Here is a 100,988-nt window from a genome sequence, read left to right as displayed (position 1 = left end):
TGGCCATGGCGACGGGGCCCACCCCTTTCCATTCCGAACAGGGAAGTTAAGCCCGTTTGCGCCGATGGTACTGCCACACCAGGTGGGAGAGTAGGTCGCCGCCTTCTTTGAAGCCCCTCACGTAAGTGGGGGGCTTTTTTTATGCTCCGTTTTTGAGGTATATTTATACGCACAAAATATAGCATCCCATTGAGTACCCAATCCAATCTTGTTCTACTAGAAGAAAAATTGAATGCCTATTCCCATGCATTGGGCATTGTATTGGCGGGTATAGGAGGACTGCTTCTTTTTAAGAATGATTTGGAGAGTATCCCTTTTATGAAGGGAAGCATTATTGCCTATACTTCATCCTTGCTCTTATTGTTCACAGCATCAACAATCTACCATGCAGTGCAAAACCCTAAATTGAAAAGACGACTCAGGGTTTTAGATCATATCAGTATTTATTATTTGATTGCCGGGACATATACCCCGGTATGTTTGTCGGTACTTTTACCATCAAAGGGTTGGTTATTGTTTTACTTAGTGTGGGGAATAGCTCTTTTCGGCACCATACTCAAGATATTCTTCACCGGTAAGTTTGAAGCCTTTTCACTGGTGCTTTATGGGGTAATGGGATGGCTTATTGTGATTGATTTACCTTACCTACTGGAGCATATGTCCTCATCTGGATTGATTTACCTTACCGCAGGTGGAGCTTTTTATACTATTGGGATAGTTTTCTATTCCGTAAAAAAAATACCATACAATCATTTGATATGGCATTTTTTTGTGCTTGGTGGAGCATTGAATCATTGGTTGCTAATAGAATCCTTGAGCTAAGTCATCTTTACTTAATCTATTAACAAGGTTGTTTTGCATCCAATAATAGACTTACACCAAATAAGCAGTCCCGATTCCCAAAATAATTACCACTAATTTTCGTAAGTTAAAGGCATGGCCTTGGGCACTTTCAAACAAAATAATGGTAGATATGTGGAAGAACACCCCAATAGCTAAGGAGGTTAGTAAATGACCATAATTATCCATCCAAACGGATGTGGAAATATAGCTGCCCAAAGGCGTCATCAAAGAAAATGCAGTAATAAATAATAGGGATGTGACAAGTTTCATCTTTGAATTAATCAAAAAGATGCTCAAGATAATGGCTATTGGAATTTTGTGGATGATGATGCCGTACAAAATGGAATCGTTTCCATGAATGGGCACACCTTCGACCAGAGCATGGATGGAAAGACTCAAAAATAACAAAGTGGGAAATTTGTTTTCTTTTAGTTGGACGTGCATGTGCCCGTGTTCAGCTCCTTTGGAGAAAAACTCCAAGAATATCTGCAAAAGTATCCCTCCCAAAATGTACAGGGCAATTATTTTTGGGTCATGGCTATTATAAACATCGGGCAACAGCTCAAAAAAAGTTAATGACAACAGAAATGATCCACTAAAAGCCAACAAGAGCTTAATATTGTTGTTGTTCTTTGGTTTTGTGAACCAAACAAATCCAAAACCGGCCCAAACGGCCAAGATGGGTATTATATAAATAATAGCGGAAGGAAAATCCATAGGTGGAATTAAAGGAGCAAAAATAGCCTATTTTTGCAGAAAGTTTTTAAGATAGTATGGCAGGAAATTTTAAGATGATGGCCAAAACCCTTTATGGATTCGAACCTATTTTGGCGAAGGAGCTCCGTAATTTGGGAGCTGGCCACGTGGAAGAGGGAGTCCGTAATGTAACTTTTGAGGGAGATACAGGTTTTATGTACAAGGCAAATCTTTGCCTTAGAACGGCCTTAAAGGTGTTTAAACCCATAAAAACGTTTCGGGTTTTTAATGAAAAGGACCTTTACAGGCATATTTATGATCTGGATTGGCCCGAAATTTTTGATGTAGGAAAGACTTTTGCCATTGACAGTATTGCCAATACAGAGGTTTTTGACAACTCCATGTTCGTGTCCCTAAAGACCAAGGATGCCATCGTGGACAAGTTTAGGGCAGTGGTTCGAGAACGCCCCAATGTAAAGACCCAAGATCCTGATGTAAAAATAAACATACACATTTATAATAATACCTGTACGGTATCATTGGATAGTTCTGGGAACTCCCTTCATCAAAGGGGTTACCGTATGTTGACCAATATTGCACCCATCAACGAAGTATTGGCAGCTGGTCTGTTGCTTAAAAGTGGGTGGGATGGGCAATCGGATTTCTTTGACCCCATGTGCGGTAGTGGAACTTTTCTGATTGAAGCTGCCATGATAGCGTGTAATATTCCAGCTAACATCAACAGGGAGTCTTATGCATTTATGCATTGGAACGATTATGATGCTGAGCTGCACACTAAAATAGTGGATGCGAGTTTAAAAAAGGTGCGAGAGTTCCATCATAAGATTATTGGTTACGATAAAGCCCCATCTGCGGTAAGAAAAACACAAGAAAATGTGGACCACGCCAATTTGTCGGATTACATTACCGTGGAGCGAAAGGATTTTTTTAGAGTGGACAAACCAGTTGATGGTAAATTACACATGTTGTTCAATCCACCGTATGGAGAGCGATTGCCCATTGATATGGAAATTTTCTATGGCAAAATGGGGGACACCTTTAAAAAGATTTATCCAGGTACGGATATCTGGTTGATTACTTCCAACTTGGAGGCGCTAAAGCACATAGGCCTTAAAACTTCCAAAAAAATAAAGACCTTTAATGGTAAACTGGAAGCAAGACTGGTAAAGTATGAAATTTATGAAGGAAGCAAAAAGGCAAAAAAACAGAGTTAAGGTCAGCTACCTGTACTTTAAAAAGATGAGGAATGGGAGTGTTAGCTCAACTCTGTCTGCCTTTCCTTCCGGGGGTACCCCCGGAAGGAAAAATTTTAGCCGTTTGTTTTATTGGTTGCTAAATCCAACTCCAGTCGGCCTTCAAATTTAATGGCTAATTGTTGTACTACCAAGCCCCAGTTCTGCAGTGGAGAGTTCCATTTCTTTTCTATTCTTTGGGTTGCCAGGTAAACCAGCTTCAATAGCGCCATATCATTGGTAAAAGCCCCTTTGGTCTTGGTTACTTTTCGTACCTGGCGGTGAAAGCCCTCTACGGCGTTTGTGGTGTATATTAGCTTTCTAATGGGAGCAGTGTATTCAAAATAGGCACTCAACTGTTCCCAGTTATCGTTCCAGGAACGGATCACTATGGGATATTTCTTGCCCCATTTTTCTTCCAGATCCAGTAAAGCCGATTCAGCCTGATCCTTGGTATCCGCCTTGTATACCAATTTAAGATCTTTCATAAAATCCTTTTGATCCTTACTGGCAACGTACTTCATGCTATTGCGGATTTGGTGAACAATACACAGCTGAATATCTGTTTTGGGATAAACGGAATGAATAGCCTCACTAAAACCTGTGAGATTATCTGTACAGGCAATCAGGATGTCTTTTAACCCGCGGTTGTGTAAATGGGTCAAGACCTGAAGCCAGAAGTTGGCCCCTTCACTCTCGGAGATATACATCCCCAGGACTTCCTTTTTCCCAGCTTTATTTATTCCTAAAATATTGTACAGTGCCTTATGTCTTACTTTCCCTTCTTCCCGTACCTTGAAGTGCATCGCATCAAGCCATAGGATGCAATATACCGGCTCCAAGGGTCGGTCTTGCCATTCCTTTACTTTAGGAATAATACGGTCGGTAATATCACTTAAGACGTGGGTGGATATTTTAGAATCATACATCTCTTCTATATGAGCGGAGATATCACGAAGACTATTGCCCAGCCCATACATCCCTATGATCTGCTTTTCCAGGTTATCGGCCAGGATACGCTGACGCTTCTCCACGATCTGGGGCTCAAAGGTGCTGTCACGATCCTGAGGGGTGTTGATGGTGACATCCCCGTGGTTGCTCTTAAGGGTCTTTTTACCTTTGCCATTACGCTTGTTACCAGCTTGAAAGCCTTTCTCTTCATCCGAAAGATGGGAGGACATCTCTGCTTCCAAGGCCTCTTCCATAAACTCTTTAAGCATCGGAGCAAAAGCTCCATCCTTGCCCGTTAGGGATTCTCCTGATAAAAATTGTTTTAATGCTTTTTCCTTTAATTCTTTAATCTCTTCTTGTGTCATAATCTAGTCTAAAAAATTTATTATAATTTTCAAAGTCTAGACAGACTTGAGATTACACCCTCTGAGGAATCGTATAAAAATAGATTTGGCTTAGTGCAAAAGAATTGTTTAGATTTGGTGATGTGTTTATAACACGACTAACTAACTCAACCAAATTTTATAAAAGGAGTCCAATGTGGCTCCTTTTATTTTTCGTACCATACTCGAGTTTCTTCTTTTAAGTCCTTGCCATTTATTGGTATTGTCCAGATTTTCGCTATCCAACACCATCAATAGGGGCAGTCATCAAACTATTGGTTGTTTTCAGGTTCCTCCTTGCTCTTTTTGGACTTTTTGTAAAGTGGGATAAAGTAAGAGATGGAATAGTTGTAGTTCACACCAAAATTGCTCCCTTCTGTAACTTTGTTAAATCCGGGAATCCAAAGGTTGGGAAACGCTTCATCTTCTGTATTGGTGATCAAAAAGCCCAATCGGGCACTCATGCCCACAAAAATATTGGCAAACAGCTCTACTTTTGCACCCACAACAAATTCCAGCCAAGAGGCAGATAATCCGCTAAATTCACGGTTGGGGTTTTCGCCGGGCAAAAACTCTTTATTAAAGAAACGGTTTGTTTCGTAAAGGCTGTAATCGTTCAAGGTGTGGTTAAAACTTGCCACCGCATAACGCCCCCCAATGGTAATGGCATTGTTCATTCCATACCAATTTCGGTAGGTATTCATATCCACACCTGCTTTAATATAGCTTCCCGAGGTTTCGTAATCGTATAAAAGGGTGTTGTTCAAACTTTCGTTCTGCCTCTTGGTTTCGTTCCCTAATTCGGCGGCCAAATACAATTTATGGGTAAGTCGGTAGTCGCCCACCAATTCTAGCCCAGTGTAATCTTCATCCATAAAGGAAAGTACCAATTTGCTAATGTCTGCACCTACGCGAAGCCCATACTGATCTTTATATTCAATTGTATCCTTTTGTTGAAGGTCGATAGGTTCACTTTGTGCTTGCACCAAAATTGGCAGCAGGCCAATAAAAATGCTAATGAAATATTTTGACATGGATGTTATCGGTGTTTTCTACGTTAGGTTGAACGACCTTAATATCTTGGATCCAATTCTCGGCACTTTCCGGTACGGCAACGGTGATGTTGTTATAATTGAATACAAACCCGCAGGCCCTTGAGATAAAAGCTTCACCAAGGTCGTAAGAAATGGTTAAGGTGTCAATATTTCCAATTTCCTGTTCCGTTTCATCATCATCCCGTGAACCAGAAATAATCTGGTACATGGTACTTGTTGCACTGCTCCTTAAGGGAACCATCAATGAATCTGGCGAATTTGCTCTGTCACTAAAAGAATCATTGGTCAAAATACTGTCTATATCCAAACTTTTGATTCGTATCGATGAAACTCTTTTTACTGCAGTGGTATCATCAATGTTAAAAAAACCAATGACCATCAGTGGTGTGTCACCCTCAACGCAGATATCATCCTTTTCACAGGATGAAACAAAATAGAGCATTGATGCAATAAGTAGGATGGGGATTATTTTCTTCATTCCGGTTAGCTGTGGATTTTAATTCAAAAACTACACCCGTTTTTCCAAAAGTACAACATTTTCAACGTGGTGTGTCTGCGGGAACATATCTACGGGTTGCACCTTGGTGACTTTGTATTTTTCTTTCATAAGAGCCAAATCCCTGGCTTGGGTTGCGCTGTTACAGCTTACGTACACAATTTTAGGTGAGGCTACTTGCAAGAGTTGTTCCACCACCTGTTTGTGCATGCCGTCCCGTGGAGGATCGGTTATGATCACGTCGGGCTTACCGTGTTCTGAAATAAAGCTATCGTTGAACACATTTTTCATATCGCCGACAAAGAATTCAGCGTTGGAAATGTTGTTGTGAAGCGCATTGGCCTTGGCATCTTCAATGGCCTCGGGTACGGACTCCACACCAATAACCTTTTTTGCATTTTTAGATATAAATTGGGCTATGGTCCCCGTTCCAGTATATAAATCGTATACCAATTCGTCTCCGGTGAGTCCAGCAAAATTCCTTGCTACTTTATAGAGCTCATGGGCCTGTTCCGAATTGGTTTGATAAAATGATTTTGCATTGATCTTGAACTGAAGCCCTTCCATTTCCTCAAAAATATGGTCACGGCCTGCAAAACAAATTACTTCCTGATCGTAAATCGTATCGTTTCCTTTGGAATTGATGACGTAGAGCAAGGCAGTTATCTCCGGGAATGTTTCCTTTAAATGATTTAGGAGCAGTTCGCGATGCTGTGTATTTTCTTCGAAAAATTGTACGAGCACCATAATTTCCCCGGTTGATGACGTTCGCATCATCAACGTTCTTAAAAGTCCTTCCTGTCTTCTGGGGTTGAAAAAGGTGAGGCCATTTTTATTGGCAAAATTTTTCACCTCTAACCGTATGGCATTGGAAGGGTCTTGCTGTAAATGGCACTTTTTAATATCCAAAATCTTGTCCCACATGCCAGGAATATGGAATCCCAATGCATTTCTGTCCTCAATTTCGATATCGGAGTTGATTTCCTCTTGGGTCAACCATCGGCTATCGGAAAACGAGAACTCCATCTTGTTCCTGTAAAAGTACTGCTCTTTAGAACCTAGAATGGGGGTTATTTCCGGAAGATCGAGATGACCAATGCGCTTAAGGTTGTTCTCGACCTCTTTTTGCTTAAAATAGAGCTGATGCTCATACCCCATGTGCTGCCATTTGCAGCCGCCACATACACCAAAATGCTCGCAAACAGGTTCGGTTCTTTTATCGGAAAGGGTGTGGAAGTTGGTGGCAACCCCTTCAAAATAGGCTTTTCGTTTTTTGGTGGTCGTTACATCCACCACATCTCCGGGAACGGCATTGGTAAGGAAAATTACACGTCCGTCAGGGGCCTTGCCCACGGATTTTCCCTTTGCACCGGCATCGACAACCTCTACGTTTTCAAACGTTTTTCTCCTTTTGTTTTTACGCATGCCGCAAAAGTAAGTTCTTTTTGGTATTTCACAGAACGCAGCTTCTTAAATTGCATCTAAACTTTCGGTGGTTCAATCGGGAATCACATTCTGAAAAATTACATTTTCACCGATTAATTTGTAATTTGCGGGCACTCCAAGGGATGATTTCTCTCCCACGCTGCTTTTTCGAAACTTCGAAAGAATAAAGGTACAGTAGGAATGGTTATTTTATCAATTTTAATCATTTAATGAAATGGCTGTTTTAGATCATTTAACATCGCAGCAAGCGATAGAGTTGGAAAACAAGTACGGAGCACACAATTACCACCCACTTCCTGTGGTCTTGAGCAAGGGTGAAGGGGTTTATGTGTGGGATGTGGAAGGAAAAAAGTATTATGATTTCCTCTCCGCATATTCTGCCGTAAACCAAGGACATTGTCACCCCAAAATTATTGGTGCCATGATGGAGCAAGCAAAAACATTGACCTTGACTTCGCGGGCTTTTTATAATGATATGTTGGGCAAGTACGAAAAATACGCAACCGAAACCTTTGGCTTTGATAAGTTGTTGCCCATGAACACAGGGGCAGAGGCCGTTGAGACCGCCTTAAAAGTATGCAGAAGATGGGCTTACCAGAAAAAAGGCATCCCAGAAAACCAAGCCAAAGTGATTGTTTGCGAAAACAATTTTCATGGCAGAACTACCACTATTATTTCTTTCTCCAATGATGAAGTGGCGAGAAATAATTACGGCCCGTATACCGAAGGTTTTGTAAAAATCGAATACGATAATTTGACAGCACTGGAAAATGCCCTAAAAAGTAATCCACACGTTGCCGGATTTTTAGTGGAACCCATTCAAGGTGAGGCCGGGGTCTATGTGCCATCAGAAGGATATTTGAAAAAAGCCAAGGCCCTTTGCGAAAAACACAATGTACTTTTTATTGCCGATGAAGTTCAGACCGGTATCGCAAGAACGGGCAAAATGTTGGCGGTAGACCATGAAGAAGTGAAGCCAGATATTTTGATTTTGGGCAAGGCCCTTTCTGGAGGGGTTTATCCGGTTTCTGCAGTTTTGGCCAACGACCCTATTATGGAAGTAATCACTCCTGGAAGCCACGGAAGCACCTTTGGTGGAAATCCAGTTGCCGCTGCGGTAAGTACGGCCGCCTTGGAGGTGATTAAGGAAGAAAATCTAGCACAGAATGCCGAAGAATTGGGGGAATTGTTCCGCGCAGCGTTGAACAAGTTTATCCCATCTTGCGATTTGGTGGTTAAAGTACGTGGCAAAGGGTTGCTCAATGCCATTGTAATCAACGATACGGAAGAGAGCTCGACCGCTTGGGATATTTGTATGGCATTGAAGGAGAATGGATTGTTGGCAAAACCAACGCATGGCAACATTATCCGTTTTGCACCACCTTTGGTAATGAACCGAGAGCAGTTGATGGATTGTGTTTCCATAATCATCAAAACGCTACAGGATTTTTCTAAGTAGATTAAAATAAAAATATAAAAAGGTCTAAAAAGCAGCAAAATTTTGATTTTGTCAGGTTGAGTGCAGTCGAAACCCATTGATTATCAAATTGACTTAGGTTCTCAACTGCGCTCGAACTGACTCAGGTAATAAGCTTTTTAGACCTTTTCTTTTCATAACACCTAGCTGATTTCTAACAAAAAATACTGGCTTGGTATGGAATTCCCAATACGTTTGTTAAAATCACCGTGCCCTCAAAGTAAGTGTTGGATTGGCGTTTAAATATAATATTGCATTTTATGGCAATGAAGTAAATTATTATTAGGTACAAACATAATCAACAAGAAAAAGTAAATGGGGACTGTGGGATGAAAGATAATTTACCTATTCGTTATCCCTTAATAATTTTAATGGCTACATTTACATTTCAATAAGTTCTTTACTTAATTTCTTTATCATAGCGGTAAGGGTCCCCTTCGAAGGTTGGGGTTAAAAGGGAATCGTGTGAGAATCACGAGCTGACGCGCAACTGTAAGTCCGATCCTGTTTTACGGGATAGTATGTTTTTACCAATAGTGCCATTGTCCTCAAAGTGGGGGCGAGAAGGCCGGTAGGAATCGAACAAGCCAGGATATCTGCCCATATCGTTCCTACATTGTAGGATTTTGACGGTGCCTTCGCGTTAAGGGCAAGTCGGGCGTGTTTATTTCTTTCTCTGGGTTTTCCTATAGAAAATATAGCGTTCTTCTTGTTTAAGGCATTGCGAAGTTGAGCTAAGGAGCTTTTATCTAATTGTTCAATTTTATAAAAGCTTTAGCAATGAAAACAAGCAATTTGGGCTACCCAAGAATCGGGGCCCACCGTGAGCTAAAAAGAGCTTGCGAAAAGTACTGGTCGGGCAGGATTACTTTGGAAGATCTGCTCCATGCTGGTAAGAGTATCCGAGAGGAAAATTGGAAACTCCAAAAGCAAAAGGGAATCGACCTTATCCCTTCGAACGATTTTTCCTTTTACGACCAAGTTCTGGATACCATCCTCATGGTTGGTGCTATCCCTGAACGGTACAAGAATGCACAGGACACCAAGAGTACTCTTTTGGACCTCTATTTTGCCATGGCAAGGGGGGTGCAGAAAGATGGTGTGGATGTTATTGCCATGGAGATGACCAAATGGTTTGATACCAATTATCATTACATCGTTCCAGAGTTTACCAAAGACCAAGAATTTGAACTGCTTTCATCAAAGATCGTCGATGAGTTTAATGAGGCAAAGGCAATGGGAATACACACCAAGCCTGTGATTCTGGGGCCTGTTACCTATTTATTGTTGGGAAAAGAAAAAGAAGAAGGGTTTCATAGGCTGGATCTTTTGCCCAAACTACTTCCCATATATTGTTCCATTTTAAAACGATTGTTGGATTCAGGTGCAACTTGGATACAGTTTGATGAACCTATACTATCCACAGACCTTTCGGACAAGGAACAAGAAGCCATCAAAAAAGTTTACCAAGAAATCGCGACAGCGTTTCCTACCCTAAAAATGCTGTTGGCCAATTATTTTGGAGATTTTGGAGATAATCTGGATACGGCACTATCATTGCCTGTTTGTGCCCTTCATCTGGATCTTAAGCGAAGCCCGAATCAATTGGACACCGTCTTGGAATTGGGAAAACTCAATAAAAAAATATCCTTGTCCTTGGGTGTGGTCGATGGTCGCAATGTATGGAAAAATGATTTTAAAACTTCTTTGGAGTTTGTTCAAAAGGCAAAGACACAACTAGGGGAAGAACGTGTGATCTTGTCCCCATCATGTTCCCTGCTTCATGTTCCATATGATTTGGAGCTTGAGAAAAATGAACAAGTGCTTCACGAAGATGTAAAGGACTGGATGGCCTTTGCCAAGCAAAAATTGGAAGAACTCCAAAGCCTGAAGCTTTTAGCTAGTGTCCCCAATTATGAATCCCATCAACATTTTATAGCGAATTTGGCTTCAATGGAAAAGAGAAAAAATTCCACATTGATTCATAAACCCAAGGTAAAAAAGCGGGTGGAACAGCTTCATGAAAAGGATTTCTACAGAAAATCCCCTTTTAAAAAAAGAAAGGTACTTCAAGAAGCTCACTTAAATTTGCCCCTGTTTCCCACGACCACCATTGGCTCTTTTCCCCAGACCCAAGAGGTAAGACGGGCCAGGTCATTGTTTAAAAAGGGAGAGCTGAGCGAACAGGCGTATGTTGATTTTCTGATAAAGGAAACTACTGATGCCATTGCTTTTCAAGAAGAGGTTGGACTAGATGTGCCTGTGCATGGTGAATTTGAGCGCAACGATATGGTGGAATACTTTGGGGAGCAATTGGACGGGTTTGTTTTTTCTCAAAATGGTTGGGTGCAAAGTTATGGATCCCGTTGTGTAAAGCCCCCTATCATTTTTGGGGATGTCTCAAGACCAAGCCCAATGACGGTGTTCTGGACATCCTTTGCGCAATCATTGACCGAAAAGCCAGTAAAGGGGATGCTCACAGGTCCGGTCACTATTTTACAGTGGTCGTTTGTTCGAGATGATCAGCCACGTTCTTCCACCTGCAACCAGATTGCCCTAGCCATCCGGGATGAGGTGGTCGATCTTGAGAAAGAGGGCATACAGATTATTCAGGTGGATGAACCTGCAATACGTGAGGGACTCCCCTTGCGTAAAAAGAATTGGGAAACTTATTTGGATTGGGCCATTGGAGCCTTTAAACTATCAACAAGCGGAGTGAAGGACTCCACGCAAATCCATACGCACATGTGCTATTCTGAGTTCAATGATATAATTAAGAACATTGCCGATATGGATGCCGATGTGATTACCATAGAATGTTCTCGATCGCAAATGGAGCTGTTGGATGCTTTTTCCGAGTTCGATTACCCCAATGATATAGGGCCAGGTGTGTATGATATCCATTCTCCTAGGGTTCCATCTTTAAATGAGATTTTGAAACTCTTGAGAAAAGCGGAGAATGTACTGCCTGCATCCAAACTTTGGGTAAACCCGGATTGTGGGCTCAAGACACGTGGTTGGGAAGAGACCAAGAGTGCCTTAAAACTTATGGTATCTGCAGCTCAACAGATGAGAAAAGTTGAGGGAGCACCTACCAATTAAAACTATTAAGGGGCCAATGGCTTGCCATTGGCCCCTTTTGCTTATGGCACAACACGAGGAAACATATTGTCAACGATGCAATGCACAGTTCGAATGCAAGGTGGGATCTATCTCCCTATGCCAATGTAGTGCGGTTGCGATCAACAAGGAAGAGCAGGAGTATATTAGCCTTAAGTATTCCGATTGTCTTTGCGCACAATGTTTGAGACAATTGAAATTGGAGTATCAAAACGTAAAGCACCAGCAATCCCTCAGAAAAATTTTAGGAGTTTATTATAGGAAGAGCAATGGAAGTAATTGAATGAATAGAAAAACCCATAAACCAGCATTTTATTCGAAGGAAACATATCGATTCTTATGGATGAGGTAACTTTTGCCGCGGGCATACAAACTATCAAAAATTAAAGTTATGAAGGAAGAAAACAGCACATACATTTCACCTTTGCTCAGTTTTGATCTGTATTTAGAGACGTACCATCATCTCATAAAAAAATTAAAAAAGGAAACAGACATAGAACAATTAAAATACATACTCAAGGGAAATATTGGGCCCAATATTCAAGATGTGCTAAGGCAAGAAATTTATGATGCCTTGGTTTTAACAAGCTCTGATCAACAAATTATTTGGGTAAACAATGGGTTTACAGAGATGACCGGTTATGCCAAAAACTACGCTCTGGGAAAAAAGCCTACATTTCTTCAGGGAGAGCAGACCTCAAAAAACAAGATTAAGGACATTGGTGAACAGTTACATCGTAAGCATGGCTATACTGGATCCATTGTAAATTATAGAAAGAGCGGGGAATCCTATGTATGCCAGATTAAAATACTACCGCTTTATGATTCAAAAAAAGAGCTGACCCATTTTATAGCCATGGAAAGAGAATTATTGAGTGCTTAAGTAAGAAACACTTTCTTTTCCTTTATTTGGTGCCATTGTTTTTTACAGATTTCCAACGCAAGGGGGTTAGTATGTGATTCGGTAGCTACTTTGCTATAAAATCATGACTATTCCATACCTTTACAAAATGAATGGGGTGTCCCGATAGGGGCTGAGATCATACCCGGAAGTTGAATACTTCGCACCTGATCCAGGTAATGCTGGCGTAGGGAATTTGGTGAGTCAATCTTGCCCGTGTTCCAATTTGGGTACCCCATGATCATTAGAAATGGATAACTCAAAACAATGGAATTTCTTTCACAACTGACCTTATTGCAATGGCTGGGAACCATTTTTGGTGTGGTTCAGGTCCTTTTGGCCCGTCAGAACAATATCCATAATTACCTTTTTGGAATTGTTGCCATCCTGATCAGTATTTGGGTATTGTACCAATCCCGATTGTATGCGGATATTTTGCTCAACCTTTATTATTTGGTGATGAGTGTTTATGGTTGGTTTTATTGGAAGATGGGAAAACAAAAGCAAGAGACACCCATATCTACCTCCAACCGTAGGGAGCATACCATAGCGGGAGGAATTGTTTTGGGCTGTTTTGGGCTGATGGCCTATTGGTTGGCACAACACACGGATTCCGATGTTCCCTATTGGGATGCCTTGGTCTGCGCTTTTGCTTGGGCCGGTATGTGGTTGATGGCAAAACGGAAAATAGAAAATTGGATCTATTTGAACATTAGCAACTTTATATCCATTCCCCTGTTAATCTATAAGGAATTGTACATCTACGCAGGTTTGACGGCCTTCTTGTTCGCAGTGGCCATATCCGGGTATATCAAATGGAAAAAAATTATTGCACATGAGCGTGATGGAACCTATGCCGGGGCTTAGCAGTCTTGATTTTGGTAAAGAAGAATTCTCCCCTGAGGTGTTGAACTGGATTGCCCAAGAAAACCTTTGGAATTTATGGGTTCCCAAATCTTATGGTGGATTGGAAATGTCACTTTCCGAAGGGCTGAAAAAATTACGGTCGCTGGCAAAGGTCGATGGAAGTTTGGGATGGACAATTACGCTGTGCAGTGGTGCGAATTTCTTTATTGGCAATCTAAAACAAGCAGTGGCCAATGAAATTTTCATCGACCCAGAAAAGCCCATATGCTTTGGGGGCAGTGGAGGTGTCTTTGGCACAGCTGAGAAAAAAGGCGAGGGCTATGTTATTTCGGGAACATGGAAATACGCCACCGGGGCACCTTACCTCACACACTTAACCTTAAATGCAAAGATTCGCGAAGACGGTAAGGATGTACTCCAGAAGGATGGTACTCCCTTGGTGCGCTCCTTTGTTCTTAAAAAGGAGGAAGTTCAAATGATCAAGGATTGGAATACTATGGGGTTAAAGGCCACTGCCACAGAGTCTTTTGAGATACGGTCCAAGTGGGTACATGAAAAATATAGTTTTGTATATAATGAGCTGCACCATCCCCATTCCATTTTTAAAATACCTTTTTCCATATTTGCCGATTTAACCTTATGGGTAAATTATATAGGTATGGCAGCACATTTTTTGGAAGAGGCCCTAAAGATTTCCGGTCAAAACCCAAGTGTAGGGAAATTTCAAAAAGTCATACAAAAAGCAGACTCGCTAACTATGGGTTATGCCGATCAAATACAAAGGGTGATCGGTATGGGGAGCGAGTTGCCGAATACCATGACAGATGAAATACACCAAAAGGCCAAGGGTTCGGTACGGTCGTTATCTGATGCCATAATTAGGGTATACCCCACCTTGGGTATTGCCGCCAGTAAAGAAAACCATCCTTTGAACCAAGTGTTCAAGGATTACTTTACCGCTACCCAGCACCATATTTTTAGGTAGACGCCCCTAAGTTTGATAGTCTATAAAAAATGCTCACTGCCTGTTTTTATAAACTTCAGTTAAAAACCTCCATCAATTTATCCACAAACGTGGGTTTTACCACATGGCGGTAATTTCTTAAAAGCCAAGTCCGATTGTTCGCTGTTATTTATATTCTTTTACCCGCGCATCATCAATTGTGCCGTTCCAGTTGAGCCCAAAGGCAAAATCATAGGCATTTCCATTGGAATCGGTATAGGGTTCCATGTCCCTTGGGACATCCTCAAATTGAGATTCAACAGTCATCATATCGTTTGGCATTTGGAATGGTAGCATGGCAGAGGGTTCCACCTTGCCGGAAACGATATCCATTAATGCTTGATCTTGAACCCCCATATGTACCATAATAGCATCGGCTGAAGGCTCAATTTCGGCAAAGACCATAGGTTTGGATACTTTAACAATGACAACAACGGGTTTATTTCCCATTTTTCTTTTGGTATCCGTAACCAAGCCCATATCCGAAATATTGACAGCGGTTGTTGTTTTGCCCTTGTAGGAGCGGTTTGTTATACCATCTTCCAAAGGGCTTCCAGCAGCTATACTTTCATCCCTGGCATTGGTTGCCGTATAGGTGCCATACTGCAAGCTAATGGGAACATATCCATTGCCTCCTTTTTCCGTATCGGCAATGTCGTATCCAACGCCACCATTTGGACTTTGTATGCCTACGAGTGCAAAATCAGCCTCACTGGGCTCATCCACAACTTCAAAATACTTGGCCACTACTTCCATATTAAATGGATGTTCGGTACGTTCTTTTGTCGCAACGCCAAACCAGTTAACGGTAGGGGCAACATAGCGCTGGGGTACGTACACTTTTTTCTTGCCTTGCACGGGCAAGGTTTCTGAACTGTTCTTCAGCATCACTACGGATTTGAGCTGTGCATTGTAGCCCGCTTCCATAAACTCGGCATTACCGACGATTTGTTCTGTTTCCGATACATCCAAATACGGATTTTCGAACAACCCTGTCCTGAATATATTTTTCAAAAGCCGTACAGCAGAAGTTTCAAAACGTTTGCGCATGTATTCCTCTCCATGTTCCTCCACGCCCATTTGATAGGCTTCGATAACAGGACCCATATCGTTGTTGCCCCCAAATTGGTCGCAGCCCGCTTCAATAATTTTATAATGTCTTTCAGCAACACTCAAATTTTCAACTCCCCAAGGTTTGCCCCTAAATTCATATACATTGGGAGCATCTCCTGTAATCCCCCAATCTGTGCACACCACACCATCGTAACCGTATTTGCCACGTAACAGGTCTGTAATCAAGTATTTGTTATAGGCATTGCCCACGTTTTCGCCATTCTCCGTGTCCTGATTGTATGAAATGGTATAATAAGGCATTACCGCAGCTGCCCTTTCGGTGGGTCCCTCCAAATCAAAGGCTCCTTCGGTAAACGGCTTTAAATGATCCTCTAGGTTTTTGCCAGGATAAACGGCATATGATCCATATCCAAAATGACCATCACGACCACCTTCTTCAGGACCACCGCCAGGCCAGTGCTTTACCATGGCGTTTACACTTTGGTTGCCCCAATCGCCATTTTCGGAGGCTTGGAAGCCTTCAACATAAGCCCTTGCCATATCCGCCGCAAGTTTTGGGTCTTCCCCCATGGTGCCGTCAAAACGGGACCAACGCGGCTCTGTAGCCAAATCTATTTGTGGAGATAGGGCAGTGGCAATTCCCAAAGCACGGTATTCTTTGGAAGCAATTTCCCCAAATTGTTGCATTAGTGATGGGTCAAAACTGGCCGCCAGTCCCAAGGTACTGGGCCACATTGAGATTTCCCCTCCTGCACCTGCATTAAACTCTGCATAAGAATCGCTTCCGTGTCTAGGGTCCGAACTGGTGTTGATGGGAATGCCCAATCCTATACCTTCTACCATAGCCTGTGCATTGTTGTTCCATTGTGCCGATATTCCCGGCGACTCCACACTGGTAATCAAAACATGGCGTAGATTGTCCTCTAAAAGAAATTTCTTTTGTGCATCGGATAGGTCACTGGGTTTGGCACCACTTTCCTTATAAGGTTTGCCATTGTAGGTAACGGCTCCGAAAAAACTATTGCCTCCTCCGGGAATGGATTGGTGGGCACTGTACAGCATTAAACCGGCAATTTGCTCCACACTCATTTTTGAGGCAAGATCATGGGCTCTTTCATTGGCAGAGAGCCTCCAGTCCTCATAAGGATCTAAAGTGCCGTTTTGGTTCAGGTCCTTAAAGGCCAAACGGTCAACGGTTAAAATGGATACCTCGGAACCTGGACTGTACCCAATGGTTGCTCCATTTTCATGGTGAACAAGGTTGAAACCATCCTTTTTTTCTTCGGTAAATTTTGGGCTACAGCCTATAAATAATGTTGCTAAGAACAGACTGCCCCATCGAAAGTTTTGTTTTAAGCTATGCATGTTGTTTGGTTGTTTATGTTGGAATCTATTGTGCGTTAATGACTTATATTTGGAAAGATATTACATTGCCACTACTTTTGGGCGGGTTTAATCATCAAACTCAAGATAATATTCAAAAAAAGGCAGCACTTGTTGGGGCAAACGTCCATTTTTGGTATAAATGTTATTCACGTGGGTACCGATATATTCCTCGGCGAAATGATCAATGCCCAGATTTTCCAATTTTATACTGAACAATTTACACTGTTGTGTAAACCGTTCCCCAGCATTTCTGCCCCAATCCATTTTGATGGCTTTCAAGCTTTTTAGATTGTCAATGTAATTTTCGAGATTGTAAAAAGGCATATTGTCGTGCCATTTTTTAAGTGTTTCCTGGTGTATGACCAACTCGCCATCTTTATACCCAAACGGGAAATCACAGTAAAAAGGAGGTTTGTTCGGATTGGGGGACCAAGAACGGGCAAAAGCTACCATCACTTTGCCAAAATATGTTTTTTCCAAGGCTTCATAGGTCGATATTTCCGAAAGCTCTTCAAAGGTATTGCTGTTCGGCCCGTACTCACGAACTATGGCCAAAGCTCCCGGGCTGATGGCATAAACGGTATTGAAAACATCGGGATGTTTCATGGCGATGTTCAAAGCACCATAACCACCCATGCTGTGGCCTGTAATACCACGGCTTTCTTTTTTGGCTAGCGTGCGGTAGTTTTCGTCCATGTATTTCACCAAATCTTGTACGGTAAAGTCCTCCCAATTTCCAAAAACGCCAGAATTGGAGTAAAAACTGCCCTCGTAGGTGGTTTTTTGGTTGGGAACCACCAAAATAAACGGCCGAATTCGTTTGGTCTCTATGGCAAAATCCAAGATTTCCTTCATGGGCTCCAACATGTTGTGATCACCATAAAAGCCGTGCAAGAAATAAATCACAGGGTATTTTTGGGTTCCCTTGTCATAGTTGGGAGGAAGATAAACCCCAACTTCGCGAGTAGGGTTTTCATCAAAATTATTTTCCAAATTCTCAGAGTAAATGGAATCAATTACTATGGTTCCCTTTGTTGTTTGTGCATAGGTCAACTGAAGGGTACAAATGACCAATATCAATTTTAAGTATGTTTTCATCAATCAAGTTTTAGTTTTTTATTTCAAGTGGCATTTCCAAGAGGTAAGAGGATAGTGTTTTTCCGTGCTTGTCCAAGCGGAGCGAGCGCGTTACACCACCCCGAAGTGCCTTGTGCATTACAAAATTCATTGCACCAAGGTTTGGGAGCTCATACCGTATTACCTCGCCCAGGACCATTTCCCCAAGAAACTTTTTCACTGAAGCGGCGGTCACTGATTTTTCTAAGGTTTGATAATTTTTTTCATCAAAAGCAATAATCGAGATATTTACAATATCTCCTTTGTCTCCTGTTCGAGAATGTGCTAAATTCTTTAGTTTCATTTGTTAGCTTTCAAAGTATTCAACTATGGGGGTTGCCCTATTTTTATCGACCAAAACAGATTGGATGGCAATAATTTCCGTGACTGTTTTGCCAACACCGCCTCCAGCCGCCGGACCATTGGTGTACAGTGTTTCTACTTCATTGACCAACTGTACAGCCTCTTTTCTGCCTTTTGTTTTAGCAGCTACGCGCAATCGAACTTCCGTAGGGCTTGCTTTGGTTTCATTTCCTTTAAAAAGACTATCAATTCCAATTAGGTCAAAAAGGATATCCTCCACCTCCAGATCAATGGATTGTATTCTTTCTTTGATGATTTCAATCGCCAATTTGGCCCGTTCCAAAGCATAACTTCCACCATAACTTATTTGGGCATCTGCCATATAACCATCATGATAGCCTACGGACACTTTTAATTTTCCGGTCAAAGGTTTTCCCGTGGCTCCAGAAACTTCTACTGTATCTTTTTCTATTTCCTTAAAACTGATGCTGGAAAAATTGGCAATGACATTGGGCGTTAAATATTCTGATGGATCGTGGACTTCGTACAACAATTGTTCTTTGCAGGTTGCAGGGGTTACCATACCGCCCGAATCTTTCAATTTGGTGATGAAGAAAGAACCCTCTTCGTTGATTTCTGCGATGGGGAATCCCAAATTGGCCAAATCAGGAACTTGTTTTTTAACGCCGTCGGCAAAATAACCACCGCATACTTGACCGGCACATTCCATTAAATGACCCAAAGCAGTTCCTTTGCCCAAAAGAGGGTAATCGCTGAGGGACCAATCAAATTCGTGTATAATAGGAGCCAAAAATAGGGCGGGGTCGGCCACTCTGCCAGTTAGGATAATGTCTGCCCCGTCCTTGAGGGCCGATAAAATTCCTTCCACCCCCAAATAGGCATTGGCAGAAATGATTTTATCGTCCAAAACAGATAAGGGCTCACCGGTTTCCAATAAAGTTTGTGTTTCAAAATCTAGCAATGATTGAACATCATCACCAAATACGGCGGCTATTTTGATGCTTTTTAAACCCAATTCGTTGGCTATTTTGGCCGTTTTTTTTGCCGCGGCCACAGGATTGGCGGCACCCATATTGCTGATAAGTTTTACATTGTTTGAAACACAATAGGGTAAACAGGCCTTCATCCGGTCTTCCAATAAAGGATCATAACCAAGCTCTTTGTTTTGCATTTTCTGCAATTGGGCCAAGGCAATGGTACGCTCTGCAAGGCATTCGAAGATGATATAATCCAAATCTCCCTTTTGTATTAGGTCCACGGCTGGTTCAATTCGGTCTCCCGAATAGCCAGCTCCCGATCCTATGCGAATTGTTTTATTCATATTATATGGGAATCACTCCGATTAAAACTGAAATCAATGTCATGACCAATGTGGTCAAAAAGGCGTATTTAAAAGTAAACTTTTGATGGTCCGCCAAATCCACTTTTGCCAAACCGATCAATAAAAAGGTTGCGGCCGTTAAGGGGCTTAAGGGGAAGCCCGTGGTCATTTGTCCCATAATTGCCGCCTGCCCCATGGTTGCTGAGGCTATACCAAATTCGTTGCCCGTTTGTGCCAATATGGGCAAAAATCCAAAATAGAACGAATTGGGGTCGAACAAAAAGCTAAGCGGCATACTGAGCACCGCCAGAATAAGCGGTAATCGTTCACCTGCAGCGGTCGGAATAACGTCCACGGCACTTTCGGCCATGTTTGCTATCATGCCCGATTCTTTCATAATGCCTGTAAAAACACCAGCTGCCAACAATATGGAGGCCATTAAAATGGCAGCTCTTGAATGGGAAAAAATCAAATCTTTTTGTTTTTCCAGACTTGGGAAATTCAGCATCAAAACCAAAATTGTCCCGATCATAAAAACGAGGGCGGGAGGAACGGTGCCGGAAATTAAAAATACAAGTGCCAAAATGGTTATTATAATATTGAGCCAAAAGTTTCTGTTTTTGGAAGGCATGGTCGGCACATCTGCCCCCATGGTTTCAATTTCTTCCTTGGCTACCGTGTTTTTTTGAATATTGAGGCGTTTGGATTCTTTCTTGCCCAACCGCCAGGCAATAAAAACAACAAATAAAAGCCCGCAAATCTGTGGTAGCATAATGGGGGAATATATCTCGGCCACACTTAAGTTGAGCGCTGATGCTGCGCGGATGGTGGGGCCGCCCCATGGAAGCATGTTCATGGTGCCCGCTGCCAAGGATACGACGCAAGCCAGTACGCGACGATCCATTTGGAGTTTTTCATAAAGGGGCATTATGGCCGGGATCACGATTAAAAAGGTGGTTGCTCCAGAGCCATCAAAATGTACCGTCATCGCCAACAAGGCGGTGCCAATGGCAATTAATGTCGGGTTGGTGCCCACCCATTTTAAAATGGTGTTTATGATGGGATTGAACATTCCCGCATCGGTCAGTATCCCAAAAAATAGGATGGCAAATACGAACATGGCCACAACAGGAGCAATGCTTTTGATTCCGTCCAGCGCAAAATCAAACGTTTCCCAGCCAAAACCAGCTAGTAAGGCGCCTACTACGGGTACCAAAATCAGGGCACCCATGGCACTCATCTTTTTTGTTAGGATAAGTACCAATAAAACAATGATGATAAGCAGACTGGTTAAAAGCAAACGTGGAGGATTTTTTAATTAAGCGTTAGTTTGTTCCCTGATTTACTTGATTGAAATGATAACTCTTTGGTATCTGGTCAAAGCAGGGAAGCCGGTATCCGTACCTTCAACAATGATATGGTATTGTTCCCCGCTTTTTGCGGTTTTTGGAATTTTGACCGATGCCACTTCCGTTTTTATTTCAACGGTCGCGGCCCCATCACCGGCTTCGGCATAGGGCCAAACGTTAAAAAAGACAGGGTGTTCGTCAATATCTTCAGCGGAAAGATTGAGAACAAGCTTTTCTCCTGGTTTTGCATTAATCGAATTCCCTTGCGATACAGAAATCTGTGGAGGATGGTTGGCTTCTTCAAAAGGTTTGATGCACCAATCGGCACGGGCGGCAAAATCAAGCTGCATGGGTTTTATCCAACGGGTCTGGGGATAGCTTTTGTCCATTTCTCCTGTTTCAGGATTTAAATCGGCCGCTGCTTCACCATCTTCAAAACGGTATGGATTTTCGGTCGATTGCTCAAAACGACCGCTCCAACCACCTCGGGACGGGTCTTCGTAGTTGTCCAGACCCACATCCACCAAATGTAAAAACGCAGGGGAATCTCCTTCTGAGATGAAATCATACTTGGAAAAATTGCCGCGCTCAGTATGAGCAATTTTTGAAATATCCCCTTCAAAATGATTAGGGTCTCCTTCTTGTTTTTGCCCATCCCCATAGGAATAATATTTTGTAAACAACGGACCATGGTTATTGATGATGTTGGGGCCCATAAAACTGCCCTCTAAATAGGGTTGCTGACTCTTGGGCACCACTTGTTTCCACGGGTAGGCAAAGCACCAAAATTGGTTGGCATTGTAAAAGACCCGTATGTTGGGCCAATTGGGCCCGATGTATTTTTTATAGGTGGCATCTTGGTCCATGATGGTGTAGATGATGGCCTTTTTTGATACTTTTTCCTTGATTGTTTCCCAATCTTTATGGCTGGAATAGTCTTCTTCGATTGATTTTAGGGCACGGGCAATGGTATTGGTTCCGCCCCAGGCCTGAAGAAAAATTTCGCGCGGGTCATCATCCAGTAATTTTTTTGCTATCCATTTCGAACCTTCGGTGCGTTGGTCCATTTCTCCCTCAAAATCTATGTTACCCACTTTTACCAGTGCCAAAAGTTCTTCTGGGGTGGGGTAGTTTTTATCATGAAGCAATAGGTTGGGATGTACTTTGGCATATTCGGCCAGCAGTTCCTGTATCCAAGTGGTTCCAGGCCACCTCAATTCGCTGCGTTCCCCATACATATTTCGGGTCATTTCCATTTCGGAGACCATGGTGGTTCCCTTGCCATCACCTTTCCAATGCCACATGGAACTGGAATAGATCAATCCTTCGGTATCAAATTCGTTGGTGTACATCAAAAAACGGATAAAGGTGTCCACATCGTCTATTTCACCATCGGTGGTAACAATGGTTCGTTTATGCTCTTGTTGCGCCATAACGGAAAAAGACATGAATAGGAGTGGCAATAAAAGGTTGAATTTTGTCATTTTGGTTCTGATGGCCATCAATTTTTATGTTGATAGTGGGTTTGTTTGATCATAAAATGGTTTCCGAGGGATGTTTCCATGGCCCTCGATACTGATGTTTGAGCAATGAGGAGGCTTCCGCATCATCAACAATAATCCTTTTTTGTGGATCATAAACCAATGGGCGTTCCAATCCCATGGCAAGGTTGGCCATAATGCAACTGGCTGTGGAAATATGCCCCTGCTCTACATCGGCAACAGGAAATCCATCACTTTCGATGGCATCCAACAAATCCAACATGTGGCCGCGTGTAGCTGGTGCGGTATGGAGCTCGATATCCTTTTCCTTTAAATCCTCTGGATATTTTTCACGTTCGTAAACCACTTCTTTTTTAATGGTTTTACCATCGTTGGGAATAAACTCGTATTGGAACACGCTTCCCTTAAAGGTTCCTTTTTCGCCATAAATAAAAAATGCCCAAGGGTAATCTGGGTCTGTTGGAGTACCCCAACTACGGTGTTGCCATACGCAATTGAGCTCTTCAAATTCGAAAATGGCGGTTTGTGTATCGGAAATATTGGCTATGGAATCTTTTTGCACGTAAATCCCTCCTGTGGAGCTTACTTTTTTGGGCCATCCGAGACCGAGCATCCACCGAACGGCATCCAGCATGTGAACGCACATATCGCCGACAATACCGTTTCCGTACTCCATGAATGCCCGCCACCTTCTATGCGGAAGACCCACGTAGGGCCTTAACGGTGCGGGTCCGGACCAAAGGTCGTAATCAAAATGATCGGGGATTTGTTGTACTGGCGGATTGGCATTCCATCGCATGTGATAGTAACAGCACATTTCTACATGGGATATCTTTCCCAATAGTCCGGCATCGATAATATTTTTCTTGCCTTCGATCAAGTGAGGGGTACTTCTGCGTTGGGTGCCCACTTGCACCTTTTTGTCCAGTTTTCGGGCAGTGGCCAAAATGGCTTCGCCTTCCAAAACATCAAGACTGATGGGTTTTTGTAGATAAAGATGAGCCCCGGCTTCCATGGCTTCGATGGCTTGTAGCGCATGCCAATGATCGGGCGAACCTATCAAAACGATATCCAAATCCTTTTCGGCCAGCATTTTACGGTAATCGCTGTACAATCTTGGCTTTTTATGGGATTTTTGTCGCTGGGACACCAAATGTGCAGCATCTTCCAGATGCTTCTTGTCCACATCACAGAGTGAGACTACCTCGACATTGGCTACCTGAATCAGTTTGAACAAATCACTTACCCCGTACCAACCGCAGCCTATTAGTCCTACATTCCACTTTTTCGAAGAATACATCAATTCCATGCCATAAGCACCAAATGATGATAAGGCCAAGGCAGCAGAGGTGCTGGTCAGAAATTTTCTTCGGTTGATGTAAAAATTTTTAGAATCCATACGTTAAAGGCTCCATTTATTGCCTACTTCGCTTAAAGGTAGGCATCCATTATAGGCACCGGGAATTGGGTCATAGCTCAACACATTTTTACCGATTTCCTCAGAGGTAAAATAGCCCCATAAGGCTGTTGATTTTAAGCTTCGATAAAATCCAACAGGTTCTGGGTTACCCACGGTAGTGCCCCAAACCCCGCTACCAAATTGGCCGGAGCTTTCTTCGGCCTTTTCCATAACTTTGATTTGATCGGATTCGGAAAGATTGACAAAACTGTCCCCAAAATCGGAAACACAATCTGCGTTGAACTTTTCTATTTCTTTTCGAACATGGTTTTGGCCATCGGCATCATACAGTTGGGCATAGACCTTATCGATAAATATATCGACTTTCACATCCAAAGCCCCAGGAGTTTCGGTGCGCGGTAAGATCATGTCCACTATTTTGGATATGAATGCCGCTTCGTCCGTGGTCAAGAATTGCGGTTGCCAATCAACCCGTGTTTCGTTTTTGCAAGATTGAAGTATGGATAATAATGAAGGGCCCGCAACGGCAGCTGCGGCCATACTTCCCGTGAATTTTAAAGCTTTTCTGCGATCCATAATCAAATGTTCATTTTTTTAAGTTCTTTCACGGCAAAATCGGCAGCCCTCGCAGTAAGTGCCATGTAGGTAAGTGACGGATTCACACAAGAGTTGGAGGTCATGCAAGCACCATCGGTCACAAAAACATTTTTCACCGAATGGATTTGATTGGTCCCGTTCAAAACCGATGTTTTTGGATCACGGCCCATGCGTGCGGTCCCCATTTCGTGGACACCGTATCCGGGCTCATGCTCATTATCAAACCCAAGAACGTCTTTGACTCCCGCTTTTTCGAGCATTTCCACGGCATCTTCTTGAATCTGTTTGTTCTGTGCCAGTTCATTTTCCTTGTACTCACAATCTATGGATAGGGTAGGTTGTCCCCATTTATCGGTAACCTCTTTGTTCAGGTACACTTTATTGTCGTGATAAGGCAAACACTCGGCAAAACCTGTAATGAAGAATTCCCAAGGTCCTGGTTTCATGATACTGTCCTTGTATTCGCCACCGAATTCCTTACGGTTGGCTGCTTCACTATTTCCCATGCGATACCCACCACCTTGATAGCCAAAACCACGCAAAAATTTATCGGTTTTTGAGTTTTCGTCGATGTTCCAATAGCGGGGGATATAAATTCCGTTGGGCCTGCGGCCACTGTAGTATTTGTCCTCAAAGCCTTCAACCCTGCCCAATGCACCTACACGGTAGGTGTGGTCCATTAAATTATGGCCCAACTCACCGCTATCGTTGCCCATCCCTTCGGGAAAGCGATTAGAGGTGGAATTCAATAGTATTTGGGCGGTACTCAAGGTAGAGGCGTTGCAGAAAACAATTTTGGCCTTGAATTCGATGTCCTCATTGGTCTCGGCATCGATAATTCGTACTCCCGATGCCTTGCCTGTTCCCTCATCATACATAATGGACTGCACAATGGAGTAGGGCCTAAAAGTAAGATTCCCGGTTGCATTGGCTGCTGGCAAGGTTACGGCATTACTGCTAAAATAGGCGCCGTAAGGACATCCGCGGCTACATCGGTTGCGGTATTGGCATTGCCCACGACCATTAAGTGGTTGGGTCAAATGCGCCACACGGCCTATGATCATGTGTCTTCCGGGGAAGTCACGTTCTATACGTTTTTTGATGTGTTTTTCCACGCAGTTCAACTCCATGGGAGGTAGAAAGTGGCTATCGGGAAGCTGGGGCAGCCCAAGGGCTTCGCCACTGATGCCCGCAAACTTCTCCACATAGGTGTACCACGGTTCCAAATCTTTGTAGCGTATGGGCCAATCCACCCCATGACCGTCCTTGGCGTTGGCCTCAAAATCCATTTCGCTCCAACGGTAGGTCTGTTTGCCCCACAATAGGGAACGACCTCCCATTTGGTGACCGCGTATCCATAAAAATGGTTTTTCTTCGGTGTACGGGTTTTCTTCATCGTTGGCAAAAAAATGCTCGGTATCCTGACCAATAAATCCAGAGCGTATGGCCTTGTAATGTTTTTTTTGTTGTTCTGGGGTAAGTCCGCCACGAAGTTCCATATCCCAAGAATCCAGATGGGCCGTGGTGTAATCTTTTGGATGCTCCACTACGGGGCCGCGCTCCAAAACCAAGGTTTTTAGTCCTTTTTCACAAAGTTCTTTGGCGGCCCACCCTCCACTGATCCCAGAGCCGATTACAATGGCATCATAGGTGTGTTTGGGGTCGGCATCTATATTAAAATTTGGCATTGGCGTATTCGGTTTAGGATTTAAAGGTTGGGATTATTTCCTTATTTTTTAAAGTGATTTTGTTATAATTTATGTCTTTTCAACTTTTTCCTTGTCAAAACTATAAAGGTAAGGAGCCTTGTTGGCCGCACCGGTATACAATTTCTCATGTCGTTTTAAAATATCCATACTAAGCATTTTCCGTTGGAAGGTGGTACGTCTAAATTCTTTGTTTAGAATGGTCTCATACACTTTTTGTAATTCCTTCATGGTAAATTTTTCGGGCAAAAGATTTTCTCCGATGGGTTTTTTGCCAAGGTCATTTCTAATGGACTCCAATGCTTTTTCGACAATCTCAGCGTGGTCTATCATTAGAGTTGGCAACTTGTTGATGTCATACCAATTGATGGAATCCGAAAACTTATCCGGGGTAGGTTGCACTTGGTTGTAATTGATCAGGGCATAATATCCAACAGTGATGAATCTATCAAGGACCCAATGATCCGATGTCAAGGTGTACCCTTTTCCGGCAGCAATCTTTTTAAAGGGATAGGCACTGTCCCTGTTTTTCTTTCCAAAAGTGTGAAACTGTTCCAGATGAATTTTTTCCAGCCCTGTTCTTTCCCGAACCCCTCTTTTAACAGCATCGTATAAATCTTCATCCCGCCGAATAAACCCTCCAGGCAATGCAAATTGGCCGGAATTTTGATATTCCAAGATTAATATTTTCAATTCTTTTCCAGTAAAACCTAGGATTACCGTATCATAGGCAATATTGGTTATATGTTCTGATTCTAATGGTAGCATGTTGTAAACATCGCAAAATTTACATCAAAAAAATATAATTACGAAAAAAAGAAAGTATTATTGTAACGAATTGATACAATAAATAGGGTTGAGTTGAGAATATAAAAATATGTTTTGCCCATGTTTCTGGCTTCCGGAACGGTCAAAGGAAAAAACAACGCACTTCCCGTTTAGGTTTATATTGAAAATGGTAATGTAGAAGGGAACTACGATAGCCATTCAGAAATATTTTGTCAATTCTATTTTGCATGCTAGTCCCAATTGGTGGGAAATCGCACAATTGGCCGAATGCCAAAACAACTGATGGCAATCCACTTCAAGTAGTTATTTCTTAGGAGCTTAAATTGTGGAGTATAGCCACAGATTTTTTGGGTGGAAAATGTGTTGAACAATGAAAGGTTGAGCCATAACAATTAGGTGCTTTTTTGTTGTTTTTTAAACGCAAAAAAAGGAAGGATTATAGCTCATTGAATATCGGTTTGACCGCCATGCAAAGTTGGCCGCGGATTTTTCGTAAATATCAAATCGCATTATATGACGGAGTTGAATTTTATTTTTGCATTATATAATGTTAAAATATTGCCAATTGTAAAATTTTAACTATTATTGTTCCTGATTGAGACAATATGCACGGTCGAGGTCAATCAAAATAACTAAACTAAATAGACTATCTATGAATCAAAACAAAATTCAGATTTTGACAAGATGGGCTGATTCGTTAAAAGCGTTTCAGGCATTCTTTTTGTCAATGACAATGATGTTGGTGGGTGGATCTGCATTAGCAGCGGCCCCGGACTTGGGTGAAGCCACTTCACCCCCTTACCAAGTAACCATAACAGGTACAGTTGTGGATAATTTTGGAACCCCTTTACCTGGTACCAACGTTATTGTAAAGGGTACCACTAATGGCACACAGACAGATTTTGATGGTAATTATTCCATTACAGCTGCTTCTGATGCTACCTTGATTTTCTCTTATGTAGGATTTAAAACCACTGAGATTCCAGTAAACGGCAATACTACCATTGATGTTACTATGGAAGAGGATGCAGCCGCATTGGATGAGGTTGTGGTAACTGGGTATGGTACCCAAACAAGAGGGGAATTAACAGGTTCTGTGGGAACAGTAGATGTGGAAGAAGCCACTAAAACACCTGTTGTCAATGCCGCGGAAGCCTTACAAGGGCGTGTTTCCGGTGTTACAATTACCAATAATGGTTCGCCAGGAGCAGCTCCAGTGGTGCGTATCAGGGGTTACGGAACAGGTAACAGCAACGACCCCTTGTATATTATTGATGGGGTGCAAACAGACGATCCTGGTATCCTGAACTCAATAAACCCTGCCGATATCGAGCAGATGAACGTTCTTAAGGATGGTGCTGCAGCTATTTATGGGGCAAGGGCATCCAATGGTGTTGTGATTGTAACTACCAAAGGTGGCGGTTATAACCTGAACACGGCAAAAGTTTCGGTGGATATGTACACAGGATTCTCTGTGGCAACCAATTTACCGGATATGTTGAACACTCAACAACATGGGGAAATGCTTTGGCAAAGTATCCTAAATGATGGTGGAACACCTTCGCACCCACAATATGGTAATGGTCCAAGCCCAGTAATTCCTTCTACGATCCAGGGGGTTCCTGTTACTATGAATGTTAAGCCTGGAGGTACTGACTGGGTGGAGGAAATCTACAGAAGTGCCATTACCCAGAACGCTTCCATTACTTTGGAAAATGGTAACGAAAAGTCTAAATTCCTTTTCTCTGCATCATATTTGAACCGTCAAGGTATTCAGATCCATACTGGTTTTAAAAGAGGAAATGTACGATTGAACTCCGAGTTTAAGATCGGGGATAGAATACGGATTGGACAGCACGCCAATATTTCTTTTGATAGAAGGAGCGGAGGACAATCTTGGTTCAATTTTGCACAAAGAATGTCTCCTTTGGTCCCTGTTTATGATGCGGATGGTAATTTTGGCGGTAACTATAGTAACGATACGGGCCTATCCAACCCTAACAACCCTGTTGCGGAAGCTACAAGGCAAAAAGATAACTTTGCCAAGACCTTTAGGGTGTTCGGGGATATTTATGCCACATTGGATATTATTGACGGACTACAGTTCAAAACTTCCTTTGGTGGTTCTATTAGAGCCTACAACGATAGACGTTTTAGGGCGTTGATCCCGGAATCTTCCGAACCTATCGCCACAAATACATTGACGGAGGCCGATCAGGATAATTATGAGTGGGTTTGGACGAATACTCTGAACTACAACAAATCCTTTGGTGATCACAGTATAAATGCTTTGATCGGTATTGAAGCTTTGGATAACCACGGAAAAGGAAAAGAAATTTCCAGAACGGATTATTTCTTCGAAACACCGGACTACTATTTGTTGAGCAATGGTGGTGGTGCGCCTAACGTAGCTTATGCTTACGATAACGCAAACTCACTTTTCTCTTTGTTCGGTACTGTAAATTACGATTACGATGGTCGTTATTTATTGACGGCAACAGTACGTCGTGATGAATCCTCTAGATTTGTCGGGGACAACAAGAGCGATATATTTCCTTCGTTCAGTGCAGGATGGGTAGTAAGTAACGAATCTTTCTGGCCGGTAGATTCCTTTGTGAGTCGATTGAAACTTAAAGGTTCTTGGGGACAATTGGGTAACCAAACACTGCCTGTGAACAATCCAACCATTAATATTTCCGTATTGAGCGAACAATATGCCAACTACGTGTATACAGGTAGTGGTGGTGCATCACAGGGTGCGCTTTTATCCGCTGCTGGTAACCCGAATTTGAGATGGGAAACCTCTGAAACCACCAACTTTGGTGTGGAACTTGGTTTCTTTGATAACAAATTGAACCTATCAGCAGAGTATTTTAATATCAAAACCAAGGATTTGATCAATCAGGATGAACAATTGTTCAGTTCAACAGCTATTGATGCCGCTCCACCTTATGTAAACTTGGGCTCTATCGAGAACACAGGTGTGGATGCAACCTTAAGCTATTCTGATCAAACCGATTCAGGATTTAGCTATGGGATTGATCTTAATTTCTCGCATTACAAAAACGAGGTGGTTGATTTGATCAGTGCTTTCCAAACAGGTTTTGGAGGTTTTAGAACTACGGGAACTGTTACTAGAACGCAAGAAGGACAGCCCATTTCATCTTTCTATGGTAGAGTGGTAGATGGTATTTTTGCTTCGGAATCAGAAGTGTCCTCAGCGGCAGATCAAGGATTTTCGACTCCTGCAGATGGTGTAGGAAGATTTAAGTATGCTGATTTGAACAATGATGGTGTAATCAATGATGACGATAGAACCTTTATCGGTTCTCCTCACCCTGATTTCACTTATGGTATCAACTTGAGAGCTGCCTATAAAGGTTTTGATATGTCAGCTTTCTTCCAAGGATCACAAGGGAACGAAATATTCAACAACGATAAAGTGTATACCGACTTCCCAACCTTCTTTAATGCCAACAGAAGTGTAAGGGTGCTGGATTCATGGACTCCTGATAATTTGGATGCCGAATTGCCGGCGTTGAGCCAGAGTATATCAAACAATGAAGGTACGGCAAGTTCATTCTTCGTAGAAGATGGTTCCTATATGCGATTGAAAAACCTTCAAATTGGGTACACCTTTAATGAAGAGGTTTCCAGTTATTTGGGAATGGACAGTGTTCGTTTCTACCTTCAAGGAACCAATTTGTTGACTATAACCGATTATGATGGGGTAGACCCAGAATTGCAACCCAGATTTAATGGCGGTGCTGTAGATAACCTTACTATAGGTGTTTCGGACAACAATTACCCATTGGCTGCAATCTATTCCTTCGGAGTTAATCTAAAATTTTAAAAAAATGAGAAAGAAGATATTATTTTCAACAATATTTGCAGGTCTGTTGCTATGGGCCTGTAGCGAAGATTTCACGGAAAAGCCCGCTACGGGGGCGCTTTCGGATGAAGCCTTACAAAATGCTTTAGGGGTAGACCTAAAGTTGACCGCGGCCTATTCCGCAATGGACGGTGAACGTATAAATAGACAAGGAGAGGGTGTTGCCGCTGGTGGAGATAACTGGTGGACAGACGTGGTTTCCGATGATGCCCACAGAGGTAGTACCGATGGTGACAACACAGCCCTGTTCCAGGTGGAAACCTTAGACTGGCAAACCGGTAATAACTGGTTTTTAGGACGATGGAGTGCTCTTTTTGGAGGAGTGAACCGCTGTAATGCCGTTTTGGATTTGATCAATCAAATCGAAGAAGGAGATTTTACAACACAAGAAGGTGAAGCTTATTTCCTTAGAGGATACTACAACTTTGAACTTCAAAAGTTTTACGGTAATGTACCGTTCTTGACTGTAGAGAATTTGGTTAACCAAGAGTTCAACCAACCCAACCCAGGTCCTATTTGGGCTGAAATCGAAGCTGATTTTCAGGCAGCCATTGATAGATTGGGCAATGATATTGTTGTTGGTAGAGCCAATGCTTGGGTAGCCAAGGCCTTTTTGGGCAAAGTGTATTTGTACCAAGGAAAATACGAGCAGGCCTTGCCATTGTTCAATGATGTGATCAACAATGGACCTTACTCATTGAACGAACAATTTGTGGACAACTTTAATGCTGCTGGGGAAAATGGACCAGAATCCATGTTTGCCATTCAATTTGCTTCAGATGATGGACGTTCCTTCAACGGAAATGGTGCCGGTACGTTAAACTTCCCAGGTGGAGGACCATTGGGTACTTGCTGTGGTTTTTACCAACCAACACAAGATTTGGCAAATGCCTACCAAACAGACGGTTCCGGATTGCCATTGTTGGATTCCTATGCCGCAACTGATGTAGCCAATGATTATGGAATCAACAGTGACGAGCCTTTTACGCCCCACACAGGGCCACTAGACCCGCGAATTGATTATACGATTGGTCGAAGAGGTATTGATTACAATGGATTCGGTATACACCCGGGTAAAGAGTGGATAAGGGCAACCTTTGGTGATATTTCCGGGCCCTATTTGCCCAAAAAGAATATGTACCAAGCCGATGAAGTGGATGCCAACCGCGGTACAGGGGGTTGGGGATCGGACTGGTCAGGTATCAACTACAACGTAATGCGATTCGCCGATGTATTGTTGATGGCTGCCGAGGCAGCTACAGAACAGGCCAGCCCAAATCTACCTTTGGCTTTGGAATATGTTAACCGGGTACGTAACAGGGCAAAAAATATGACCCCGGTACAAACTGTCGATGGTACAGGAGATGCTGCCAATTATCAAATTGAACCTTATGCATCCTTTGGAAGTCAAGACTTTGCAAGAAAAGCAATACGTTTTGAGCGTCGTTTGGAATTTGGTATGGAAGGACACAGATTGTTCGATTTGAGAAGATGGGGCAATGCTAAAGAGACCATCAACACCTATATTGCAAACGAAGGTGAAGATTTCGACCAAGCGAATTACGGTTCCAAATTTGGTGCATATCAAGATAAACATGATCTTTTCCCAATTCCAGTTAATGCAATCGACCAAAGTGGAGGTGTATTGACACAGAATACTGGATATTAATAAAAGTAGTCTGAGTTAGTTTAATTTAATTCGAGTTAGTAAATAGGTTGCCAAAATATTTTGGCAACCTATTTTAATTATAGACAAGTCCTGTTAATTAAAAATTAATCATTATTAATTGAACATTAACCATGGATGGTTCAAATACAGTACCCGAATTTGTATTTTTACCCCTTGTACATTTTAATAACAACGAAAGTCAGTTCGAGTGTTTTTCCTTCGAAAAACACCTGTCTACCACAGGTAGAAAATCTTTCTTCAATTTGATTTCAAAAGATTGCTCAAATTGATGAATTTCAATCAAAAGGCACAAGGAGCATATTTTTAGTGTGAGGTGAGCCCATCAGCTAAAAAATTAATCCAATTGATTTCTTTTTGATGGACACTGGTTTTTCAGTATTCAAACATTGGTGTAACATCAAAATTTTGGTTAACCCGTAAAATTTCAGCACAGTGAGCAAAAGTTATATTTATATTGCATTGGCTTCATTACTGGTCATTTCTTGTTCCAAGAAACAAGAGGACACTTTGTTTACTCCAGTTTCATCCGACCATTCCGGGATTACATTCAACAATAAAATAGTTGAGACCGATAGTTTTAACATTCTCACAAGCGAATACATCTTCAATGGAGGAGGGGTTGCCGTAGGTGATTTTAACAATGATGGCAAACCTGATCTTTTTTTTACAGGTAACCAAGTAACCAACAAGCTATACCTTAACCAAGGTGATTTTGAGTTTAAGGACGTAACCCAAGCATCTGGTGTGGAAGCCGCCGATAAGTGGAAAACTGGTGTTGCGGTGATCGACATTAACAATGATTCCCTGCTCGATATTTATGTCTGTGCCGCCATGTACGAAAGCCCCGAGGAAAAGGCCAATATGTTATATATAAATCAAGGAGTGGATGATGATGGCATTCCTATTTTTAAAGAAATGGCCAAGGAATATGGCGTTGCAGATACCGGAAATAGCATGAATGCTGCATTTATAGACTATAACAAAGATGGCTTATTGGACCTATATGTGCTTAACAATGTGGATATACATGTACTGCCGGCAAACTATAGGGAAAAGATCACTGATGGTTCCTCTTTGAGCAACGACCGTTTATACCGTAACAATGGCGATGGGACCTTTACCGATATAACCATGGAGGCGGGCATTACCATTGAAGGCTACGGTCTTGGCGTGGCCATTTCCGATTTGGATTATGACGGTTGGCCGGATATTTATGTAAGCAATGACTATCTGAGCAATGATATTATGTACATTAACAATGGGGATGGGACCTTTACCGATAAAATAAGTGAGTCCATAAAACATCAAAGTAAATTTTCCATGGGCTCCGATGTGGCCGATTTTAACAACGATGGCTATCTCGATATCCTTACTTTGGATATGCTCGGGGAAACAAATTATAGGTTAAAAACAACCATCAAGGCAACCAAGTACAACGATTACTATATGAATGATAGGTATGGCTACGACTATCAGTATATGCGTAACATGCTTCAAATGGGTCAAGGTCCCGATATGCCCTATAGTGAAATTGGCCTTATGGCGGGCATCGCCAAAACCGATTGGAGCTGGTCACCACTTTTTGTTGATGCCGATAACGATGGACGTAAAGATATATTGATTACCAATGGTTTTCCACGGGACATTACCGATCTGGATTTTGGGGAATTCAATTTCAATGTTCAAAAATACCTAAGCCCTTCACAAATTTTGGACTCCATTCCAGTGGTCAAAATACCCAATTACGCTTACCGCAATGAAGGTGATGGACAGTTTAAGGATGTAGGTGAAGCATGGGGGTTGAGTATCCCTTCCTTTTCAAACGGAGCGGCATTTGCCGATTTGGATGCCGATGGCGACATGGATTATGTGGTGAACAACATCAATGATGAAGCCTTTCTTTTCAAGAATAACCTTGAAACAAAGCAAAAAGAGGATAAGAATTTCCTTCAGTTGGATTTGAAAGGCCCAAAAAACAATCAGGCAGGTCTGGGGACCAAGGTGGCCCTACGTTTTGGGGACGGCACCTTTCAATATTACGAGCATCAGTTGAACAGGGGCTATTTATCAACAGTACAGAGTATGCCCCATTTTGGTGTGGGATCGCAAAAAACAATCGCATCCCTCGAAATAGTATGGCCCGATGGAAAATACCAAGAGTTGACCAATGTACCGATCAATCAAACCTTGGCAATCGATTATAAGGAAGCCTCTTCCTTAGAAGGCAAGCAATTGGCATTTCCCTTGGCACCCAAACAGACCACTCCCATATATCAGGAAATATCGGAGGAAGTGGGTGTCAATTATCTCCATAAGGAAACGGACAAGGTTGATTTTTATGTGCAGCCCACATTGCCCCACAAGCTAACCCAAAATGGACCTCGACTTGCAAAAGGGGACATCAACGGAGACGGCTTTGAAGATTTTATCATTGGAAGCTCTTCCGGCCACTCCCCAATGATCTTTATACAGGATTCCAAAGGAACATTTACCGGCACAGTTTTGTTTGAAGAAGAAGAATATAAAAAATACGAAGAGACGGGTATTTCCCTTTTTGATTTGGACAATGATGGGGACCTTGATATTTATATGGTTGTGGGCAGTAATGAATTTGATTTGGGCTCACCATATTATCACGATTACCTAATGGTCAATCGGGGTAATGGCAAGTTTACCATGGCCAAGGACAAAATGCCGGAGATAAATTCCAGTGGGTCGGTAGTAGAGGCCGAGGACTTCGATGGAGATGGCTATGTGGATCTATTTGTTGGTGGACGCACCCCCTTTTCACAATACCCCAAACCGGACAATTGCTACCTGTTGAAAAACGAAAAGGGTAAACTGGTCGATGTGACAGAGGCATACAGTAAAGCACTCAGGACCCCGGGAATGATCACCGATGCCAAATGGGCTGATTTGGATAACGACAGTTTGAAGGATCTTATCTTGGTGGGCGAATTTATGCCCGTAACCGTTTTTATGAACAAAAAGGATTCCTTTCAGCAAATGGACCAAACAGGCATGCAGCAACTATCAGGTTGGTGGGAATGTGTCTTGGCAGAAGATTTTGATGGCGATGGCGATGTGGATTTACTGGCAGGAAACTTGGGGGAGAACAATCTATACAATCCTTCCGAAGAAAGACCTGTAACCATGCTGGCCAAAGATTTTGACAATAATGGAGCTATTGACCCTGTATTGTTTGCGTACTTTAAAAGCAATTTTGAGGATCCCACTTACCAACCATATCCCGTTAGTTTTTGGGGTGATCTTATGGGCCAAAGTCCCATGTTCAGGAAAAAGTTCAATTATTTCCGGGAATTTGCCACGACCACCAAGAGTGGCTTGTTTACGCCCGAAGAACTTGAGGGAGCCGATGAATTAATGGCAAATCACGATCAAACCACCTATTTTGAGAATGATGGCAACGGACAGTTCAAAATGGGAGAGCTTCCGTGGCAGACCCAATCGGCACCCATAAAGTGTATGATCACGACACAGGCAGGAGGCAGCGCCCCTACCGACGTGCTCATGATTGGAAACGATTTTGGCAATGAGGCTTTTATTGGGCGATATGATGCCTTTAACGGCGGTGTTTTGCTCGGAGACAGCCAAGGAACGTTTGAGTTTAAAAATGCCGAGGAAAGCGGCTTTAAGGTTGCCGGTGACGCGAAGGACATGATACAGGTTGAAAGGGCAGATGGAGGAAACCCATATATTATTGTAACCCAAAATAGGGGCAAAGCATTGGTTTTTACCAAGACTGAGTAATTTTTACAAAATATTATAATTGAGATAACATGGTTTGCTCAGCTATATGAACAAACCATGTTTATTTTATTTATTTAGCCCAGCTTGGGATAACGTGATCAGCAATGCCAATTGAATGGATTCATCGCCTGCTTCATCGTTCAAGTACCACTCGTGCAGGGAATGGGCTCCGCCTCCTTGTCCTCCACGGCCAATACATACGGCCGGAATTCCTTTGGAAACCGGTATATTGATGTTGGTTGAACCGCGGCCCAAACGTGGGGTCTTCCCAAAATACTTGGTGGCGGCCATGGTTCTTTGGATCAAGGGCAGTGAGGCAGGCAGTTCCCCAGATGGCCTATCACCAATTTTTATTAGCTCGTAGCTTACTTCGCCGCGCACACCGCTGGCATTGTATTCCATAATGGCTTTTTCCACGGAGGCTTTAAAGATGGACTCGATTTCATCAAGGTTTTTGGGATCAATGGCACGCATATCAACTTCCATCCAAGACTCAAACGGAATGGAATTTACAGAAGTGCCGCCACCGATTCTACCAACATTGAAACTTGTTTTAGGGATATCCCCGGAAGTATATGCCCATGCATCCTTGGAAAAAATAGCTATGGCTTTTCCCAAGGCATGATGGGGGTTGGCAAGGCCAAAGGCCCCCCAAGAATGTCCACCTTGCCCTTTTATGAGCAATTTATAACGTTTGGAGCCCAATCCAGCGTTGCTTATTCTTCCCAAACCACCGCCATCAATAGCGATCCAAGAATCAATGTCCAATCCCGATTCATTGAACATATATTTCATGCCCCGTAGGTCTCCAAGGCCTTCCTCACCAACGGAACCTACGATCAATACATCTTTTTCAGTTTTTATATCTGCTTTGTTCATGGCTTTGAGCATGCTGATGAGCATGGCCAGGCCACGTGTGTCATCGCCAATTCCCGGGGCTTTTAAGGTGTCTCCCACTTTTTTAACGGTAACATCGGTTCCCTCTGGGAAAACTACATCCAAGTGGGCATCTACCCCAACATAGCCCGATTGGCCAGATGTACCTTTTCGCAACCCGATGACATTCCCTACCTTGTCCGTCCAAATGCTATCAACACCTGCTTCTTTCAACATTTTGGCAAAAACCTTTCCCCGCTCATCTTCCATAAAAGGAGGGGCCAAAACCTCTGTTAAAGTAATCAGGTCTTCCGTAGTTTGATTTTTTTGGGCCTTTATCAGTTCAAAAGCTCTCTTGACCTGTTTTTTCTTGGCCAAGCGTTCCACTTCCTTGGTGTATTTTTTTTCAATTTCTTCCTGGGCCATTATCGAACCGGATAGCAGGCCAAAGGCCATAATGAGGCCGAATGTGAGTTGTTTCATAATCAAGTATAGTATTGGTTTTCTAAAAAGCTGTTTCTGATTTTGTGTTCATGTAAAGTTATCGCAATGGTTTCTTATAGTGTTATTTGGGATGTATCCAATTTTCTAAGCTCGGCAAATGCTTTTTGGAGTCTGGCCGTTACTTCTCCAATGGCATCATTTTCATAAAAAACATGGTGGCCCAATTGAGCAATGGATGCCACTTGGGTAGTGGTGCCGGTAAAAAACGCCTCGTCCATATTTTTAATTTCATTTTCTGCCACGGGCTTTTCAATAACAGGTATTTCCAACTTTCTGCAGAGTTTTATAACAATCTGCCTGCTTATGCCATTCAAAATATGTTCGTTGGCCGGATGTGTGATTACATTTCCGTCCTTCACGAAAAAAATATTGGTATGCGAACCTTCAGAAATCATACCGTTTCGGACCAAAACAGCTTCATCCGTATTTGCGTTCATTGCCGTTTCGTTGGTCATAATGTTGCCTAATAGTGAAATGGATTTGATATCGCATCTGTGCCATCTAAAGTCGGGTTCTAGAACGGCTTTCATGTTTTTAAGGTTGATGGGAGGGAGATTGCATGGCAGCGCATACATCATCACGCTAGGGGGAACGTTTTTTGGGTACGCGTGTTTTCTGGGGGCCACTCCACGGGTAACTTGCATGTAAATCAAGCACGATTCACCTTCCAAGCCAGCCGCATGAAGAAATCCGTCCAGATTATCATCAATTTCCTTGACGTTGTATGGGATGCCAATTTTGTCCAGATTGTCCTGCAATCGGTCCAAATGTGCCTTTTTGTAGAACATGCCATTTTCCAATTGCACCATTACTTCGTAAATACCATCCCCGAATAAAAATCCGCGGTCAAAAACCGATATTTTGGCATTGTCGGCCGTTACTGTTTTTCCATTCAGATAGACTTTTTCAGGAAAGTTTCCTTTGGGCAACATTAAGGTTGGTTTTAAATGGAAGGCTTTCCAAAATGTCGATTTTCGTCAACCCAAACTTGGTTCGAGTGCTCGTGCCGATTTGTTTGCCGTTGTAACAAAATTAGGAATACTGTGCATGTAGCGGACAGTAATCCAGAATGATGTACTTCAATACTCTTTGGACAACCCCGTATTATATTGTTGTGAAGGTAATTGTTATTTCCTAAAATTAAAACCCAGCAATAAAGTTTGTAGCGGGGTAAATAAATTTTAGAAAAACAATACGTGTCTTTAAATAAATTCAATGTCGTTAACAATAGATTTAGATGGTTGGTTTTTATAATTATAAAGATTTGTCGTACTTCACGAAAAAAGATAAACCATGACGATTTTTGTTGATATGGACGAGGTGATTGCAGATGCCTACAATGCCCATTTAAATATTTACAATCAAGAGTTTAATGCCCAATTAACACTGGAAGACTGCCAAGGCAAGGAATTTTGGCAATGTGTTCCAGTGGAACATCAACAATCGATAAAAGACCACACTAGGCGAGATGGTTTTTTTGGTGATTTGAAAGTAATTGCCGATAGCCAAGAAGTGCTTGAGGCGTTAAGCGAAAAGTATGAAGTATATATTGCTTCGGCAGCCATGGAGTTTCCACAGTCCTTGAGGGAAAAGTCGGATTGGTTGGACAAGCATTTTCCCTTTATTCCGTGGCAAAAACGAATTCTCTGCGGGAACAAGCATGTTTTAAAGGGTGATGTGCTCATAGACGACCGAAGCAAGAACCTCGAGCCTTTTGAAGGCAGGTCCATAATGTTTACATCACCGCACAATACAAAGGTCACAGCCTTTGAACGTGCGGATACTTGGAAGGATATCGCCGACAAACTTTTGTAACTTGTAACCGCAATGCAAAAAAAACTATCCAAGTTACTGTTATTGGCCGGTACATTTATGTTTCAGGCGTGTGCTGCACAATCCCATTTGGTGCAGGACGAAATGGAGACCATCACCAAAGAAAATTTAAAGTACTACCTCTATTATCCTGAAGACTACTTCGCATCGGAAGACAGGGATTTTGGCCTGTTGCTGTTTCTTCATGGCGGGGGTGAATCTGGAGGGGACATCAAAGAGGTCAAATACAACGGCCCGCCAAAAATGCTTGCCGAGGGCAAACAATTTCCCTTTTTGATCTTGGCCCCGCAAAATCCCCACGCACAAAAATGGTGGAATACGGACGCAGTCGTCCAATTATTGGACTCCGTTGTCAATACCAATAGGGTGGATAAAAATAGAATTTACTTGACCGGGCTGAGCAGGGGCGGAAGTGCATCTTGGGAACTGGCCACGCAATATCCGGACAAGTTTGCGGCCATGGCCGTAGTTTGCGGTATGACGCCCTTGCCCTATGCCCATTGGATAGATAAGAACATGCCCATCTGGGTTTTTCATGGCGATGAGGATCAGGTAATCCATGTGGAGGAATCTGACAAGATGGTGGAAAAGTTGAGAGCGATGGGCCGCGATGTTCGCTACACAAGATACAAGGGCGTAGGCCACAACGCATGGAAACGGGCTTACACGACCGACTCACTCTATACTTGGTTGGCAGAGCAAAAACGCATAAACTAAATTTGATGAAATACCCGATTATTTTCCTAGGTCTTCTTTTGACGGTTAGCTGTAAACAAAAAGCCAAAAGCCAAAATGAATCTGTCCAAACCGAAACAGCAATTCGTTTGGACTCCATTTCCAGTGATACCATTATCAAGGAGGAAAAACCTGTTTTAAAAACATTCGAGGGATTGGCCGATACCACTTTTGTGCGACTGGCCGATTTTAGTGAAGATTTTGCATATGACATGCGCTATGCCACCGAGAATAATTTTTTAAAGGCCAAGGTGTACGACTGCGCCGAATGCTATACAAGGGTAAAAACAGCAAAGGCATTGATTAAGGCCAACAAGGATTTTATGGAAAAAGGGGTAAAAATCAAGTTTTTTGATTGTTATCGCCCCAACTCGGTACAATACAAAATGTGGGAGATTGTCCCCAACCCCCAATATGTAGCCAATCCAGATAAAGGATCTATTCACAACAAGGGCGGTGCCGTGGATATTACCTTGGTTGACCTGGAGGGCAATGAACTTGATATGGGAACCGATTTTGATTACTTCGGGAAAAGGGCCTATCATGACAATATGGATTTGCCACAAGAGATCTTGGATAACCGAAAACTGTTAAAGGAGACCATGGAAGCACACGGTTTTTGGTCCATCAGAACCGAATGGTGGCATTATAACCTTTCAGCTGCCACCAATGATAGGGTCGCCAATTTTAAATGGGAATGCGACGATTAAATCTTTTTGCACAGCAAAAAAATCAAGTTGTCGTTGATATCGGTGGTAAAGAACAGGTAGGTCTCGCCCCCATCTTTGATAGTATGCCTTTTGCGAAGCTCGGCAACCGATAAGGGGAAGTTCCTTGTTGTGATGTTCGCTTTTGGGACGGCCATTGATCTTATGGACTTTTTGGAATAAGGAAGGGTCTTTTCAATGGTAAATCTTCTCCCGGGAAAATCTACAAGAGTGTCAGCAGTGTATAAATGGGAGTGGGGGTGGAGTTTTTTAAGCTTGTAGGTTTTGGCTACGGACTTAAACCCACCGGACTTTAAAATAGCGGCATTGGGTTCGTACAAATGAGCGGAAGGCTCCCCAAAATCAATGGCGGTATTTTGTTCTTCTTCCAGTTTAAAATTAAATTCATCGGTTCGGTCTGGCAGTAAATTGATGGTTTTTATTCCAATGCTTCCGCTGTATCCCTTTTCTAAAATAAAGAGGAGTTCCTTTACTTCGTTATTGGTGGCCACAACATGAACCTCTTTTACGAATTCCAGTTCCCCAATCCCTTTTTTTATATCTAAAAGCGGGGATGTTTTTATGAGAATATGTTGTGTTCTTTCAAAAATCAAAGACAGGTGTTCGGGTACATCGGGCAGGCAATCCTCTAAGAGAAAAACCTTTCCTTTTTTATCACTTCTTCGGGAGGGATCAACATAGATCCAATCAAAATTTTGTGTTGATTCCTTTAAAAATGTAATGCCATCTTCGGGCAGGCATTTTATGTTGTTCCGCCCTAAAACCTTGAAATTATGGGCTGCAATTTCACTCAGTTCCGAATTGATTTCACAATGAAGGACGGAAGCCATTTTTTTTGAAAAAAAGTAACTGTCGACACCGAATCCCCCCGTAAGGTCCACCAAGGTTTTTCCACTTACAATTCGGGCCTTATATTCAGCTGTCGATTCGGAGCTGGTTTGTTCAATATTGAGTTTGCTTGGGTAGTAGATATGGGATGAGGCAAACCAAGTGGGCAGTTTATCCCGACTCTTTTTTTTAGCTTCTATCTGCTCGACCAGCTCTTTTTGGGAAATGCCCTGAAAAACAGGTTTTTTAAGTAAAATTGACAGGGTGTCTGCGGAGATGTTTTTTGATATAAAATCCTGGACACCGATAGTTAAAATAATATCGTTCAAACCGGTGCTATAAGTTTTTGGTCAATTTCTTCACAAAGGAATATTCCGTTAAAAACTCCTTTAAAACAACCTTTATGGCCGTATATCCGGGTACTGCGACCACCATTCCGACCACACCGAACAAAAGCCCTGCAATAATGATGATCAGAAAAATCTCCAGAGGGTGGGACTTTACGCTTGTGGAAAAAATAAAGGGTTGTGAAAAGAAATTATCAATGAGCTGACCTACCGTCAAACCAATAAAAACATACATGGCCTTTGGCAAAATAACAGTGCTGAAATCTGCCCCGAGCGAACTGGTCATGGTCAGGGTAATCATGATCACTCCCCCAATGATCGGACCTATGTAGGGGATGATATTGAACAGGGCGCACAAGAATGCAATAACAATGGCATTTTCAACGCCCACGATCAATAGTGCTATGGTGTAAATCACAAAGAGTATAAAGAGTTGAAGTAAAATCCCGGCAAAGTATCTGGAGAGCAGGTTATTGATCTTGTCAATGGACTTTACCAGATTGCTTTCTTTGTTGTCCGGTACAAAGGTCAAGATGCCATTTTGCATCAATTTACTGTCCTTTAAAAAGAAAAAGGAAATAAAGAGAACGGAAAAAAGGCCAACGCTGAAATTGCTCAGTGCATTGACAAACGAGTTAAGAAAATTGGGGATAAAACCCAGATCCAATCCTTGTAACACATTTTCTTCGATGTGGGATTCGTTCAGCAAGGTGTTGAAACTTCCCGTTGAGGCACCAAAATAGTCCAAGGTTTGAATGTAAAGCGTGTTAAGGTCGGCTTTAAGTGCTTCAATATCCAGTAGGGACAGATTTTTACTTTGTTCGGCGATCAGGGGGATAAAAAGGGCGAGTATCCCTAAAAAAATGGCCAGCATGAATATCATGGTAACCACAACGGCCAAGGTATTGGGAAACTTGAGCTTTCTTCGCAGGAACAATACGATGGGTCTGCCCAACAAGGCCAAAACCGCTGCAATGGCCAAATACGCCAATACGGACTGGATTTTGTAAAAAAACCAACCTAAAAGAACCACACCGACCATAATGGCCACTGCCCGTAATATTCCGTTGGCGATTGTTTTGGCATTCATGTTTTAATTTTTAAAGGCATATTCCACAATATTGGCTCCCATTTGTAAGGCTTTCAACCGAACTTCTTCCGGGTCGTTGTGCACGCTCGGATCTTCCCAGCCATCCCCAAGGTCGCACTCGTAAGTGTAGAGCAAAACTAATCTTCCCCGATTAAAAACCCCAAAGGCCTGCGGTCTTTTCCCATCATGCTCGTGGATTTTGGGAAGTCCATCCACAAACTTGAATTTTTGCGAAAATATGGGATGGTCGGCACCCAGTTCCTCCAAGGGTTTGTCCGGGAAAACCTTTTCCAATTCCCTTTTCAGATAAGGTTCCATGCCGTAGTTGTCGTCAATATGTAAAAAACCTCCGGACAAAAGATAGGTTCGCAAATTCTGGACTTCTTCATCTGTGAAAAAGACGTTGCCATGTCCTGTCATGTGCAAAAATGGATATTTAAAAATAGAGACGCTCCCTGCTTCCACCGTTTCCGGTTCTGGATCGATCTTTGTATCAATATTGGTGTTGCAAAATTGAATTAAGTTGGGAAGTGCCGTGGGGTTGGAATACCAATCGCCCCCACCTCCATATTTAAGTACGGCAATCTGCTGGGCATGTATTGCAGTTACCGCAAAAAACAGTAGGGTACATATTAAATGGATATGTTGTTTCATATGGAAGCAGTTGACCAGCCTTTCAAAAATAGGATATTCCTTTGTAAAAAATAAAGTACGGTCCCATTAGTTGTTGATTGTGGCCACTGTTGTGCAGGCCACAATGGCCGCTGTCTCGGTGCGGAGTCGATTTCTTCCCAGGGCAATGGGGACATATCCCTTTTCTTTGGCCAGATCGATTTCTTCTTTGGAGAAATCACCTTCGGGCCCGATAAGTATCGTAACATCATTGTCGGCGATCACTCTTCGTTTTAACTCCATTTTCTCCCCATTTTGGCAATGGGCAATAAATTTTAGGCCAATGGTAGTATCGGATTCCAAAAAGTCCTTACAGGGTATTGGTGGGTTGATCTGTGGTAAAACTGTTTGCAACGATTGTTTCATGGCAGCTTGCAGTACACGCTCCATTCGTTCCAGTTTAATGGTTTTTCGTTCGGAGTGGTCGCAAATGATCGGGGTAATCTCATCCACGCCTATCTCGGTGGCCTTTTCCAAGAACCATTCATATCGGTCATTCATTTTTGTAGGGGCAACCACCAAGTGCAGTTTATATCTTTTTGGAATTGATTTACGCTGCGAAGTAATACGTGCCCTGCATCTTTTTTGGTCCGGCTCCAAGATTTCAGCTTCGAACAAATAGCCTTTGCCATTGGTGATGTGTACAATGTCTCCTTCGGATTTTCGCAAGACCCGGACAATGTGTTTGCTTTCATCGGGCGGAAAAACAAACTGTTTGGCACTATTGTCCAACGATGGATTGTAGAAAAGCTGCATAGTTAAAGTTTACATTAATGTCCCCTTTTGGGGAAATCCCTCGCCTTTGGGCGAAGACTTTGGTTTATTTTTATTTCACGTTCCGTCCCCACCCAATCTCACCATAGGGAAGAACCGTTCTCTCCTCCTTTGGAGGGGCTGGGGGAGGACTCTTTAGGCGAAACCTATAGCTAATTAGCTACCTATGGCGTAACGTGCCTTGGCGGCAATACTTTGGCCGGTGAACATCCCCTTTTCAAACTTAAGGTAACCAACAATACCGATCATGGCGGCGTTGTCCGTGCAATACTCAAATTTAGGAATAAAGGTTTGCCAGCCCAACTTTTCCTCTGCATCCTTAAGTCTTCCCCGAATTCCTGAATTTGCAGCAACACCCCCGCCAATGGCAATTTTATTTATACCGGTCTGGTCAACAGCCAATTGCAGCTTTTCCATTAATATCTCCAGAATGGTGAATTGCACCGAAGCACAAATATCATTCATGTTTTCGGAAACAAAATCTGGGTTCTTTTGGGTTTCTCGTTGTAAAAAATAGAGAATACTGGTCTTTAACCCACTAAAACTGAAGTTAAGTCCATCAACTTTTGGTTTTGGGAAGGTAAAGGCATCTGGATTGCCCAGTTTTGCATATTTATCGATCAATGGGCCACCGGGGTAGGGCAGTCCCATCAATTTGGCACTTTTGTCAAAGGCCTCGCCCACGGCATCGTCCAAGGTTTCGCCCAAGACTTCCATGGTAAAGTGATCCGTGACCTTCACAATTTGTGTATGTCCCCCACTAATGGTCATTGCCAAAAACGGAAATGTTGGGGAAGTCTGGTCCTTATCCTCGATAAAATGGGCGAGAATGTGGGCTTCCATGTGGTTTACCTCGATCAAGGGTATGTCCAGGCCCAGTGCCAAAGATTTGGCGAAAGAGGTGCCCACCAGCAAAGATCCCATAAGTCCGGGCCCTCGTGTAAATGCTATGGCAGATAGCTGTTTTTTGTCGATATTTGCCTTGGCCAAGGCTTGGTGTACCACGGGAACAATATTTTGTTGATGTGCCCTTGAGGCCAATTCTGGGACAACACCCCCATATTGCTTGTGAATTTCTTGGGTAGCTACCACATTGCTCAGTACTTTTGTATGGCAAAGCACGGCAGCAGAGGTGTCATCGCAGGATGATTCGATTGCAAGAATATATTTTTTTGGATTTTCCACGCGTTTTGGAACAAAAATTGGTTGTCAAAGGTAAAACATAAAAACCCTATCAAAAAACTTCGTAAAATACTGTTGCGTTTCCTTTTGGCCATTATCCTTATTCTGGTATTGGGCTCTTTGGTATTGTCCTTGCCTGCGGTACAGACCAAGTTGGGAAAATACGCTACCGATGCCTTAAACGAGGAGTTTGGTACAAACATCCACATTGAACGGATAAGCATGTCCCTGTTCAACATGAATGCAGGGATAAAGGGTATTTATGTGGAAGATTATAGGAAGGACACATTAATTTACATTCACAAGCTGACCACATCTATTTTAAACCTGCGTAATATGGCCAATAATAAGATGGAGTTTGGCGATATGGAATTGGACGGTCTTACCTTTAACTTAAAGACCTACGAAGGGGAAACGGACACCAATCTGGATGTGTTTGTGGCCAAATTGGATGACGGTAAGCCCAGAGACCCCGGAACCCCTCCATTTTTTATGTCTTCTGATGAGATTGAGATACATGGCGGGAAATTTAGGTTGGTCGATGAGAACCTCGAAAAACCAGAGGTGCTGAATTTCTCGGAAATTGAAGTTTTGGCGCACGATTTTAAGGTACTTGGACCGGATGTCTCCTTAAAAATAGACGACCTTTCCACCTTGGCAAAGCGAGGGATACGCCTTGAGAAATTGGCTACCGATTTTAAATACACCAAGCAACAGATGCGCTTTGATTCCCTGCTGATCGATACAGAGCAATCCGAACTAAAAGGTAATTTGGTGTTCAATTATGAGCGGGAAGATCTGGCCAATTTTGTTGATTTGGTGAAGATCGATGCCAATTTTACGGAATCTTCCGTGGCCCTAAACGAGATAAATGCGTTTTACGATGAATTTGGTCAGGACAAAACGGTGACCTTTACCGGGGACTTTAGTGGGGTGCTCAACCAACTCCAGGTAGATAATTTGTTTCTTTTTACCGATAATACAGGTATTCGGGGCGACTTTAGGTTCGATAACATTTTTAGTAGGCAGGCTCCCTTTGTATTGCGTGGTGATATAGACAACCTTACCTCCAGTTATTATCAATTACGGAGTATTTTGCCCCAAATATTGGGCAGGAACATTCCGGGGTCCGTTCAAAAATTGGGTCAGTTTACAGTGCGTGGGGATACGGAGATCACAGAGACCTCCATTGACGTAACCGTCAATTTGAACACTGCTGTGGGCGATAGCTACGTGGATCTTCAAATGACCAATGTGCAGACCATAGAAGATGCCTCGTACATTGGTTTTATTTCTTTGATCGATTTTGATATCGGGGAATTTATAGATAATGAAGACCTTGGACTTGCCTCTATGGACATGAACGTGGAAGGAAAGGGATTTGTAGCGGAGAGCTTGAATACCGAAGTTTCCGGGGACATCTACAAATTTGAATTCAACGATTACGAGTATAACAAAATAAAGGTTTCCGGTATTTTGAGGAACGAACTTTTTGATGGCGTGCTTTTGTGCAACGACGATAACTTTAGGTTCGATTTTCAAGGATTGGCCAATTTCGGGGCCCGGGAGAACAAATTCAACTTTGTGGCCGCAGTGGACTACGCCGACCTTAAGGAATTGAATTTTATCAACGATAGCATTTCCATATTTAAAGGGCATGTGGATATGGATATTGAAGGCAACAATCTTGACGACATGGCAGGACAGTTGCGTTTTTCCAATACCACCTATCAAAATGCGAACGACACCTACTATTTCGAGGATTTCAATGTGACCTCTTCCTTTGATCGGGACACCATACGAACCGTGGAGATTAACTCACCGGATATCATCACCGGATATATGCGAGGGAATTTCAAGGTAAACGAACTGGGAAGATTGATCCAGAATTCCATCGGAAGTATCTATACCAATTACCAGCCCTTTGAGATTTCGGGCGGTCAACATCTCGACTTCAACTTTAAGATTTACAACAAGATTGTTGATGTGTTTGTCCCGGAAATGGCTTTTGATGCCAACACCTATATTCGAGGGGCCATAAAGGCGGACCAAAGTGATTTTAAGCTCACCTTTAAATCGCCCAGTATCGAGGCCTTTGGGAACAAGTTCGATAATATTGAGTTGAAGATAGACAACAAAAACCCATTGTTCAACACCTTTGTGTCCGTGGAGGACATGTCCACGGTGTATTACGATATCAAAGATTTTAACCTGATCAATACCACCTTAAAGGACACCCTTTTCTTTAGAACGGAGTTTAAGGGAGGAAGCGAGTACAACGACAGCTATAACCTGAACTTTTATCACACCTTTAACGAAAACAACCGATCGGTCATTGGACTCAAAAAATCGGACATTAGCTTTAAAGGGAACACTTGGGTGCTCAACAAGAACGGGAACAATAAGAACAAGGTAATCTTTAACAGCTCCTTGGACAGCATCAGGATAGAGGATGTGGTCATGGACAACAATAACCAAGAACAGATTCGATTAAGGGGAGAGTTTGCGGATTCCACCTATAAAGATTTGGACCTACAGTTTAAATTGGTATCCCTAAACAAGATCACCCCGGCGATCGACAGCCTAAAACTGGACGGGAAAGTGGATGGCTTTCTCAATATTTTACAGAAAGATGGAAAGTATCTGCCCACTTCAAGTTTACATATCCAAAACTTCAGTATCAACAAGATGCACATGGGCGATTTGGAAGTTGGCATTTATGGCAACAACGACCTTACCGAGTTTGGCGTGAGCACCTGGCTCAATGATAAGGGAAAAGAACTCATGAGCATAAATGGAAAGGTCACCAACATAAACAATGAGCAAGAACTGGACCTGGTCGCTGACTTTACCGATTTTGCCCTAGAGCCCTTCAACCCGTTGGGGGAGGACATTATTTCCAATATTAGGGGAAAGGTCAGTGGCAATGCAACCATCACCGGTAATGTGGAAAACCCTGCTATTAATGGGGTGCTCAGCTTAAATGATGCGGGCATTGGAATTCCCTATCTCAACGTGGACTATGATTTTGCACCCTATTCCCAGGTACGCTTGTTTGACCAGACCTTTTATTTTGAAAATGTGGAGCTTTCCGACGTGGAGGAGGGCACCACGGCCACTTTGGACGGTACCATAAGCCACACCGGTTTTGATGATTGGTTCCTTGGGCTGGATGTGGATACCAATAACGACCGCTTCATGATTTTGAACACCGAATACGATGAGGAAACCCTCTATTACGGAACAGGTTTCATCAATGGAACGGGAAGTATTTATGGTCCAACCGATGCCTTGACCATTACTGTGGATGCCATTACGGCTAGGGGCACTTCCCTTAAGATCCCGTTGAGCGATGTGACCAGCGTAGGGGATTATTCATTTATCAATTTTTTGGAAAAAGGGCAATCCAAGTCCTTTGAGGAAGAACGGGTGTTGGATGAATACCAAGGGTTGGAAATGGCCTTTGACCTTGCTGTTACCCCCGAGGCAGAAGTGGAGATTGTAGTGGACCGGTCCACGGGAAGTTCCCTAAAGGGAACAGGGGAAGGTATTTTGTTGATCGAGATCAATACCAATGGAAAATTCAATATGTACGGGGACTTTGTTGTGGTGTCCGGGGAATATAATTTTAAATATGGCGGCGTCATAGATAAAAAGTTCAAGGTGCGTCCTGGGGGCACCATTCTGTGGGAGCGAGACCCACTGGCGGCACAATTGAACTTGGAAGCGGTATATTCCCTTAATGCCAATCCCGCGCCACTTTTGGACAATGCGGGATATACAGGAAGAATACCCACCGAAGTTGTTATAAGGTTGGACGGGGAACTGGAAAGCCCCAACATCAATTTTGGGATCGATTTTCCCGGCACGACCTCTGTAGTGCAGTCCGAACTGGAGTATCGCTTGCAAGATCCGACCATTAAGGAAAGAAACGCCTTCTTTTTGTTGGCACAGGGAACCTTTGTGAACCCACAATCGGGAGGGATCAACCAACAGGCCGTTACCGGAAACCTGATCCAGACCGCTTCAGGGCTTTTCAACCAAATACTATCGGGAAACAACGACAAACTTAACTTCGGGGTGTCCTACGAGCAGGGTTATAACGATCCCAACGCCGATATTGCCACGGAGGATAGGATAGGGGTAACGGTCTCCACACAATTGTCCGACCGTATTTTGGTGAACGGCAGGGTAGGGGTACCGGTCGGCGGCGTTTCGGAAACGGTGGTAGCCGGCGATGTTGAGGTGCAGGTATTGTTGAACGATGAGGGAACGCTCAGTGCCAAGATATTTAACAGGGAAAACCAGGTGCAGCAGTTCTTGGCCGAAAGACAAGGGTATACCCAAGGGGTGGGGCTGTCTTACCAAGTGGATTTTGACAGTTTTAGGGAGTTGATGCGGAAGGTGTTCAACAAGCAGGAAAAATCGGCAACAGAACAAAAAAGCACTCCCAGAAAACAGCCCACGCAGGTCATGGGAAAGGACAGTTTGATTCGTTTTTCGGAAAAGCCTGTTAATCAACCCTAATCAACACAATAAAATTTATATTTTTTAAAGTTTTTGTATTAATTTATTACGAAAACGTTTGAGAAAATCCTATAAAACAAATAAATTATCAAGGTATTCAAAATTTGAATAAAGTTTCCTAGCTTTGACCTCTTAAAAATTTGAATGGCTTCAGAAATTAAAAAAATAGGCGTTTTTACCTCAGGCGGAGACTCTCCTGGAATGAATGCCGCAATTCGTTCCGTTGTCCGTACTTGTGCATATTTGGGAATTGAGTGCGTGGGCATCTACAGAGGGTACCAAGGAATGATGGAAGGCGATTTTAAGACCTTGGATGCACGTAGTGTAAACAACATTATCAACAAGGGAGGTACTATTTTAAAATCCGCCCGTTGCGAGGAATTTAGGACTGAGAAAGGAAGAAGGAAAGCTTACGACCAACTGACCAAGGAAGGTATCGACGCCTTTGTGGTCATTGGTGGGAACGGAAGCTTTACAGGTGCGCTTTTGTTCACAGAAGAATACGATTTTCCAGTAATTGGAATCCCGGGAACCATTGATAACGATATTTTGGGATCTTCCTATACCATAGGTTTTGATACCGCGATCAACACCGTGGTGGATGCCATTGACAAGATTCGTGATACCGCAAGTTCCCACAACCGGCTCTTCTTTGTTGAGGTCATGGGCAGGGACGTAGGGCACATTGCCCTTAACGCAGGTGTGGGCGCAGGTGCCGAGGAAATTTTAATTCCCGAACAGAATCTGGGACTTGAGCGTTTGTTGGATTCCCTAAAACGAAGTAAAGCCTCGGGGAAATCATCTAGTATCGTAATTGTTGCCGAAGGGGATAAAATAGGTAAGAACGTTTTTGAACTAAAGGAATACGTGGAAGAGCATTTGCCCATTTATGACGTTAGGGTGTCCGTACTGGGGCATATGCAGCGAGGGGGCAACCCAACTTGCTTTGACCGCGTTCTGGCCAGTAGAATGGGCGTTAAGGCCGTTGAGAGCATTCTGGAGGGCAAATCAAACCTAATGGTAGGTATAAAGGATACCAAATTGGTGCTTACACCTTTGGCAGAGGCCATAAAAGCGCACACGGAAATCGACGAAGAGCTCATAAGAGTTTCGGATATAATGACAACTTAATTTAAACACAAAAAAGAAGAACATGTCAAATTTGAAAATAGGAATCAACGGATTCGGTAGAATAGGAAGGTTGGTATTTAGGGCAACCGTAAAAAGAGGTGATGTAGATGTTGTGGCAATCAACGATTTGTTGGATGTTGAGCACTTGGCCTACTTGTTGAAGTACGACTCTGTTCACGGAAATTTTGAAGGTACCGTGGAGGTGAAAGATGGAAATCTGGTAGTCAACGGTAATACAATCAGGATTACGGCAGAACGTGACCCAAAGAATTTAAAATGGGATGCGGTCGGCGCTGAGGTCGTTGCAGAATGTACCGGTATTTTCACCACTTTGGACATGGCCCAATCACATATTGATGGTGGTGCCAAAAAAGTCGTGATCTCCGCTCCATCCAAGGATGCCCCAATGTTTGTTATGGGTGTTAACCATAAAGATGTCAAGGCAACGGACACTATTATTTCCAATGCTTCCTGTACCACCAACTGTTTGGCACCGATCGCCAAAGTTCTTAACGATGAGTTTGGTATTGCTGAAGCTTTGATGACAACGGTACACGCCACAACGGCAACCCAATTGACCGTTGATGGTCCTTCTAAAAAGGATTACAGAGGTGGTAGAAGTGCCCTTTTGAACATCATTCCAGCGTCTACTGGTGCCGCAAAAGCGGTAACCAAGGTTATTCCTTCGCTGGAAGGTAAACTAACAGGTATGGCGTTCAGGGTCCCTACTGCAGATGTTTCCGTAGTGGATTTGACCGTAAAATTGGAAAAAGAGACTTCCTACGAAGGTATCAAAGCTGCTATGAAGGCTGCTTCCGAAGGGGAATTGTCGGGAATTTTGGGATATACCGAAGAAGCTGTAGTCTCCCAAGATTTTGTTGGGGATGTTAGAACTTCCATTTTCGATGCAGGTGCTGGAATTGAGCTAAATTCCAAATTTTTCAAAGTGGTTTCTTGGTACGACAACGAAACCGGTTATTCCAATAAATTGGTTGACTTGGCCCTGCACGCAGCAAGCCTATAATTTTTTTATCTCAATAATTTTTCATCCTGAAGGGAGGATTCCTCTCTTCAGGATTTCAATATAAATCTCGACGTATGGTTTTGATTGTGGATAGTGGTGCCACTAAATCCGATTGGATTGCCTTGGATGATAATGGGAAACAACTGTTTGTTACCCAAACCTTGGGCCTTAGCCCGGAAGTGCTTACCAAAGAAGTAATAGAGGACAGGTTGGCCAATAATTTTGAACTTTCCAAAAACAAGGAAAAAGTACGTCAATTGTATTTTTATGGTGCCGGTTGTGGTACCGATAGAATGAAAATTTTTTTGAAATCCATCTTCAAGGATTTCTTTCCCAATGCCAAAGCCGAGGTGAGGGAAGATACCTATGCCGCTATATATGCCACCACTAAAATTGGCAAACAGGGTATTGTCTGTATTTTGGGAACCGGTTCCAATTGTAGTTATTACGATGGTCACCAGCTGATCCAGAAGGTAACATCACTTGGTTACATTTTAATGGACGATGGCAGTGGGAACTTCTTTGGAAGAAAACTGATCCGGGATTACTATTTCCATAAAATGCCACAAGACCTTGGTGTAAAATTCGCCAAGGAATTCGACCTGGATGCCGATGTCATTAAAGATCATCTGTACAAGCAACCCAACCCAAACACGTATTTGGCCACATTTGCACGTTTTATCATTGAAAACAAGGAGCATCCTTATTGCAAAGGGGTCATTGAAAAGGGACTTCAGCAGTTCGTGAACAATTACATCATGCAATACGAACTGGCCACCAAGGTGCCCGTTAGCTTTGTAGGGAGCATAGCCCACTTTTTAAGGGATGAACTGAAGGCCTGTATGGAACGCAACGATTTGATCTTGGGTGTCATCCGACGTAGGCCCATCGAGGGTCTCGTGGAGTTCCACCAAGGTACTATCTAACAGCGATCATCGATATTTCAACATTGACAAACTTGGGCAGGTTTGCGACTTCCACAGTTTCCCTTGCTGGTGCGGTATCCGCATCAAAATAAGTGCCGTACACTTCATTGATCTGGGCAAACTGGTTCATGTCCTTGATAAATATCGAGGATTTGATCACATGCCCAAAAGTCATCCCCGCTTCGGCGAGAATGGCTTTTAAATTTTCCATGGATTGTCTGGTCTCGGCCTTTATATTGCCTTCAACCAATTCACCCGTTGTGGGATCAATGGGAATTTGCCCGGATATATACAGCGTATCTTTTATGAGCACTGCTTGGTTGTAGGGCCCAATAGGTGCCGGTGCTTTTGAGGTGTTTATTATTTTTTTCATGGGAATGTTTTGGTACAAGGTAAAAAATATCGAGCTAAAATTATCGCTGACTTCTGTTTTCCCATTTGATATCGCTCAATAGGGAACTCTTTATCCCAATAAAGAAGTACCAACGTTCGTACCTGCCAAAGGGTGTCCAATCAAAACTTAGTCTAAAACTGCCAAGGTCGCGTTTAAAGGCAAATCGTGTATCGGCAAAACCTTTGTTCTTTAAATCATACCCGGAGTTAAAACCTACTTCCCACTTAGGTGAAAGTTGAATGTTCCCCGAGAACATTAAAGAGTGGTTGGTGATTTCACTCTGTCGGTTACTGTTGTTGTATGAGGCCACATAGGTAAAGCGGGCGTCCCAAGGTAGTTTATTGTTGTATATAGGATTGTCCTGTGTATTGCCTTTGCTTTGTTGCCTTCCGGTCTGCCCTCTGCCAAATGCACGATCTCCCCGGACATCGTCCATGGCAAATGGGTTGTCGCTAAAATCCGATTGTTTTTCCTCGTCGCTCTTCTCCTTTGCGCCCCCTTTTTGGAACATTTCACTGTTCAGCGAAAAACTGGTGTTTATCCTGGCTGAGGTCAATCTTGCAATGCCCCCGCCATTTTTTATGTTGAGGGTGTTGATACGGCGACCATTGTTATCAATGGCATAGGGGTCAAAAGTGGCGGCGAAATTAATGGGAACATTTTTTATGATTTCGGTGGCCCCGCTCATACTTACCGGGCTGAGCTTTAAGGAATCCGCCTCTAGGTTATAACTGGCGGAAAACGAAAGATTGCTCAAGATTTTTACTTTCTTGGGTTCGGTGGCCGTGGAATCTTTGTCCCTGACCTTTGCCTCAAGGGAGTTCTGAAGGGAAAAGCTCAAGGAACTTCCTTTGTTCAGGGAAGGTCTTCCATAGATGCTGGTCTCGAAGGGAGTGTACTGAACCTCTTCGCCATCCCCATCGGTATAGGATTCGTAAAACTGCTCAAAGGAAGGGGTGTAGCTATAACTGATCGAGGGGCGCATTACGTGCCGTAACGCCTGTATCTTTTTATCCTCGCCACGGTTCCATGTACCGTACATTGTTGTACCTATACTGGTTCCAAAACTATATCGGTTAAAACGGTCAAAACCCGAAATGGTATCGGTCACCACCTCCTCCAATTCGGCATCATATTGCCGCCTAACGGTTTTCATGGACCAGATATCCTCGTAGTTGCCACTTAAACTTACACTAAGGTACTTGGCCAGTTTAAAATTGGTCGCAATGGGTATTCTGTGCCTTGCCCCGATTTTGGCATCATCGAACATGCCGCTTTTGAAAAAGTTTTCCTCTGTTGTGGTAATGCTGTTCTGCGCATTGACATCGTACTGAAAATTGATGTTTTCAAAAACCCCTTTTTTGATTTCATCCCGTTTCACAAAAGGATAGATACGTTCCATGCTTGCCTGAAAGTTCGGCAGGGACATATTGATGGTGCGTTCCTCCGATCGGGTGTTTTGGGTATGGCTCAGCGTTAGACTTGTATTTACCGATGGATAGGCCGGAAATGTTTTGGAGTAGCTAATGGAGGATGCAAAAGTGTTTGTTTGCGAATTGTTCCGGTTTACCTGGTTAAGGGAGTTGGTGTAATATTGACTGGACCCTAAGTTGACGGATGCGGAAAAACGCGAATTGGGGCTGGCCTTGGAGTCTTGGGAGTGCGATATCCTGATGTTGTAGTTGCTGGTTCGGCTGTAATCGTCAAAACCCTTTTGACTTGTGACCAGGTTTTCGTAACTGATGTTTATATTCCCCTTGAACTTATAGCGCTTGGTGTAAACGGAACTTCCCTGTAGACCATAGCTGCCGTTGGTGTAATAATCCCCCGTGATACTCAGGTCCACATAATCGCTTATAGGCAGGTAATATCCGCCATTTTGGATAAAATAGCCTCTTCGGGGATCATTGCCAAAGGTAGGGAACAAGATTCCAGCCACCCGGCCCGTGGTCAATGGGAAATAAGCAAAGGGCAGGGCGACAGGTGTGGGTACGTCCATAATGTACATATTGCTGTACCCTGCTATAATTTTCTTTTTGGGAACAAATTTGGCTTTTCGTACCCTAATATAATAATCGGGGTTTACCGTGTCGTTGGAGGTGGTCAGTTTGCCCTCGTTTAAAAAGTAAACCGAATCGTTCTCTTTTTTTGTCTTTTCGGCATACACCTTCATGGCGTCGCTTCCCAATTGTCCCAACCCCGCCTGTTGCTCGGTTCTGGAATTCCAGATCAGGGCCTTTTGGGTATCAAAATTAAAACGGATGGAATCGGGCCGGACCTCTTGGTCCCCTTGTTTAAAAAAGGGCAATTGCGAGTAATTGCCCAACGAATCCTTCATGCGCCCGGCATAGACCTCGTTTTTTACATAGTCCATAACAATAACCCCCGCTTTAAGCTCGGTATCCTGATAATGGATTTCCGCTTCGTCGTACAGGTAAATTTTATTGTCCTTTTGGCTAAGTTTTACATAGTCTTTGGCCTTATATTTGATTTTGTCCAAAAGCAAAGGCTGCTTTTTGGGAACGGTATCCGTTGCAACGGAATCCGTCTTTATCGAATCGTTCAAGATGTTCGGGGGCAACAAAGGAGCAGTGATGGTGTCCTTGGAAGCCTTGATGGGCAAAGGTCTGATAAGGTCTTCTTGAGCACTTAAGGTAACTGTGCCACAAAGAAGAACAAATAGGAAAAGTAAAAGATGTTTATTTGGTTGCAACGTGATAAATCCTATTTTTGTGCTAGTTTGGCCCAGTTTTTGGCCTCAAACTTACATATATTTTTTGTTCTACTTATTGGTGATTACGATATTTTTAACCATTAATGAACGCTATAATTACTCAGTTCTTATGAATAAAAGTCGGTTAGCATTTTTAGTTTTTCTACTTCTGGTCCTTCCTTTGACCTCTTTTAACAAAAATGATACCGAGGTATTGCCCAAAGATAAATTTGTTGTGGTCTTGGATGCAGGGCATGGTGGGCACGACCCGGGAAATATTGGAAATGGGTACCTGGAAAAGGAAATAGCCCTGGCCATTGTCCTAAAAGTAGGGAAGGAGCTGGAAAAGCACCCCGATATAAAAGTAGTCTATACCAGGAACGATGACACCTTTGTCGATTTGTTCGTAAGGGGCGAGATCGCCAACGAGGCCAATGCCGATCTTTTTGTTTCGGTACATTGCAATGCACATAATTCCAATGCTTATGGAACAGAAACATACGTACTGGGGCTGCATGCCAATCGTCAAAACTTTGAGGTAGCCAAAAAGGAGAACTCCGTAATTTATTTGGAGGATGATTACGAGCAGCGATATGCAGAGTACGATATTAATTCCCCGGAATCTGTGATAGGGCTGACCATTATGCAGGAAGAGTTTCTTGACCAGAGCATACAATTGGGAAAAAAGCTACAGGATAATTTTACCAAAGGACTCAAGCGCAAGGATAGAAAGGTAAAACAGGCAGGGTTCATCGTACTGCACCAAACCTTTATGCCCAGTGTTTTGGTGGAAGCCGGTTTTTTGACCAATAAAAACGAAGGAAGCTATCTTAACTCCAAAAAAGGACAGGAGGAAATGGGAAAGGCCATTGCCGATGCCGTGTTGGCCTATAAAGAGGATATGGGCTTTACATCCACACCAGTGGACGACACCCCTCCAGTAAAGGAGGATAAAACAGCTACTACCGTACCAACGGATGGCCCAAAAAAGCAAGAAGAAGTAAAAGGGAAACAGCCTGAAAAGAAATCTTCCGGGATCCAGCATGAAGAAAAGAAAGCCAAAGAAGATACGGGAATAGTGTTCAAAGTGCAATTGATGGCCAGTGGAAAAAATATTGCACTCAATGGAAGTAACTTCAATGGCCTGGGCGAATTGTCCAAGGAGCCCTATAAGAACCTGTTTCGGTATATGTACGGGAATGCAAATACTTATGAAGAGGCCAAGAGGTTAAAGAAAAATGCGGATGCCAAAGGCTATACAACATCGTACATTGTGGCATACAAGAACGGGCTAAGGGTTCCCATTACGGATGTAGTGAAGTAGAATGCCCTCAAAAGCACTCTTGTAATAATTATTCCTAAATTTGTTTAAACCATAAACCGAATCTTTTGAAACTATCCAGGGAAATCAAAACTGGGATTATCGTAGTCGCTGGAATCGTAGCCTTCATTTTTGGGCTTAGCTACTTAAAATCCTCCCCACTTTTTGAGAACAACAAGACTTTTTATGCTGTTTACGACAATGTGGGCGGATTACAGCCCGGGACCCAGGTTTCCATTAACGGATACAATGTGGGCAATGTTACCAGTATCAATTTTAAGGACAGTTCCGGTAAATTGTTGGTGACCTTATCGATCAATAATGAATTTGAATTTTCCAAAAACAGTATTGCTGAACTTTTCGATACCGGCATCATCGGCGGAAAAGGCGTTCAAATCGTTCCAATCTTCGACAAAGCGCCCAGAGCAAAATCAGGAGATACACTGCAATCCAAAATAAAACCCGGCATCACCGAGTTGGTACAACAAAAATTGACGCCCTTGCAGATGAAGGTTGAAGGAGCGGTGTCCAACGCCGATACATTATTGATGAATGTGAACCAGATATTGGACGACCCTACCAAAAAACAGCTGCAAGAAACCATAGTTTCATTAAATCAGTTGGTAAAATCCTTTAAGGGAAGCGCAGATAATCTGCACACTTTGCTGGACAATAATAAAATGCAGTTGGACAGTTCCTTGAAAAATGTAAACCGAATCACTTCCAACTTTTCAAAACTGTCCGATTCCCTGGTAAACTCCGATCTTGGTGGGGCCCTTACCGAGTTCAAGACTACCGTGGAAAAGCTTAACGACATATTGGCCAAAATAGAAAGGGGCGAGGGCTCTTTGGGCAAATTGCACCAAGACGATGCGCTCTATAACAATTTGGCCGATGCATCAAGGGAGTTGGATCTATTGTTGCAGGATTTTAGGCTAAACCCCAAACGCTATGTCAATGTTTCTGTATTTGGTAAAAAGCAAAAAGAGTACACGCTCCCAGAGAACGATCCCGCAGAGCAGCAGGATTCTACGGGACTAAAAGAAAATCAATAAATGGAATATCTGCCCAATATAGTATTCGCCATAGCCCTGATTCTGGGTATTGGGTTCTTTGCCCGCAATGTTAAAAAGTTGTCCCGGAACATCAGACTCGGAAAGGGTATTGATGTGAGCGACAACAAATCCCAACGGTGGAAAAACATGGCAAAGATAGCTTTGGGACAGACCAAAATGGTAGTGCGGCCCATAGCCGGTCTTATGCATATTATTGTTTATGTGGGCTTTATCATTATAAATATAGAGGTGCTCGAGATCATCCTCGATGGCCTTTTGGGAACACACAGGTTGTTTTCTCCCTTGGGCCCCGTGTACAATTTTTTGATCGGGTCTTTTGAAATATTGGCACTTTTGGTCATTGTCGCCGTAGTGGTTTTCTGGATCAGAAGGAATATCATCAGAATACAGCGTTTTATAAAACCCGAAATGAAAGGTTGGCCCAAAACCGATGGAAACATGATCCTCTATATCGAGTTTGTGCTGATGCTCTTGTTCTTGACCATGAACGCTACGGATTTTCAGTTACAGCGGATAGGGGCAGAACACTACGTGCAAGCAGGGTCCTTTCCCGTGAGCCAGTTTATTGTTCCATTGTTTGACGGGCTATCGGAATCTTCATTGATTTTTGTGGAACGAACAGCATGGTGGTTGCATATTTTGGGCATATTGGCTTTTTTAAACTACCTCTATTACTCAAAACATTTGCATATCCTTTTGGCCTTTCCGAACACCTATTATGGAAAAGTAAAGCCACAGGGACAGTTCAATAACCTGGAATCCGTCACCAAAGAGGTGAAACTGATGATGGACCCCGATGCAGACCCATTTGCCGCACCCGCGGAGGATGATGCGGCGGAGCCCGAGAAATTCGGGGCCTCGGATGTCATGGATTTGAATTGGGTACAACTGCTCAATGCCTATACCTGTACCGAATGTGGACGATGTACTTCGGAATGTCCGGCCAATCAGACCGGAAAAAAACTATCTCCCCGAAAAATTATGATGGATACCCGCGACCGTTTGGAGGAAGTGGGAAAAAATATAGATGCCAATAAAGGAAAGTTTGTTCCCGATGGCAAGGAATTATTGGGCGATTACATCACAACGGAGGAACTTTGGGCTTGTACCACTTGCAATGCCTGTGTTGAAGCATGTCCCGTAAGCATAGATCCCTTGTCCATTATCGTGGAAATGCGCAGGTATTTGGTCATGGAGCAATCGGCCGCCCCTACCGAACTGAACAATATGATGTCCAACATAGAGAACAACGGAGCCCCTTGGCCCTACAATCAAATGGACCGTTTAAATTGGGTAAACGAATAAATCTAGTACTATGAGCGAACAATTAAAGGTTAAGACCATGCAGCAGTTTATGGCAGAAGGCAAACAGCCGGAAATATTGTTTTGGGTAGGTTCTGCGGGTAGTTACGATGATCGTGCCAAAAAGATATCGCGGGCCTTTGTGAAGTTGTTGAACAAGGCCAATGTGGATTTTGCCGTTTTGGGCACCGAGGAAAGTTCCACGGGAGATGTGGCAAAAAGAGCCGGTAACGAGTTTTTGTTCCAAATGCAGGCCATGATGAACATAGAATTACTGAATGGCTACGAAATAAAACGAATAGTCACCTGCGATCCACATTCTTTTAATACCTTAAAAAACGAATACCCGAGTTTAGGCGGCAATTACGATGTGGTCCACCACACACAATATCTTAAAGAACTTATTGATGACGGGCGTTTGGCCATTTCGGGGGACGGATACAAGGGAAAACGCATTACTTTCCACGACCCCTGTTATTTGGGCAGGGCCAATTCCGTTTTCGATGCACCAAGGGAAGTGCTCGGCAAGACCAGTGCTGAATTGGTAGAAATGAAACGACACAGGAAAACTGCCCTTTGTTGTGGGGCGGGAGGTGCCCAAATGTTCAAGGAGCCCGAAAAAGGGGATATGGACATTAACGTATTGCGCACCAAGGATGCCTTGGAAACCAACCCCAATATTATTGCAACAGCTTGCCCATATTGCAATACCATGATGACGGATGGGATAAAGGCACACGAAAAAGAGGACAGTGTCACCGTTTTGGACGTGGCCGAACTGTTGGCGAGTTCCCAAGGCTTATAAATTGAATATAAAAATGTCAGGTCGAGCGCATGCCTCCCGAATATGGGTAGGCGGTCGAGACCGAAATAAATAAAAAAAATGCTAGTAGATTTCAATGAATTGCCAGACCACTCCAGAGTTTGGGTCTATCAATCCAACAGGAGTTTTACGGAAGAAGAACTGAAGGAATTGGAAGAGAGCCTAACAGCTTTCCTAAAGGAATGGACCGCACATGGAAGTAATTTACATGCGGGATTCGAGATAAAGTACAAGCGATTTATCGTTATCGGATTGGACCAGACCAATGTAAGTGCATCGGGTTGCTCCATTGATGCTTCGGTACACTTTATACAAAGTCTGGAGCAGCAATACAATGTAGAATTGCTGGACAGGATGAACGTATCCTTCAAACAAGGTGAATACATTGCCTACAAGCCCCTAAAGGATTTCAAGAAAATGGCCAAGGCCAAATCGGTTTCCCCGAACACCATTGTTTTTAACAACTTGGTGGCCACAAAACAGGAATATTTGGACCATTGGGAAGTCCCTGCCAGCGAAAGTTGGCACTCCAGGTTTGTATAGGTTTTAAATACTGGACGTCAAAGCTTCAAATTCGATTGATTTCAGGGCGTGGACCAACACCGAGAATTTTCATTGACCACGGCCACTTCTCGGCACCTGCCTTTGCCTACGAACGGGATATAGTGCTTTTCGGGATTTTAGTGGAAGAATTACAACAACTAAAGCGCTACACTCTTAAATTATCTTAAATCTTATGCTTTCCTCGATGAAATGCAATATTTTTATTGCCAATAAGTTCAGGTCTTAGACAAGATTTTTATGCGGATAAATCTCCATCTCCCCCTTTTTCTACTGTTTTGTTTACAAGCTATCGGGCAATTTAACCCGTTGGTCGTTAAAGACTCCGTGGCCCAAATGGCATGGGTGGAAAACCACTATGCAAACATGACGCTTGAAGAACGGATAGGACAGTTGTTTATGGTGAGCGTTGCATCGAACCAAAGTAAATCCGCAACGGATAGGGTAAGTGACCTTGTCGCATCCGAAGGTATTGGAGGGGTCATCTTTTTAGTGGGGGGACCTGTCCAACAGGCACAATTGACCAACGCATATCAAGCAGTATCCAAAGTGCCATTGCTCATTGGTTCCGATGCCGAATGGGGCATGGCCATGCGTTTGGATTCCACCTACGCTTTTCCATGGAACATGACCCTGGGGGCAATCCATGATAGTGCCATTGTGGAAAAGGTGGGGCATCAGATCGGAAAACACGCCAAACGTCTTGGGGTACACATTAATTTTGCACCGGATTTGGACGTGAACAATAATCCGCAAAACCCCATCATAGGTAACCGTTCTTTTGGCGAAGACCCCAAAAATGTGGCAGAAAAGGGAAGGGCCTTTGTTCGGGGCATGGAAAAGGCAGGTGTACTCACCAGTGGTAAACATTTTCCCGGACATGGCGACACCGCTACCGACTCACACAAATCCTTGCCCATCATCAACTCATCTTTGGAGCGATTGGATTCGATTGAACTCTATCCTTTCAAAGAAGTAATGAGCGCTGGATTGAGCTCTATCATGGTGGCCCATTTGGATGTGCCCAGTTTGGAACCTCGGGAAGGGCACCCATCAACACTTTCCAAAAGTATAGTGACGGGCGTATTGCAAAACCAATTGGGATTTAAAGGCTTGGTCATCACCGATGCTTTGAACATGAAGGCAGTTTCGGACTTTGCCCCCGAAGGCGAGGTGGAATTGCAGGCCTTTTTGGCAGGGAATGATTTATTATTGATGCCGGAAAACGTGCTCAAGGCCAAAGAAACTTTCATAAAGGCATATCACGATGGTGTGGTAACGGAGGAAAGATTGGCCAGGTCCGTCAAAAAAATATTGATGGCCAAATACAAGGCAGGTCTTTACAATTATGAGCCTGTACGTTTGGAAAACCTCCTTGAGGACCTGAACGGCATTGAAAACGATGTGGTCTACGAAGAGGCCATTGAAGCCGCCATAACGGTGGCCAAGAACAATTTTTCGTTGATGCCCATCAAAAAACTGGACAATAAAAAAATTGCTTATGTGCATTTTGGTGATGATCCCGGGGCCGCTTTCCACGAAGCATTGAACAAATATTACAAAGTAACCCATATCAAGGCCAGGGATATTGCCCGGTATAAAAAGGAGCTGGCGAAGTATAATTTGGTCATCATCGGTTTCCATAAGGACAATTCAAGTCCTTGGAAAGGCTACAAATTTTCAAAGAACGAGCTTTTTTGGCTGGAGGAAATATCCCGTTTGCGGACCAGTAACACCATTTTGGCCTTGTTCGCTAGGCCGTACGCTTTGTTGGATGTCCTCAATTTTGATACCGTGGACGGGCTAGTGGTGGGCTATCAAAATAGCAGAATAGCGCAGAAAAAGGTGGCCGAGCTTATTTTTGGTGCCATTGGGGCATCGGGCAAACTGCCCGTATCGGCCCATGGCGAGTTTCCAGTGGGCACAGGCGTTGATGTTGAGCCCATTCAGCGTTTGGGGTACAGTATTCCAGAACGGGTGGGGATGAGCTCCGAACTTTTGGCCGAGGTCGATACCTTGGTGCAACATGGACTGGATTCCCTGATGTTTCCAGGGGCACAGGTATTGATTGCCAGAAAGGGAAAAGTTGTCTACGACAAGAATTTTGGTAAACCCACCTATCAATCCAAGGAGCATATCACAGAACAATCTATTTACGACCTGGCTTCGCTAACGAAGATTCTCTCCACCTTGCCCTTGATCATGAAAATGGAGGAAGAGGGGGAGATTGCCCTGAACGATACATTCGGGGAGCTGATTCCCGAATATGCCGATACCGAGTTGAAAGAGGTATCCGTCCTCAAAGCCCTATCCCACTATGGGCGATTGCCTTCCTGGATTGCCTTTTACTTGGATACCTTGAACAAGGACCGAAAGCCATCATCGGAATTTTACAGGCAAAACCCATCGGAGGCATTTCCGTATAAAGTTGCCGAGCATTTATATCTGACCAGGTCATATAAAGATTCCATCTATAGCAGGATTGGCAGACAAAGCCTTAAATCGAACAGGTACCGGTATAGCGATGTGGGCTATTATGTGTTCAAGGAGTATATTGAGGATACCTATAAAAGGCCTATCAACGAATTGATCGATGAGTTCCTGTACAAACCAATGGGGCTGCAACGAACCACCTTTAATCCCTTAAAAAAATTTTCCAAAGAGGAGATAGTTCCTTCCGAAGAGGACGACTATTACAGATATCAGACGGTGCAGGGCTATGTGCACGATATGGGTGCGGCCATGCAGGGCGGTGTAGGAGGCCATGCAGGACTCTTTAGCACGGCCAACGAGGTGGCAAAGATCATGCAAATGTACTTACAGGGCGGGTACTACGGTGGGGAACGGTTTTTTAACCCCCGTACGGTGAAGCGGTTCAATACCTGCTATTTCTGTAACAAAAATGTGAGGCGTGGTGTTGGTTTTGATAAACCCCAACTGGAAGAAAAAGGCCCTACCTGTGGTTGTGTGTCCAGACAGAGCTTTGGCCATAGCGGATTTACGGGAACCTATACCTGGGCCGACCCCGAAGAGGAAATTGTCTATGTTTTTCTGTCGAACAGAACCTACCCGTCTGCAACGAATACATTATTGATCAAATCTGGATTGCGGACACGTATTCAGCAGGCCATTTATGATTCCATTATTAATTAGGTAATAAATAATTGCCTTAGATTTGTCTTATGAAAATAGCGATTGTGTGTTACCCAACCTTTGGCGGTAGTGGTGTTGTTGCCACGGAATTGGGTATTGCCCTTGCAGAGCGGGGCCATGAAGTGCACTTTATCACCTACCGTCAACCTGTGCGTTTGGAACTTTTGGGGAACAACATTCATTTTCATGAGGTACACGTACCGGAATATCCTTTGTTCCACTACCAACCTTACGAGCTGGCGCTTTCCAGTAAGTTGGTGGATACCATCAAACTGTACGATATTGAACTGTTGCACGTGCATTATGCCATACCACATGCCTATGCAGGCTATATGGCCAAAAAGATGCTCCAGGAATACGGGATCTTTATCCCGATGATCACCACCTTGCACGGAACCGATATCACCTTGGTCGGCAAGCACCCCTTTTATAAACCGGCGGTTACCTTCAGCATCAATAAATCGGACGTGGTGACCTCGGTTTCCGAGGCCTTGAAAATGGAGACCTTAAAACTTTTTGATATTGAAAAGGATATTGAGGTGATTCCCAACTTTATTGAGACCACCAAGTACAAGAACAATTATACGGATTGCCAGCGCACCATGATGGCAAGGGAAGATGAACGGATCATAACCCACATCAGTAATTTTAGAAAGGTTAAGCGCATCCCTGACGTCATTAAAATATTCCATCAGATCCAAAAAACAATGCCTGCAAAACTCATTATGGTAGGCGAAGGGCCCGAAAAGGAAAAGGCGGAAGATCTTTGCGATTCTTTGGGCCTGAAGGACAAAGTGCTGTTCTTGGGCAATAGCAATGAAATTGATCGGATCCTTTGTTTTTCCGATCTGTTCCTCTTGCCTTCGGAAACGGAAAGCTTTGGTTTGGCGGCCTTGGAGGCGATGATCAACAAGGTGGCCGTGATTTCCAGCAACACAGGGGGGATTCCCGAAGTAAACATTGACGGGGTATCCGGTTATTTGGCCAATGTAGGTGATGTGGAGACCATGGCGGCACGGGCGATAGAGATCTTAAAGGATGACGAAACCTTGGAAAAGTTCAAGGAAAATGCATTCAATGTGGCATCAAAATTCGATATAGTACATGTGCTGCCCTTGTATGAAGACCTTTATGAAAAGGCCTTTAGATCACGCTTTAAAAACACTTTTTAGCCATCAGATATATAGTCTTCATAGCATTGATCTGTTTGCTCTCCTGTAGGGCCCAAAAAGAGGGGCATTCCCCTGCGGGCGAAGCAATTGAAGGTATGGTGTTGATAGACCATGATGATTTTGTCAATATAGATGTATTCGGGGAACGGGTGATTCGGGATGCAAAATCGTTGCGAAAATTTTATGCGGAAATAAACAAAACCCGTAAACCTGGCCTACCCGTTCCCGTTGTGGACTTTTCCCAAGAGCTGGTGATCTTGGTCTGTTTGGGCGAGCAGAAAGGGAATATAACGCCCGTATTGTCCAAATTAAAGGAGACCGACGCGGAAATTTCGATGGCCTTGGAGCTTGTTGAGCAGAAAAAGGAGGAAGCAACCACGGTCCAGGCCACTAATTTTCCCTTTTACCTCTACAAAATGCCATTGGTCGATAAAACCATCACTTTCCAAAGGATTGACCATTAGGACTTTCAAAATATATTTTGCCTCTCATCGAAAATAAGCGCACTTTGAAGTGCAAAGTTTCTTTTTTTTAAGGGCTTGCCATAGCTTTGAAGGCGATAAACCTCAAATCGAGTAAAAATGAATATTTCAAAACCTTTGACCCTGCTGGTCGTGGCCTTTTTTTCTTTTGCCTTGACCTATGCCCAAGACGTAGAACTGACCAAGAAGGATAGTATTGTACAAAGCTACTGGCTTGTATCGTTGGGAACCAATGTGGTGGATGACTCCGGAGATGAATTTGGAAGGCTTTTTGACATAGGCGATGCTTGGAACGCAGTGCCCTATCCGTCCAGGCTTAGTTTTGGCCGTTATTTTAAAAACGGTCTTGGCTTGGAGGCCATAGGCTCTTACAACAAATACAAGGAAGGAAAAATTGTGGACAACAATGTGAATCCAGAAGATGTGGATTACTGGGGACTTGACTTTAGGGTAAGCTATGATTTGAACATGATTTTGGGACACATGGGCTTTTTTGATCCCTACGTAGGAATCGGTGCCGGGTATACCGATGCCAACAATCAGGGCAGGGGAACCTATAATGCCGTATTGGGTTTTAGGACGTGGCTCTCCGACCACTGGGGTCTGGATTTCAACTCCACAGGTAAATGGGCCATGGATTCAGAAAACGCTTCCGATCATTTACAGCACGCCCTTGGAGTGGCCTATAGGTTTGATGTAGAAAAAGGGCTTTCCAGAAAAGGGGAGGAAAAATTGGCCTTATTGCAGGAAATGGAAAAAGAGCAGCAAAGGGTCCAGGATTCCATTGCCAAAGCCGAAGAAGAGGCAAGATTGCTGGCCGAACGTTTGCAAAGGGAAAAAGAGGCCGCTGAACTTGCTGCAGCGGAAAAGGCAGAAAGGGAAGCGGAAGAAGCCAGAAGGGATGCACTGCAGACCAAGATAAACGATTTGGGGAATGTGTACTTTAAGCTCAATTCCTCTTACTTGACCTCAAAAGATAAAGAATTGTTGGATCGGTTGGTCGCCATCATGAACGACGAGCCCGGATTGAAAATCAGGGTTACGGCCCATACCGATTCAAGGGGAACGGAAAAGTACAATCAATGGCTTTCGGAGCGAAGAGCTGAACGAACTGTGGATTATGTGATTACAAAAGGTATCGCTGCGGATAGAATCAGTCATGAGGCCTTTGGGGAAACGCAATTGGTAAACGAATGTGCCGATGGGGTACGTTGTACCGAGGAACAACATTCGAAAAACAGGAGGTCCGATTTTGAGATAGTCGGGTACTAGTAAAAAAAGCTAAGTATAAAGTAAAGCCATGGTCAACAACCATGGCTTTCTTGTTGTATCCATCTGTCTAAGTACATCTTTTATGGCATTTTCCAAGGTTATAGTTTAGTGGCCAAAACAAAACACTATGACCAAAGCATCAACTGCGAAGAAAATGCAGGCCCTTGTATCCCACTACCATGCCTCTGGGGAGACCCAGGAAGCATTCGCCAAAGCCCATGGGGTGAGCAAAAGCAAATTAAACTACTGGATCAGGAAAGAGGCCAAAAAGCCTGGCCAGGGAGTTTCAAGGGACAACTTCGTCCCATTGCCGGTGCCATCCCCACCTGGGGCGCCTGCCACAGGGAGCATATACATTCGCTTTAAGGGTGGCGTGGAAATTGAGATCCCCATAGCATGTTTGCCCTGAGCGGTTCCCTACGGTTCCATCTCTATCTCCCCCCAACGGACATGCGCAAGAGCTTTGATGGTCTGTGCGGGCTGGTTCTCGGGGAACTGGGGCGGAGCCCCGATGATGGTTCGGTCTATATCTTCATCAACAAGGCAAGGAACAAGGCCAAGCTCCTGCACTGGCAATCCGGGGGCTTTGTCCTATATTACAAACGGTTGGAAACGGGCACCTTTGAGCTGCCGCATTACGACGGCCGGGCCGAAGGGCTCCGGTTGGATTATGCCCAGTTGGTCCTGCTTGTTGACGGGGTGTCCATCACCAATCTCTCCCGTCGAAAACGCTATGAAAAAATGGGGCAAGCACTGGGATATCAGGCGAAAGGTTCGTATTTTCGATTCCCGATGACCTACCAGGAACTCCTTGCCGAACATACCATCATCAAAGAAGAGAATGCTTCCCTGAAGGCACAATTGGCCCAGCTCTACAAACTGATCAACGGGTTCAGATCGGAACGTTTTGTTGCGGAGATCGCCCGGGAGCAGTTATCCCTTTTTGAAGGAACCACGGCACCATCAGGAGAGCAGAACCCTACAGAGACCATTACCTATACCCGGGAGAAGCAAAAGCATCCGGGGCGCCATGGTTTGCCAGAACACTTACCGGTGCGGGAAGTGGTCATCGAACCGGAAGAAGATACCACCGGACTGAACAAGATCGGGGAAGAGGTCAGCGAGACCCTGGAATATACCCCGGCCAGCCTGGTCAAAAGAAGGACCGTCCGGCCCAAGTATGCCAAAGCAGGAGGAGAGGGCGTGCTGATCGCGCCCTTGCCCGAACGCCCCATCGATAAATGTATCGCCGAGGCCTGTTTACTGGCCCATATTCTGGTGGGCAAATACATCGACCATCTCCCTTTTTACCGCCAGATCCAGATCTTCAAACGGGATTTTGGCTGGCAGCCGGCCCCCAGCACCCTTAGCGACTGGATGGCGGGCTGTTGTAGGCTTCTGGAACCGCTCTACAATACCCTAAAGCAGAAAATATTGGAGAGTGGGTATATCCAGGCGGACGAAAGCCCCATCAAAGTGTTGGAAAGCGACAAAAAGGGCAGCACCCACCAAGGGTACCAATGGGTCTATCACGACCCCATGGGCAAGCTTGTACTGTTCAATTATCGCAAAGGCCGGGGACAGCATGGCCCTAAGGAACTCCTTGATGGATATACAGGCTATGTGCAGTGTGACGGCTATAGTGTCTACGACCAAATAGGCACCGATCCCGGTATTGCCCTGGCCGGTTGTCTGGTGCATGCCCGCAGGAAGTTCTCCGATGCGGTGGATAGCGACAGGCAGCGGGCAGAAAAAGCCCTGGGGACCTTCCGTGATATCTACCTGAAAGAACGGGAGATCAAGGTACAGGCCGGGGATGACCGCAACCGGAGAAAAAAGCTTCGGGAGCAAAAAGTACGGCCCCTACTGGAACAGATCAAAACGTGGATCGAGCAGGAGCAGTTCCATGTGCTGCCGAAAAGCCCTATCGGCAAGGCCATGGCCTATTTTATAAACCAATACCCCAAGTTTATGGGCATCTTTGAAGATGGGCGTATCGAACTGGACAACAATCTGATCGAAAATGCCATCCGGCCCTTGGCCCTGGGCCGGAAGAACTATCTCTTTGCCGGGTCGCACCGGGCGGCACAACATGCCGCCATGCTCTATTCCTTCTTCGGCACCTGCAAGATGCAGGACATCAACCCCAGGGAGTGGCTCGCCGATACCCTGGAACGGATACCTGGGCACAGTATCCAAAGACTGGAGGAACTGTTGCCCGGATATAACAAACAAGATGCACCATATGACCAAGGATGAAATAAAAAAGAAAGAAAAGGAACTATTGGAACTCACCGGGGCCTTTTGCGCCCAAAAGCTCAATGATGAATACTTCGAACTCTGCGAAAGGCTCATCAAAAAAATGGGACGAAAAAGGGATGTCCCCTTCAAAAGGGGGAAACTGGAAATATGGGCGGCCGCGGTCATCCATACCATAGGCTCCATCAACTTTTTGGGTGACAGATCTTTTGAGCCTTACATACCCTCCAGAGAGATCCACGACTATTTTGGCACCAAGTCCACGACAGTATCCAACAAGGCCAGAATGATAAAGGACATGTTCGACCTATGGTACTATAATCCCGAGTTCTCCACGGACCACATGCAACGCAACAACCCCTTGAATGATTTGGTGATGGTGGACGATCTTATCGTTCCTATAGGATCCCTACCTGAACATATGCAACAAATGGTTCGTCAGTCCAGAGCTGACGGTAGGGACATCGCCTTTACAACCCGATACGAAGAAGAATAATCCATACGTACTTGCTCGGACGGATACTTCTTGTTTGTGGTTACATAGCCATTAAGAAGTGATCAACCGGTGATAGGCCTCCAATATAGGTTCGCGCCTAAAATCTTGGATCCGCTGTAAAAGTTTGGGCTTGCATGCCTTCAAAAATTCGGGATGTTGCAACACATAATCCAAGGCCTTTTGCATGCAGGCTACATTGTTTATCGGAGTTAGAATACCGTAGTCGGTAAACATGATATCATCGGTTTTGGCTTCTTTCAGCTCCATCATTTCATCGGGGCCCGATTTGCAATTGGTGCTTACAATGGGCAGGCCACAACACATGGCCTCCATGAGCACGTTGGGGAATCCTTCGTTTAAGGAACCGAACAAAAAGAAATCGGCAGCTTTTAAATATTGGAACGGATTGCTTTCAAAACCCATCAAAAACACTTGTTCTTCCAAGCCAAGATGTTTGATCTTGGCATCCAGTTGCAACCTAAGTTCACCTTCCCCAAAAATGTAGAGGCGTAGGTTTTTATAAGGGACCACGGCCTCCAACAAAAAAAGGTGGTTTTTTTCTGGAACCAATCGGCCAATACTGACGGCATTCACATAATTGGCATCGAAAAAGCCTTCCAGTTTTTCAATTTTGTCGATTTTATCAATATCGATTGGGTTGTATATGGTTTGGGTCCGTCCTTTGGAAACACCAAAATTATCGACCAAATCCTGGGCACTGGCCTTGGCATTGCTTACCACCAAATCCGCTTTTGGGTATAGGCGTTTCACCAAAAAATTATTGATCCGGGCTTGAAGTTCATTGCCCCCATACTGCATGCTCGGAAAGTTGCGTTCGCTGATCATGAGTTTGTAGGGATGATTGGTAAACCAGCGCGCCATAATATTCACGTAGCAGGGGCGTGTTAAAAGACTGAAGGAATGGGTAATGTTTTCCCTTTTTAAAAAACGGGCATATTTGTATGCCAACCAAGGGAGTTTTGCCAATTTTAGAATACCGGATTCGTTTTTTTTTGATTTGGCCAAATAATGAATGGGAACCTCTTCGGGAACAGGGTAAGCCAATTCTTCCTCGGTCAGTATCAAAACCACGGAGTGCCCTTTTTTTACCAAATAAGGGAGTAGGTAAGAAGTTACGCGTTCGGCACCGCCCCCGGCCAAGGAGTTGATGAAGATTGCTATTTTTTCTGGAGATTTTTCCATTCAGAATTTTAGGGGTAGCACCAAATTATTTTACCTACTAGGTGATTTTTTTAATTTCAATAAACTTTAATCCTATTTCTTGGATAGTTCGAGTATTTCATCAAAATAGTCACCAAAAAGAGGCCCATTTGTGATTTGGTGACCATTGATACCTTGTCCAAAAGTATTGTATTCAATGATTTTTACTTCAGAATTTTCATTAACCATAATATCCCATGATACTATTTTAAAGTAGGGTAATTTTGTGTGCAGACTTTTAACTGTTTCAATAATTTTATTGTACTCAGGAATTGTATAACCTTCAAAAACGATATCGGTTTCGCTTTGGATTGATTTTTTGCCATATTTATCTATCCCAAATCTTTTAAGCTCACCATTTTCGTTGATTCCACAGACGACTCCTCCCAAAGTAAAATTATCTGTAAATACCCCTGTCTTACCAATACGAATTATTCCTGAAAGAATTACCGTTTCGGAGGGACGCAAGTAGGACATAATGCGTATGGTATTTATAGAAGTTGGATTTAACTCAGCCAATTTGGGAGACTGTTTTAGTACTTCCTGAATGGTAAAATCATTAGAATATTCTAAGAAAACCGAATTAACAAGTTGACTCCTGTCTTTTGATATGCTCAAGTCAATTTTTTTTACACCGTCACCGCCATAAGTTCCTATTGAAGGCTTGATTACAAATTCATTAAGTTGGGCGCAATATTTCATGGCGTTTTCTTTTGATGTGGGCTCATCATTGATATAATAAAAGCCATTACAATTTTTAACCCATGTTTTTGGAGTTATTTCAGGTTTTAAGAATTTTTCTATTGAGTTTTTGTCCTCCCAAGCCCGATATAGGCCAGTTTTATTCAAAGCAGGTTCTATATAGCAGTAAAAGAGTGATTCAGGAATGAAATCTATACATGTTTTGGAATACAGGTTTCCAAAAAATCTATGCCATTGAACAGAAGTATTCTTAAAGCCATATTCTGCGTACCTAGTTTTAATTTCTTTTTTGGTTTTATTATCCAAATATGGTGGTTTAGTATTTCTAATAAGTTTAAGGACTTTCTTGTTATAACCATATTGGAGCCGTTTAACCCTCAAATAGGTATTGAATTTATGATAAAACCTTTCAGTGAAATTCATGGATGAGATTTAGGTGAAAATTGAAATGTTATTAGGTTTGGTTACAAATAAAATGAGGGTTTACGGAATATAATAGTTTATAAGGTACTTTCTATTCTAATTATTTTTCCTTTTTTAAAACATCTTTAATATTTAACATATTACCAAGCATATAATCGTAAGATTCAGGGAAAAATTTACCGAAACCAGAATCTGAATGAAAGGTCAGTTCGCCAAAGAAAATGGAATCGTCTATGCTATAGAAGTCCACTCTAACATAGGTAAAATCTTTGGCTATTTTTTCTGCCAGTTCCTTCATTTTCGAATAATTGGAAGGTTTGGGAACCTCATCTCCGTTTTCATAGATCCATTTACAGGGAATTTTATTCCAATCCACATTATACAAGTTTCTTTTATGGTCCGTATGTCTGTCTAAATCTACTTGGGTAAAAATCAACTTTCCGTTAAAACAATGTAGTTTATAATCGTCAGGGATATTCCCTTTGGAGTCGGTCAGCAACTTTTCCACCACTATTCTTGGTTCTATATCTTTATATTGCCATTCTCGGGTACTGTAATAATGATTTTCCCGTAAAAGTTTTGCCAAAACCTTTCTTTTGGCTTTCCAATCTATGTTACTTTTATCCTTAACGATGATGCCTCCAGAACTATTGTGGTTTGTTTTGATGATTACAGGGTAATCTGGAAGGTTTTCGGGTGTAATGTCCTTGGGGTTCTTGGTATGTAAAACCAAGGGGATAAGATACACCTCACCAATGGTATCTTTTATATACTCCCGTACTTTATATTTATCTGCGGCAATGGGCAATAAAGGGTGACGCTCGTAAATTTTAAGAAAATTGATTTTTTCATTTAGTGTAAGCGGGTTTTCCAAATCTAGGTCACGCCCCATGCTGGAACGAAATTTACGTTTGACCTGCATTTTGTCGGGTATTAATTGCAAACCATATTCATATATTAAAAAGAAGGGGTGCAATATAAAATAGCCAATGCTTGTGTTGAGATATAAATGTCGGATTTTTTGTTTCATATGTCCCGGTTTTAGTTGGTTGGTACGAGATATACTGTATTGTGTGGTAGATTCTTAATCAATTTCTTTTTTCTCCCTTGTAATCGAGTTGAAAAAATTTTCATAATCCGAAATAATCTTTTGCGAACCGAAATTTTTTACGACATGACTTGATACTTGGCTAGGGGAAAAGTTATCAAGTTGCTCGATTAAAAGATTAAGTTTTTCAACAAAATCGGTATCATTCTTTACCAAATACCCATTTTCACCATTAATAATAATTTCATTCATCCCACCAGGAGCTTCATAGACTATGGCGGGGGTTCCTATCCCTAAACTTTCAATCAAAGCGTTGGGGAAACCTTCAAAAAAAGAGCCCTGTAAATAAATATGGCTGTTGGCCATATGTTGGTACACTTCTTTGCTAATGGGAATATGCTTAATTTTATCCATGATATTGTAGGAGTTGGCTACCTTAAAAATACGTTCCTTTTCGGCACCATCACCAATAATTGTATAAGTAAAGGCAGCTTTTAGTTTAGATAGCCCTTTCATGATTCTTTCATACCCCTTTTGTTTGCTCAATCTCCCAACTGTTATTAACTGTAATGATGAATTATCGGGATTGTCTTCTTTTGTTTTGATTTCCTCTGAAACTGGATTATTAATGGTTATAATATTCTTGTTAGCATATTTTTCCATCTGAATCATGTCTTTTTTCATATCCTCTGACTGGCAGATAAAATAGTTGATACGATTGTGTGCTAAATCTGATATTTTGGAATTAAGAAAGCTAAAAACCCCTTTGTTTTTAGCGTTACTTTTATTCCGCTTTTTAAACGAATCCCTAACACTTAGAACAATTGTTTCTCTTGCCACACATATTGTACGAGGATAAAAATAAGCCACTAGGCCGACAATGTAGTTGACATGGGTAAGTGAGCTGAAAGCAATCTGAGGCTTGTGCTTAAAAAATAATTTTAGTATATCGAAAAAGGCGTTTTTCGCATTTGGATGGTTGAGATAAACTACTTCTACTCCTTCTGTAGGATATATGGTATCCTTTTTAAAGCCAATAACAACTAGTTTGACATCGAATTTTTTTTGATTCAAGTTTTTGGCAATAAAGAGCATAACTCTTTCTGCTCCACCCGCGATAAGACTCGGAATAAATATTAGGATTTTTAGTTTTTCACTACTCATGTGTTAGTTGAGGTATATGCTTTTAACGGACTTATCACTATTGTATTATTGATTTTATGCTTTTCTTGTTTAGGAAAGCTGTCTAATTGGTTTTATTATATAGATGCTGTTTGAATATTATGTATTTTTCTGATGTACAGATAAATAATTAAGGCATTTACAAAATAAACTATGGATGTGGCCAAAGCGATTCCCTTAACCCCCATTAGTTTTAAGAATATGTAATTCAATACAACGTTTAAAATCAAGTTGATCACTGAAGATAATACCAAAAAATTGTTTTTATTTATTGCATTCAAATACTTGTTCATCACAATGGCAGAAATATAGAAGGGTATTTGAATCAAATACATTTGTTGTATAATATAAACTTGATCCGTATCCGAACTGGTAAATGTGCCACGTTCAAAAAATAGGGTGATGATAAGTTTTGATAATAAAATGAGTAGGATGGCCAAAATACTTCCAAGGCCCAATCCAGTAGCTAATATTTTATTAAGGTAATTAAAAAGTGTTTTACTGCCATCTAGTGCTTTTTTCGAGAAATAGGGTAGTAGTGTACTACCTACTGGAATACTTATAAGTCCTAGCACCACTACAGGAACTTTACTCCCATAATTAAGGGAAGCAATAGCGCCGACTGCTAACTGGGCAGAAAAATATTGGTCAACCATTGGATTCATTCCGTGTATCAAACTGGATGATATTTTTGCAGGAAATTGTTTTATAAGAATTTGAATATTATGGCTTTTAAAATTTGGTTTGTCAATACATATCACTTTCTTTTTGGTTCCAATGACTATTAAATATATAAGGCTTAATACACTACCAACCAACATACCTATGGCAAGCGTTTTTTCTTGTAAATTTTGATGGAAAAATGCTAGAAAGATAATGGTCGTCAAGGGAACAAATAGGCCTTTTAAGGAAGAATACAGAAATTCATCGTTTACCATTAATAGGCCAGATATTAAAGACGATACCCCCCAAAATAGCATACAGGGCAACACAATCCACAATTGAGTTTTAATCAGTTCGTAATAATGTGGTTCATGACCAGGAAATAATACTTCCAAATAAACATCAATACCTAAATAAGTTATTCCCATCATGATTAGGGCCAAAGCCAGCGTAATGATGAAGCTTGAACCCTGAAAAGCCCCTATACTTTGCTGTTGATGACTTTTTTCTGCAACATAATTGGGTATAAATACTGAACTATAGGAACCTATAAATACGTTTTGTACAAAAGAAGGAACCAAAACTGCAATCAAATACGTATCCAAAAGCTCAGAAATACCAAAGGTGTCAGCAATCAATATTTCCTTAAAAAAGGCAATACCTTTGACCAGTAGCGATACTACCGCTACGGTCAACATGTTGGAAAATAGTTGGCCTTGAAATTTTTTCCAAATCTTTTTAATTAGGGAGCGCCATTTTTTATCCTCTTTCTGCATTTGCCCCACTATATTTTTTCGATTTCGGAAGCCATTGTGCCTTGGTTGACAATTGAGTAGTGTTCAAAAGATTTGGAGCTGGATGATTCTTTTAATTGAATCGCTATCCACATGAGGATAAAAATGGCATATTCGTTGGTCATAAAATTATGGTTGGTCATAAAAAAGAGGGCCAAACCACTAAGCATTAATAGGCCATGCGGTTTTTCCTGAAATTGATGATATCCTCTCAAAAACAATTTGAAAAGAAAGGCAAGAAAAATTAATAAAGGAATTATACCGCTTTCGCCCCAAATCAATAAATAGGTGTTATGCACACCCCATTTTGTTGGAACAATACCATAACCATAAAAAGAATGGTATCCATTACCGAAAATTGGATTTTCAAACAACACATCGTAATAGCGTGCCCAGGTTTCGGTTCTAGAGTCTTCATTCAATGCCTGGACATCATTTTGTTGAGAACCACTGATTAATGCTCCAATCTGTTCCAAGCGTTCGTTTTTAACCGGCAAAAACTCGTTAAAGGTTACAAGCAAAGTCAGCACTCCAAATCCAATGAGTAGCATTTTGGCGTTTTTTATACTCAAACGAATGGACATCAGATTCAGCAAAAGCCAAGTGACCATAAAGGTGCGGGATAGGGTTATCAGTCCTAATCCTGTAAACGAAAGCTTGCCAAAAAGCCTTAAGGGTTTAATAATGGAAAAACTTAGAGCAAAACCCATTAAACAGACCAAGCCTCCATTATTCGCATCTAAATAAAAACCACTATAACGACCATAATCGGCCAGAGGGTTTTGGAAAAGAAAGATATTCCCCAAAATGGACAAGGCCCCAATCAAAAGAAAAAACCAAAGTTCCTTTTGAGTTGTATTTTTTACCACTTCATACCCACCCCAAATTATGATAATGTATTTGATGACCCTTACAAAGAAGAAATGAATATCGGCAATATATACTTGGCTGACTAGGATACCAATCATATAATATAGTATTCCGAATACAAGCATTTCATAGCAATTCCCAGTCTTTTTGTTCAGAATAACATATACTAAAATTAATCCATAGGAGGCGTAGCTTAATAAAGAGGATAAAGTATCATTAATATAGATTAATGTAAACCCAGGAAAGTTCCATAGAATCAGGGCTAAAATAACATAGCGTAGTATGGGGAAAACCTCAGGTTTAGATTCCATTAGTCTGTACTTAGTTCTTTAAATAAAGCTTCCCACTTTCTAATAATCTCTGATAAAGTGAACTTTTGCATACTTTGGGGAGCTTTAGTAGCTAAAGCCATCCGTAGCCTGTCATCTTCCAACAAAAGCCTCAGATTATCTTGCATCGATTCGGCATTTTGGTTTTTCACAAGTATTCCATTTGCTTGATTTTCAATCAATTCACTTGGCCCGGATACACAATCGTAAGCAATACAAGCCATGCCATTGCTGAGGGCTTCCATCAATCCCATAGGGAGCCCTTCAAATCTTGAAGGGAGCGCAAAGATTTGAGTATCCTGCATAATTTCAAAGACATTAGGACAAAACCCGGCAAATTCCACATTTTCTTCAATGCCTAAATCTTCGGTGATACCTTTAAGGTGAGCAAAGCCAGTTTCACCTCCTCCTAAAATCTTTAGGGTCCATGCACTGTTTTCTTTGAGAATGGGTGCAATTACAGGTAAAAAAGAATCAAATCCTTTTTGGTGATACCGATTTAAAGATCCGACCAGTAAAATTGTTTTATTTCTTTCAAGCAAAGGTTTAGAATAACTGGGTACCGAAATTGGATTGGGCATTACTTTAACCCGCGCCCCCATTTTGGTATAATAATCTACGTCATAGGAAGTCAAAACAGTAATAAAATCAGCAAATCTATAGAAGTACTTTCGAATGAATAAAGTCTTTTTGTTCTTCTTTTTAAATGAATGATTGATATGTTCCGAAACGATTACTTTTACTTTCAATAAAAGCCCAACAACAATAGCAATTAGGCCATTTGTGGGCATGAAAGAAATCAGAATATCAGGCTTTGGTTCTTTTTTTCTGTAAAAACGGAAAAGATTATAAATGGATCTTAGTTTATGGTTTTTAATGGAACCTTGATGCAGTTTTATTCGTTTTACCTTGTTTGAAACCACATATTTATCGTCATCATTAAAAGTTATTAATCTTACTTCATGATTTTCTGCAAGTGCATCTGCTATGGTTACCATAACTCTTTCGGCACCGCCGCCTTTTAAACTATCGATACTAAAGTCTATTCTCATTTTTAGGATATAATTAATCTGCTACCCAATTTTACATCCCATTCAAAAGGATATATAGGCTTGCTTCCTGAATGATGGTATAGCGTTAATTCACCAAAATAAAGGTTATTGTCAATAACGTACCAATCCACCCTTAAGTATTTAAATTGTTGTGATAAGCTTTCGGATAGCATAATCATTTTATCCAAGCATTTTGGTTTATCGACGTTTGTTTTACTTGGTTTAATGTAATCCCCATTAGGGAGTCTTCCTCCCCATTCGTAAGGCTCTCGATTCCAGTCCCTATCATACCAGTTACAGGATTGATTGCTGGTTCCTCTATCAATATCAACATTAATCATATGTACTTTACCATTAAAACAATGTACTTTATAATCATAAGGAACATTGCCATTTCGGTCACTTAATAATTTTTCTACAATTACTAGAGGCTCGATGTCTTTGTAAACCATTTCACGACCCACCCAATAATAGTTTTCGGCTAAATTTGCTCTTAACTGATTTTGAATGGATTTCCAGTTAATTTCTTCCTTTTTATTCTTAATGACAATTCCTCCAGAACTATTATGATTTGTTTTAATAATAACAGGATAATCGGGTAGGTTTTCTGGGATTATATTTTTTGGATCATTGGTCATATAGGCGAGAGGCACCAAATATTCTTCCCCGACTTCATTTTTAATATATTCTCTAACACGGTATTTATCCGCAAGTTTACTGCCTATTGGATTCTCATAGTTTAATTTTAACCAATTAATTTTTTCATTCAAAGTTTTGGGTTCATTGAGATTTAGCTTGTAACCAAAATTATCTTTAAACCTTCGTAATATAAATTTTTTATTTGACAGGTATTTTTTGAGTAAAAAAAACTGGTAGGTTAAAACAATAGGCCTAAGAATTAAAAACCCAATTCTATTTTTGTTATATAAATCTTTTAAAAAACCTTTCATTCCTAAATTTTAATGGAAAAGTATAAATGAATGGATTGACCGCACAAAAAAAGCTGTTCAAAGGAACAGCTTAATCGATAATGAACATATTTCTTTTTTGAATAAAGAAAGAGCTAATTAAAATTTTTAATTCATGGTCAATGAAAACACAAATTCTTCAATGTTGGTATAACCATTTCCATCCTCGTCATCGGAGGGTTTAGCCATTAAATTGCCAAAAGTATGAATTTCCCAAGCGTCTGCCATACCATCATTATCGGTATCATAAGTTGCTGCGCGCGCAGTTGAAGTTATATTTGGAAATCCGCCAATGGTATTAATGTCTGTAATCCCTTGTATGCCATTTTCATCAGTCCAATTACCAATCAATCTTGCATCAACTGCATCAGGAAAAATGACACTAGGGCCAACGTTGCTTAAAACAGCTTCAACAACCTCCGAACTTGGTAATGGGGTGTATGGGCTTGATATGCGTCTAGATGATTGATTTGCAGATTCCCAGTTGCTATTCATCATACCATGCGAATTAGCGCCCAATTGTATGTTGTCAGTTTGATACATATAGCCCTCATCTGCCAATCCATTCGGATTTTCGTAAGTGTTTAGTTGATATACATGGTCGGCTTGTCCTGGTGGGTAATCAGAATCAGCTTTAAAAACGTTGCCTATACTTTCAACAGTAGCTGGACCAAAACTTGTTGTCATAGCTCTGTTATAATTATAAAGAACATTATTCACAAACTCAAAATCAGTTTCATCCCCATAAGTGTGTTCTGGAACTCTATTACCATTATTGGCCCAATAATTTTGAATCATTGAAAACTTATGAACATTCCTGCCAATCAATGCTGCATAATGGTTTCCATCGAGGTTTTCTGCTATTATTGAATTTTGAAGGGTTACATTTTGAGTTGGAGAATTTGATGAACCTCCAGAATCCCCGGTAATAGAGAAGTTTTCATCATTTCCCCATGTTAAGCTAACATGGTCAACAACTACATTTTCAACCGTTGAGTTGGATGTATGGTTAGTAATGCCTATTGGATCGGATTCACTCTCACCAGCTACCCTAATCCTTAAATATCTAATGATAACTTCTGATGTCATTATCCTGAATCCATTTCCCTTTATAGTTATGCCTGGATAGGGTGCGGTTTGTCCAAGTATAGTAATGTTTGGGTTCCTTATACTGCGCTGTGAAGTCCATTCAATTTCACCTCCAACATCAAACACCACAATTCTTGGTCCACTGGCATACATTGCTTCTACCAAACTGCCTGGTCCATCTTCGTTTAAGTTGGTCACATGGATAACACGTCCGCCTCTACCGCCTATGGTATTTTGGCCAAAACCTTTGGCACCGGGAAACGCTTTTAACGCTCCCATGTCCGCAGTTCCATATTGGGTGTTTACGACCACGGTGGCCTTTTTTTCATGTTTGTTTTGGCTACCTTTTCCTCGTACCTCCACGGTATAGGTGAATTCGTCGCTTACCATACCATTGTTACCGGCCTTGTTGGCAGATTCCGGTTTTGGTGAATAGGTTATGGTATTATCCTCGTTGAGGCTGATGTCGCCTTCCAGGGCATCGGAAACCGCCACAATTTGAAAGCTTTCCAAATCTTGGGAAGGAATACTGTCATTTTTCAACACATCCAAGATAGCTGATTCAACAGCCCCAGAAATGGTGAATTCATCATTGTTTACACTAAAAGATACTGAGTTTATGAGCTCGCCATCCTCAGTTGTTTCTTCTTCAATTTGGTTTTGAATCGTTTCATCGAACAGATCACTATCCTTACTACATGAAGAAAGCGTCAGGGAAATAAAAAGCAATAAAAGACTCACGTACGAAATGGTTTTGTGGGATGCCATTTAGAATAAAGAGGTTAAGTGGTTAAAAACTATTATTTCCGACCTGGGAAACAAATCTAATTTAATTGTATGTTTTATCGACGTAAAACTATTTTTTTTCGATGAAATGCACTTTCTAATCAATTGATTCTCTGTACTTATTTATTTTTTCGATGAAAATCAGTTTTAATCAGGTGAAATACATTATAAACGTTTGTGTTACGTCGGCAATGCTTTTTTGGATGTGCAAGGCATTGATTATCGATGAAATACACTCTTTTTTAACATCGAGGCGTTTTTTTTAACATTCGGATAGCCAATCAACTTTTAGGTACTGGTTAAATTATTGTTGCTAGCGTAATAAGATTCCGAAATACTTTAGTTGAGAGAGCCAGGGATTGAGGTAATTAACCGCAGGGGGGGACGAGTGACGAGAAGTTTTCAGTTAACGAGATTCCGAGACTCCTCTTCGTGCTTCATTCGGAATGACAGGTAACAAAAAGGTTCTCGACCTGCCTGCCGGCAGGTACAATCTTTCTTCATTTTTACTCATAAAGATTACTCGAACTGACGCCTAGAACTAAGTTCTATGTTCAAAACGCACAATGGGTATTTAAAAGTATTGTGTTATTTCGAACGCAGTGAGAAATCTCATTGCAAATTCAAAGTTATGGGATTTCTCTTTGTGGCTCACTAGGAAGTATGACACGTAAACCCCTCCTGTTATTCTGAAGGGGCATGGCGACTGAAGAATCTCTTATATAAGAACAAGTTCAAGTTCAAGCTCAAGTTCAAGAGCAAACTCAAGTACAAGATTATAGATTCTTCACTTCGTTCAGAATGACAAAAAAGATGGTTCTTGGAGGTTCGTGCAATTTGTGTCAATTGTAGCCAATCGTCATTCGGCATGACACTTTTTAGACCTCTGGTTTATTCATAAAAACCATTATACCAGTCCACAAATTCTTTTACTCCCTTTTCAATGGAGGTATCGGGTTTGTAGCCGTAGTCTCTTATCAGGTCGTTCACATCTGCCCATGTGCTTTCCACATCACCGGGTTGGATGGGCATTAAATTTCGTATGGCAGGTGTATCCAAGGAGTACTCAATGGCATCAATAAAATCCGTAAGCTTTACCTGTTTGTTGTTGCCAATATTATAAATCTTATAAAGTTCGTCCTTTCGTTTGCTTTCTGCTATAGGCGTTTCAATAATTTTGCCCATTCCCCCGACAATATCGTCTACATAGGTGAAGTCCCTGGCCATATTGCCGTAGTTGAACACATTGATGGGCTCGCCCTTTTTTATGGCATCCACAAAGAGGAACAGGGCCATGTCCGGTCTGCCCCAAGGACCATAAACGGTAAAGAACCGAAGCCCGGTTGTGGGCAATTGGTACAAGTGGCTATAGGTGTGTGCCATAAGCTCGTTGCTCTTTTTGGTGGCAGCATAAATACTAATGGGTCTATCCACGGTGTCTTCCGTGGAGAATGGGATTTTTTCATTCAATCCGTAAACGCTTGAGCTGCTGGCATACACTAAGTGCTTAACCTTGCCATGTCGACAGCATTCCAATAAATTGGCAAAACCCACCACATTGCTCTGGATGTATGCATCCGGATTTTCCAAACTATAACGCACACCGGCCTGGGCTCCCAGATTACAGACTACATCGAAGGTGTTTTCCTGAAACAGCCGATCCAAACCTTGGCGGTCGGCTAGATCGAGTTTTATGAACTTCATTTGCTCGCCATGCAATGTGCTGGAGGATATTTGCCCGTCAACTTCTGCTTTGGCTCTTGGAATGCCCAGTTGCTGTATACGGGCATATTTTAACCCAACATCATAATAATCGTTGACATTGTCCATGCCAATTACGGTATGTCCGTTTTTGATCAGAAGCTCACAAAGGTGGTATCCTATAAATCCTGCTGCCCCGGTTACTAAGATGTTCATTGGTTGTTTTTTATAAATTCGTATTGCTATATATTATTTCGCTGAGTTTTTCTTTAAAATATCCTCGATATATTTTTCGGTCGAGGCTGCCATTTGGTGTGTTGAGAAGGTTTCCAGAAAGGTTTTTCTTGAATTCTTGCCCAACTCCGCTATCAGTTTTCTATCCCGTATCAAATTGGAGAGCTTTTCTGCCAAATGGTCGGGATTTTCCTTTGGAATTAAATATCCATTGTAGCCGTCCCTCACCATTTCATGAACCCCGCCCACATCAGAAGCCACTATGGGAACTCCTACGGACATGGCCTCACATATAGAAAGGGGGAGCCCCTCAAACCTAGAGGTAAGCACAAATATATCCGACTTGTTCAAAAATGAGGGGATATCGTTGCTTTCGCCATGAAAGGTGATCAAATGGTCGATCTTCATTTTCTTGGACAGGTCTACAAATTCTTGGTGCAAATCCCCATGGCCTACCAAATCTACTTGAATTGGTGCATCTTTTAAGGTTTGTAACGCCTTAAACAAGGTCATGTGATCCTTTTGATATGAAAAACGGGCCATCATCAATAGGGTAATCGGGTCTTCCTTTGCTTCTTTCCGTTCTTCTTTTAAAAAGTCGGGACTTCCGTTATAAATCACCCGCATTCTTGATTCGGGGACTATGCCGTGCTTTGAAGCCAAATTGAAATCAAATGCCGAAACAGTGATCAAATGGTCGGTAAATCTGCCCATCACTTTTTCAATGGCCATGTACATATATCGCTTAAGCCCCTTTACCCCGGGCGTAAAGGACCAACCATGGACTGTAAAAATGTTGGGCATTCCTATTTTATGACAAGCAAGTCGGCATAAAATTCCCGCTTTGGATGAATGTGAGATTACAATATCCGGTGCTTCCTGTTTCAATAATTCGCAGATGGTCTTGTAGCATTTAAAGTCGTTTATGGGCGAAATTTCCCTTTTAAGACTTGGTAAGCAGGTAACCTTTACGTTAAGTGCTTCAAGCCGTTTGGTCAAAGTACCCTCTTGTCCGACCATTACCTGAACCTCATGACCGCTTTTGACCATAGCTTCCGTGTTATTGAAAAGCACCATTTGAGCTCCACCAATTGGTTCGCTAAGTGTTATAACCTGAATTATCTTCATTTGCCCAAAAGGTGTGTTTTTCTGTATAAAAAGCGTGTGGCCATATAGTACGTGTAGCACATAAATGGAAACTAAACCCTATGGTTAGCTTCCGTTTTGTCCAATTTTGTAGAATTTAAAGCCCAGAGCCTCCATTTTTTTGTGGTCTAAAATTCTTCGCCCATCAAAAACAAAGGCTGGCTTAAGCATGAGATTGTGTATGGCTTGCCAATCGTACTCCTTAAATTCGTCCCATTCGGTTAACACGGCAATGGCATGGGCATCTTTTGCAGCTTCGATAGGGTCGTTTACAACGGTCACCAATTTTTCGATTTCCTCCCTGGATTTGTTTCCGAGATATTCCAGGTCGGAATAAACGGTTTCTTTGGATACCTTTGGATCGTATACCACAATATTTGCGTTTTCTTCCAAAAGTGCATCGGCCACATAAATGGCTGCGGATTCTCGGGTATCATTGGTATCTTTTTTAAAGGCCCAACCGTAGAAAGCTATTTTTTTACCAGAGACCGTATTGTAGAGGGTGGCAATAATATTGTCCGCAAAACGTCTTTTTTGGTAATCGTTCATTATGATTACCTGTTCCCAGTAATCGGCAACTTCTTGTAATCCAAAACTTTTGGCAATGTAAACCAAGTTCAGGATATCTTTTTGAAAACAAGATCCCCCAAAACCAACGGAGGAATTCAAAAACCGAGATCCAATTCTGGAATCGTATCCAATTGCCTTGGATACTTCGGCAACATTGGCATCTGTTCTTTCACAAAGTGCCGAAATTGAATTGATGGAAGAGACCCGTTGTGCCAAAAAAGCATTGGCCACAAGTTTGGAGAGCTCGGAAGACCAAACATTGGTCTGTAAAATACGTTCTTTGGGCAGCCAGTGCTCGTACACCCAGCTTAAGGCATTCTTTGCTTCTTGTCCCGATGGGGTGTCCGCCCCACCTATCAATATACGGTCTGCATCGAGCAAGTCATCAATAGCGGTACCTTCTGCGAGGAATTCGGGGTTGGACAGTATTTCAAAATTCACATTGTTGCCCGTATTCTCCAAAATACTTTTCAGTGTTTCTGCTGTCCGAACAGGAAGTGTGGATTTTTCAACCACAATTTTATCGTTAACGGCTACTTTTGCAATGTTTCGGGCACATAGCTCTATATATTTTAGGTCAGCCGCTTGGCCCTTGCCCTTACCGTATGTTTTTGTTGGTGTGTTCACGGAGATGAAAATCATATCGGCCTCATCTATGGCGCGGTCCACCTCGGTCGAGAAGAATAGGTTTTTTCCTCTGGCATTTCCCACAACTTCTTTTAAGCCAGGTTCGTAAATGGGAAGTTTATCCAAATCTTCATGGTTCCAAAGATCTATTCTTTTTTGGTTTATATCTACTACATTTACCGTTATTTCAGGACATTTAGAGGCAATTACAGACATAGTGGGGCCGCCAACATAACCGGCTCCAATACAGCAAATATTCTTGATTTTTTTCATGCTTAATTTTTGTTGAATTCAAAGATGGTAAAAAAATTATGAGACTTGTACTTGATTTTAGACCAAGTCACCTTTTTTTGGATGAAAGGGAGTAGGGCTGACATTAATCGGTCATTTATTTATGGTATGATTATTTATTGTGCAAGGGAAAATTCTATCAGACGATAAAATGGAATCACAAAGATAAAAAGGTAAATTAGTTCGGTTGAACGATTTTTCATAAGCTTAAACGAAATAAAAAGAGGTTTGTGGAAGACTGATATACTTTTAGTCGCGATTTTATGTTTTATTAAAACTCAAACTATCCTTTAATATTATGTCAACATATAAATAGATGTTTTGTTCAAACAAAAGTAAATATTTATCAAATAATGGTTTTGCCGAGGACAGCCTAATACACGTTAGTTATCTGCTGTTGATGGCCTTACTCCTAATTTGTGTGAAAATAGGTTTCTTTGGCAACCAAAGTTATTCTATATTTCGCTTTAAAACGATTTAAGTCTATCTAACCAAAATATTCAACAATGAAATTTCAAGCTCGTAACATAGTACTGTTTTTTATTTCAATTATTTTTCTTGGTTCCTGTGCATCCAAAGAGGATGTGGTTTATTTTCAGAATGCAGCCTTATCCGGTCTGGAAACACAGGTGAAGGAAAGTAAATCCACTACTCGTTTCAAAGTGGATGATCTGATCAGCATTTATGTTTCCACCCTTGACCCGGAAGCCAGTGCCCCATTTAATCTTTTTAGGGGGACACAGGAAGGGGGCATTAGGCCAGAGCAGGTAGACTATTTAGTGGACAAAGAGGGCGAAATTGATTTTCCGGTGGTAGGTAAAATAGAGGTTGTTGGGCTGACCCCAGAAGAGTTGCGGGTTAGATTGACAGAAAATTTATCGGATTACCTCAAAGATCCGATAATCAATATTCGATTAAAAAACTTTACTGTTACTGTTTTGGGCGAAGTGAAACGGCCTGGGACCTATTTGGTCAATGGGGAGCAAATCACAATTTTCGAAGCCCTGGGGTTGGCAGGAGATATGACCATTAAAGGCATGCGAAAGAATGTTTTGGTGGTTAGGGAGTTCGATGGGACAAAAGTGTATTACCGGATTAATCTGACCAACAACAGTGCTGCGGAATCCCCTGTGTACTATTTAACACAAAACGATGTTGTTTATGTTGAACCGAACAAATCGGCCATTACTTCTTCCACATTGGACAACAGGGCCAGTATCACGGTATCCATTGTAACGGCTTTGATTACATCCGCAGTTCTTTTAATAACAAGAAATTAAGCTACACCAAAAAAATTTCCACTCATATATGGAAAATCCCAATTTGAACGCTAAAATGCAAAGAAACAATTTGAAGGGAGAGCTGGAGAAATATTTGAAGCACAAGCATTGGTTTGTGCTGTCGGCAATAGTTGCAGTTTCCATTGCATACCTTTATGTAAGATACGCTACGCCAAAATACCAAGCCAATGCCACCATCCAGATCATTGAGGAAAAAAGCGCCCCTTCGGAACTCAGCCTTTTTAGTGATTTGAACTTATTGCCCGGGGGGTCAAAAAAGGTCGAGGATGAAATTGAGGTGATGCGTTCCCGAACCAATGTGAGACAGGTGGTCATCAATCTGGGGCTCGATAAAAAAGTGATGCATGTGGGCCGGGTGAAAAATTCCGAAGTTTATGGAAATGTACCGGTAAAAATTTCGATAGATTCCATTAAAAGGGACGTGCAATTCAGTTGTTATATCATTCCACAGTCCCAAACCAACTTTTTGTACTGGACAGAAGAGAACGAAGAACAGCAAAACAGAACTTTTGGTGAGGAAATCACTACAAATCGAGGTAAAATAACAATCCTTCCACAAGAAAGCAAAAAATTGAAACCCTATATTGGGGAAACATTGAAAATAGTGCTTTCCCCCGTAAGCGATGTTACCTTAAGCTATCAAAAAGCACTTGGGGCAGCTATCGCCGACGAATACTCCTCAATAATAAATTTGACCATCCAAGATGCCGTACAGGAAAAGGCCATGGATTTTTTAAACGAGTTGATACATATCTATAACCTCAATGGGAAGAATGACAAAAAGGCAATTGCCGACCGAACTGCTGAATTTATAGATGACAGAATTGCGGATATTTACAGCGACTTATCGGAAGCGGACCAAAGTGCACAAGATTTTAAATCGGATAGGGGGCTTACGGATATCCAATCACAATCCAATATCAATTTGAACGTAAGTGCGGCAAATCAGCAAGAATTGCAGGATGCACAGATCCAATTGCAGATAGCCAACAGCGTGAGTGATGAACTTGAGAGCCAAGAGGGGTACGGCATTCTTCCTTCCAATATTGGATTGGCTGATGCTTCGATTACCAGTACAACTGCAAGGTACAATCAACTGGTTTTGGAACGTGAGCGCCTATTAAAGAGTTCCAATGAAAAGAATCCTGTTATCGTCAACATAGACGAACAGTTGGAGAACCTGAAAAAGAGCATGCAATCCAGTTTGAACAGTATGACCAATAATTTGAACCTAAGGGTAAACAACCTTAGTTCACAGTTGGCCACCATCAACTCAAAAATATATTCCGCTCCAAGGAACGAAAGGGCATTGCGGGAGATTACCCGAAAGCAGCAAACGGTGGAGGGCCTGTACCTGTATTTATTGCAAAAAAGGGAAGAGGCCCAAATCGCGTACGCTTCGGCATCGCCCAATTCAAAGGTCGTGGATACGGCCTTCCCAGCAAGTAAGTTTCCGGTTGCACCTAAAAAAAGTATTATATATCTGGCGGCATTTTTATTGGGAATTTTAATTCCGGCCGGAATCGTTTACGGCTTGGATGTAATAGATGACAAGATCCACAGTGCCCACGCATTGGAAAAATTGGTTGTAGGGGCCGGGGTACCCGTTATCGGCGAATTACCCCGATTAAAGAACAAATCCATAAAAACCGTAGCAAAGGACGACCGCTCCGTACTATCGGAGGCCTTGCGAATTATCAGGACCAACATGGATTATTTGCTCAAAACGGAACTGAAGGGCGGCAATGCCAAAAAAAATATAATTTATGTCAGTTCCAGTCTTCCAACAGAAGGTAAGACCTTTTTCTCCACCAACCTTGCCTTGATTTTATCCAGCACGAACAAAAAGGTCTTATTGGTCGGGGCAGATATTCGAAACCCGAAGTTTTATATGTTTTTCAACGATGGAAAGGAAAATGTTAAAAACAAGAGGTCAGGCTTTACGAGGAGTGCGGGGTTGACGGATTATTTGTTTGATGACTCCCTTGGTTTGAAGGATATAACCAATAGCACCGAAGTAAACGAGAACAAAATAGATGTTATCCATTCGGGCAAAACATTTCCAAACCCTTCCGAATTACTTATGAATAATAGATTTGGACACCTTATGGACACAGTTTCCCAAGTTTATGATTATGTCATAGTCGATACCGCACCAATGATGCCGGTTACGGATACACTTCTTATAAGCGAACATGCCGACCTTTTGGTTTATGTAACGAGAGCGGGCCAATCGAGTATAGGTGATATAGAGTTCCCGCTTAAGCTCCGAAAAGAAGGGAAATTAAATAACCTGGCCTTTGTGGTGAATGGCGTAAAAGCATCGGAACTAGGCTATGGTGGAAAATATGGATACGGCTATGGCGCCCAAAGTAAAAAATGGTGGAAATTTTAGCCGTTCCCATCAAAACAATAAAAATTATAAAAAAACAAGCCTGCCAATTGGGCAACCAAAATTAAAATCACCTTAGTTTACAATGGAAAATAGGAAACATGCTTACCTTGTCATGGCCCATAACGAACCCGAATTGCTATGCAAACTGTTAGGTTGTTTGGATGATGAGCGTAATGACATTTATCTTCATTTGGACCAAAAATTTGATGCCATATCCGAGGACGACCTAAAAGATCAATGTAAACATTCCAATGTTTTTTTCATCGAAAGAAAACCGATTTATTGGTCCGGTTATAGCCAAATCGATTGTGAATTGAGATTGTTGAAGGCGGCCGTCCAAAACAATTATGCCTATTATCACTTGATTTCCGGAGTGGACCTGCCCATCAAGAGCCAGGATTACATTCATGATTTCTTTGAAAAACACAAGGGGCAACAATTTTTGTCAGTTACCAAGGTAAAAAACTGGAAAATAGCCAGCCGCTATAAATACTATCACTTTATCAATATAAACAAAAGGTTGCCCAGAAAGTGGTCCAGGTCACTTCGTTATCCATTTGCATTGTTGCAAACCTGTTTGTTCATCAACAGGTTTAGGAACAGTAGCTTAAAGGATTTTTATTGGGGACAGGCTTGGTTTAGCATTACAAACGATTTTGCAAAATACGTTGTAGACAAAGAAAAATTTATTGCAGAGAACTTTGACAATGGTTTTTTTAACGATGAGGTATTTATGCAAACTCTTTTGATGAACTCGGAATTTAAAGATAGCCACTCCAAATCCATGAGCTATGCCCGATTGATTGATTGGGACCGGGGAAAACCCTACACGTGGACCATTGATGAGTTTGATGAGCTTATGGCTTCAAAGGCATTGTTCAGCCGAAAATTTTCGATGAACAAAGACCCGGAGGTGATTGATAAAATACTGGAAAAAATTCAATAAAACCTTGTTTTGAAAATTTGGTGATGAATGACCTTTACTTAAAACAACAAGGTTAAGGTTTCATGATAGCTTGTTTAAATAAGCTTGGGGCATTTGCATCCCGGGCTAATTTACCATGTCCGAAAACCAACCTGAATAGGCTTGTTTTCAAAAGTTTATTCAGTGTTTTTCACTTTTTTAAGTTGGACAAACTGCACATTTCTTCTGTTTATTTTTTCTCCACAAAAAAGCAAAGTCCCATCCATTTCGGATACATGGTCATTTAACGATAAAGCATTTGGTTTAATCGAATAAAAACGCTCTTATTAAAGGGAGGGGGGGTATTCTATTATTTTTGATTGTTAGAAAGAATTCTGGCCAAATTGCTATGAACTATATCAATACCATGAAAAAAAATTACTTTTCTTATTTGCTCAAAGTTTCCACAGGAGCTTTTCTTTTTTTATCCAGTATTTTTTATGCTGATGTGCACGCACAGATTAATTTTGATCAGAGTGAGTTGGATTTTAATGTATTTGCCGCGCCCTCTGGAGTAACTTCTTTAATGTATGGCCCAGATGGAAGGTTGTATGTTGCAGAATATCCGGGTACCATTTTGATTTATTCAATCGAAAGAATTAGCTCCACTAATTACGTGGTAACGGGAGTGGAGTCCCTATCCGGGGTCAAGAATATTGTAAACCACGATGATGATGGAACCCCATGCAGTGGATCTGGTAATGCCTGCTCCAGTAGGGAAACCACAGGACTTACGGTCGGAGGTACCGCATCTAACCCTATAATTTATGTCTCTTCCAGTGATTTTAGGATTGGTGCCGGACCTAGTGGAGGAAATGGAGATTTAGGTTTGGATACCAACTCTGGCGTAATTACAAGATTGAGTTGGGACGGCAGTTCTTGGGATGTAGTGGATTTGGTAAGGGGGTTGCCCCGTTCCGAAGAAAATCACGCCACCAATGGTTTAGAGGTTACGACCATAAATGGTTCTGAATATTTAATCGTGGCATCTGGTGGGATTACCAATGGAGGAAGTCCTTCGGAAAATTTTGTGTATACCTGTGAGTATGCACTTTCAGGGGCAATTTTGGCAGTAGATTTGGATGCCATCAATGCACTTCCTGTGCAAACTGATGTTAATGGTCGTGATTATATATATGATCTTCCAACTTTGGATGATCCAACTCGAACTAACATGAATGGAATAGACGACCCGAATGCCCCTGGATATGATGGTATAGATGTTAATGACCCATGGGGAGGAAATGACGGGTTGAATCAGGCAATGATAGTCCCAGATGGTCCTGTCCAAATACTTGCTCCGGGTTTTAGGAATGCTTACGATATTGTAGTTACCGAAAGCGGGGCCTTATACGCCACCGATAATGGTGCCAATGGAGGCTGGGGAGGATTCCCGGTCAATGAAGGTACAGCTAATGTAACCAATGATTATGATTCTTCAGAACCGGGCAGTCAATCACCTTCTGGTGGAGAGTTTATCAATAACAAAGACCACCTAGAGTTGATTACCACGGATCTACAAACATATACCTTCGGTAGTTTTTACGGTGGACACCCAAACCCGACAAGGGCAAACCCCGCAGGGGCAGGATTATTTACTGTTCCCAACCAAAATGGTACGGATGGTGCCGTATTTCGTACAGAGATATTCGGGTCCACGACCAATAATCCCGACATAGCCCTGCCAGCTAACTGGCCACCTTTGCCTTTGGAGATGGCAAATCCTGTTGAGGGAGATTGGAGAGGTCCTGGGATAGATAACCCAGATGGACCTGAAGATGCCCCTGTTGTAATTTGGGGAACCAATACCAATGGAATCGATGAATATACCGCCAGTAACTTTGGTGGTGCCATGCAAGGTGATTTAATTGCTGGTGTTAATTCGGGAGATTTACGAAGGGTAGAATTAAATGGCGATGGCACATTGGAAAATTTTACCGCTGTTTTTCTTTCAGTAAATGGAGGCAATGCTTTGGGGATTACCTGTAATAGCGATACGGATATCTTTCCTGGAACTATTTGGGCCGGTACGCTTGGTGGTAAAATTGTGTCTTTTGAACCTCAAGATTTTGTTGAATGTGATAATCCTGCTGGAGATCCATTGGCGGATTTTGACAATGATGGCTATACCAACCAAGACGAACTGGACAATGGAACCGATCCCTGTAACGGAGGTTCGCAACCTGCGGATTTTGACAAGTCGGCAGGAACACCATATATATCTGACCTTAATGATGAAGATGACGATAATGATAGTATTTTGGATCAAAATGATCCTTTTCAATTAGGTGATCCAGAAGTTGGGGGAAGTGATGCGTTTACAGTACCCATTAACAATGATTTTTTCAATGACCAACAAGGGTTAGGGGGAATCTTTGGGTTGGGACTTACAGGACTTATGAACAATGGAGACCCAAATCCCAATTATTTAAATTGGTTGGACAGAAAGGATGACCCCAATGATCCCAACCCCAATGATGTGTTGGGGGGAGCTCCCGGTCTTATGACGTCCCATATGACTTCGGGTACCGCTAACGGAAGCACCAATACACAGGAAAAAGGCTATCAATATGGGGTGCAGGTAGACCAAACCACTGGGGTGTTCACCGTAATTGGCAATTTAATAGGGTTGGTAGGACCATTGCGTATTTATGGAAATACCGCTGCAGTTGGAGGGGAATTGGGATATTTTATTGGCGATGGCACCCAAAGTAACTTCATTAAAATGGTGGTTACAACAAATGGTATTACTGCCTTACAAGAAATCGACGATGTACCACAGACTCCAATTAACATTACAATAGATGAGTTAGATCGCCCAGGCAGTGAAATTGTATTCTATTTTATGGTCGATTCTTCCAATGGAGAGGTGACCTTGCAGTATGAATTTGATGGAGGGGGAAGAATAGACGCGGGGACCATTATGGCCCAAGGTAGTATTCTTGATGCCATCCAGCAATCCAATCAAGATTTGGCCGTAGGTTTAATTGGAACTTCCAATACCGAAGGAGTGGAATTGGAAGGTACCTGGGATTTTCTAAATGTGGTGGGGCAAGAACCTACGCTATCTCAAGAGATTCCCGATATTTCCAAAGTTGTGGATTCTGACGACGAGACTATTCTCTTGGATAATTTTTTTGCGGATGATTTTGGAGATGACAACCTCAATTATTCGGTAGTGAACAATTCGGATACCAATGTGGGAGCTGTAATCAATGGAAATGAACTTATTATATCGTTCCCTTCTGTAACAGCGGTTTCGGATATTACCATTAGAGCCACGGATAATGATGGTTTTTTTGTGGAAGATACGTTTAACGTAACCGTTAGTGATGCTCCGGTAGTTTTATATCGTGTAAATGCAGGGGGTCCCGAACTGGCAGCCATTGATGGAGGTATGGTTTGGGGTGCGGATGAATTGGGCAATAGTTCACCCTATCTTTTGGATCCAGCCAACGATAAGGTTTATGAATCCTCTGTCATGCCAGTAGATGGTTCGGTAAATCAATCAACCACCCCATTGGAAATATATGCTACGGAACGCTTTGATGATATTGCCGGACTCCCCAATTTAACCTATGCCTTTCCAGTACCAGAACCTGGTAATTATGAAATCCGACTGTATATGGGCAATAGCTACCCATTATCTTCGGAGCCAGGGGAACGTGTGTTTGATGTTGCAATCGAGGGCACCATCCTGCCTTTATTGAACGATATTGACCTTTCCGGAACCTATGGCCATCAAACGGGAACCGTTGTTACACACATCTTTAAGGTGACCGATGGCACATTGAGCATCAGTTTTTCACATGGTGCGGCAGAAAACCCATTGATCAATGCCATAGAAATTTTGGATGCTTTCGATAATGATACCCCCATTTATGTACATCCTATTGCCGACCAACTTGGAAATGCCGGGGAACAGTTAAATGGTAGTCTTGGTGTATCAGCGTATGGAGGTGACGGAAATTTACAATACTCCGCTACTGGATTACCTTCAGGACTTGTAATTGAACCAACCAATGGGCAAATTGGTGGAACGATAGAAGAAACCGCTGCTGCGGGAAGCCCGTATAATGTTACCATAACGGTTGATGATAGTGACGGTTTGACAAGTGATGCCGTTTCCGTCGACTTTTCTTGGACTGTAACAGAAACATTTGCTGTTCGGATCAACGCAGGAGGGAACCAAGTAAGTCCTACGGACATTGGCCCAAAATGGGAGGATAATGCGACCAATGGAGCACAAATTGGGGGAAATTATACGGTAAACACAGGAAGCATAACCGATTTTGAGGGTACGACCTATGCCAATAGGGACAGTTCTATACCAGCTTATATGGACAATGGAACCTTTGCCGAAATTTTTGAGGAAGACCGTTTTGACCCATCAAGTGCCCCTGAAATGGAATATACCCTTGCACTGGAAAATGGAGACTATGTGGTGAACCTATATTTGGCCAATGCATACGACGGTGCGAGTGAAATAGGAGATCGTGTATTTGACATCCTTATTGAAGGGGCGCTTGTGGAAGATGATTTTGATGTAATCGATCGTTTTGGTCACGAAGTTGCAGGAATGTTGTCCTATCCAGTGCAAGTGAGCGATGGAGAATTGAACATTCTATTTAATCATGGTCCAATAGAAAACCCTTTTGTAAACGGAATCGAAATATTCAAGGTAGATACCAACAATTCTACACTTACATTGGCCAATATTTCGGACCAAACCAACGAGATTACCAATAGTGTAAACATAACGGCATCGGCAACTGGAGGAGACCCTGTAGCGGATGTTACCTATTATATGTCCGGTCACCCAGATGGAGTTTCCATTAACCCTTTAACAGGTGAGATCACAGGAAGCATTACAGTGGCCGCGGCCAATGGAGGGCCCAATAACGATGGTGTTCATACCGTAGTGGTAACGGCCATGAAACCTTTATCAGCACCATCAAGCCAAGTGTTTACGTGGACAATAGATTCGCAATATCTGTGGAACGATAAAAACGAAAATCTAAATTACACGGCAAGACACGAAAATTCCTTTGTGCAGGCCGGTGATAAATTTTATCTAATGGGAGGGCGTGAAAGTGCACAGACCATAGATATTTATGATTACACCACGGATACATGGAATTCGTTAGTGGATTCGGCTCCCTTTGAGCTCAACCACTTTCAAGCAACGGAGTACAATGGCTTAATTTGGGTAATTGGGGCCTTCAAAACCAATAATTTTCCAAACGAAGTCCCAGCCGATTATATATGGATGTTTGATCCTGTAAGCCAAGAATGGATACAGGGACCGGAAATTCCAGAAAATAGAAGACGTGGGTCTACGGGATTGGTAGTACATAATGACAAGTTTTATATTGTTGGAGGTAACACGGACGGTCATGCAGGAGGTTATGTAGCATGGTTTGATGAATATGACCCGGCCACGGGTACTTGGACTCCTTTGGCAGATGCTCCCATAGCCAGAGATCACTTTGCGGCGGTTGTGATAGGAAACAAATTGTATGTGGCTGCCGGTAGACAATCTGGGGGGGAAACTACATGGAGACCTACCATACCACAAGTGGATGTTTATGATTTTACAACTGGAACCTGGAGCACATTGCCCAGCGGACAGGACATTCCTACACCTAGGGGTGGCGCATCAGCCGTAAATTTCAACAACAAATTGGTTGTTATTGGTGGAGAGGTACAACAAGAAGAAGTCTATGGAGTTTTAACCGATGATGCATTAAAGATAACAGAGGAATATGATCCCGTTTCGCAATCTTGGAAACGATTGCCCGATATGAATTATGAGAGACACGGGACACAGGCCATAGTTTCCGGTACAGGGGTACATATTTTGGCTGGAGCTCCAAACAGGGGCGGAGGGAACCAAAAAAACATGGAATATTTGGGAGAGGACAATCCTGTTGGAACACCGAGTGTTGCCAGTACCCTATCAGTTCCAAGTACTGTGGTTATTGCAGATGGCGAAACCGTGGATATCGACCTTTCTTTAATTGACGGTAACGTAGGTTTATTTGTGAAGTCGATGGAAATTTCCGGGGCCAATGCAGCTGATTTTAGCATAGATGCCGGGGAACTGGAGAACATGCTAATGAATCCAAATGAACCCCGAACCCTAAGTGTAACTTTATCGGGAACTGGTGCTGATAGGACCGCAATTTTGACAATTAACTATGGTAATTCGGACACGGCAAGTATAGCGTTGACAAACAATCCCAATGCTACCTTTAGTGTGACGAACCCAGGGGACCAATATAATTATGAGGGGGATGATGTTTCGCTTCAGGTCGAGGCCACGAGTCCCAATGTAACTTCGTACAGTGCCACAGGATTACCGCCAAACTTGGCCATAGATGAAAATACCGGGGTTATTTCCGGTACCATTGATGATGGGTTTGTTAGTGATGGGAGCAATGCATTCAATGAAGAAAACGGATTAGTTATTGTTGAAGCTGAATCTGGAAACACTACAGGTTGGGACATTACCAATTTGGATGGTGCAACAGGAATAATAGCCAATACTAATAGTTTGAGCAATCAAAATGCAGGTACGATTCCTTATGAAATTACAATAACCCAAGCTGGGGTATATCGATTTAATTGGAGAAGCTTTTACTCAGGTGGCAGTTCCACAGATGAGAATGATAACTGGTTGCGATTCCCGAACAATGACGATGTGTGGTTTTTTGGTGCTAAAAACCTTGGCGGAACAACTGATGAAGATGCCATTATAGCCAATCTCCAAGGAGCACAAACTGATATTGTTTTTCCTGTAGGAAGTTCCAGAGTTACTACAGAAACTACACCTGAAGGACAAAGTAGCAATGGTTATTTAAAAATATACCGTAGTGGTGGTGCCTCCGAAGTCTACGACTGGCAGGCATGGACCAGTGATAATGATGCCCATGGGGTGTACGTGTGGTTTGTAAATCCAGGAACCTACACTATGGAAATATCGGAGCGCTCTGCGGGACATGCCATAGATAGATTTGCTTTGTACAAGGTAAGTGAATATGGTTATAATTATGATGCAGATAATTTAACGAATACCCCCGAGTCCCAACAAGGTGGGGGGATAGATGGTCCAGGTGCTGCACAAGAATTGCCTTATAATGTATCGGTAACAGTTACCGATAATGGCGACCCGGCAGGTAATGAAACCATCGATTTCCTATGGTATATTGGTGCATCCGGCGATTTAATAGCGGTTCCGCAGGCCGATGTTACAACGGGTGTCGTTCCTTTAACAGTAAACTTTACCGGAAGCAATTCTTTGGATGATGTAGGAGTGACCAGTTACCTCTGGAGTTTTAACGACGGAACCGGAGCCACATCTATAGCGCCCAACCCTTCCTATGAGTTCACGGAAATAGGGACTTATACCGTGGATTTAACAGTTGAAGATGCAGATGGGGGTACAGATACCAAAAGTATCAATATTGAGGTTACTGGCACAGGAATACCGCCTACAGCAGCTGCATCTGCTAATGTTGTAGAAGGTGAAGCAGCTTTGGAAGTAACGTTTACGGGAAGCACATCAACAGATGATTTAGGTATGATTGAAAGTTATTCATGGGATTTTGGTGATGGCGGCACTTCTACAGAGGCCGATCCTAAGTATTCATATTTAAACCCAGGCATATATACTACGGTACTTACAGTTACCGATATTGAAGGACTTACTGATACAGCTGAGGTTGCCATTACGGTAAACCAGCCCAATGATGCTCCTATAGCAGAAGCTTTGGCCTCTCAAGAATCTGGAACGGCGCCCTTGCAAGTTGATTTTACAGGAAGCGATTCTTCAGATGATGTGGGTATAATTACCTACGCTTGGGACTTTGGAGATGGAGGCACATCAACAGAACAAAATCCAACGTATACCTTTAACACAACAGGGGTTTATGATGTGGTGTTGACCGTAACCGACGGGGGCGGTTTAACAGGAACCGATACCCTTACCATTACGGTAACAAATCAAAACCCTGTGGCCGTTGTGGCAGCTACTCCCGACGCTGGTGAAGCACCATTGGAAGTATCCTTCACGGGAAGTGGGTCCACCGATAATATTGCAATTGATACCTATGCATGGGACTTTGGAGATGGCTCAAACTCAACAGAGGCGGACCCGATACATACATATACAGACCCGGGCAACTACACTGCTGAGCTTACGGTAACAGATAATGAAGGAGCTACGGCTACGGCATCTGTACTTATACAAGTAACCCAAGTTGGAGGCAATCAAGCCCCAGAGGCGGTAGCAAGTGCAAATCCAACCCAGGGTGAAGCGCCACTCCCTGTTACATTTAACGCAGGAGGATCAAGCGACGATGTTGGCATCGATACCTATTTCTGGGAATTCAGTGACGGCAGGACTTCAAATCAAATGAATCCAACGCTGACATTTGAAAATGCAGGGACCTATGATGCCACCTTGACCGTGACCGATGAAGCTGGATTGTCGGATTCTGCAACCATACAGATTGTGGTTACAGAAGCAGCGGAAAACCAAGCTCCAGAGGCAGTGATTTTCGCTACGCCAGAAAGTGGAAACGCACCGTTGGAAGTGAACTTTATGGGAGGCAACTCTATAGACGACACTGGAGTTGTAGGCTATGCGTGGGATTTTGGTGATGGGAATTCATCAACAGAGACCAATCCAATACATACATACAGCATACCGGACACATATACGGCAACATTGACGGTGACCGATGGTGAAGGATTGACAGACACGGCAACTGTAAACATAGTTGTTACAGAAGAAGGTGGAAACCAAGCCCCGGAGGCAGTTGCTTCAGCAAACCCAGCACAGGGACAAGCACCATTGGCGGTTATTTTTAATGGTGAGGCATCAACAGACGATGCTGGCATCGATACCTATTTCTGGGAATTCAGTGATGGTAGAACGTCAAATCAAATGAATCCAACACTGACATTCGAAAATGCAGGGACCTACGATGCCACCTTGACCGTTACCGATGAAGCTGGATTGTCGGATTCAGTTACCATACAAATTGTGGTTGCTGAACCTGGTAGTAACGAAGCACCGGTAGCAGTTGTGTCGCCTGAATCGGAAAGTGGAGAGGCTCCCTTAGAAGTGAGTTTTATGGGAAGCAATTCAACCGATGATGTTGAGATAGTTAGTTATGCTTGGGACTTTGGTGACGGTAACAGTTCTATGGATGCCGATCCAATCCATACTTACAACGAGGTTGGCAACTATACTGCCCAACTAACAGTAACTGATGGTGAAGGATTGACGGATACAGCTACCGTTGATATCGAAGTTGTTGAAGATTCTGAGACTACCGCTAGCGTAGCTCCGAATCCAGTTCCGATCAATGAAGATTATGCAAGTATTCAATTAAGCCAGCTTCCACACGACGACGTAGTGGTGACCAGTATTCATTTGCACGATTCCATGGGTAGGCTTGTGGAAACATTTGATCCAGCTCAAACGTATGATACTGATTTGGAGGTATATCGAATACCAATCTTTATGTTGCGAAGTGGACTTTATTATGCCACCCTCGAATTGAGTGATGGTGATCCGATAGGAATTAAGTTCTTGGTTTCTAATTAAAGAAATACGAACTAAATAGATTATAAAAAGGCCTCGATTTCGAGGTCTTTTTTATTGAACAAACAATTTGCTAACCATCATTCATTCCAATTGGGGCAAGGAACAAAATATTGAATCCTCTGGAGAAACTCTTAATTTATCCATCAAACAGCAAGGTGTTTTTAGTATAGCAAATGGCTGATTAAAGGCTGTAAAATTTTGCCCGTATTTGTAACCATCTAAGGCACTTACAATGGCAATTTATCTTAGGGACATTCAGGAGTAAGCCTGCTTTTTCATGAACATTAAACTAAATGCCACTGAACCATATTGGTTTTAGTGGCATTTTTCATTTATATGTTGTGTTTTTGATGCTTTTGAACGAAGATGCGTCCGTTTTCAAGGATT

At 42.5% G+C, this 100,988-nt stretch carries 70 protein-coding genes, 1 rRNA gene and 2 riboswitches; of the genes, 35 read left to right on the top strand and 36 right to left on the bottom strand.

Annotated features, from left to right (window positions below):
- Together rrf and trhA are read left to right on the top strand one after the other, a co-directional pair.
- Positions 1-107: ribosomal RNA gene (rrf, locus tag AC13CC_RS09235) — 5S ribosomal RNA — on the top strand; the annotation flags it as partial.
- 82 nt (positions 108-189) lie between these two features.
- On the top strand, positions 190-822 hold the full coding sequence (gene trhA / locus AC13CC_RS09230; protein ID WP_326278919.1) for a PAQR family membrane homeostasis protein TrhA: 633 nt from the start codon (positions 190-192) through the stop codon (positions 820-822).
- A gap of 51 nt (positions 823-873) precedes the next feature.
- On the opposite strand, the gene AC13CC_RS09225 is transcribed toward trhA, so the two are convergent.
- Entirely contained in the window at positions 874-1,560 is a 687-nt protein-coding gene (locus tag AC13CC_RS09225) for a ZIP family metal transporter (protein WP_482877816.1), read from the bottom strand.
- Positions 1,561-1,616: 56 nt separating this feature from the next.
- On the opposite strand from AC13CC_RS09225, the gene AC13CC_RS09220 reads away from it, so the two are divergent.
- Positions 1,617-2,774 (top strand): THUMP domain-containing class I SAM-dependent RNA methyltransferase, encoded by a 1,158-nt coding sequence (locus tag AC13CC_RS09220; protein WP_482877815.1) that lies wholly within the window; start codon positions 1,617-1,619, stop codon positions 2,772-2,774.
- A 95-nt stretch (positions 2,775-2,869) separates the two neighbouring features.
- Here AC13CC_RS09220 and AC13CC_RS09215 read toward each other — a convergent pair whose 3' ends face one another.
- From AC13CC_RS09215 to rlmD, 4 genes are all read right to left on the bottom strand, one after another.
- Positions 2,870-4,108, bottom strand: a complete 1,239-nt coding sequence (locus AC13CC_RS09215) for an IS256 family transposase (protein WP_482877814.1) — start codon at positions 4,106-4,108, stop codon at positions 2,870-2,872.
- A 290-nt stretch (positions 4,109-4,398) separates the two neighbouring features.
- Entirely contained in the window at positions 4,399-5,160 is a 762-nt protein-coding gene (locus AC13CC_RS09210) for a DUF6048 family protein (RefSeq protein WP_326278922.1), read from the bottom strand.
- On the bottom strand, positions 5,141-5,659 hold the full coding sequence (locus AC13CC_RS09205) for a DUF6452 family protein (protein WP_482877813.1): 519 nt from the start codon (positions 5,657-5,659) through the stop codon (positions 5,141-5,143). The genes AC13CC_RS09210 and AC13CC_RS09205 overlap by 20 nt, the downstream gene beginning before the upstream one ends.
- Positions 5,660-5,689: 30 nt before the next feature.
- Positions 5,690-7,102 carry a 23S rRNA (uracil(1939)-C(5))-methyltransferase RlmD gene (gene rlmD / locus AC13CC_RS09200; protein WP_482877812.1) on the bottom strand — a complete coding sequence of 471 codons (1,413 nt, stop codon included), beginning with the start codon at positions 7,100-7,102 and terminating at the stop codon, positions 5,690-5,692.
- A gap of 235 nt (positions 7,103-7,337) precedes the next feature.
- On the opposite strand from rlmD, the gene rocD reads away from it, so the two are divergent.
- The 6 genes from rocD to AC13CC_RS09170 all read left to right on the top strand — a co-directional run bounded on the left by rocD (position 7,338) and on the right by AC13CC_RS09170 (position 14,473).
- The gene (gene rocD / locus AC13CC_RS09195) at positions 7,338-8,582 is read left to right on the top strand and encodes an ornithine--oxo-acid transaminase (RefSeq protein WP_482877811.1); all 1,245 of its coding nucleotides are present in this window, start codon (positions 7,338-7,340) and stop codon (positions 8,580-8,582) included.
- Positions 8,583-9,011: 429 nt separating this feature from the next.
- Positions 9,012-9,218: riboswitch (cobalamin riboswitch) on the top strand.
- Positions 9,219-9,380: 162 nt separating this feature from the next.
- Positions 9,381-11,702, top strand: a complete 2,322-nt coding sequence (gene metE, locus AC13CC_RS09190) for a 5-methyltetrahydropteroyltriglutamate--homocysteine S-methyltransferase (RefSeq protein WP_482877810.1) — start codon at positions 9,381-9,383, stop codon at positions 11,700-11,702.
- A gap of 16 nt (positions 11,703-11,718) precedes the next feature.
- Entirely contained in the window at positions 11,719-12,003 is a 285-nt protein-coding gene (locus AC13CC_RS09185) for a cysteine-rich CWC family protein (protein WP_482877809.1), read from the top strand.
- 108 nt (positions 12,004-12,111) lie between these two features.
- A complete protein-coding gene (locus AC13CC_RS09180; protein ID WP_326278927.1) occupies positions 12,112-12,603 on the top strand; it encodes a PAS domain-containing protein in 492 nt (163 codons plus the stop codon).
- A gap of 123 nt (positions 12,604-12,726) precedes the next feature.
- Positions 12,727-12,832: riboswitch (TPP riboswitch) on the top strand.
- A gap of 56 nt (positions 12,833-12,888) precedes the next feature.
- On the top strand, positions 12,889-13,488 hold the full coding sequence (gene pnuC, locus AC13CC_RS09175) for a nicotinamide riboside transporter PnuC (protein ID WP_163627378.1): 600 nt from the start codon (positions 12,889-12,891) through the stop codon (positions 13,486-13,488).
- Positions 13,457-14,473 (top strand): acyl-CoA dehydrogenase family protein, encoded by a 1,017-nt coding sequence (locus tag AC13CC_RS09170; RefSeq protein WP_482877808.1) that lies wholly within the window; start codon positions 13,457-13,459, stop codon positions 14,471-14,473. The genes pnuC and AC13CC_RS09170 overlap by 32 nt, the downstream gene beginning before the upstream one ends.
- A 144-nt stretch (positions 14,474-14,617) precedes the next feature.
- Here AC13CC_RS09170 and AC13CC_RS09165 read toward each other — a convergent pair whose 3' ends face one another.
- The 10 genes from AC13CC_RS09165 to AC13CC_RS09120 form a co-directional block, all read right to left on the bottom strand.
- Positions 14,618-16,930 carry a glycoside hydrolase family 3 protein gene (locus AC13CC_RS09165; RefSeq protein WP_482877807.1) on the bottom strand — a complete coding sequence of 771 codons (2,313 nt, stop codon included), beginning with the start codon at positions 16,928-16,930 and terminating at the stop codon, positions 14,618-14,620.
- A gap of 87 nt (positions 16,931-17,017) precedes the next feature.
- Entirely contained in the window at positions 17,018-18,049 is a 1,032-nt protein-coding gene (locus AC13CC_RS09160) for an alpha/beta hydrolase (protein ID WP_482877806.1), read from the bottom strand.
- A gap of 10 nt (positions 18,050-18,059) precedes the next feature.
- Positions 18,060-18,371 carry an AtuA-related protein gene (locus AC13CC_RS09155; RefSeq protein ID WP_482877805.1) on the bottom strand — a complete coding sequence of 104 codons (312 nt, stop codon included), beginning with the start codon at positions 18,369-18,371 and terminating at the stop codon, positions 18,060-18,062.
- A 3-nt stretch (positions 18,372-18,374) separates the two neighbouring features.
- Positions 18,375-19,712 (bottom strand): acyclic terpene utilization AtuA family protein, encoded by a 1,338-nt coding sequence (locus AC13CC_RS09150; protein ID WP_482877804.1) that lies wholly within the window; start codon positions 19,710-19,712, stop codon positions 18,375-18,377.
- Position 19,713: 1 nt separating this feature from the next.
- Positions 19,714-21,012 (bottom strand): CitMHS family transporter, encoded by a 1,299-nt coding sequence (locus tag AC13CC_RS09145; RefSeq protein WP_326278934.1) that lies wholly within the window; start codon positions 21,010-21,012, stop codon positions 19,714-19,716.
- A gap of 42 nt (positions 21,013-21,054) precedes the next feature.
- Positions 21,055-22,563 carry a nucleoside hydrolase-like domain-containing protein gene (locus tag AC13CC_RS09140; RefSeq protein ID WP_326278935.1) on the bottom strand — a complete coding sequence of 503 codons (1,509 nt, stop codon included), beginning with the start codon at positions 22,561-22,563 and terminating at the stop codon, positions 21,055-21,057.
- A gap of 31 nt (positions 22,564-22,594) precedes the next feature.
- On the bottom strand, positions 22,595-23,962 hold the full coding sequence (locus tag AC13CC_RS09135; protein WP_482877803.1) for a Gfo/Idh/MocA family protein: 1,368 nt from the start codon (positions 23,960-23,962) through the stop codon (positions 22,595-22,597).
- A gap of 3 nt (positions 23,963-23,965) precedes the next feature.
- On the bottom strand, positions 23,966-24,559 hold the full coding sequence (locus AC13CC_RS09130; RefSeq protein WP_482877802.1) for a gluconate 2-dehydrogenase subunit 3 family protein: 594 nt from the start codon (positions 24,557-24,559) through the stop codon (positions 23,966-23,968).
- Positions 24,560-24,561: 2 nt separating this feature from the next.
- Positions 24,562-26,268: a GMC oxidoreductase gene (locus tag AC13CC_RS09125; protein WP_482877801.1), complete on the bottom strand. Its 1,707-nt coding sequence runs from the start codon at positions 26,266-26,268 to the stop codon at positions 24,562-24,564.
- A 69-nt stretch (positions 26,269-26,337) separates the two neighbouring features.
- Positions 26,338-27,054 carry an NUDIX hydrolase gene (locus AC13CC_RS09120; protein WP_482877800.1) on the bottom strand — a complete coding sequence of 239 codons (717 nt, stop codon included), beginning with the start codon at positions 27,052-27,054 and terminating at the stop codon, positions 26,338-26,340.
- 673 nt (positions 27,055-27,727) lie between these two features.
- Here AC13CC_RS09120 and AC13CC_RS09115 point away from each other — a divergent pair.
- The 3 genes from AC13CC_RS09115 to AC13CC_RS09105 all read left to right on the top strand — a co-directional run bounded on the left by AC13CC_RS09115 (position 27,728) and on the right by AC13CC_RS09105 (position 36,428).
- On the top strand, positions 27,728-30,928 hold the full coding sequence (locus tag AC13CC_RS09115) for a SusC/RagA family TonB-linked outer membrane protein (RefSeq protein WP_482877799.1): 3,201 nt from the start codon (positions 27,728-27,730) through the stop codon (positions 30,926-30,928).
- 4 nt (positions 30,929-30,932) lie between these two features.
- Entirely contained in the window at positions 30,933-32,636 is a 1,704-nt protein-coding gene (locus AC13CC_RS09110; RefSeq protein WP_482877798.1) for a RagB/SusD family nutrient uptake outer membrane protein, read from the top strand.
- Positions 32,637-33,089: 453 nt separating this feature from the next.
- The gene (locus tag AC13CC_RS09105) at positions 33,090-36,428 is read left to right on the top strand and encodes a VCBS repeat-containing protein (RefSeq protein ID WP_482877797.1); all 3,339 of its coding nucleotides are present in this window, start codon (positions 33,090-33,092) and stop codon (positions 36,426-36,428) included.
- Positions 36,429-36,494: 66 nt separating this feature from the next.
- On the opposite strand, the gene AC13CC_RS09100 is transcribed toward AC13CC_RS09105, so the two are convergent.
- Positions 36,495-37,787: a M20/M25/M40 family metallo-hydrolase gene (locus AC13CC_RS09100; protein WP_482877796.1), complete on the bottom strand. Its 1,293-nt coding sequence runs from the start codon at positions 37,785-37,787 to the stop codon at positions 36,495-36,497.
- Between the two features lie 74 nt (positions 37,788-37,861).
- Positions 37,862-38,740, bottom strand: a complete 879-nt coding sequence (locus AC13CC_RS09095; RefSeq protein ID WP_482877795.1) for an aminotransferase class IV — start codon at positions 38,738-38,740, stop codon at positions 37,862-37,864.
- A 361-nt stretch (positions 38,741-39,101) separates the two neighbouring features.
- On the opposite strand from AC13CC_RS09095, the gene AC13CC_RS09090 reads away from it, so the two are divergent.
- Genes AC13CC_RS09090 through AC13CC_RS09080 form a run of 3 tightly spaced genes read left to right on the top strand, consistent with a single transcriptional unit; the run spans position 39,102 to position 41,086 of the window.
- A complete protein-coding gene (locus tag AC13CC_RS09090) occupies positions 39,102-39,623 on the top strand; it encodes a 5' nucleotidase, NT5C type (protein WP_482877794.1) in 522 nt (173 codons plus the stop codon).
- A 12-nt stretch (positions 39,624-39,635) separates the two neighbouring features.
- Positions 39,636-40,358 (top strand): carboxylesterase family protein, encoded by a 723-nt coding sequence (locus AC13CC_RS09085; protein ID WP_482877793.1) that lies wholly within the window; start codon positions 39,636-39,638, stop codon positions 40,356-40,358.
- Positions 40,359-40,363: 5 nt separating this feature from the next.
- The gene (locus tag AC13CC_RS09080) at positions 40,364-41,086 is read left to right on the top strand and encodes a M15 family metallopeptidase (RefSeq protein ID WP_482877792.1); all 723 of its coding nucleotides are present in this window, start codon (positions 40,364-40,366) and stop codon (positions 41,084-41,086) included.
- Here AC13CC_RS09080 and AC13CC_RS09075 read toward each other — a convergent pair.
- The 5 genes from AC13CC_RS09075 to tsaD form a co-directional block, all read right to left on the bottom strand.
- Entirely contained in the window at positions 41,083-42,261 is a 1,179-nt protein-coding gene (locus AC13CC_RS09075) for a class I SAM-dependent methyltransferase (protein ID WP_482877791.1), read from the bottom strand. The two genes, AC13CC_RS09080 and AC13CC_RS09075, sit on opposite strands and share 4 nt — an antisense overlap.
- Positions 42,262-42,268: 7 nt before the next feature.
- Positions 42,269-43,369 carry an AI-2E family transporter gene (locus tag AC13CC_RS09070; RefSeq protein ID WP_326278949.1) on the bottom strand — a complete coding sequence of 367 codons (1,101 nt, stop codon included), beginning with the start codon at positions 43,367-43,369 and terminating at the stop codon, positions 42,269-42,271.
- Positions 43,370-43,372: 3 nt separating this feature from the next.
- Positions 43,373-44,023, bottom strand: a complete 651-nt coding sequence (locus AC13CC_RS09065; RefSeq protein WP_482877790.1) for a DUF4159 domain-containing protein — start codon at positions 44,021-44,023, stop codon at positions 43,373-43,375.
- Positions 44,024-44,089: 66 nt separating this feature from the next.
- On the bottom strand, positions 44,090-44,797 hold the full coding sequence (locus tag AC13CC_RS09060) for a 16S rRNA (uracil(1498)-N(3))-methyltransferase (protein WP_326278951.1): 708 nt from the start codon (positions 44,795-44,797) through the stop codon (positions 44,090-44,092).
- Between the two features lie 174 nt (positions 44,798-44,971).
- A complete protein-coding gene (gene tsaD, locus AC13CC_RS09055) occupies positions 44,972-46,000 on the bottom strand; it encodes a tRNA (adenosine(37)-N6)-threonylcarbamoyltransferase complex transferase subunit TsaD (protein ID WP_482877789.1) in 1,029 nt (342 codons plus the stop codon).
- A gap of 72 nt (positions 46,001-46,072) precedes the next feature.
- On the opposite strand from tsaD, the gene AC13CC_RS09050 reads away from it, so the two are divergent.
- The 4 genes from AC13CC_RS09050 to AC13CC_RS09035 all read left to right on the top strand — a co-directional run bounded on the left by AC13CC_RS09050 (position 46,073) and on the right by AC13CC_RS09035 (position 53,605).
- Positions 46,073-50,524 (top strand): translocation/assembly module TamB domain-containing protein, encoded by a 4,452-nt coding sequence (locus tag AC13CC_RS09050; protein ID WP_482877817.1) that lies wholly within the window; start codon positions 46,073-46,075, stop codon positions 50,522-50,524.
- 144 nt (positions 50,525-50,668) lie between these two features.
- Positions 50,669-51,655, top strand: coding sequence for a 6-phosphofructokinase (gene pfkA / locus AC13CC_RS09045; RefSeq protein WP_326278953.1), 987 nt, complete (start codon positions 50,669-50,671; stop codon positions 51,653-51,655).
- Between the two features lie 22 nt (positions 51,656-51,677).
- Entirely contained in the window at positions 51,678-52,679 is a 1,002-nt protein-coding gene (gap, locus tag AC13CC_RS09040) for a type I glyceraldehyde-3-phosphate dehydrogenase (RefSeq protein WP_326278954.1), read from the top strand.
- A 74-nt stretch (positions 52,680-52,753) separates the two neighbouring features.
- A complete protein-coding gene (locus AC13CC_RS09035; protein WP_482877788.1) occupies positions 52,754-53,605 on the top strand; it encodes an N-acetylglucosamine kinase in 852 nt (283 codons plus the stop codon).
- On the opposite strand, the gene AC13CC_RS09030 is transcribed toward AC13CC_RS09035, so the two are convergent.
- Complete coding sequence (locus AC13CC_RS09030; RefSeq protein ID WP_482877787.1) at positions 53,598-53,978, bottom strand: RidA family protein; 381 nt, start codon at positions 53,976-53,978, stop codon at positions 53,598-53,600. The genes AC13CC_RS09035 and AC13CC_RS09030 overlap by 8 nt on opposite strands.
- Positions 53,979-54,018: 40 nt before the next feature.
- Entirely contained in the window at positions 54,019-56,712 is a 2,694-nt protein-coding gene (locus AC13CC_RS09025) for a putative LPS assembly protein LptD (protein ID WP_326278957.1), read from the bottom strand.
- A gap of 130 nt (positions 56,713-56,842) precedes the next feature.
- Here AC13CC_RS09025 and AC13CC_RS09020 point away from each other — a divergent pair, with 130 nt between their 5' ends.
- The 12 genes from AC13CC_RS09020 (at position 56,843) to AC13CC_RS08965 (ending at position 70,629) form a co-directional block, all read left to right on the top strand.
- On the top strand, positions 56,843-58,036 hold the full coding sequence (locus tag AC13CC_RS09020; protein WP_482877786.1) for an N-acetylmuramoyl-L-alanine amidase family protein: 1,194 nt from the start codon (positions 56,843-56,845) through the stop codon (positions 58,034-58,036).
- Positions 58,037-58,101: 65 nt separating this feature from the next.
- A complete protein-coding gene (locus AC13CC_RS09015; RefSeq protein ID WP_482877785.1) occupies positions 58,102-59,088 on the top strand; it encodes an MlaD family protein in 987 nt (328 codons plus the stop codon).
- On the top strand, positions 59,089-60,414 hold the full coding sequence (locus AC13CC_RS09010; RefSeq protein ID WP_482877784.1) for a 4Fe-4S dicluster domain-containing protein: 1,326 nt from the start codon (positions 59,089-59,091) through the stop codon (positions 60,412-60,414).
- 10 nt (positions 60,415-60,424) lie between these two features.
- Positions 60,425-61,216 carry a (Fe-S)-binding protein gene (locus AC13CC_RS09005; RefSeq protein WP_482877783.1) on the top strand — a complete coding sequence of 264 codons (792 nt, stop codon included), beginning with the start codon at positions 60,425-60,427 and terminating at the stop codon, positions 61,214-61,216.
- A gap of 78 nt (positions 61,217-61,294) precedes the next feature.
- On the top strand, positions 61,295-61,777 hold the full coding sequence (locus AC13CC_RS09000) for an ABC transporter ATPase (protein ID WP_482877782.1): 483 nt from the start codon (positions 61,295-61,297) through the stop codon (positions 61,775-61,777).
- A 258-nt stretch (positions 61,778-62,035) separates the two neighbouring features.
- The gene (locus AC13CC_RS08995; protein ID WP_482877781.1) at positions 62,036-64,948 is read left to right on the top strand and encodes a serine hydrolase domain-containing protein; all 2,913 of its coding nucleotides are present in this window, start codon (positions 62,036-62,038) and stop codon (positions 64,946-64,948) included.
- 29 nt (positions 64,949-64,977) lie between these two features.
- Positions 64,978-66,120 carry an N-acetyl-alpha-D-glucosaminyl L-malate synthase BshA gene (gene bshA, locus AC13CC_RS08990; protein ID WP_482877780.1) on the top strand — a complete coding sequence of 381 codons (1,143 nt, stop codon included), beginning with the start codon at positions 64,978-64,980 and terminating at the stop codon, positions 66,118-66,120.
- 26 nt (positions 66,121-66,146) lie between these two features.
- Positions 66,147-66,584: a hypothetical protein gene (locus tag AC13CC_RS08985; RefSeq protein WP_482877779.1), complete on the top strand. Its 438-nt coding sequence runs from the start codon at positions 66,147-66,149 to the stop codon at positions 66,582-66,584.
- A 117-nt stretch (positions 66,585-66,701) separates the two neighbouring features.
- Positions 66,702-67,874 carry an OmpA family protein gene (locus tag AC13CC_RS08980; protein WP_482877778.1) on the top strand — a complete coding sequence of 391 codons (1,173 nt, stop codon included), beginning with the start codon at positions 66,702-66,704 and terminating at the stop codon, positions 67,872-67,874.
- 127 nt (positions 67,875-68,001) lie between these two features.
- A complete protein-coding gene (gene tnpA, locus AC13CC_RS08975) occupies positions 68,002-68,283 on the top strand; it encodes an IS66 family insertion sequence element accessory protein TnpA (protein WP_482877777.1) in 282 nt (93 codons plus the stop codon).
- A complete protein-coding gene (gene tnpC, locus AC13CC_RS08970; RefSeq protein WP_482877775.1) occupies positions 68,271-70,133 on the top strand; it encodes an IS66 family transposase in 1,863 nt (620 codons plus the stop codon). The genes tnpA and tnpC overlap by 13 nt, the downstream gene beginning before the upstream one ends.
- The gene (locus tag AC13CC_RS08965) at positions 70,120-70,629 is read left to right on the top strand and encodes a DUF6398 domain-containing protein (RefSeq protein WP_482877773.1); all 510 of its coding nucleotides are present in this window, start codon (positions 70,120-70,122) and stop codon (positions 70,627-70,629) included. Before tnpC ends, AC13CC_RS08965 begins: the two co-directional genes overlap by 14 nt.
- A gap of 51 nt (positions 70,630-70,680) precedes the next feature.
- Here AC13CC_RS08965 and AC13CC_RS08960 read toward each other — a convergent pair whose 3' ends face one another.
- The 12 genes from AC13CC_RS08960 to AC13CC_RS08905 all read right to left on the bottom strand — a co-directional run bounded on the left by AC13CC_RS08960 (position 70,681) and on the right by AC13CC_RS08905 (position 86,307).
- On the bottom strand, positions 70,681-71,832 hold the full coding sequence (locus AC13CC_RS08960) for a glycosyltransferase (RefSeq protein WP_482877771.1): 1,152 nt from the start codon (positions 71,830-71,832) through the stop codon (positions 70,681-70,683).
- Between the two features lie 72 nt (positions 71,833-71,904).
- Positions 71,905-72,975: a sugar-transfer associated ATP-grasp domain-containing protein gene (locus AC13CC_RS08955; protein ID WP_482877769.1), complete on the bottom strand. Its 1,071-nt coding sequence runs from the start codon at positions 72,973-72,975 to the stop codon at positions 71,905-71,907.
- 100 nt (positions 72,976-73,075) lie between these two features.
- Positions 73,076-73,867, bottom strand: a complete 792-nt coding sequence (locus AC13CC_RS08950) for an ATP-grasp fold amidoligase family protein (RefSeq protein ID WP_482877767.1) — start codon at positions 73,865-73,867, stop codon at positions 73,076-73,078.
- Positions 73,868-74,059: 192 nt separating this feature from the next.
- Complete coding sequence (locus tag AC13CC_RS08945; protein ID WP_482877765.1) at positions 74,060-75,187, bottom strand: glycosyltransferase; 1,128 nt, start codon at positions 75,185-75,187, stop codon at positions 74,060-74,062.
- Positions 75,188-75,282: 95 nt separating this feature from the next.
- A complete protein-coding gene (gene murJ / locus AC13CC_RS08940) occupies positions 75,283-76,644 on the bottom strand; it encodes a murein biosynthesis integral membrane protein MurJ (RefSeq protein ID WP_482877763.1) in 1,362 nt (453 codons plus the stop codon).
- 8 nt (positions 76,645-76,652) lie between these two features.
- Complete coding sequence (locus AC13CC_RS08935; RefSeq protein WP_482877761.1) at positions 76,653-77,630, bottom strand: O-antigen ligase family protein; 978 nt, start codon at positions 77,628-77,630, stop codon at positions 76,653-76,655.
- Between the two features lie 212 nt (positions 77,631-77,842).
- On the bottom strand, positions 77,843-78,913 hold the full coding sequence (locus AC13CC_RS08930) for a glycosyltransferase (RefSeq protein ID WP_482877759.1): 1,071 nt from the start codon (positions 78,911-78,913) through the stop codon (positions 77,843-77,845).
- A gap of 2 nt (positions 78,914-78,915) precedes the next feature.
- Positions 78,916-79,863, bottom strand: a complete 948-nt coding sequence (locus tag AC13CC_RS08925; RefSeq protein ID WP_482877757.1) for an ATP-grasp fold amidoligase family protein — start codon at positions 79,861-79,863, stop codon at positions 78,916-78,918.
- Positions 79,864-79,989: 126 nt separating this feature from the next.
- Entirely contained in the window at positions 79,990-81,738 is a 1,749-nt protein-coding gene (locus AC13CC_RS08920; protein ID WP_482877755.1) for an Ig-like domain-containing protein, read from the bottom strand.
- A gap of 909 nt (positions 81,739-82,647) precedes the next feature.
- Entirely contained in the window at positions 82,648-83,673 is a 1,026-nt protein-coding gene (locus AC13CC_RS08915) for an NAD-dependent epimerase (RefSeq protein WP_482877753.1), read from the bottom strand.
- A gap of 33 nt (positions 83,674-83,706) precedes the next feature.
- Entirely contained in the window at positions 83,707-84,819 is a 1,113-nt protein-coding gene (locus AC13CC_RS08910) for a glycosyltransferase family 4 protein (protein WP_482877751.1), read from the bottom strand.
- Positions 84,820-84,903: 84 nt separating this feature from the next.
- On the bottom strand, positions 84,904-86,307 hold the full coding sequence (locus tag AC13CC_RS08905) for a nucleotide sugar dehydrogenase (protein ID WP_482877749.1): 1,404 nt from the start codon (positions 86,305-86,307) through the stop codon (positions 84,904-84,906).
- A 524-nt stretch (positions 86,308-86,831) separates the two neighbouring features.
- On the opposite strand from AC13CC_RS08905, the gene AC13CC_RS08900 reads away from it, so the two are divergent.
- From AC13CC_RS08900 to AC13CC_RS08885, 4 genes are all read left to right on the top strand, one after another.
- Positions 86,832-87,605 (top strand): polysaccharide biosynthesis/export family protein, encoded by a 774-nt coding sequence (locus AC13CC_RS08900; RefSeq protein WP_482877747.1) that lies wholly within the window; start codon positions 86,832-86,834, stop codon positions 87,603-87,605.
- 28 nt (positions 87,606-87,633) lie between these two features.
- Complete coding sequence (locus tag AC13CC_RS08895) at positions 87,634-90,021, top strand: GumC family protein (protein WP_482877745.1); 2,388 nt, start codon at positions 87,634-87,636, stop codon at positions 90,019-90,021.
- Between the two features lie 82 nt (positions 90,022-90,103).
- Positions 90,104-90,967, top strand: coding sequence for a beta-1,6-N-acetylglucosaminyltransferase (locus AC13CC_RS08890; RefSeq protein ID WP_482877743.1), 864 nt, complete (start codon positions 90,104-90,106; stop codon positions 90,965-90,967).
- A gap of 385 nt (positions 90,968-91,352) precedes the next feature.
- Positions 91,353-100,601 (top strand): PKD domain-containing protein, encoded by a 9,249-nt coding sequence (locus tag AC13CC_RS08885; protein WP_482877741.1) that lies wholly within the window; start codon positions 91,353-91,355, stop codon positions 100,599-100,601.
- Positions 100,602-100,988: the final 387 nt, after the last annotated feature.

The sequence above is a fragment of the Flagellimonas sp. L-11 genome (assembly GCF_056857735.1).
The sequence above is the reverse complement of the archived record's forward strand: the minus strand, read 5'-3'. Positions and strand labels throughout refer to the sequence as shown.

Coding starts and splice junctions, on each gene's coding strand:
- pnuC (WP_163627378.1), top strand. CDS start 12,889: ATGGAATTTCTTTCACAACTGACCTTATTGCAATGGCTGGGAACCATT.
- AC13CC_RS08960 (WP_482877771.1), bottom strand. CDS start 71,832: ATGGAAAAATCTCCAGAAAAAATAGCAATCTTCATCAACTCCTTGGCC.
- AC13CC_RS09160 (WP_482877806.1), bottom strand. CDS start 18,049: ATGAAAACATACTTAAAATTGATATTGGTCATTTGTACCCTTCAGTTG.
- AC13CC_RS09030 (WP_482877787.1), bottom strand. CDS start 53,978: ATGAAAAAAATAATAAACACCTCAAAAGCACCGGCACCTATTGGGCCC.
- AC13CC_RS09125 (WP_482877801.1), bottom strand. CDS start 26,268: ATGCCAAATTTTAATATAGATGCCGACCCCAAACACACCTATGATGCC.
- rlmD (WP_482877812.1), bottom strand. CDS start 7,102: ATGCGTAAAAACAAAAGGAGAAAAACGTTTGAAAACGTAGAGGTTGTC.
- AC13CC_RS09150 (WP_482877804.1), bottom strand. CDS start 19,712: ATGAATAAAACAATTCGCATAGGATCGGGAGCTGGCTATTCGGGAGAC.
- AC13CC_RS09060 (WP_326278951.1), bottom strand. CDS start 44,797: ATGCAGCTTTTCTACAATCCATCGTTGGACAATAGTGCCAAACAGTTT.
- AC13CC_RS09220 (WP_482877815.1), top strand. CDS start 1,617: ATGGCAGGAAATTTTAAGATGATGGCCAAAACCCTTTATGGATTCGAA.
- AC13CC_RS09135 (WP_482877803.1), bottom strand. CDS start 23,962: ATGGATTCTAAAAATTTTTACATCAACCGAAGAAAATTTCTGACCAGC.
- AC13CC_RS09120 (WP_482877800.1), bottom strand. CDS start 27,054: ATGCTACCATTAGAATCAGAACATATAACCAATATTGCCTATGATACG.
- AC13CC_RS09085 (WP_482877793.1), top strand. CDS start 39,636: ATGCAAAAAAAACTATCCAAGTTACTGTTATTGGCCGGTACATTTATG.
- AC13CC_RS09130 (WP_482877802.1), bottom strand. CDS start 24,559: ATGGATCGCAGAAAAGCTTTAAAATTCACGGGAAGTATGGCCGCAGCT.
- AC13CC_RS08925 (WP_482877757.1), bottom strand. CDS start 79,863: ATGAAAGGTTTTTTAAAAGATTTATATAACAAAAATAGAATTGGGTTT.
- AC13CC_RS09155 (WP_482877805.1), bottom strand. CDS start 18,371: ATGAAACTAAAGAATTTAGCACATTCTCGAACAGGAGACAAAGGAGAT.
- murJ (WP_482877763.1), bottom strand. CDS start 76,644: ATGCAGAAAGAGGATAAAAAATGGCGCTCCCTAATTAAAAAGATTTGG.
- AC13CC_RS09070 (WP_326278949.1), bottom strand. CDS start 43,369: ATGAATGCCAAAACAATCGCCAACGGAATATTACGGGCAGTGGCCATT.
- AC13CC_RS09205 (WP_482877813.1), bottom strand. CDS start 5,659: ATGAAGAAAATAATCCCCATCCTACTTATTGCATCAATGCTCTATTTT.
- AC13CC_RS08915 (WP_482877753.1), bottom strand. CDS start 83,673: ATGAACATCTTAGTAACCGGGGCAGCAGGATTTATAGGATACCACCTT.
- AC13CC_RS09225 (WP_482877816.1), bottom strand. CDS start 1,560: ATGGATTTTCCTTCCGCTATTATTTATATAATACCCATCTTGGCCGTT.
- AC13CC_RS09215 (WP_482877814.1), bottom strand. CDS start 4,108: ATGACACAAGAAGAGATTAAAGAATTAAAGGAAAAAGCATTAAAACAA.
- AC13CC_RS09110 (WP_482877798.1), top strand. CDS start 30,933: ATGAGAAAGAAGATATTATTTTCAACAATATTTGCAGGTCTGTTGCTA.
- AC13CC_RS09065 (WP_482877790.1), bottom strand. CDS start 44,023: ATGAAACAACATATCCATTTAATATGTACCCTACTGTTTTTTGCGGTA.
- AC13CC_RS08920 (WP_482877755.1), bottom strand. CDS start 81,738: ATGGCATCCCACAAAACCATTTCGTACGTGAGTCTTTTATTGCTTTTT.
- AC13CC_RS09005 (WP_482877783.1), top strand. CDS start 60,425: ATGAGCGAACAATTAAAGGTTAAGACCATGCAGCAGTTTATGGCAGAA.
- AC13CC_RS09165 (WP_482877807.1), bottom strand. CDS start 16,930: ATGCATAGCTTAAAACAAAACTTTCGATGGGGCAGTCTGTTCTTAGCA.
- AC13CC_RS08930 (WP_482877759.1), bottom strand. CDS start 78,913: ATGAGAATAGACTTTAGTATCGATAGTTTAAAAGGCGGCGGTGCCGAA.
- AC13CC_RS09115 (WP_482877799.1), top strand. CDS start 27,728: ATGAATCAAAACAAAATTCAGATTTTGACAAGATGGGCTGATTCGTTA.
- bshA (WP_482877780.1), top strand. CDS start 64,978: ATGAAAATAGCGATTGTGTGTTACCCAACCTTTGGCGGTAGTGGTGTT.
- tnpA (WP_482877777.1), top strand. CDS start 68,002: ATGACCAAAGCATCAACTGCGAAGAAAATGCAGGCCCTTGTATCCCAC.
- metE (WP_482877810.1), top strand. CDS start 9,381: ATGAAAACAAGCAATTTGGGCTACCCAAGAATCGGGGCCCACCGTGAG.
- AC13CC_RS09140 (WP_326278935.1), bottom strand. CDS start 22,563: ATGGCCATCAGAACCAAAATGACAAAATTCAACCTTTTATTGCCACTC.
- AC13CC_RS09210 (WP_326278922.1), bottom strand. CDS start 5,160: ATGTCAAAATATTTCATTAGCATTTTTATTGGCCTGCTGCCAATTTTG.
- rocD (WP_482877811.1), top strand. CDS start 7,338: ATGGCTGTTTTAGATCATTTAACATCGCAGCAAGCGATAGAGTTGGAA.
- AC13CC_RS09000 (WP_482877782.1), top strand. CDS start 61,295: ATGCTAGTAGATTTCAATGAATTGCCAGACCACTCCAGAGTTTGGGTC.
- AC13CC_RS09035 (WP_482877788.1), top strand. CDS start 52,754: ATGGTTTTGATTGTGGATAGTGGTGCCACTAAATCCGATTGGATTGCC.
- AC13CC_RS08935 (WP_482877761.1), bottom strand. CDS start 77,630: ATGATTGGTATCCTAGTCAGCCAAGTATATATTGCCGATATTCATTTC.
- AC13CC_RS08885 (WP_482877741.1), top strand. CDS start 91,353: ATGAAAAAAAATTACTTTTCTTATTTGCTCAAAGTTTCCACAGGAGCT.
- AC13CC_RS08905 (WP_482877749.1), bottom strand. CDS start 86,307: ATGAAAAAAATCAAGAATATTTGCTGTATTGGAGCCGGTTATGTTGGC.
- AC13CC_RS08910 (WP_482877751.1), bottom strand. CDS start 84,819: ATGAAGATAATTCAGGTTATAACACTTAGCGAACCAATTGGTGGAGCT.
- AC13CC_RS09010 (WP_482877784.1), top strand. CDS start 59,089: ATGGAATATCTGCCCAATATAGTATTCGCCATAGCCCTGATTCTGGGT.
- AC13CC_RS09095 (WP_482877795.1), bottom strand. CDS start 38,740: ATGTTGCCCAAAGGAAACTTTCCTGAAAAAGTCTATCTGAATGGAAAA.
- AC13CC_RS09080 (WP_482877792.1), top strand. CDS start 40,364: ATGAAATACCCGATTATTTTCCTAGGTCTTCTTTTGACGGTTAGCTGT.
- AC13CC_RS08980 (WP_482877778.1), top strand. CDS start 66,702: ATGAATATTTCAAAACCTTTGACCCTGCTGGTCGTGGCCTTTTTTTCT.
- AC13CC_RS09180 (WP_326278927.1), top strand. CDS start 12,112: ATGAAGGAAGAAAACAGCACATACATTTCACCTTTGCTCAGTTTTGAT.
- AC13CC_RS08890 (WP_482877743.1), top strand. CDS start 90,104: ATGGAAAATAGGAAACATGCTTACCTTGTCATGGCCCATAACGAACCC.
- AC13CC_RS09100 (WP_482877796.1), bottom strand. CDS start 37,787: ATGAAACAACTCACATTCGGCCTCATTATGGCCTTTGGCCTGCTATCC.
- tnpC (WP_482877775.1), top strand. CDS start 68,271: ATGTTTGCCCTGAGCGGTTCCCTACGGTTCCATCTCTATCTCCCCCCA.
- pfkA (WP_326278953.1), top strand. CDS start 50,669: ATGGCTTCAGAAATTAAAAAAATAGGCGTTTTTACCTCAGGCGGAGAC.
- AC13CC_RS09185 (WP_482877809.1), top strand. CDS start 11,719: ATGGCTTGCCATTGGCCCCTTTTGCTTATGGCACAACACGAGGAAACA.
- AC13CC_RS09090 (WP_482877794.1), top strand. CDS start 39,102: ATGACGATTTTTGTTGATATGGACGAGGTGATTGCAGATGCCTACAAT.
- AC13CC_RS09170 (WP_482877808.1), top strand. CDS start 13,457: ATGAGCGTGATGGAACCTATGCCGGGGCTTAGCAGTCTTGATTTTGGT.
- AC13CC_RS08950 (WP_482877767.1), bottom strand. CDS start 73,867: ATGGGGCGTGACCTAGATTTGGAAAACCCGCTTACACTAAATGAAAAA.
- AC13CC_RS08995 (WP_482877781.1), top strand. CDS start 62,036: ATGCGGATAAATCTCCATCTCCCCCTTTTTCTACTGTTTTGTTTACAA.
- AC13CC_RS08965 (WP_482877773.1), top strand. CDS start 70,120: ATGACCAAGGATGAAATAAAAAAGAAAGAAAAGGAACTATTGGAACTC.
- AC13CC_RS09020 (WP_482877786.1), top strand. CDS start 56,843: ATGAATAAAAGTCGGTTAGCATTTTTAGTTTTTCTACTTCTGGTCCTT.
- AC13CC_RS08945 (WP_482877765.1), bottom strand. CDS start 75,187: ATGAGTAGTGAAAAACTAAAAATCCTAATATTTATTCCGAGTCTTATC.
- AC13CC_RS08895 (WP_482877745.1), top strand. CDS start 87,634: ATGGAAAATCCCAATTTGAACGCTAAAATGCAAAGAAACAATTTGAAG.
- AC13CC_RS08955 (WP_482877769.1), bottom strand. CDS start 72,975: ATGAATTTCACTGAAAGGTTTTATCATAAATTCAATACCTATTTGAGG.
- gap (WP_326278954.1), top strand. CDS start 51,678: ATGTCAAATTTGAAAATAGGAATCAACGGATTCGGTAGAATAGGAAGG.
- AC13CC_RS08900 (WP_482877747.1), top strand. CDS start 86,832: ATGAAATTTCAAGCTCGTAACATAGTACTGTTTTTTATTTCAATTATT.